Annotated in this window: 136 protein-coding genes (1 of these 136 cut by a window edge); 9 read left to right on the top strand and 127 right to left on the bottom strand. The window is 62.8% G+C overall.

From position 1 onward, the window contains the following. The 32 genes from GL300_RS18540 to GL300_RS18385 all read right to left on the bottom strand — a co-directional run. On the bottom strand, positions 1-351 hold the beginning of the coding sequence (locus GL300_RS18540) for a hypothetical protein (RefSeq protein WP_155041157.1). The gene continues 375 nt to the left of window position 1, outside the view; the window shows 351 of its 726 coding nt (coding positions 1-351); its start codon is at positions 349-351; the stop codon falls past the left edge of the window. After that, positions 352-768, bottom strand: a complete 417-nt coding sequence (locus tag GL300_RS18535; protein ID WP_155041156.1) for a hypothetical protein — start codon at positions 766-768, stop codon at positions 352-354. Continuing rightward, complete coding sequence (locus tag GL300_RS18530) at positions 768-2363, bottom strand: hypothetical protein (RefSeq protein ID WP_155041155.1); 1596 nt, start codon at positions 2361-2363, stop codon at positions 768-770. Before GL300_RS18530 ends, GL300_RS18535 begins: the two co-directional genes overlap by 1 nt. Then, positions 2363-2608, bottom strand: a complete 246-nt coding sequence (locus GL300_RS18525; protein ID WP_155041154.1) for a hypothetical protein — start codon at positions 2606-2608, stop codon at positions 2363-2365. The genes GL300_RS18530 and GL300_RS18525 overlap by 1 nt, the downstream gene beginning before the upstream one ends. Before the next feature lie 58 nt (positions 2609-2666). Then, positions 2667-3206, bottom strand: a complete 540-nt coding sequence (locus GL300_RS18520) for a hypothetical protein (RefSeq protein ID WP_155041153.1) — start codon at positions 3204-3206, stop codon at positions 2667-2669. Then, a complete protein-coding gene (locus GL300_RS18515; RefSeq protein ID WP_155041152.1) occupies positions 3203-12733 on the bottom strand; it encodes a hypothetical protein in 9531 nt (3176 codons plus the stop codon). Before GL300_RS18515 ends, GL300_RS18520 begins: the two co-directional genes overlap by 4 nt. A 60-nt stretch (positions 12734-12793) precedes the next feature. Next, complete coding sequence (gene gpJ / locus GL300_RS18510; protein WP_155041151.1) at positions 12794-17962, bottom strand: TipJ family phage tail tip protein; 5169 nt, start codon at positions 17960-17962, stop codon at positions 12794-12796. After that, positions 17962-18648 (bottom strand): tail assembly protein, encoded by a 687-nt coding sequence (locus GL300_RS18505; protein WP_155041150.1) that lies wholly within the window; start codon positions 18646-18648, stop codon positions 17962-17964. Before GL300_RS18505 ends, gpJ begins: the two co-directional genes overlap by 1 nt. Further along, positions 18641-19447: a C40 family peptidase gene (locus GL300_RS18500; protein ID WP_170297718.1), complete on the bottom strand. Its 807-nt coding sequence runs from the start codon at positions 19445-19447 to the stop codon at positions 18641-18643. The genes GL300_RS18505 and GL300_RS18500 overlap by 8 nt, the downstream gene beginning before the upstream one ends. Further along, a complete protein-coding gene (locus GL300_RS18495; protein ID WP_155041148.1) occupies positions 19444-20154 on the bottom strand; it encodes a phage minor tail protein L in 711 nt (236 codons plus the stop codon). Before GL300_RS18495 ends, GL300_RS18500 begins: the two co-directional genes overlap by 4 nt. A gap of 39 nt (positions 20155-20193) precedes the next feature. Then, a complete protein-coding gene (locus GL300_RS18490) occupies positions 20194-20544 on the bottom strand; it encodes a phage tail protein (protein ID WP_155041147.1) in 351 nt (116 codons plus the stop codon). A 3-nt stretch (positions 20545-20547) separates the two neighbouring features. Then, positions 20548-25734 (bottom strand): tape measure protein, encoded by a 5187-nt coding sequence (locus GL300_RS18485; protein ID WP_155041146.1) that lies wholly within the window; start codon positions 25732-25734, stop codon positions 20548-20550. Positions 25735-25747: 13 nt separating this feature from the next. Next, positions 25748-26083 carry a hypothetical protein gene (locus tag GL300_RS18480; protein WP_155041145.1) on the bottom strand — a complete coding sequence of 112 codons (336 nt, stop codon included), beginning with the start codon at positions 26081-26083 and terminating at the stop codon, positions 25748-25750. A gap of 23 nt (positions 26084-26106) precedes the next feature. Beyond that, entirely contained in the window at positions 26107-26430 is a 324-nt protein-coding gene (locus GL300_RS18475; RefSeq protein WP_155041144.1) for a hypothetical protein, read from the bottom strand. A 75-nt stretch (positions 26431-26505) separates the two neighbouring features. Further along, entirely contained in the window at positions 26506-27336 is an 831-nt protein-coding gene (locus GL300_RS18470; RefSeq protein ID WP_155041143.1) for a hypothetical protein, read from the bottom strand. A 110-nt stretch (positions 27337-27446) separates the two neighbouring features. Next, positions 27447-27824 carry a phage tail terminator protein gene (locus tag GL300_RS18465; RefSeq protein WP_155041142.1) on the bottom strand — a complete coding sequence of 126 codons (378 nt, stop codon included), beginning with the start codon at positions 27822-27824 and terminating at the stop codon, positions 27447-27449. Continuing rightward, positions 27821-28339 (bottom strand): hypothetical protein, encoded by a 519-nt coding sequence (locus GL300_RS18460; protein WP_155041141.1) that lies wholly within the window; start codon positions 28337-28339, stop codon positions 27821-27823. The genes GL300_RS18465 and GL300_RS18460 overlap by 4 nt, the downstream gene beginning before the upstream one ends. Continuing rightward, the gene (locus tag GL300_RS18455) at positions 28336-28653 is read right to left on the bottom strand and encodes a hypothetical protein (RefSeq protein ID WP_155041140.1); all 318 of its coding nucleotides are present in this window, start codon (positions 28651-28653) and stop codon (positions 28336-28338) included. Before GL300_RS18455 ends, GL300_RS18460 begins: the two co-directional genes overlap by 4 nt. After that, positions 28653-29423 carry a hypothetical protein gene (locus tag GL300_RS18450; RefSeq protein ID WP_155041139.1) on the bottom strand — a complete coding sequence of 257 codons (771 nt, stop codon included), beginning with the start codon at positions 29421-29423 and terminating at the stop codon, positions 28653-28655. Before GL300_RS18450 ends, GL300_RS18455 begins: the two co-directional genes overlap by 1 nt. Before the next feature lie 4 nt (positions 29424-29427). Beyond that, on the bottom strand, positions 29428-30210 hold the full coding sequence (locus tag GL300_RS18445; protein ID WP_155041138.1) for a hypothetical protein: 783 nt from the start codon (positions 30208-30210) through the stop codon (positions 29428-29430). A gap of 76 nt (positions 30211-30286) precedes the next feature. Continuing rightward, positions 30287-31189, bottom strand: coding sequence for a major capsid protein (locus tag GL300_RS18440; RefSeq protein ID WP_155041137.1), 903 nt, complete (start codon positions 31187-31189; stop codon positions 30287-30289). Between the two features lie 162 nt (positions 31190-31351). Continuing rightward, positions 31352-32281, bottom strand: a complete 930-nt coding sequence (locus GL300_RS18435) for a DUF6651 domain-containing protein (protein WP_155041136.1) — start codon at positions 32279-32281, stop codon at positions 31352-31354. 89 nt (positions 32282-32370) lie between these two features. Further along, positions 32371-33963, bottom strand: coding sequence for a hypothetical protein (locus GL300_RS18430; RefSeq protein ID WP_155041135.1), 1593 nt, complete (start codon positions 33961-33963; stop codon positions 32371-32373). A 55-nt stretch (positions 33964-34018) separates the two neighbouring features. After that, positions 34019-35347, bottom strand: coding sequence for a phage terminase large subunit (locus GL300_RS18425; RefSeq protein WP_155041134.1), 1329 nt, complete (start codon positions 35345-35347; stop codon positions 34019-34021). After that, complete coding sequence (locus tag GL300_RS18420) at positions 35340-36020, bottom strand: helix-turn-helix domain-containing protein (protein WP_155041133.1); 681 nt, start codon at positions 36018-36020, stop codon at positions 35340-35342. Before GL300_RS18420 ends, GL300_RS18425 begins: the two co-directional genes overlap by 8 nt. Before the next feature lie 117 nt (positions 36021-36137). After that, entirely contained in the window at positions 36138-36383 is a 246-nt protein-coding gene (locus GL300_RS18415) for a hypothetical protein (RefSeq protein WP_155041132.1), read from the bottom strand. A gap of 35 nt (positions 36384-36418) precedes the next feature. Next, positions 36419-37240, bottom strand: a complete 822-nt coding sequence (locus tag GL300_RS18410; protein WP_155041131.1) for a hypothetical protein — start codon at positions 37238-37240, stop codon at positions 36419-36421. 88 nt (positions 37241-37328) lie between these two features. Continuing rightward, positions 37329-37631 (bottom strand): hypothetical protein, encoded by a 303-nt coding sequence (locus GL300_RS18405; protein WP_155041130.1) that lies wholly within the window; start codon positions 37629-37631, stop codon positions 37329-37331. After that, positions 37628-38308: an ATP-binding cassette domain-containing protein gene (locus tag GL300_RS18400; protein ID WP_155041129.1), complete on the bottom strand. Its 681-nt coding sequence runs from the start codon at positions 38306-38308 to the stop codon at positions 37628-37630. Before GL300_RS18400 ends, GL300_RS18405 begins: the two co-directional genes overlap by 4 nt. Next, positions 38305-38727, bottom strand: a complete 423-nt coding sequence (locus GL300_RS26220; RefSeq protein WP_170297717.1) for a hypothetical protein — start codon at positions 38725-38727, stop codon at positions 38305-38307. The genes GL300_RS18400 and GL300_RS26220 overlap by 4 nt, the downstream gene beginning before the upstream one ends. A gap of 4 nt (positions 38728-38731) precedes the next feature. Beyond that, complete coding sequence (locus tag GL300_RS18390) at positions 38732-39397, bottom strand: ParB/Srx family N-terminal domain-containing protein (RefSeq protein WP_155041127.1); 666 nt, start codon at positions 39395-39397, stop codon at positions 38732-38734. Next, positions 39394-40230, bottom strand: coding sequence for a ParB/RepB/Spo0J family partition protein (locus GL300_RS18385; RefSeq protein WP_211595192.1), 837 nt, complete (start codon positions 40228-40230; stop codon positions 39394-39396). The genes GL300_RS18390 and GL300_RS18385 overlap by 4 nt, the downstream gene beginning before the upstream one ends. Between GL300_RS18385 and GL300_RS18380 the strand changes: the two genes are divergently transcribed. The 4 genes from GL300_RS18380 to GL300_RS18365 all read left to right on the top strand — a co-directional run bounded on the left by GL300_RS18380 (position 40224) and on the right by GL300_RS18365 (position 43605). After that, the gene (locus GL300_RS18380) at positions 40224-41804 is read left to right on the top strand and encodes a DEAD/DEAH box helicase (protein ID WP_155041126.1); all 1581 of its coding nucleotides are present in this window, start codon (positions 40224-40226) and stop codon (positions 41802-41804) included. The two genes, GL300_RS18385 and GL300_RS18380, sit on opposite strands and share 7 nt — an antisense overlap. A gap of 170 nt (positions 41805-41974) precedes the next feature. Then, positions 41975-42658: a hypothetical protein gene (locus GL300_RS18375; protein ID WP_155041125.1), complete on the top strand. Its 684-nt coding sequence runs from the start codon at positions 41975-41977 to the stop codon at positions 42656-42658. 58 nt (positions 42659-42716) lie between these two features. Continuing rightward, positions 42717-43373, top strand: a complete 657-nt coding sequence (locus GL300_RS18370) for a ParA family protein (RefSeq protein WP_155041124.1) — start codon at positions 42717-42719, stop codon at positions 43371-43373. After that, positions 43366-43605 carry a hypothetical protein gene (locus GL300_RS18365; protein ID WP_155041123.1) on the top strand — a complete coding sequence of 80 codons (240 nt, stop codon included), beginning with the start codon at positions 43366-43368 and terminating at the stop codon, positions 43603-43605. Before GL300_RS18370 ends, GL300_RS18365 begins: the two co-directional genes overlap by 8 nt. A gap of 118 nt (positions 43606-43723) precedes the next feature. Here the strand turns inward: GL300_RS18365 and GL300_RS18360 are convergent, their stop codons facing one another. Genes GL300_RS18360 through GL300_RS18350 form a run of 3 tightly spaced genes read right to left on the bottom strand, consistent with a single transcriptional unit; the run spans position 43724 to position 44867 of the window. Further along, positions 43724-44215, bottom strand: coding sequence for an Ntn hydrolase family protein (locus GL300_RS18360; RefSeq protein WP_155041122.1), 492 nt, complete (start codon positions 44213-44215; stop codon positions 43724-43726). Continuing rightward, the gene (locus tag GL300_RS18355) at positions 44212-44505 is read right to left on the bottom strand and encodes a DUF2829 domain-containing protein (RefSeq protein WP_155041121.1); all 294 of its coding nucleotides are present in this window, start codon (positions 44503-44505) and stop codon (positions 44212-44214) included. The genes GL300_RS18360 and GL300_RS18355 overlap by 4 nt, the downstream gene beginning before the upstream one ends. Beyond that, positions 44505-44867 (bottom strand): Acb2/Tad1 domain-containing protein, encoded by a 363-nt coding sequence (locus GL300_RS18350; protein WP_155041120.1) that lies wholly within the window; start codon positions 44865-44867, stop codon positions 44505-44507. The genes GL300_RS18355 and GL300_RS18350 overlap by 1 nt, the downstream gene beginning before the upstream one ends. 681 nt (positions 44868-45548) lie before the next feature. On the opposite strand from GL300_RS18350, the gene GL300_RS18345 reads away from it, so the two are divergent. The 4 genes from GL300_RS18345 (at position 45549) to GL300_RS18330 (ending at position 48173) form a co-directional block, all read left to right on the top strand. Beyond that, entirely contained in the window at positions 45549-46196 is a 648-nt protein-coding gene (locus tag GL300_RS18345; RefSeq protein WP_155041119.1) for a hypothetical protein, read from the top strand. Between the two features lie 556 nt (positions 46197-46752). Next, positions 46753-47064 (top strand): hypothetical protein, encoded by a 312-nt coding sequence (locus GL300_RS18340; protein WP_155041118.1) that lies wholly within the window; start codon positions 46753-46755, stop codon positions 47062-47064. 226 nt (positions 47065-47290) lie between these two features. Next, positions 47291-47620 carry a hypothetical protein gene (locus GL300_RS18335; RefSeq protein WP_155041117.1) on the top strand — a complete coding sequence of 110 codons (330 nt, stop codon included), beginning with the start codon at positions 47291-47293 and terminating at the stop codon, positions 47618-47620. Between the two features lie 181 nt (positions 47621-47801). Next, positions 47802-48173, top strand: a complete 372-nt coding sequence (locus GL300_RS18330; RefSeq protein WP_155041116.1) for a hypothetical protein — start codon at positions 47802-47804, stop codon at positions 48171-48173. A 156-nt stretch (positions 48174-48329) separates the two neighbouring features. On the opposite strand, the gene GL300_RS18325 is transcribed toward GL300_RS18330, so the two are convergent. The 5 genes from GL300_RS18325 to GL300_RS18305 all read right to left on the bottom strand — a co-directional run bounded on the left by GL300_RS18325 (position 48330) and on the right by GL300_RS18305 (position 52416). Then, positions 48330-48668, bottom strand: a complete 339-nt coding sequence (locus tag GL300_RS18325) for a hypothetical protein (protein ID WP_155041115.1) — start codon at positions 48666-48668, stop codon at positions 48330-48332. Positions 48669-48742: 74 nt separating this feature from the next. Continuing rightward, the gene (locus GL300_RS18320; protein ID WP_155041114.1) at positions 48743-49054 is read right to left on the bottom strand and encodes a hypothetical protein; all 312 of its coding nucleotides are present in this window, start codon (positions 49052-49054) and stop codon (positions 48743-48745) included. Between the two features lie 348 nt (positions 49055-49402). Beyond that, positions 49403-50239: a hypothetical protein gene (locus GL300_RS18315; protein WP_155041113.1), complete on the bottom strand. Its 837-nt coding sequence runs from the start codon at positions 50237-50239 to the stop codon at positions 49403-49405. Between the two features lie 109 nt (positions 50240-50348). Continuing rightward, on the bottom strand, positions 50349-50732 hold the full coding sequence (locus GL300_RS18310) for a hypothetical protein (protein WP_155041112.1): 384 nt from the start codon (positions 50730-50732) through the stop codon (positions 50349-50351). Positions 50733-52062: 1330 nt separating this feature from the next. Further along, entirely contained in the window at positions 52063-52416 is a 354-nt protein-coding gene (locus tag GL300_RS18305) for a hypothetical protein (RefSeq protein WP_155041111.1), read from the bottom strand. A 181-nt stretch (positions 52417-52597) separates the two neighbouring features. Between GL300_RS18305 and GL300_RS18300 the strand changes: the two genes are divergently transcribed. After that, entirely contained in the window at positions 52598-52801 is a 204-nt protein-coding gene (locus GL300_RS18300; protein ID WP_155041110.1) for a hypothetical protein, read from the top strand. Between the two features lie 273 nt (positions 52802-53074). Here the strand turns inward: GL300_RS18300 and GL300_RS18295 are convergent, their stop codons facing one another. The 87 genes from GL300_RS18295 to GL300_RS17865 all read right to left on the bottom strand — a co-directional run. After that, positions 53075-53242 carry a hypothetical protein gene (locus GL300_RS18295; RefSeq protein ID WP_155041109.1) on the bottom strand — a complete coding sequence of 56 codons (168 nt, stop codon included), beginning with the start codon at positions 53240-53242 and terminating at the stop codon, positions 53075-53077. Further along, positions 53239-53409, bottom strand: a complete 171-nt coding sequence (locus GL300_RS18290) for a hypothetical protein (protein WP_155041108.1) — start codon at positions 53407-53409, stop codon at positions 53239-53241. Before GL300_RS18290 ends, GL300_RS18295 begins: the two co-directional genes overlap by 4 nt. Beyond that, positions 53406-53585 (bottom strand): hypothetical protein, encoded by a 180-nt coding sequence (locus GL300_RS18285; RefSeq protein ID WP_155041107.1) that lies wholly within the window; start codon positions 53583-53585, stop codon positions 53406-53408. Before GL300_RS18285 ends, GL300_RS18290 begins: the two co-directional genes overlap by 4 nt. After that, complete coding sequence (locus tag GL300_RS18280; RefSeq protein WP_155041106.1) at positions 53582-53992, bottom strand: hypothetical protein; 411 nt, start codon at positions 53990-53992, stop codon at positions 53582-53584. Before GL300_RS18280 ends, GL300_RS18285 begins: the two co-directional genes overlap by 4 nt. A 163-nt stretch (positions 53993-54155) precedes the next feature. Further along, on the bottom strand, positions 54156-54725 hold the full coding sequence (locus GL300_RS18275) for a hypothetical protein (RefSeq protein WP_155041105.1): 570 nt from the start codon (positions 54723-54725) through the stop codon (positions 54156-54158). A gap of 129 nt (positions 54726-54854) precedes the next feature. Beyond that, positions 54855-55496 (bottom strand): hypothetical protein, encoded by a 642-nt coding sequence (locus GL300_RS18270; RefSeq protein WP_155041104.1) that lies wholly within the window; start codon positions 55494-55496, stop codon positions 54855-54857. Further along, complete coding sequence (locus GL300_RS18265) at positions 55497-55742, bottom strand: hypothetical protein (protein ID WP_155041103.1); 246 nt, start codon at positions 55740-55742, stop codon at positions 55497-55499. Positions 55743-55809: 67 nt separating this feature from the next. After that, positions 55810-56352 carry a cell wall hydrolase gene (locus GL300_RS18260; RefSeq protein WP_211595190.1) on the bottom strand — a complete coding sequence of 181 codons (543 nt, stop codon included), beginning with the start codon at positions 56350-56352 and terminating at the stop codon, positions 55810-55812. A 294-nt stretch (positions 56353-56646) separates the two neighbouring features. Further along, entirely contained in the window at positions 56647-56844 is a 198-nt protein-coding gene (locus tag GL300_RS18255) for a hypothetical protein (protein WP_155041101.1), read from the bottom strand. After that, positions 56841-57245, bottom strand: a complete 405-nt coding sequence (locus tag GL300_RS18250) for a hypothetical protein (protein ID WP_155041100.1) — start codon at positions 57243-57245, stop codon at positions 56841-56843. The genes GL300_RS18255 and GL300_RS18250 overlap by 4 nt, the downstream gene beginning before the upstream one ends. Beyond that, positions 57242-57412, bottom strand: a complete 171-nt coding sequence (locus tag GL300_RS18245) for a hypothetical protein (protein ID WP_155041099.1) — start codon at positions 57410-57412, stop codon at positions 57242-57244. Before GL300_RS18245 ends, GL300_RS18250 begins: the two co-directional genes overlap by 4 nt. Beyond that, on the bottom strand, positions 57409-57657 hold the full coding sequence (locus GL300_RS18240; RefSeq protein WP_155041098.1) for a hypothetical protein: 249 nt from the start codon (positions 57655-57657) through the stop codon (positions 57409-57411). Before GL300_RS18240 ends, GL300_RS18245 begins: the two co-directional genes overlap by 4 nt. After that, entirely contained in the window at positions 57654-57986 is a 333-nt protein-coding gene (locus GL300_RS18235; RefSeq protein ID WP_155041097.1) for a hypothetical protein, read from the bottom strand. The genes GL300_RS18240 and GL300_RS18235 overlap by 4 nt, the downstream gene beginning before the upstream one ends. 203 nt (positions 57987-58189) lie before the next feature. Further along, positions 58190-58393 carry a hypothetical protein gene (locus tag GL300_RS18230; protein ID WP_155041096.1) on the bottom strand — a complete coding sequence of 68 codons (204 nt, stop codon included), beginning with the start codon at positions 58391-58393 and terminating at the stop codon, positions 58190-58192. Beyond that, positions 58390-58587, bottom strand: coding sequence for a hypothetical protein (locus GL300_RS18225; RefSeq protein WP_155041095.1), 198 nt, complete (start codon positions 58585-58587; stop codon positions 58390-58392). Before GL300_RS18225 ends, GL300_RS18230 begins: the two co-directional genes overlap by 4 nt. A 189-nt stretch (positions 58588-58776) precedes the next feature. Continuing rightward, a complete protein-coding gene (locus GL300_RS18220; RefSeq protein WP_155041094.1) occupies positions 58777-59127 on the bottom strand; it encodes a hypothetical protein in 351 nt (116 codons plus the stop codon). Positions 59128-59205: 78 nt separating this feature from the next. After that, positions 59206-59787, bottom strand: a complete 582-nt coding sequence (locus GL300_RS18215) for a hypothetical protein (protein WP_155041093.1) — start codon at positions 59785-59787, stop codon at positions 59206-59208. Continuing rightward, positions 59784-60686 carry a hypothetical protein gene (locus GL300_RS18210; protein WP_155041092.1) on the bottom strand — a complete coding sequence of 301 codons (903 nt, stop codon included), beginning with the start codon at positions 60684-60686 and terminating at the stop codon, positions 59784-59786. The genes GL300_RS18215 and GL300_RS18210 overlap by 4 nt, the downstream gene beginning before the upstream one ends. Next, on the bottom strand, positions 60683-61027 hold the full coding sequence (locus tag GL300_RS18205; RefSeq protein WP_155041091.1) for a hypothetical protein: 345 nt from the start codon (positions 61025-61027) through the stop codon (positions 60683-60685). Before GL300_RS18205 ends, GL300_RS18210 begins: the two co-directional genes overlap by 4 nt. Further along, complete coding sequence (locus GL300_RS18200) at positions 61027-61437, bottom strand: hypothetical protein (protein WP_155041090.1); 411 nt, start codon at positions 61435-61437, stop codon at positions 61027-61029. The genes GL300_RS18205 and GL300_RS18200 overlap by 1 nt, the downstream gene beginning before the upstream one ends. Positions 61438-61585: 148 nt before the next feature. Then, the gene (locus tag GL300_RS18195) at positions 61586-62053 is read right to left on the bottom strand and encodes an NUDIX domain-containing protein (protein ID WP_170297716.1); all 468 of its coding nucleotides are present in this window, start codon (positions 62051-62053) and stop codon (positions 61586-61588) included. Position 62054: 1 nt separating this feature from the next. After that, complete coding sequence (locus tag GL300_RS18190; RefSeq protein WP_155041088.1) at positions 62055-62477, bottom strand: DUF3768 domain-containing protein; 423 nt, start codon at positions 62475-62477, stop codon at positions 62055-62057. Beyond that, the gene (locus GL300_RS18185) at positions 62474-62863 is read right to left on the bottom strand and encodes a hypothetical protein (RefSeq protein ID WP_155041087.1); all 390 of its coding nucleotides are present in this window, start codon (positions 62861-62863) and stop codon (positions 62474-62476) included. The genes GL300_RS18190 and GL300_RS18185 overlap by 4 nt, the downstream gene beginning before the upstream one ends. A gap of 114 nt (positions 62864-62977) precedes the next feature. Next, positions 62978-63373 carry a hypothetical protein gene (locus tag GL300_RS18180; protein ID WP_155041086.1) on the bottom strand — a complete coding sequence of 132 codons (396 nt, stop codon included), beginning with the start codon at positions 63371-63373 and terminating at the stop codon, positions 62978-62980. Beyond that, positions 63373-63816, bottom strand: a complete 444-nt coding sequence (locus tag GL300_RS18175) for a cell wall hydrolase (protein WP_170297715.1) — start codon at positions 63814-63816, stop codon at positions 63373-63375. Before GL300_RS18175 ends, GL300_RS18180 begins: the two co-directional genes overlap by 1 nt. Before the next feature lie 53 nt (positions 63817-63869). Further along, positions 63870-64382: a hypothetical protein gene (locus GL300_RS18170; protein ID WP_155041084.1), complete on the bottom strand. Its 513-nt coding sequence runs from the start codon at positions 64380-64382 to the stop codon at positions 63870-63872. Next, complete coding sequence (locus GL300_RS18165; protein WP_155041083.1) at positions 64382-64747, bottom strand: hypothetical protein; 366 nt, start codon at positions 64745-64747, stop codon at positions 64382-64384. The genes GL300_RS18170 and GL300_RS18165 overlap by 1 nt, the downstream gene beginning before the upstream one ends. Position 64748: 1 nt before the next feature. Beyond that, positions 64749-65195: a hypothetical protein gene (locus GL300_RS18160; RefSeq protein WP_155041082.1), complete on the bottom strand. Its 447-nt coding sequence runs from the start codon at positions 65193-65195 to the stop codon at positions 64749-64751. Between the two features lie 20 nt (positions 65196-65215). Continuing rightward, positions 65216-65500, bottom strand: coding sequence for a hypothetical protein (locus GL300_RS18155; protein WP_155041081.1), 285 nt, complete (start codon positions 65498-65500; stop codon positions 65216-65218). Between the two features lie 7 nt (positions 65501-65507). After that, positions 65508-65816, bottom strand: coding sequence for a hypothetical protein (locus GL300_RS18150; protein WP_155041080.1), 309 nt, complete (start codon positions 65814-65816; stop codon positions 65508-65510). Positions 65817-65872: 56 nt separating this feature from the next. Then, positions 65873-66154, bottom strand: coding sequence for a hypothetical protein (locus GL300_RS18145; RefSeq protein ID WP_155041079.1), 282 nt, complete (start codon positions 66152-66154; stop codon positions 65873-65875). A 149-nt stretch (positions 66155-66303) separates the two neighbouring features. Beyond that, positions 66304-66570: a hypothetical protein gene (locus GL300_RS18140; protein ID WP_155041078.1), complete on the bottom strand. Its 267-nt coding sequence runs from the start codon at positions 66568-66570 to the stop codon at positions 66304-66306. A gap of 49 nt (positions 66571-66619) precedes the next feature. Next, the gene (locus tag GL300_RS18135) at positions 66620-66997 is read right to left on the bottom strand and encodes a hypothetical protein (RefSeq protein ID WP_155041077.1); all 378 of its coding nucleotides are present in this window, start codon (positions 66995-66997) and stop codon (positions 66620-66622) included. 54 nt (positions 66998-67051) lie between these two features. Then, positions 67052-67465 carry a glycine zipper family protein gene (locus GL300_RS18130; protein WP_155041076.1) on the bottom strand — a complete coding sequence of 138 codons (414 nt, stop codon included), beginning with the start codon at positions 67463-67465 and terminating at the stop codon, positions 67052-67054. Positions 67466-67548: 83 nt separating this feature from the next. Further along, positions 67549-68364 (bottom strand): hypothetical protein, encoded by an 816-nt coding sequence (locus GL300_RS18125; RefSeq protein ID WP_155041075.1) that lies wholly within the window; start codon positions 68362-68364, stop codon positions 67549-67551. Positions 68365-68464: 100 nt separating this feature from the next. Further along, positions 68465-69025, bottom strand: a complete 561-nt coding sequence (locus GL300_RS18120) for a 3'-5' exonuclease (RefSeq protein WP_155041074.1) — start codon at positions 69023-69025, stop codon at positions 68465-68467. Next, positions 69025-69441 carry a hypothetical protein gene (locus tag GL300_RS18115; RefSeq protein ID WP_155041073.1) on the bottom strand — a complete coding sequence of 139 codons (417 nt, stop codon included), beginning with the start codon at positions 69439-69441 and terminating at the stop codon, positions 69025-69027. The genes GL300_RS18120 and GL300_RS18115 overlap by 1 nt, the downstream gene beginning before the upstream one ends. Further along, entirely contained in the window at positions 69438-69728 is a 291-nt protein-coding gene (locus GL300_RS18110) for a hypothetical protein (protein ID WP_155041072.1), read from the bottom strand. The genes GL300_RS18115 and GL300_RS18110 overlap by 4 nt, the downstream gene beginning before the upstream one ends. A gap of 94 nt (positions 69729-69822) precedes the next feature. Next, on the bottom strand, positions 69823-70398 hold the full coding sequence (locus tag GL300_RS18105) for a helix-turn-helix domain-containing protein (protein WP_155041071.1): 576 nt from the start codon (positions 70396-70398) through the stop codon (positions 69823-69825). 70 nt (positions 70399-70468) lie between these two features. Continuing rightward, a complete protein-coding gene (locus GL300_RS18100) occupies positions 70469-70651 on the bottom strand; it encodes a hypothetical protein (protein WP_155041070.1) in 183 nt (60 codons plus the stop codon). Further along, positions 70648-70851, bottom strand: a complete 204-nt coding sequence (locus GL300_RS18095; RefSeq protein WP_155041069.1) for a hypothetical protein — start codon at positions 70849-70851, stop codon at positions 70648-70650. Before GL300_RS18095 ends, GL300_RS18100 begins: the two co-directional genes overlap by 4 nt. After that, positions 70848-71081 (bottom strand): hypothetical protein, encoded by a 234-nt coding sequence (locus tag GL300_RS18090; RefSeq protein WP_155041068.1) that lies wholly within the window; start codon positions 71079-71081, stop codon positions 70848-70850. Before GL300_RS18090 ends, GL300_RS18095 begins: the two co-directional genes overlap by 4 nt. Further along, the gene (locus tag GL300_RS18085) at positions 71078-71419 is read right to left on the bottom strand and encodes a hypothetical protein (RefSeq protein ID WP_155041067.1); all 342 of its coding nucleotides are present in this window, start codon (positions 71417-71419) and stop codon (positions 71078-71080) included. Before GL300_RS18085 ends, GL300_RS18090 begins: the two co-directional genes overlap by 4 nt. Continuing rightward, positions 71416-71640 carry a hypothetical protein gene (locus GL300_RS18080; RefSeq protein WP_155041066.1) on the bottom strand — a complete coding sequence of 75 codons (225 nt, stop codon included), beginning with the start codon at positions 71638-71640 and terminating at the stop codon, positions 71416-71418. Before GL300_RS18080 ends, GL300_RS18085 begins: the two co-directional genes overlap by 4 nt. Next, entirely contained in the window at positions 71637-72275 is a 639-nt protein-coding gene (locus GL300_RS18075) for an HD domain-containing protein (protein WP_155041065.1), read from the bottom strand. Before GL300_RS18075 ends, GL300_RS18080 begins: the two co-directional genes overlap by 4 nt. Positions 72276-72345: 70 nt before the next feature. After that, the gene (locus GL300_RS18070; RefSeq protein ID WP_155041064.1) at positions 72346-72930 is read right to left on the bottom strand and encodes a hypothetical protein; all 585 of its coding nucleotides are present in this window, start codon (positions 72928-72930) and stop codon (positions 72346-72348) included. A gap of 76 nt (positions 72931-73006) precedes the next feature. Beyond that, positions 73007-73627: an AAA family ATPase gene (locus GL300_RS18065; RefSeq protein ID WP_155041063.1), complete on the bottom strand. Its 621-nt coding sequence runs from the start codon at positions 73625-73627 to the stop codon at positions 73007-73009. Beyond that, positions 73627-74073 carry a dUTP diphosphatase gene (gene dut, locus GL300_RS18060; RefSeq protein ID WP_155041062.1) on the bottom strand — a complete coding sequence of 149 codons (447 nt, stop codon included), beginning with the start codon at positions 74071-74073 and terminating at the stop codon, positions 73627-73629. Before dut ends, GL300_RS18065 begins: the two co-directional genes overlap by 1 nt. Beyond that, positions 74070-74258, bottom strand: coding sequence for a hypothetical protein (locus GL300_RS18055; protein WP_155041061.1), 189 nt, complete (start codon positions 74256-74258; stop codon positions 74070-74072). The genes dut and GL300_RS18055 overlap by 4 nt, the downstream gene beginning before the upstream one ends. Further along, the gene (locus GL300_RS18050) at positions 74251-75252 is read right to left on the bottom strand and encodes a hypothetical protein (protein WP_211595188.1); all 1002 of its coding nucleotides are present in this window, start codon (positions 75250-75252) and stop codon (positions 74251-74253) included. Before GL300_RS18050 ends, GL300_RS18055 begins: the two co-directional genes overlap by 8 nt. Before the next feature lie 5 nt (positions 75253-75257). Next, positions 75258-75572: a hypothetical protein gene (locus tag GL300_RS18045; RefSeq protein WP_155041060.1), complete on the bottom strand. Its 315-nt coding sequence runs from the start codon at positions 75570-75572 to the stop codon at positions 75258-75260. A gap of 87 nt (positions 75573-75659) precedes the next feature. Beyond that, complete coding sequence (locus tag GL300_RS18040; RefSeq protein ID WP_155041059.1) at positions 75660-75893, bottom strand: glutaredoxin domain-containing protein; 234 nt, start codon at positions 75891-75893, stop codon at positions 75660-75662. Between the two features lie 13 nt (positions 75894-75906). Continuing rightward, the gene (locus GL300_RS18035) at positions 75907-77631 is read right to left on the bottom strand and encodes a ribonucleoside-diphosphate reductase subunit alpha (protein WP_170297714.1); all 1725 of its coding nucleotides are present in this window, start codon (positions 77629-77631) and stop codon (positions 75907-75909) included. A gap of 13 nt (positions 77632-77644) precedes the next feature. After that, entirely contained in the window at positions 77645-78616 is a 972-nt protein-coding gene (locus GL300_RS18030; protein WP_170297713.1) for a ribonucleotide-diphosphate reductase subunit beta, read from the bottom strand. 109 nt (positions 78617-78725) lie between these two features. Continuing rightward, positions 78726-79310, bottom strand: coding sequence for a RuvC family protein (locus GL300_RS18025; RefSeq protein WP_155041056.1), 585 nt, complete (start codon positions 79308-79310; stop codon positions 78726-78728). Next, a complete protein-coding gene (locus tag GL300_RS18020) occupies positions 79310-79819 on the bottom strand; it encodes a hypothetical protein (RefSeq protein WP_155041055.1) in 510 nt (169 codons plus the stop codon). Before GL300_RS18020 ends, GL300_RS18025 begins: the two co-directional genes overlap by 1 nt. A gap of 14 nt (positions 79820-79833) precedes the next feature. Beyond that, positions 79834-81774, bottom strand: a complete 1941-nt coding sequence (locus GL300_RS18015) for an AAA family ATPase (RefSeq protein WP_155041054.1) — start codon at positions 81772-81774, stop codon at positions 79834-79836. 9 nt (positions 81775-81783) lie between these two features. After that, a complete protein-coding gene (locus GL300_RS18010) occupies positions 81784-81924 on the bottom strand; it encodes a hypothetical protein (protein WP_170297712.1) in 141 nt (46 codons plus the stop codon). Between the two features lie 23 nt (positions 81925-81947). Further along, the gene (locus tag GL300_RS18005; protein ID WP_155041052.1) at positions 81948-82121 is read right to left on the bottom strand and encodes a hypothetical protein; all 174 of its coding nucleotides are present in this window, start codon (positions 82119-82121) and stop codon (positions 81948-81950) included. Continuing rightward, entirely contained in the window at positions 82118-82381 is a 264-nt protein-coding gene (locus GL300_RS18000; protein ID WP_155041051.1) for a hypothetical protein, read from the bottom strand. The genes GL300_RS18005 and GL300_RS18000 overlap by 4 nt, the downstream gene beginning before the upstream one ends. Before the next feature lie 29 nt (positions 82382-82410). Then, complete coding sequence (locus GL300_RS17995; RefSeq protein ID WP_155041050.1) at positions 82411-82929, bottom strand: ClpXP protease specificity-enhancing factor SspB; 519 nt, start codon at positions 82927-82929, stop codon at positions 82411-82413. A gap of 12 nt (positions 82930-82941) precedes the next feature. Further along, a complete protein-coding gene (locus GL300_RS17990) occupies positions 82942-83319 on the bottom strand; it encodes a hypothetical protein (protein ID WP_155041049.1) in 378 nt (125 codons plus the stop codon). Between the two features lie 73 nt (positions 83320-83392). Then, on the bottom strand, positions 83393-83566 hold the full coding sequence (locus GL300_RS17985) for a hypothetical protein (RefSeq protein WP_155041048.1): 174 nt from the start codon (positions 83564-83566) through the stop codon (positions 83393-83395). After that, positions 83563-84648 (bottom strand): metallophosphoesterase family protein, encoded by a 1086-nt coding sequence (locus tag GL300_RS17980; protein WP_155041047.1) that lies wholly within the window; start codon positions 84646-84648, stop codon positions 83563-83565. The genes GL300_RS17985 and GL300_RS17980 overlap by 4 nt, the downstream gene beginning before the upstream one ends. Positions 84649-84721: 73 nt before the next feature. Further along, positions 84722-85735 carry a hypothetical protein gene (locus tag GL300_RS17975; protein ID WP_155041046.1) on the bottom strand — a complete coding sequence of 338 codons (1014 nt, stop codon included), beginning with the start codon at positions 85733-85735 and terminating at the stop codon, positions 84722-84724. Between the two features lie 153 nt (positions 85736-85888). Continuing rightward, entirely contained in the window at positions 85889-86299 is a 411-nt protein-coding gene (locus tag GL300_RS17970; RefSeq protein ID WP_155041045.1) for a hypothetical protein, read from the bottom strand. Further along, positions 86296-86535 (bottom strand): hypothetical protein, encoded by a 240-nt coding sequence (locus GL300_RS17965; protein WP_155041044.1) that lies wholly within the window; start codon positions 86533-86535, stop codon positions 86296-86298. Before GL300_RS17965 ends, GL300_RS17970 begins: the two co-directional genes overlap by 4 nt. Next, on the bottom strand, positions 86535-86891 hold the full coding sequence (locus tag GL300_RS17960) for a hypothetical protein (RefSeq protein ID WP_155041043.1): 357 nt from the start codon (positions 86889-86891) through the stop codon (positions 86535-86537). Before GL300_RS17960 ends, GL300_RS17965 begins: the two co-directional genes overlap by 1 nt. Then, the gene (locus GL300_RS17955) at positions 86875-87372 is read right to left on the bottom strand and encodes an ASCH domain-containing protein (RefSeq protein ID WP_170297711.1); all 498 of its coding nucleotides are present in this window, start codon (positions 87370-87372) and stop codon (positions 86875-86877) included. The genes GL300_RS17960 and GL300_RS17955 overlap by 17 nt, the downstream gene beginning before the upstream one ends. 72 nt (positions 87373-87444) lie before the next feature. Next, positions 87445-88575, bottom strand: coding sequence for a RecA family protein (locus GL300_RS17950; protein ID WP_155041041.1), 1131 nt, complete (start codon positions 88573-88575; stop codon positions 87445-87447). Between the two features lie 24 nt (positions 88576-88599). Further along, positions 88600-89550 (bottom strand): hypothetical protein, encoded by a 951-nt coding sequence (locus GL300_RS17945; protein ID WP_155041040.1) that lies wholly within the window; start codon positions 89548-89550, stop codon positions 88600-88602. A gap of 119 nt (positions 89551-89669) precedes the next feature. Beyond that, entirely contained in the window at positions 89670-90755 is a 1086-nt protein-coding gene (locus tag GL300_RS17940) for a hypothetical protein (RefSeq protein WP_155041039.1), read from the bottom strand. 137 nt (positions 90756-90892) lie between these two features. Next, positions 90893-91414: a hypothetical protein gene (locus tag GL300_RS17935; protein WP_155041038.1), complete on the bottom strand. Its 522-nt coding sequence runs from the start codon at positions 91412-91414 to the stop codon at positions 90893-90895. A 40-nt stretch (positions 91415-91454) separates the two neighbouring features. Continuing rightward, positions 91455-94835 carry a DNA polymerase III subunit alpha gene (dnaE, locus tag GL300_RS17930; protein ID WP_155041037.1) on the bottom strand — a complete coding sequence of 1127 codons (3381 nt, stop codon included), beginning with the start codon at positions 94833-94835 and terminating at the stop codon, positions 91455-91457. 16 nt (positions 94836-94851) lie between these two features. Further along, the gene (locus tag GL300_RS17925; RefSeq protein ID WP_155041036.1) at positions 94852-95337 is read right to left on the bottom strand and encodes a hypothetical protein; all 486 of its coding nucleotides are present in this window, start codon (positions 95335-95337) and stop codon (positions 94852-94854) included. Then, positions 95324-95911 (bottom strand): sigma factor, encoded by a 588-nt coding sequence (locus tag GL300_RS17920; protein WP_155041035.1) that lies wholly within the window; start codon positions 95909-95911, stop codon positions 95324-95326. Before GL300_RS17920 ends, GL300_RS17925 begins: the two co-directional genes overlap by 14 nt. An 11-nt stretch (positions 95912-95922) precedes the next feature. Beyond that, entirely contained in the window at positions 95923-97164 is a 1242-nt protein-coding gene (locus tag GL300_RS17915; RefSeq protein ID WP_155041034.1) for an AAA family ATPase, read from the bottom strand. 123 nt (positions 97165-97287) lie between these two features. Beyond that, entirely contained in the window at positions 97288-99717 is a 2430-nt protein-coding gene (locus GL300_RS17910) for a cobaltochelatase CobT-related protein (protein WP_155041033.1), read from the bottom strand. A gap of 70 nt (positions 99718-99787) precedes the next feature. Beyond that, entirely contained in the window at positions 99788-100039 is a 252-nt protein-coding gene (locus tag GL300_RS17905) for a hypothetical protein (RefSeq protein WP_155041032.1), read from the bottom strand. A 105-nt stretch (positions 100040-100144) separates the two neighbouring features. Beyond that, entirely contained in the window at positions 100145-100576 is a 432-nt protein-coding gene (locus tag GL300_RS17900) for a hypothetical protein (RefSeq protein ID WP_155041031.1), read from the bottom strand. A gap of 181 nt (positions 100577-100757) precedes the next feature. Further along, positions 100758-101678 (bottom strand): RepB family plasmid replication initiator protein, encoded by a 921-nt coding sequence (locus tag GL300_RS17895; RefSeq protein WP_170297710.1) that lies wholly within the window; start codon positions 101676-101678, stop codon positions 100758-100760. Positions 101679-102161: 483 nt separating this feature from the next. After that, complete coding sequence (locus GL300_RS17890; RefSeq protein WP_155041029.1) at positions 102162-102653, bottom strand: Y16D family protein; 492 nt, start codon at positions 102651-102653, stop codon at positions 102162-102164. Then, complete coding sequence (locus GL300_RS17885; protein WP_155041028.1) at positions 102650-104104, bottom strand: ATP-dependent DNA ligase; 1455 nt, start codon at positions 104102-104104, stop codon at positions 102650-102652. The genes GL300_RS17890 and GL300_RS17885 overlap by 4 nt, the downstream gene beginning before the upstream one ends. After that, complete coding sequence (locus GL300_RS17880) at positions 104101-104295, bottom strand: hypothetical protein (protein ID WP_155041027.1); 195 nt, start codon at positions 104293-104295, stop codon at positions 104101-104103. The genes GL300_RS17885 and GL300_RS17880 overlap by 4 nt, the downstream gene beginning before the upstream one ends. Before the next feature lie 51 nt (positions 104296-104346). Then, positions 104347-104907, bottom strand: coding sequence for a hypothetical protein (locus GL300_RS17875; RefSeq protein ID WP_155041026.1), 561 nt, complete (start codon positions 104905-104907; stop codon positions 104347-104349). Position 104908: 1 nt separating this feature from the next. Beyond that, a complete protein-coding gene (locus tag GL300_RS17870) occupies positions 104909-105421 on the bottom strand; it encodes a hypothetical protein (protein ID WP_155041025.1) in 513 nt (170 codons plus the stop codon). 84 nt (positions 105422-105505) lie between these two features. Next, the coding region (locus tag GL300_RS17865) for a hypothetical protein (RefSeq protein WP_211595186.1) at positions 105506-106657 on the bottom strand (1152 nt) is incomplete at its 5' end.

Below are 106657 nucleotides of genomic sequence, written 5' to 3'. Positions count from 1 at the left end.
CACGCGCCGGATACCGTTGCGCTTGACCGCCGCCAGAAGGGTCGCCTCATCGACGCTGTTCTCCCAGGCCTCAAGGGTAAGCGGCACAGGCCACTCGCTCTCATCGGCGAGGATGGCGGCGGAGACGTTGTATTTGGCGATGAACTCGGCGCGCTGGGTCTCGGTCAGCGTGCGCAGGACGTTCGAGGCCAGCGCGACAAAGCGCCCCTCGCCCGTCACGCTGTCATTGTTGCCCAGGGCCACGACCGACTTGATCACGCCAATGGGCCAGGGTCCGACTGCAGGAACCGCGAGCGAGGCATAATGCTCCTCGATCGCTTGCATATAGGATTGGGGAAGATGGATCTGCATTTACGCCTCGATGGGTTCTTCAGTTTCGACAGGGATGCGGCTCAGACCCATTTGCGCCAGGATCTCCAGCGCATTCGGGCCGGAGACCGCGACGATCATTTCCGGGTCGGCCGGCACAGGGCTGCCGCTCATGGCAAAGACGCTCTGCGCCTGGGCGATCAGGGCCGGGTCGAGATTGGGCTCGCGCGCCACGAACTCCTCGAGGCGACCGGCGAACTGCTCAGGGTGAAGCACGCCCGCGATCTCCGCATCGGTCCAGGCGCCGCTCGACACCGCGTAGAGGTTGCCTGCGGCGTCGCGCCAGTCGGCGCTCGAATAGGCGTCGAGGACGGTGGTGCGACCCAGCAGGAAGACGACATGCGAGGCAGCGCTCATCAGCGCTTCAGGCACGGCGACGGTGACGGTGGTAAGGGACATCAGAAGGCTCCGAGGTGCTGGTTGATGATGTTTTCGGCGGCGATGATGGTGGCCTCCGGCGCGACCACACCCATCCGCATCCCGAGATGCGTGATATGGCCGTGGAAGTTGTAGTTAAGCGCGGACGTGCAGCCGATGTGGACAACCTCGCTGGCGTAGGTCGCGACACCCCCGACGTTGTTATACATGTTGGCGGCTACGCCGTTCGTGCGCAGAGCGACACCGCGAGCGACGGCAGTGGGCTCGAGCGTCGCGGAGAGCACAGCAGAATGCGGCGCAGAGAGCTGAGCGCCCCACGAGCTTTCGGTGAAGCCCGAGGATACCGCACCTGTATCACCCCGCGTCTGAACGCCGTATTTCGAGGTGCCGAGACCTGCGAGGAAAGACCGCTGACCGGACAGTTCAATATAGCCGTTGTTGCTCGAACTGCCTTTGAAGAGAATGGCGTTGATATATCCATCGCTCAGTTTGCGCACGCCCGCGAAGAGCGCGATCGCAGAGCTGTCACCGAAGGGCACGTTGCGCTCCGAGACGAGATAATCATCCACCCCGTCGAAGAAGACGGACCACTGACCATTGGGCAAGATCGAGGCGGTCGGCGCCCGGTCATCGCTGGTCGGCTGAATGAACTTGCGACCATTGGTCGAAACCCAGCAGCGGATCGGCTGACCGACAGTCGTGACCGGGATGGTGCCCGCGGCGTCCTGGAACCAGTAGCGCGGATCTGCGATGAGCGTCGTGGCCCCGCGCGCGCCCTGCCTGAGGTTGCGGTCGAAGGTTCCCAGAAGATGGTCATTGATGAGAGCATCGGCTGCGACCAGAGCGGCCTCGTTGGGATGCGGTCCCGAGCGCATGACGACCGGGCCAATATAGCCGTTGAAGTAGGTGTTGCGCATGTCTCGGCAGCCAAGGTTCACCTTGTCGCTGACGAGAGCGCCCGCTGTCGGACCCGAGGAGTAGCCACGCTGGATGCCGGCCACGCGCAGGTAGACACGACCCACGACGCCATCCAAGAGCGCGGACACGATCGAGGTATTGTCGCCGGAGTAGGTGCCTTCGGTAACGCTCGATCCGCCTGCAGAGCCTGCCTGTCGGGAGTAGGCGCGCCACTGGCTGGTGCCAACCGGGCCGAAGATCGACCAGCCGTCGGAGGCCGAGGATTGAGGCCCCTGCTCGATCGCGCATTGCGTCGTGCCGTCTGCGCCGAGCTTGCGAAGCCCCGCCATGACCATGCCGTAGCTGTTGATCGACCAGTCGAGGTTCGTATCGGACTGAAGCCCGTCATCCACGCCGTCAAAATAGGCGACCCAGTTGCCATTCGGCATTCGCGCCGCGACGGGCGCGCGGTCATCGCTCGTAGGTTGGATGAAGCGCATCGTGCCGCTGATCGTCTTCCAGCAGCGGATAGGCTGGCCGGCTGCGGTCACAGGCCGGGTGCCTGCGACATCCTGAAACCAGTATTTCGGGTGCGGCCAGAGGATCTCGAGGGACGAGCCGCCCGCGAGCACCTGCGCGAGCCGGGACTCGGCAGAAGCAGAGCGCAGGTTCGGGCCGCGCCCGTTCAGCCACTGGCTATTGCCGAGGAGCCAATCCATTACTCGATGTCCATGCGCCGGATCTCAGCGCCGGCGCCGCTCTCGGGCGTGCAGATCCAGGTGACGTTCGCGGGCATCTCCGTGGCGCGACCCGCGCGCAGCGGAATGGCGGTGGCGCGGTTCATCACCGCATCGCTCGACAGCAGAAGATCGCCACCCTCGGCGACGATCATGGTGCGCTTCGTCGAGCTGGGGATCGCAGCGCTCGCGCCTGCCTTCGGGCGCACGGGGGCGTAGTTCGCCATCTGTCTCTCCTATATACAGTAAGTCCTTAGTATAGCATTCGGACGCGAGAATCCAGCGTCACTGCGTATGGATGCCGAAGATGTCGTCGAGCGTTTCGGCCGACAGTTGCATTGCGGAGGCGAGCACTAGGATCAGCGGATCGAGACGATCCACTTCGGTCAGGGCTGCCCACCGGAGCTGGATCTCAAATGCTTCTTCGGACGGGAGGCTTGAAATCACATTTACGATGCTCGGAGGCAACTCCCCCTTCGCCCCGATCAGAGCCTCACTCTGGGAGAGAACGCCAACCCGAACGCAAGCCATGAGGAAGTTGACGCGCGATAGAACAACTCCCGACCGTAGCGCTTGAAGAATGTCTTCCAAGCTGCGCGGATCAACCCAGACTTCCTCATCATAGTCAAATACATGAGCGGGAGAGGGAGGCTCAGGGGCGACTTTAATCTCATCACCCCGAAGATAACTGGTCTCGGGGTAGTCGCCGTCCAGGGCGACTTCACCCATCCCGGTATTGATTTCGACCGAGTGCAGGTCAGGAACATGAAGGGTCTTGATGTAGGCCCCGGTCGAAAGAGAGAACACGGTGTAGACAAGGTTCATTTGTAAGTCCCGAAAATAGCGATGCGGTATTGAGTGTAGTGACCTGCATCCCCGGTGTAGGAATGGTTAAAGGCGTGCGTCCCGGCGCCTACGTCGATTGTTTTGAAGCAGGTCAGGGTCCAGGAGTAGGGGCTGACGGAATACGTGGTGCTCTCGACCTGCGTCCCGTTTCGTTTGAGCGAATAGGTGGCGGAGTAGCCATTGTTCACCCCCTCGACGCGGACGTTAGTGAGGACGATGAGGCGCATCGGGTAGCTGGCGGTGATCGAAAGGTTGGCGGAGTTTGCCGACCAAGAGAGCGAAACCGCCCCGTCTTTCATCTGCAGGGTATCAACGATTGCGTTGGGCATGTTCATCGTGCCGTTGCGCGTGATGCGCCAGCCCGTCCCAGCTCCTGCATCGAAGTTGTCCGACTTCAGAGTTCCACCGAAAACTGCCAAGCCGGAGGCGCTGAAGCTCACGGTATCGACGTGATTGGCAGACACCGCGCCATCGGCAATATCGACCCCGATCGTCTGACGCTGAATGCGGACAAAGCCGACCCGCAACCAGTTGGCGGTCGTGTTGTTGCAATAGAGCCGGATACGAGCCTTCACAGCTCCTACGCCTGAAGGGACGGTGACCGAACCCGTGAAACGCTTCCAGCCGGTCGAGAGGGACTCGTTTGCTGCGAAGTCCGTCTGATCGACCTGGTTACCCGAACCATCGAGCCACTCGATACGGAAGTAGAACCCGTTCGGGGTGGCGACGTTGCACAGGACAACGACCTCGCCAGAGAGGGTTTCGCCAGCCTGAACACCAAAGTAGTGGTTGGCCTCCGTGCGGAAGTTGAACCCGGAAGCGGGATTGACAGGGGCGGCGTGAAGACAGGGCGAGCCGCGATAGTTGCCGGTCCAGTTGAAGGTGCAGTTAGCGCCCACCCAGAACTTCGTCGGAACCTCCGAGGTGTCGTCAAAGCCCCCGTTAACGATCAGGTTGGGCGTGATGCCGACCCGCAACGAGCCGGTCGTGACCGAACCCGTCTCGAGCTTCCCACCATTGATCGTGGTCTTGTCGCTGACGCCCTGCCAGTCCAGCAGCGTCGAGCCGCCCGAGATGACGATCCTACCGGGGTCGATCTTTGTCGTTCCCGTATTGATGCGCAGAGCCGGGTCGGTCGCGCCCGTGGCGGCGTCATTCTTGACCGCCGAGAGCGCCGTGCCGTCCACGGTGATGCCGCCCGCCAGCGCGGTCCCGGCGCGCAGCTTGGCCGCCGACAGCGTGCCGGTGAAGTGACCCTCGTTGACGGTCAGCTCCTTGATCTGAGCGGTCTCGGTGATGACCGCTTCGGTCTTGATGAGCTTGGCGCCGGTGATCGCGCCGTCTTCCATCAGGATCGTCCCGGTCTTCACCCGCACACTCGGCAGGCTCACATCGACCGCAGCGTTCACGGTGCTGAGCGCCTGGACGTAGAAGGCAGCAAACCGGGCGTTTGCCGGAGCCTTCGCAGACCGTTCAATCCGCAGAGCCGAGGCGGTTGCCGCAACATCGTTGTTGGGGGTCCAGCTCAGCCAGTTTCCGCTGGCATCTGCCCAGCGGAGCTGCAAGCGGATGGAGCCTGCCGTTACGCCCGGAGCTCCGCAGGTCGCGGCGAAGAAATACTCAAAGTTGGGCTCCACGCTGAACAGCTTGGTCGAGGCCAAGCGGTTTGCGCCTGCAGTATTCGGCAGCACGATCACCTGACGCGGCAGGTCAAGCGCAGCACCTCCCGAGAGGGTCCAGGAAGCCGCGTCTTTGAGATCACTGTCAGGGACGAGGTTGGTGGTGTCGCCGATCGCCATGCTGGAAGCCAGGACGGAGTTGGTCTCCAGCCGGCCGCCATTGATCGTGGTCTTGTCGGACTTGCCCTGCCAGTCGAGGAGCGTCGTTGCGCCAAAGATCTCGATCAGCCCCGGCTTAACCTTCGTGGTGGCGTTGTTGATGCGCGTAGCGGGATCTTGTGCGCCGAGAGCTGCATTCTGGCCGACCGTCGAGAGCGCGGACCCGTCGATGGTCAGCGAGCCAGCCAGGGCAGTTCCCGCCTTTAGCTTGGTGGCCGACAGCTCGAAAATGTGGGCATCGGTGATGATGGCATTGGCAATCTGACCCGTGCCGGTGATGACCGCATTTTCGGTGTCGAGGTGGATCGCCTTGACGGCACCGTTGACGAGCAGCTCGCCGGTCATCCGACGCAGCAGTGTCAGATCCGTCACCCGCACCCCAAAGTCGCTCTGCAGCCAGTGCTTGGTGGTCAGATAGGCGCGGACATAGGATACGCCCGCCGGAACGGTGTAGGTTCCGAAGACCCGGTTGCCGTCGCCATCGGCCTTCGTCATATGCGCGACCGGAGCCGCTTCACCCAGCACGCCCGCGGCATCGACCGGGTAGAAGCCCAGCGTCAAGTTGTAGATCTCGCTCGCGGCTTCATTCCAGGCGCGGGCGCCCAGGAGCAGCTCCATCCCCGGCTCGACTGGGATGAGCCCCGACTGGACGACGCCCCAGGAGTTTTTCACGAGCTGCCACGCCCGAGGCGCCGTCACTCCGGCAATGCCAGTGGTCGGCACGATCGACCACGCCCCATTGGTAACGGTCCACCAGCTCGGGTCGAGCAGGTCGCTATCCAAGATCAAGTTGCTCATGTCGCCGATCGCCACCTTGGAGGCGGTGACCGATCCGGCCGCGAACTTCGGGGCCTTCAGGGTGCCATCCATGATGATCTCGTCGGCCGACATGCGGATCGCCGAGGCGCTTCCGCCCTTGGCATCAGAGGCCGCAACCATCTCGAAGCCTGCAGAGGCACCGCCCGACTTGACGCGCATGATGTATGCGCTCTCGGCCAGTCCATCGACGGTCGCCTTGGTCTTCAGTTGCTGATCGACGTAGCTGTCAGCGACAACCCCTTGCAGGTCCATGCGATGGACGATCAGGGAGCCCACGGCATAGGCAGCGCCGCCCTTGTTGATGCTTCCGTAGAGCCGGAGGTAGAAGCTATTCGCGGTCGTGGCGGCGGGTTTCTCCAGCACCACTTGATAGGTCTGGATGCCTGCGACCTTCTGGATCTTGGGGCCGACTCGATGGAAGGTAGAGTTCGCGTCACCGCTCGCCCAAGAGGCTTCGAGCACGAGCCCGTTCAGATCCCCACTAACCCATTCCAGCTCCAGCGAGACCAGAACCTTCGTGTGACCGGCATAGCCGGTGAGCTGCGCCGGGTGGTTTAGCGTGAGGTAGGGGCCTGTGGTGCTCGTGGCGATGGTGTCAAGTTTGACCGCGTTGCCATACTTGCCCTCGACACGCGAGATGGTGCCGGAGGTGGCGTTGGTCCAGCCACCCCAGTCGGGCGGAAGAGACCCGGTGGTCCAGCCGAGGAAGGTCGGGTTCTTCGCCATGCCGTTCGACAGTGCGAGAGAGGCAAGTTTTGCGTAGGCGCTGGCGGCGCTAGCCGACCCCGCAGCGTTCGTCTCCGAAGTTGCGGCGCTACCTGCTGCGGTCTGCGCGAGACCACGGGCGGTCTCCGCGTCGACTTTGGAGGTATTTGCCGCCGCCGCGGAAACACCCGCCTCGGAAGCTTTGGTTGTGGCAGTCTGGGCGGAAATCGAGGCGGCGTCGGCTTTTTCGCCCGAGATAGTCGCCGAACCCGCAGCCGCACCCGCCGACGTTGCCGCGTCCGAGGCCGAGCCTGCAGCGCTATCTCGGGACGAGGCTGCGTTCGTGGCATGGGTCTGCGCCTGACCGCGCGCGGTCTCAGCCTCGAGCTTGGCGGTATTCGCGGCGGTGGCCGAGGCACCGGCAGCGCTTTCGGAGGCCGAGGCGTTGCTTGCACTGGTCGCCGCCGCGCTGGCCGAAGCCGCCGCATTGAGGGAGTCGGTGACATCCTCGACCCGGATCATCCCGATACGCAGGTTGACCAGGGTGCTGTGGTTTTGCGAAAGGGCGAAACGCACATAGGGGTAGGTCGCCATACCCGTCAGGACGTTGGTGACGCCCGACCCAGCAACGCTGGAGACGACAACCGATCGCTCGATAACGGTCCCGATGGCGTTGCCATTGATGTTGATCGCAGCGGCGGTCGGGTTGCCAAAGGACGCGCTGCCATAGGCCGCTACAAGGCGCAGGTTGATCGAGGTCGAGCTGTCACCGACAGAGACAATGCGGAACCGGAAGGTGATGCGATACTTGCGACCGGCGATACACGGCAGCCATTTCTTGTGGAAAACTTCGCGGGTGGCGTGAACGCCCGATGTCCAAGAAAGAGCGAGCGACTTGCCCATATCGGCATCGTCTTCGATAGCCGCGCCGTAGCCCGTCGGATTTGCTGCAGCGGCTTCGCTGCCGAAGCGGTCGTTCGTCCAGTTGTCCAGCGTGGTGAAGCTCGAGGGGATGACCTCAAGGGCGCGAGCGGTGCTGGCGGCAACGGTCGCGCTTGCAGCAGCGGCAACCGCGGAGCCCGCGGCATCCGTTTTCGACTGAGCCGCCTGAGTTGCGCTGGTCGATGCTTCGCCCGCTTTCGTTGTCGCGGTCGTGGCCGACTGACCCGCAGCGGTCGCGGACTGACCGGCTTCAGAAGCCTTGGTCGTCGCGGTCTGCGCCGAGGTCGAGGCTGCATCAGCCTTCTGACCGGCAAGGGTAGCCGATCCGGCGGCCGCGCCCGCGCTGGTGCCCGCCGCACTGGCAGATCCAGCAGCATTCGTCTCGCTGGTGGCGGCGTTCGTAGCTGCGGTCTGAGCCTGCCCGCGCGCTGTTTCGGCGGCGGTCTTGGCGGTGTTCGCCGCCGTTGCCGACTGTGCAGCTTCCGTCGCTTTCGTGCCCGCGGAGCTGGCAGAAGTGGCGGCAGCCGAGGCGCTATCCCCGGCGGCATTCTTCGAGGCAGCGGCAGCCGAGGCGCTGGTAGCCGCATTCGTCTCGGACTGCGTGGCGCTTTCCTTCGCGGCGACGGCTTCCGTTCGGGCGGTCTGGGCCTGACCCCGCGCCGTCTCGGCCAGGAGCTTTTCGCTCGCGGCAGCTTGGGCGCTCCAGTCGGCTGCGGTCGCTGAAGCCTGCGCCGAGGTCGCGCTGTTTGCCGAGGCGCGGGCCGACTTCGAGGCTTCGGTCACATCCTCCACGTCAATCGAGATGACGCGAAGCTCCGTGGACTGTGCCGGGTTGTGGCGCAGACCGAACCGCACGGCAAAGCTATCATCCAGCGTCGAGTGAGACAGCGCGCCCGCTTCGATTTGCGAGGCAATGGAGGCGGCCGTGAAAATCTCCGACATCGTGACGATGCCGTCTGCCGAAGAGACGTTGCGCTGCGGACCCTGCAGAAGCGTGTGGTTGTTGTAGTTCGCGGCGTCCGAGAAGGCGATGGCGCAGAGGTTAAGCCCTCGCGCAATGTCGATCGGAGAGGCCATGTAGAACCGAGCCGTGACGCGATATGCGCGACCTTTCGAGTTCCAGATCCCGCGCTGAAGCAGGTTGGCGCCGGCCGCGGAGCAGGTGAATACCGCAACAGGACCATTCGTAACTGCGTCCTTGGCGAGATAGGTCGCCTTGCCGGTATATGTGCCCGTGACGCCATCCGCGCTCGATACATCAAGCGGGTCGGTCGCGCGCAGTGCCGTCCAATGATAGAGGCCCGGTGCGAAGGTCGAGGGGTGGATCGCGGTCGTCTGGGCAAGGCTCTGATCCCGAGCGGAGGCAGAGACACCAGCGCTCGTAGCTGCCGCCGATGCGGACCCGGCCGCGTTGGTTTCGCTCGTGGCCGCATTGGTGGCCGAGGTCTGGGCTTGCCCGCGCGCCGTCTCCGCCGCCGTTTTGGCAGTGTTGGCGGCGGTGGCGCTCTGCGATGCTTCCGTGGCCTTGGTATTGGCCGTCGAGGCGCTACCTGCCGCAGCGGTCGCCGAATTACCCGCGTCGGTCTTCGACTGAGCGGCGGCCTGGGCCGAAAGGGAGGCGGCGTTTTCCGAGCCCTTGGCGGTATCCTTGGCGGTGACGGCTTCAGTGCGCGCGGTTTCGGCAGCGCCCTTTGCCGTTTCAGCGGCCAGCTTGGCGGTGTTCGCCGCCGTTGCCGAGGTGCCAGCAGCCGTCGAGGAGGCTGCGGCATTGGTTTCGCTGGTGGCGGCAGCGCTGGCCGATCCAGCCGCTCCCGTGGCCGAGCGTGCAGCCTCATCAGCCGCAGTCACATCCTCGATCTGGCATTCGTAGAGCTGCCAGGCCGCCGTGCCCGCATTACCATTGCAGTCAAAGTGCATCCGCAGCGCAGGCGCAGTCTTCCAGTTGGCGTCGCTGATGACATGCGTGACCAGCCCGCCGGAAGCCGGGCCGACGACGAAGCTGTAGCTCGTCAGCGCGCCAGCGGCGAAGGTCTGCCCGGTGGGTAGCAGGATAATGTTGGCGGGCGTCATCGAGACGCCGGCGGCATCGACCGGCACCGCGCGCAGGCGCATCCGAGATCCTGCCGTCGCGAAGTGCTTGAAGCGGATCGTGACCCGGTAGACCTTGCCCTTGGCGTCGAGAGGCAGGACTCCGAAAGGCCCGACCGTGTTCGTGCCGCCGGTGCCGGGCGCCTTGATGAAGGCACCATCGGCGTCCGAGCCATAGAGGTTGTCAGGGGCGGCGCCGCCGTTCGTGTTGGCCGAGAAGTTCTTGGCTTCGACCTTTGGAACCGAGGGCAACATGACCTTGGACTGGTTCAGCGCGATCTGGGCCGCAGACAGAACCGTGGCCGAAGTGGTAGCCGAGGTCGCGGCAGCCTGGGCGGAGCCAGCGGCATCCGTTTTGGACTGCGCTGCCTGCGTGGCCGAGGTGCTCGCCTCGCCAGCCTTGGTGGTGGCGGTATTGGCGGCAGTCGAAGCGGTTGTGGCCGACTGACCGGCTTCCGTCGCTTTGGTATTGGCCGTCGATGCGCTCGACGCTGCGGCAGAGGCGCTGTCACCCGCATTGCTCGCGCTCGTCGCGGCAGCGCTGGCGCTCAGGGCGGCGGCATTCTCCGCACCCTCAGCGTCCTCTTTGGCCGAGACGGCCTCATCACGCGCGATCTGGGCCTGACCGCGTGCGGTAGCTGCATTCAGCTCCGAACTCGCCGCGGCCTGGGCACTCCAGTCAGCTCCCGTCGCAGAAGCAGACGCCGCCGTGGCGCTGTTTGCCGATGCGGTCGCAGACTTGGCGGCGGCAGCGGACTCGGTGACATCCTCGATGCTGATGTCGGTCCAGTAGGCCGAGCGCGTGCCGCTGGTGTTGCTCAGCCAAGGCGCGAGAAGGACGTAATTGGTGACATCCACGTCGACAGTGGTGTCGATCTTCACCCATTGGGGTGCAGCGCCCTCTGCGGGTGCCGGCGCCACGACAGCGCCACGCCACGCCACACCGCCCGCGGCATTCGTAAGCCGCACGCCCATGCGAGCGGTAGCCGTTCCGGTATTCAGCACATACCCTTGGAGCCGGTAGGTGCGGATGCCCCCACCCTCGATCGGATGGGTATAGCTCGTGGAGACATCGCCGGTGGCGCTGAAGAGTGCGCGGGTGCGCCCCGAGGGTGCAGCAAGAGGCGCGTCACGCACATCAAGCGTCCCGCCATAGGGATACCAGCGACCGCGATCTACGCCGTCGAAGACGCTTTCAAGGATCAGGTTTCCTCGCGCGAGTGCGCCCGCATCCGAGCTGGCCTTCGCGGCGGTGGTAGCCGAGGTCGCGGCATTGCTCGCAGATCCGGCAGCGTCATTCTTGGACTGAGCGGCCTGAGTGGCGCTCGTCGAGGCTTCTCCCGCCTTGGTATTGGCGGTGGTAGCCGAGGTCGCCGCAGCCGTTGCGCTTTCCCCAGCAGCCCCGGCGGAGCTTGCCGCCTGTTGCGCGGAGGTCGAGGCAGCAGTGGCGCTGTCACCTGCATCATTGGCCGAGGTCGCCGAGGCTCCAGCCGAGATGGCCGCCGCATTGGCCGCCCCTTCGGCGTTTTCTTTCGCCGTCACCGCTTCGGTGCGGGCGGTCTGAGCCTGACCGCGTGCGGTCTCTGCGGCCAGTTTGTCGGAGGCCGCAGCCTGAGCGCTCCAATCCGAGGCGGTGGCCGATGCGGACGCACTGGTCGCGCTAGACGCTGCCGCCTTGGCCGAGGCTTTGGCAGCCAATTCGGCCGTCACATCCTCGATCAGGACGCTCTGAATGCGGAACTTGGAGACGCGGGCGTCATTCAGGCGAAGACCGGCACGCATCCAGGGATACTGGGTAAGGGAGGCGTGGCTGTAGGTAATGTCATCGCCCGGCGCCCCAGCGACGATCTCCGTCAGCGTGTAGACGCCGCTATTGGGTTCCACGCTGCGAGCGCCCGTGAATGCGTTCTGGGTCGAGACGTATGCGGCGCTCATCAGTGCCAGCGTCAGGTTGACACTGACCGGCCCGGTGTTTGCGCCGTTATAGGTGGAGATGACCTTGAACTTGACGGTGATGCGATACTGTCGGCCGACCGGGTTCACGACGCCCCGCGTCATAATGTTCTGACCGGCTGTCGCGGTGCTGGCCCACTCCAGGCAGCTTCCGAAATCCGCGTCATCCGAGACAAAGATGCCTCGCGCGGCAGGAATGACGGGCACGGTCTCGGGCGAGCCAGCGCGCTCCATCGTCCAGTTGGCAAGACCCGCCTCGAAGGTAGCGGGCAGGTTCGGCGCGCGGTTGATTGCCTTTTGCGCAGTGTCGCGTGCCTCAGCCGAGAGCGTCGCCGAGCTTGCGGCAGCGGAGGCTGATCCTGCCGCGTCAGTCTTGCTCTGTGCGGCCTGGGATGCGCTGGTGCTGGCCTCGCCTGCCTTGGTCGTCGCCGTATTGGCGTGGCCGGAGGCGATGACAGCCTGCTGACCTGCGGCGGTGGCCGAGGCAGCGGCATCGGTCTTGGACTGCTGGGCCGCGCTGGCGGCCGTCTCGGCCCCGGTCTGCGCGGTGTTCGCGCCGTCGCGGGCGGCCTCTGCCTGTTGGCGCGCCGTGACGGCCAGTCCCGCCGAGGTGCTGGCTGCGGCCTGGGCGCTCTCTGCGTCCGATTTCGCAGCCGATGCCTGACCCGCCGAGGTCGATGCTTCCGAGGCCTTGGTGCTCGCCGTGGTGGCCGAGCTTGAGGCTGCGTTGGCGTGCTGACCCGCTTCAGTCGCCTTGGTGGCGGCAGTCTGTGCCGAGCCTGCGGCGGCTGTGACCTGCGCGGCCATTTGTAGCGCGAGCGTCACATCGCCCGCTTTGAACTCGTCGACCTCGAAGGAGGCCAGAGGCTCGGTGTTCCGGCCGATCAGCGTGGCGGAGGTGATGCCCGTCGGGATGACAACCTCGCCCGCCAGCTCAACCCAATCCGTGGAGTTGACCGTCTGGCTCTGACGGCCCCAGACTTCCGTGCCGTTCGAGAGTCGAAGCCCGATGCTCATCACCGGCGGCTTCATCGACATGACCGACCGGACACGGGCGAAGATGGAATAGGTGCTTGCGGCGGTCACTTCGATGGGCTGACCCCACTCCAGGGTCTTTGCGCCATAGGCGTTGAATGCGCCCTTTCCGGTGTAGACAGGCATCTCTGTATCCGCTCTCCGCTGATTTGCTCAGTGGACTATAGCGGATACAGTAAGCGCTTACTAGAGGGTGCCCGCCGGATAGGCGACGATGGAGAGAAAATCGCCATTACCCGGCCACCAGCTCGTTCCGACCACGACCCCTTTTTGGATCACCGGATTGCTTGTTCGATAGGTGATCCTGACATCGACGGTGCCAATGGCCGCCGCAGGCCGGATCGTCTCGGTCGATGTGATGCGCAGAGAGCGCACACCGTTCTCGACGAAGTAGCGCGGCGTGTTGGCCGGGATCGGGTAGCTAACCCCGTCGATCGTGACCGTGCTCGCGGCAGAGCGTGCAAAGGTGATCCCGACACCATGATGGACGTTCTTCGAGGGGTCGAAGATCCAGACAGGCGCGACAGCTCCGACGAGATATTCAGAGAGATCGGTCAGACGCCCGCCGTTCTGAACCCAGCCGTCGAGCCCATGTTGGAAGCGCGCGTTGCCCGAGGCGAGGATCGAGGTCTGCTTCGCAGCCGCGACGACCCCAGCCGTCTGAGTGATCTCGCTATAGCGCCCTTCGACATTGTTCTTCACGATCTGAGCGGCGTCACTATAGCCTTTTGCCGCCGCTGCATGGCCCTCTGCCGCGAGCTTTGCCGCCTCCGCAGCCGCCTTGTCAGCCGCCGCAGAGACGCCCTGAGCCTTAATGAAGAGGTCGAGGCTCTCCGAGATCTTATCCGGCGTCACCGCTCCATTCGCCAGCTCCTCGGCGGTAAGCGTGCCCTTTGCCATCTCTTGGGCCGTCAAGGTTCCCTTTGCCATCTCTGCGGCGGTGAGGGTGCCCTTTTTGATCTCATCCGCGGTGAGGGTGCCCTTCGCCATCTCCTCGGCGGTGAGCGTCCCTTTCGCCATCTCCTCAGCGGTGAAGGTTCCTTTGGCAACTTGATCCGCGGTGAGCGTCTCGTCCGCGATCTCATTCGCCGTCAGCGTCTTGTCGGCGATCTTGTCGGCAGTGAGCATTCCATCGGTGAGCTGACCGGCGGCGATCTGGCCGTTCACATCCTCGAAGGTGATGCCCGAGAAGTCGGCAGCCGAGGTATAGGCGGTGCCGTTCCAGGTGTAGAGCTTGCCATTCCACTCGAGCGTCTTGCCGATATTCGTCGTCGGCAGCGTCGGTCCGACATAAGGCTTGATGAAGCCCAGATCGGCCGCCCAGGTAGCGTTGGAGATCGCATCGGCGATCATGCCATCCACGGTGGTCGTGGTCACATCGACGCGCGTGGACCAGGCGCCCTTGTTCTCGGAGGTGTCGACGGCGCGCACCCAGAAGCGGTAGAGCGTCTTGTCGGCCAGCCCGCCGATGATCAACGAAGTGGAGCCCGACCGATAGGTGGGCGTGGTGTTTACCGTCGGCGCGGTGGTTGAGGTGGACTGGTAGATCTCGTATCGGGCGAGATCGGTCGCCGTCGAGGCGGTCCATTTAAGGACTGCCATCTTGATGCCGGGCGTGCCATTGACGCCCACGGTCTGACCGGGAGCTGCGGTGTCCTTGATCGCCGTGTGCGGGGTCGCATCCGACCAGTCCGACTTGTCACCCATCCGGGTTGCCGCGCGCACCCGGACACTGACCGGCGCCCCCGGCAGCACGGTGAACTTGAAGGCCGTGCCGACGACAGGCTGCGTGACCGGGTTCGCGCCCGCCGTTACCTCGATGTCGTAGAGGTCGGCACCTTCCACCGCGGTCCAGCTCACACTAACCTCCGCGCCGAGCGCGGTCAGGGTCGATGCGAGGGTCGGGGCGGCAGGCTTCGGCAGGGTGATGACCGAGAGCGAGGTGGTGACGGCGGTTTTCACCTCCGTCCAGGGCGACGGGTTGCCGCCGAGATCGACCGCACGCACCGCGAAGTAGCGGCGCTCGCCCGTGGCGTAGCCAGAGATCGTGAAGAGGTTCGAGAGTGCCTGGTGGGTCGCAGGCGTGGCATCGGTCAGTGTGGCGCTGGCGGTGCCCTCCCAGACCTCGTAGCGGGCAAGATCGGCCTCGGTGTTCTGATCCCATTTCAGGACGAACGCGCCCCAGCCGGGCTGGATGGCGAAGTTGGCAGGCGTCGCGGGCGGCGTATTGTCCACAGGGGCGACATAATCGAACGCTCGCGACCAATTCGACCAGTTGAAGGTGTGATCCATCGCCCGGACGCGCGTGCTGACCGCCGTGCCTTGCGCCAGCGTGAAGGTTGCCGTCGGATCTTCGGTTTCGAGAAGGTGAGCAAAGCCGTCGAGGAAAAGCTCGAACTGGAACTGCCGGAAGTCATCGGCGCGCGAGGGGTTCCAGGTCGCGGTCACATCGACCAGGAGCGTCTCGGGGTTGATCACACCGCTCATCGTCAGGCCGGTCGGCACCTCGGGCGGGTCATCATCGACGCCATCGAAGCCGGACCTGACCAGGACCGGGGTAGCATAGTTCAGCGCATCCCGACCGAAGGCGTCGTAGCCCACGACCGAGATCCAGTAATTGGTCAGCGACACCGCCTTGTAGCGGGTCGAGTTGCCACTGACGATCTTCGTCGGCTCCAGGCCGGCGACCGGCTCGCCGCCATTGCGCAGCACATAGACGAGGTAGCCCTCGATGTCGCGATCGGACTGAGCGGGCCAGGAGATGTCGAAATAGTTCTCATCCACCTCGATCGCGGGCGCGATGGCGGCCGGAGCGGGGTTGGTGAGCGAGATCGTGGCCGGAAGTGAGACACCGCCCGCCTTGCTGGTCAGCGTGACCTCGAAGCGCAGCGCGCGGCGCGGAGAGGAAAAGCCTTTGGCCGCCGAGTCGACCCGGTTCATCTCCAGCGAATAGGTGAAGCTGTTGCCGCGCAGGCTGCGCTCCCGCAGGAGTGTGGTGCCGGAATAGACCTTGACGGTGCTGCTGCCGTAGCGCGCTGGATCACTGTCGACGCGCGGCTTGGTCGGATCGCTGGAGACCGTCATCATGTTCTTCCAGCGGATGCGCGCATCCGGGCCGGTGAACTGCCCGCCGGCCGTGCCGGTGACGGCATTGACCAGATCCTCGATCACGCCGACGCCAAGATCCACGTCGCCATCGACCACATAGCTGACCGTTGCCGGGCCTGAAGCCCGGCCTGCCTGGTTGAGGGTGCGAACCTTGAAGGTGTGCTGGCCCGGCTCCGAGGTCGAATAGGTGATGGAGTTGCGATCGGTCGCGCCGACACGGACACCCGCGGCCTCCGGCGTGTCGACGGTGACGACGTATTCGCGAACCAGAGTGCTCTCGGGCGGGGTCCATTTCAGGTTGATGTCGCTGCGAACCGCCCCGCCATCGACATAGCTGCGCGCGGTAGCCGAGAGGCCCGTGACCTTGCCGACATTGCTCACATCGGGCCGCACCGGCAGCGGGTCGAAGACGATGCCCTGCTCGATGCGAGCGAACTTGTTGCGGTCGAACTCCAGCGCCGTGATCTGGTAGGTCTGACCCTCGTCGCGCTCGTCGATGGAGACGATGCGGTATTGGGGCGGCGCGACGTTCGTTGCCGAGAGGACGAAGGTGTCGCCCACGGTGATCGTATTGGCCGCCGCGCCGACGACCATCTGCTTGAAGTTGGCGTTCAGCGTCGCGGTGGCGTTGAAGATCGTCCCATCCTGGCGATGGATGTAGATCGTGGCGCCCGTGCGGTTGATCGTGTTGGTCAGCGCCCGGTCGAAGATGACGCTGGTGCCGGAGATCGAGGCGATACGGCCCGAGGCCTTCACTTCGGCCCGGCGCGGGTCGTTGATGGCGATGATCTCGCCCGGCAGCGCATGGATCGAGTCCATGCCGACCGTGAAGCTGACCGTCTCGACCTCGTTCTTCTCGGTGTCGAGTGCCCATTTGCCATAGCGGCGCGCAAGCGAGCGCGAGGAGCAGCCTGCCAGCTCCAGCGTCTTCTCGACCCAGCCGAACTTCTGCACCATCTCGTCGTCGATGACGACCTCGATCGCGGGCTCGAAGAAATTGTTGGCGTCGTTGAAGCGCACCATGATGACGGAGTGGCGGGCCTTGGCCGAGCTGTTGGAATACTCGAAGCGCCCGTCGACCACGTTGGCCGGCCCGTAGATATGAGCCACGTCCTGGGGCATGTCGGCGGTGACGAAGAACTGGCTCTTGGAATAAAAGCCCATGCCGCGCCAGACGGCGGTGATGGCCCGCAGCGCCTCGAGCGCCTGCTTCTTGTCGGTGATCGCGCCGTTGAAGGTATAGCGCGGCTCCATGACATCGCCGCCCTGAGCATTCTTGTAGCCCGACGGCACGAGCTGGTCGGAATATTGGGCGATGGTGTAGAGCTGCCACTTGTCGGCGATCGAGGCGGGCACGTCATTGCCCAGGCCGAAGCGGTTGTTGCGCACGAGATCGTAGAAGATCCATGCCGGGTTGTTCGTCCAGGCGGTCTTGAAGGCGCCATTCCAGACCCCTGAATAGACGCGGGTCTCGGGGTTGTAGTTCGTCGGCACAAGGATGCGACGACCCTTGATGTGGTAATGCCGCGTGGGCATCGAGCTGCCGACATGCTCGGCGCTCAGGCTCAGCGCTACGAGGGCGGTGTGCGGATAGGAGAACTTCGCCTCGGTGATGAGCGAATAGCCATCCCAGGTGATGCTCTCATAGATGTCATCATCCTCGCGATCATCGAAGCGCGCGGTGATCCGCAAATCCCAGGGGCCGTCGCCATAGTTCGTCAGGCGAATGTCCTGCTGAAACTGGACGGGGCTCGTATTCTTCTCACCATTGAGGTCGAAGGTGATGGCGCGGGTCCAGGCACCGCCGGCCGGGCGCACATCGACGCGCCAGCCGCCATCGGTGGTCCTGAGCGCGCCCTTGTCGTTCACGCGGTAGAGCTGGCCCTGCGACATATAGAGCCGGACCACATCGGTGTCGGTGTCGAGCACGGTGCGGATCTGATCGCCGAGCTTCTGGGCGATCTCGACCCCGACGTTCTGATAGGCTTCGGTGCCGGTGAAGCCCGCGACCGGCGCGTCATCGGGGTTGCCCAGGCGCTGCTGGTGATTGCTTTCCTCGAAATTCGAGATCGCGGTGCGGTTTAGATAGACCGAGTTTGCCCCATCGACGAGGCCGACGATCGGCCCCTCGGAGATGGCGTCGATGACGAGGGCGCGAGCCTTCGAGCTGAGGGTGTCGTCGGAGTTGTTCGCCCGAGACTTCTTGCCGCCGCCCTGCCCCTTGATGAGGTTCGTGTCCATCGGCATCAATCTCCGTTTCCGCTCTGGATGAAGCTGTTGTTGATCCTCGGCGCGGAGCCGCCCGAGGCGTTCACGTCATTCGCGTTCTGATAGGCATCGCCATTGACGCCATCCGTCGCGACGCGCACGCCGCCGGAGATCATCTGACCGCCGGTGACAACCTCGCCATAGACGATTGGCAGGATCGAGCCTTCGCGGGTGCTCGATTGCGGCCCCGACATGGTGAAGGATTCGGTCTTGTCACCCGAGTCCTGCTCAGGCGCGAGCAGCGAGGCCACGCCGGTCAGAATGAGCGATGTGGCGACCGAGCCCACGACCGAGCCGACCGTGGTGCTGCCCCAGAGCGTTGCCCCCATGACCGCGCCCATGCCGGGGATCATCGAGAGGCCGATCAGAGCCACACCTGCGATGATCTTGCCGATGCCGCCATTCTTGCGGCCCTTGGCGACCGGCACGATATGGAGCGGCTTCTGGCCGAGACTGAAGGCCGAGATTTCTTCCTCGCCCAGGTCCATGCCGGTGCGGGACGACTTGCCCAGCACGACGCGGTAGAAACCGCTGCGGATCGCATTGGCAAAGGTCGGGAAGTTGGCGCAGAGCGCGCGCACCGCCTCTGCTGCCGTCTCGACTTCGAGCTGGAGCTTGGAACCGAATTGGCGCCCGAGGGCGCCGTGAAGATGAATGTCACGCAAGGGGTGCTCCTTCGAGCCTGATCCATTTCTCGGCGCTATGCGCCCAGATGCCCGCAGCTTCTCGCCGCGACAGTCGGCGCGGCAGGTGGTGCAGAATGAGATTGTTGCCGACCAACATCCCGCCGTGGTTCAGGCGCGGCGAGTTGATCGAGCAGAGGAACACATCGCCGGGGCGCACGTCATCGCGCGAGACCTCACGGAAGCCGAGCTGGGCGGGCTTCTCCTCGTAGAAATTGTCGTCGCCCTTCCACCACTCGTCATTGCGCGGGTAGATCGGCAGCTCGACCGGAGCATAGGGCCAGCCCTCGACGCCATGCGCGGCCATGCCGTCGCGGCCAAGGGCGAAGGCATCGCGGATCAGCGAGTAGCAGTCATGGACGCCATGCGTGAAGACCCGGCCAATGACCGGCGCCATCGGCGTGTCGCCGCCCCAGATGACCGGCTGACCGATCCGGCTGTCATCGAGCGGAATGATTGCCCAAGGCAGGCCGCTGGCCTCCTGACCCTGCATATCGGCCTGCGAGGGATAGGCGGGGCCGTTGGGGTGCGAATGCACCACCATCTGGATCTTGTTCTCGAAGGGCAGCCAGATGTCGTTGGAGATCTCGAAGCTGCAAAGGACGCAGCCGCAATCGGGCTTGTCCTCATGCTCCTCAGCAGGCCGCGCGACATTGGCGCAGGGCATATAGCTGTTCTCGATGATGAAGCCGCAGCTCTCGGCCGGGAAGGTGGCGCGAGCGTGCTCCGCCGCGGCCTCCAGCGCATCGGTGAACGGCAGGAGCCAGTCGGCATAGGTCATTGCAGACCCCTCACGATGCCAGGGAAGCCGCCGAAGGGCAGAACGGCCTTCTGACCGAAGCGCTTGCGGCAGCATTCAAGATTGCGGGCGGGTCTGTCCTTGGCCGGATCGGCGGTGGCAACATTGTTCTCGTCGAAATAGTTTGAGCCCGCGTAGGGGCATTGCGCCTTGGAATAGTCGAAATTGCCGCTTGCGGGCCTGTAGGTCCGGTAGCGCCACAGGCAGGTGTCGCGGATCACGGTGCGGCCGATATAGACGCCCTGCTTGTCGATCAGCGCCGACAGCTCCCACTGGATCTGTTCGGGCGTGTCGGAGGATTTTCGGTCGATGATGAAGACATCGGGGCCATAGAAGGCCGAGCCATCCGGGTCGGTGCCGCCATCGAGGAAGCGCGCGAAGGTGCGCCAGCGCGTGAGCCTGGCTCCTTCGAGGTCGCCCCAGGTGTTGACGATCTGCTGGATCAGCCCATCGGTATTGGCGATGCTCAAGGTTGGCGTCTGGAGCGCGCCCTGCCCCGAGACGGTCATGCCGCTGATCTGGATCGGCACAGAGGTAAAGGTGGTGCCGCCAAATGAGATGGCGGCACCGGCCCTCGTTTCCGTCGTGAAGTTATGCGTCAGACCGCCGATCTCCGTCGCGTCAAGCTGGAACAGCGACACGAGAGCGGAAGGATCTAGTTTGGTGGCTTCTGAATGGATCGAGGGCATGCCCTCGAAAATACAGTAAGCGCTTAGTATATGGAAGGCTTATGTTGCCGTGGTGAAGTTTTCCCTGAAGGTCGCCTGGATCTTCGACGGGTGGCCGTCGGTCAGAGCCCAGCTCTCGCAGGTCCATTTGCGCGGAGTGCTCTCACCGTTCAGGGTGTAGTAGAACGGGATGTAGCCGCCCTGCCCGATCAGGAAGGTCTCGATCTGGCGCGCCTCGGCGAGCGACATGGTTTCCCATTTCAGCGTCACCACCTGCCGGATATGGTTCAGGCCTGCGGGGCTGTTCTGGGTATAGCCGTCACCGAACTGCGCCTTGCGCAGCGTCACCTCGGGGGCGATGCCGGTGCCCATTGAAGGGCGAACCGGCGGGTTGAAGGTGTTCAGGGGCATCTCTTATCTCCGCATCATGCCGCCCGGCCGCATCTGCCGGACCATTTCGTCTTGAACCAGCGCGCGCATCGAGCGCTCGGTCTCGACCCCGATCTTGCGGGCGAGGTCGTCATTCTGCGCGGGCGTGCCGCCCGAGGCGTTCACATGGATCGTCGGCGCGATGCTGACCGAGCTGCTGTTGATCTGGCCGCCCATGCGTTCCATCTGCTTCTTGGTGAAGACACCTTCGCCCTTCTGAGCGATGATCGGCACCTCGTCGGGACGCAGGCCGGAGCGGAAATGCCCCTTGCCGATGATGCCGCCGGTGTGGAAGCGCGGCGCGCCGATGAAGTTCGCCACGGAGGCCATCGTCCGACCGCCGCCGCCTTGCCCGATGATGGCGCCGGTATGAGCCGTGCCGATGCCGCCTTTAGTGAAGAGACCCGCGATCGACTTGAAGAGCCCGCCCATCATGCCGCTCATCCCGCTCTTGAGCGAGGCGAAGAGGCCGTCGAAGATGCCCGCGCCGGAGCCGGTGGTTTCCGCACCCGAGACCTTGATCAGCTTCTGGATCGAGCCGGAGATCATGCCCATGAGGCCGCCCTTGCCGTCATCGCCTTCGATGAGCGACAGGAAGGGCTTCAGGAGCGTCGTCGCTGCCTTGTCGGTCAGGACGCGCGCCATGCTCTCGCGCAGCGCCTCGCCGACGCTATCCCAGTCGCCATCGTAGAGCGCCTCGGAGAGCTTGCTCGGGATCTGCGAAGCAAAGCTCTTCAGGTTCTCGTCGACATTGCCCATCGAGCGCATCTGCTCGGCAAGGCCCGTCGCGCTCTCGCGCTTGTATTGGGCGATGATCGCGGCCTTCTCAGCCTCGATCTGACGGGTCGCCGTCACCTCGTCCGCGCCAAGGGCGATCATCTGCGCCAGCCGGGCATCCGCGCTGGCGAGATCCATCTCCTTTTGCTTCTCGCGGCGCTGCTCGTCGCTCATCACCGCCATCTGGAGCTGCTCGGTCTCGCGCTTGGAGGCGAGGATCATTTCCGAACCCTCGAAGGACGAAAGATCGGCGCGCGCCTTCTTCATCCGGTCCATCGCCGCGACATATTCCTTGCTGCCCTTGCCGTAGCGGGTCTCGACCGCCTTGAGATAGTCGGTCTCCTGCTTGGCGAGCTTCTCCATGTCTTTCGACGTGGCGCGATAGTTCGGGTCTTTTATCTGGCCTTCCAGATCGACCCGCCGCTGCGCCAGCTCGACCTGCTGCTCCTCGAGCTTCTCCTGCTCGCGCAGGATGTCGGCATCGGCCTTGCGGTTCTCCTTGGTGCTCTTGAGGAGCGCATCCGCGTCGCGCGCCATCTTGATGTGCTCGGCGTAGATCTTGGAGTTCGGATCGCGATCGCGCGGATCGAGCCCGCCGGTGGTGATCAGATCCACCAGATCCTTGACGTTGCGGCCGACGGACTCGTCTTCTTCGGACGCAGCCGCCGCCTCGCGCTGGCCGCGCAGATCGGTCATCTTGGCGTCGAGCTTCTGACGGGTCTGGCGATCCACCAGCTCGGGCGCGAGCGCGTCACCGTCGCGGATGGTCGCATCGGTGTCGTTCTTGACCGAGGTGGCGCCCTGCATCAGCTCGCGCTGCTTCTCAGGCGAGAGGCCATTGAAGATCGGGTTGCCGGCCAGTCCCGACCCCGGCAGCGGGCCGGGAGAGTTGGCGAGGTTGATCGGCGCGAGGACGCGGTTCGCCAATCCGACATTGCCGGTCTTGTCGAGACCGACCCAGACCTTGCCGAGATCGGTGCCCGCCTTCATGGCGCGCTTGGCGATCCAGAGCGCGATCGCGTCCTGGGTCTTCTCGTCGAACATATCGTCGCCCGACAGGCCGAGCGCCTTCATGGCGTCGATCAGGGTGGTGCGGGTGATCTGGTAGCGACCGAGCGCCGAGGAGCCCTTCGACTTGCCATCGCCATACATGGCGGTGTTCTCGGGGTTGGCGAGCATCTGGCCTTGCAGGCCGAGGATCTGATCGAGGCTCATCGCCGTCAGCTTGCGCGGGCCGCCGGTCCATTTGCCGTAATCGAGCGTGGTGTTGTAGCCCTCCGAGCGCGCATGGCCCTCGGTGCCTTCCGAACGGGCCACGAGATCGAGGAAGCCCTTGGCGCCGCCCGGCATGACCCAGTTGGCAAGCTGGCCCGGCACACCGCCGATGCTCTGCATGATGCCGCCGACCCAGCTACCCGGATTGGTCTCGCTCATGGCCGTGCCAATGCCGCGAACCGCGTTGACCACACCCTGCAGAGCGGTCTCGACGGCCTGGATCTGCTTCACGCTGTCATCGCCGAAGGCGCGCTTCTGGAGCGCGTCGCGCACGTCATTGAAAGCGGAGATGGTCGAGTTGGTGCCCTCGACGACCTTGCGGAGCGAGCGCAGCACGATCTCCTCGGCGCTCTCGGCGATCGCCGTCGGGTCGTTGTCGCGGCGCCATTTCTGGAACTCCCAGTCGAAGAGCGGCGAGTTCTCATCGAGACCGCCCTCCTGAATGGCGCGGAGCTTCATCACCTCCTCGCGCATGTTGCTGACCGATCGGGTGAGGTCGCCGCCATAGCTCTGCTTGCGGTCCATCATATCCTGGAGCGCTTCGGCGGCGACGGTCGCCTCGACCAGCTCGTAGCGGAGCGTCTCGGCCTCTTTGGTGCCGTCCTGCAGGTTGCCGAAATCGCCGCGCTTGATCTGGTAGAGCAGCTTTGCCACGGCGCCGGATGCACCATTCAGCTCGGCACCCAGCTCCTTCACCTTTTCATTGCCCGTCTCGACGAAGCGCACGAGACGCTCCATCTTCTTCGTCTCGTCTTCGGGCTGCGCGATCAGGGTGACGCCGTATTTGCGGCTGTCGAGCTTGAGGAGCTGATCGTTGATCTCGGCCAGATCCTCTTTCAGGCCCGCCACGACGCCCGCGGAGATCTTGCCGGCATTCGGATCGGTCGGGCTGGCCGCCTCGTCATCCTTGCGGCGCTTCTCATTGTCCTTGATCTGCTGCTCGGTGATGACCTTGCGGGCCTCGAGCAGACCCTTGTCGAGCTTTTTCAGCTCCTCATTGTGCTTCTCGCGCGCCTTCCGGCCGGTGCCGCCGCGAGCGATCTCATCCTGAAGATCCTGCTCGAAGCGCGCATCTTCGGCATCGGCCGCCTCCATGCGGTCCTTGCGCTGCTGCTCGGTGCCCTTGGTGATGGCGAGGCGCGCGGATTCCGTTTCGCGCTCGATGGCGTCCCTGCGGAATTGCTCCTCTTCGAGGGCCTGCTTCTTGAGCAGCTCCATCTTCTCTTCATGCGAGCGGGCGAGCGCGCCATTCTGGGTCGCGGTAGCCTCATCCAGCTCCCGGCGGTATTGCTCGACATCCTCGAGCCCGCCCGCGATGTAACCGGCGATGCGGTTCGACTTGCTCTTGCGCTTGGCATCGCTCAGATCCGGGTCGGCCTGGACCTTTGCCAGCTCCCTCTGCTGATGCTGAACGAAGCGCTTGGCATTCTCGAAGTTCTCGCGGGCCGCATCGACCCGGCTCTTGTTGATCTTTTCCTCTTCGCTCTGGGCCTTTTCGAGATCCGCGATCTGCTTGCGCGACTGATCGGCACGCTCGGCCTGCACGGCGCGCAGGGTCTGCACGATCTCGTTCTTGGCTTCCTTGCCGCCCCTGAACCAGTCCCAGATGCCTTTGCCGACCGAGACCACCAGCGGCAGGATCAGCGAGACGCCGAGCGCGATCGGGCCAAGCACAGCCAGCACGCCGCGCAGCAAGCCGAAGAGGCCCTTGGCGACGCCCATCGCCGCATTGGTGCGAGTGGCGAGGACCATCGGGCCGTTATAGTTCTGGGTGCGAGCATAGACACTGTTGCGTTCCGACATGGCCGCGTCGCGCCGCGAACGCAGGTCAGCCAGCTCGCTTGCCGATGCGGCGCGGTTCTGGGCAGCGCGCAGGGCCGCCGAGGCAGCTTCCGCCCGGTCGAAGGCCATCTGCCGCGCCATGTCGGCCTGCTGCATCACATTGGCCCTATGCAGCCCGCGATAGGCCGCCGTGGTGGCCTGGATCGAAGCGCCCATGCTCAGGAAGGTGGTGCGCAGGCCCGCGCCCATTGCCGCGATCTTCGACATGCCGCCGAGGACCAGCGGAGCGCCGAAGGCGATCAGGAGGCCAGCGCCGAGCTTCTCGACCCATTCGCGCGCCGCCAGAAGCTGGGTGGCGACCTCGCGCGAGAGCGACAGCACGCTCTGCATACCGCGACCCACCTTGTCGAAGAACTCCGCAGCCTGCGGGCTCTCAAGGATGGTCACGATGTCGCTCATCGTCTTCTTGACGCCCTCGAAGGCGACGCCCATCTCGCCGCCGGTCGCGCGCTGCACGAGCGCGGTGCGCATCCGGGCGACCTGGCCCGAGAAGGTGTCCATCATGCGGCTCGCCGAGCCGCCATAGGTCATGTCGGTCTCGCGGAAGAAGCCTGCCAGTGCGGTCTTGGCGTCGACGCGTCCGCTGGCGATCGCCTTGGTCAGCTCGCCCATACTGACGCCCATCGAGCGCGCCATCAGTTTCATGGCGGCCGGCATGGATTCGCCGAGCTGCTGGCGAAGCTCTTCCATCTGGATCACGCCCTTACCGGACATCTGCGAGATGCCGAGCGTGATGCGGTGGAGGCTTTCATCGCTGCCGCCGAAGGCGGCAACGCCATCGACCAGCGCCTGCATCGAGCCATTGATCGGATCGAGGCCCGCGACCTTCAGCTTGGTGAAGGTGTTGGTGAGCTGCTGGAAGGAGAAGGGTGCCTGCTTGGCGAAGTCCTGCAGGTCGCGGACCTGCCGGTTCACGTCATCGAGCGTGCTGCTCGCCGACATGCCTGCGAGCTGGAACTTCAGGCGCTCCATCTCGGCGTTGATCTTGACGAAGTTGCCCAGGAGGCCATTGCCCGCGCCAGAGATGGCGTGGAAGGCCATGCTGACGCCACCTGCGACGATGGTCAGGTCACGAAGCCGCCCCATGAGCGATTTCGTGTTGTCGTCCATCTTCTGGATCGACTGGAAGGCGCCGCGCCCGCTGTCGCGGAGCTGGCGATAGTGCGGATCGAGACGGGCCAGTTCGGTCTTGAATGACTTGAGGGACTGGCCGGCACGCAACATGCCGGAGGTAAAGCTGCCATCCTCAAGACCAAGTTCAATACGAATACCGGCCATCTATCTCATCTTTCTATCCGTGCCGCGCTTTCAGCGCGCGCAATGCGTGCCTGTCAAAATCCGGGTCCATCTCATTCACGTCGTCCATGTTCACGACGCCTGATCTGGTTTTGGAGACCACCTGGAAGGTCTCTGTCTTGCCGAGGCGCTCCAGCAGGGCGTCTACGGTTTCCTTGAGGCTTTCTTCGCCGTGGATGCAGCCCATGAGCCGGATCTGGGTCAGCCCCTCTTTGGCCTCGATCCGGCTCTGCTGCCGGATCAGGAAGGCGAATTGGCGGGAGGGAAGCGCCAGAACCATCGGCAGGGGCATGGAGTAGAACCGCACCATTTCGGCGATGTAGAACCCCATGTCCTGCTCGGTCAGTTCATGGGTTACGACTTTCCCTGCTCGTCGGTCTCCTGCTTGGCGATCTCGCCGTCGCGGGCGATGGCGAACACCTCGTTCAGCACGACGATCGGATAGCCTTCGACCATCTCGCGGGTCATGGTGGGGAAGCTGCGCATGACAATGCGGATGACGACATCGAGTTCGTCGGCCATCGAGGAGGCTTTACCCAGATCTTCGAGATCCTTGAGGGTGTGCAGCATGTCCTTGACGGTCGGCTCGATGCGCGGGTGGCTCACGTCGTCGATGACGACGACCAGCGCGTCATTGTCGAGCAGTTCGGAGGTGTTGATGGTCTTGACGTTCGCCATGTGAGGGTCTCCTGGCTTTCGGTTCATTGCAAAAAGGGAGGGGAAGACGCCCGGCTCTTACCGGGCGCCCTTGGATCAGTTGCCGATCTTGAAGAGGCGACCGTCGGCTTGGGCGTAGCCCTTGAAGGCGGCCGAATAGAGACGCTCGTTCTCGTTCGAGTAGCTGAAGTTCAGCGCGCCAGGGCAGGCGGCGGAGAAGATGGTGAAGTCGTCTTCGCCGAAGGTGCCCTTCGGGCGCAGGACCAGCGGCTTGCCCAGCGACAGCAGGTTCATCGAGATGGCGTTCGAGACCGTGACCGAGGCGGCGGTGGCGTCGGTGCCGCCCGCAAGCGCGGTGGTGGTGACGTTCGCCGGGGTCGCGACTGCCTTGTCGATCGGGCCGTTCCAGCCGGTGCCGGTGGTCTTGGCGGTCAGGGTGACGACACCCGCCGCGGCGACAGCAATGAAGCCGGTCTGAGCCGCGTTGATGGCGGCGGCGAAGTTGGCAGCGGTGGCGGCCAGACCCGCGGCGCCCGCGCCGGTGCCGATGGTGACTTCGCCCTCGTTCGTGGCCTTGGTGCGGAAGGTGAAGGGAATGCCGTTGACGGTGACGCTATCGCCATTGGCCGGAACGGCGGTGGCGAAGGTGACAGTGCCGGTCGCTTTCGCGCCGTTGGTCACGAGGGTCGCGCCCGGCATGACCTCGACGAGGTTCTCCAGGGTCGCTTCGGCCAGCGGAACGGTTGCGGTGACGGTGCGGCCCGTGATGCGCTCGCCGATCGGCGTGGTGCCCATCTGGTCGACGGTGATTTCATAGGTCTGGGTTTCGACGGCGACTTCGACGCCGCCCTTGGTGAAGCCGAGGCTCTTTCCGCCATAGATGACGGAGCAGACGCCGAGCTTCACGTTTTCCGTAGTGGATGCCATGCTCGTTACACTCCTTGAATGCCCGTCTCTTGGGCCATATAGTAAGCAGTTACTGTAATGCCACAGCGCCCTTTTTTATGCAATAGGCGCTTGACTATCTAGGCAGATGCCTAAGCGGCCTGACCCCAAATCACATCGAAATACTGGCCGTGCTCGATCTGCCCGCTCTCGGTGAAAGGGTTGCGCAGCGGCAAGGCCTGCGGCTGGCAGCGATCAAGATGAGCGCCCGGCAGCCGCTCGCGCACATTGACCGTCAGCAGCCTTTGCACCCGCGCCGCGAGCGCCATGCCGTCAGCGACGGTTTTGGCCCGCGTCAGCACCTGGATCTCGCCCCGGTATCGGCCGGGGATCTCAGGGTCGATCGGAATGGGGTGCGGCACGCGCAGAAGGACGCCTGCGGCGTCGGCGTTCATGTGGCCGAGAAAGAGGCTCTTGCCGGGCACGAAGCCCGCCTCGATCAGCTTGTCGGAAAGGATCTCAAGGATCATACGTCATCTCCTGGAACGTCGGGCGGCTCGCGATCGACGAAATTGCCCCGACCGTCGAACATCCGCTCGACCGCCGTGACCATATCGCGCTCCAACTGGTTGTTGTCGTCGCTGAAGGCGCGGGTGAGGAAGCGGCCTCCGGCCTTCATGCCGAGGCTGCGCTTGTATTTGGTGCCCTGGCCTGGGCGAAACTGGTCATAGAACTCGTGGATGATGAGGGCATATTGGTCGAGATCGACCATGCGCCCCATCACGGTGTCGGGCCGAAGGACCGTCTTGCCACCCATCACGATGTCGAGCTGCAGTCGCCCGCGAGCGCCATAGCTCTGCTCGATGCGGATGGAGTCCTCGAGGAAGCCGAAATCCTCGGGCGTGTATTCCTTGGCGCGCGCGAGGATGCGGCGCGCGGAGCGCCACATCGTCTTGCGGGCGGTGCGCGGCACCTTCTCGGCCGCGTTGCGGAACATCAACTCGATATGGCCCCAGTCACCGTGGACCTTCAGCGTCGGTGTCACGGGCGCAGCTCCAGACGCACATCGAAATGATCGAGGGCGCCGGAGATAGCGAAGCGCGGCTCCTTGCCCACCACCTCGTAGCGCAGGCCATCGAAGGTGAAGTGATCGCCGATGCGGATGGCGGTGTCGCGGGCGACAAGGATGCGGCCCCGCGCGGTCGAGACCAGCTCATCGGTCGCGTCGCCCGACTTCACGTCCTGGCCGAGGCGCACGACAGCGAAGCGGATGGCGAAAGGGTCAGCCGGGACGGCCTCGCCATAGATGTTGAGTTCCAGGGCGCTCGTGACATGGCCTGTCTGGTTCGGTCGGAACATCATGCCCTCCCGATGCGGATGGTGGTGTCGTGAAACTCCGACAGGACCGCCATCGTATAGGTCGAGACCCCATGCGTGCCGGAGCTGATCGAGGCGTCGGCCCGGAAGGTGATTGACGCTTCGCCAATGGTCTCAGACTGGATGCCGGCGGCGATCTTCGAGGCATAGGCGTTGCCGCGAAGGATCTCGCTTGCCTCGGTGAGCTGGGCGCGGCGGAGCGCGCGCTGCAGTCGCGATGGCAGGATGGTGAAGGCGTCGGGCGTGAAATCCTCCCAGATCCGAGCATCGAGGCTTTCCCAGCGCGGGCGCGCGCCGGTGGTTTCATAGGTGAGCCGAAGCTGGGTGATGCGGCGATAGGCCTCGATCAGCGCCGCCTTGAGCCGACCCTCATCTTCCTCCGCATTGAAATCCTCGAGCCCGACCATGCGCGCCGCCTCGACGACGGCGCGCGGCAGGGTCATAAAGCTGTTCTCCATCTCGCGCAGCGGTGCGTCCCGCTCGATGCCAAAGGGCAGATCGGTGCGAACGCCGCTGGCGAAGCTGATACGCAAGAAGCGCACGCCAACTTCGTCATCGCTGGGCAGGAAGACGTTGTGCTCGGCCGGGACCAGCACCTCGATCTTCTCCTGCCCATTGGCGCCCGTCACCGGGCCCAGATCGGCCAGCACGTCGCCGTGCTCGTCGCGCAGCGTCGCGGACCCGCCCGCGAGGTCGATGCCGGCGACATCAAGAGACAGCAGAATGGCCGCGCCCTCGGGGTAGATCCGCATCAGCTTACTCCGCGCTCACAGAGGCTTCGGTCTCGACCGGATCGGGATCGACCACATCGTCGTCATCATCGACAGGATCGACCCAGACCGACGCGCCCAGATCGCCCGAGGCGGCGGCAGCGATGACATCCTCGATGACCGGGGTTTCGACCACTGCGGGCGCCGCGCCTTCGCTGGCCGGGACGGTCATGGCAGCAGCCAGAGCGGCCTTCTCGGCATCCTTGGGGTTGACCGGCATCGGCACGTCGTCCTTGAGCGCAAAGAGCGCGCGGGCCTCGGCCTCGTCGGCACCCTGCCCCACCAGCTCTTGCACGCGGGCCTCGACATAGGTGATCTGAGCGCCCAGGATCATGTCGATCAGGACCGGGATCGCCTTCGAGCGCACATTCCAGGGGTCGGCAGCAAGGCGCACGCCCGAGATACCCATCTTGTCAGCAACAGCTTCAAGGTTCGTGCGCGAGCGCAGGACGCGGACACGTTCGCCGCCGATCATGGCCTGGGCGTTCTCGGCCGACTTTTCATCCTCGCTCTGGCGCGACATCGCCACGGCGACCTCGGCGGTCACATCGCGCAGCGAATGCAGGCGGTGCGCGGGACCGGCCGGAGTTTCCGAGCCATCTTCTTCGACCTCGACCATCTGGAAGGCGACCGAGAGGCGGTCGCGGGCGATCAGCGGAATGGCTTCAATTGAGACCCCTTCCACAAATTCATAGGCCCCGATCGGGCCGGTATAGTTCTCGTAGCCCTGCTGCACGAGCTTCAGGTGCTTGGATTGAATGACAGACATTTGCTCTCCGATTGTGAAAAGGGGCGGGATTGCTCCCGCCCACTCTATTCTAGTAAGTCCTTACTGTATAGCAGGATCAGATGTTGGTCAGGCCTTTCAGACGGGCGACGCCGTGGGTCGCCTTCAGGACCAGGCCAGCATACCACTTCAGGCGGTAGCGGGTCGCGTCCTTGTCTTCCAGCGTGCCGATCTCTTCCATGCGGACGCCCGCCGAGTGGCCGCCGTAGATGCCATGCAGGCCATCGGCTTCGTTCAGGCGCAGAGCATAGATCGAGCAGGTCTCGTTCGCAGTGCCCTGCACTTCGTTGGCCGGCAGGAAGTCGTTGATGATGACGGGGGTGCCGTCATAGGCTTTGACCGGGTGGCCGAAGTTCTCGATCATCGTGTCTTCCGCGACGTTGCCGCCGAAGGCGCGGTTCAGAGCGCGGATCGCGCGCCAGGTGCCGCGACGCATCATCAGACAGTCAGCGCCCTTGGGCACAGCGTCCAGCAGCTCGTCGAGCTGGGCGAAGGACAGAGCGCCGCCATTGGTGCCCGCGCCGAGGGTCTGGCCGGCCGGGGTCAGCTTGCGCAGGCCGTCGAACGACTTGGCGTTGACAGCGGTGTCGCCATTCACCAGTTCCGAGCGGAACTGCAGGCTCATCCCTTTCGCCTTCGAGGCGAGCTGGATGGCGGTCTGCGGGTTCAGGTTCGACTGGACTTCATCCATGAAGTTGTCGATGTCGACCTGACCAGCGAAGCGGCGGATCTTGGTCGAGTGGCTGGTGAACGTCGAGGCGCTCTCTTCCAGCACTTCATAGGGGTCGACGAACGCACCCTGCGCCAGGGTCGCTTCGCGGACATACGAGTAAACCTCGTCCGTCACGCCAACAAAGGGCAGCAGCGCGAACAGCGCGTCGTCCTTGATGATCTCTTCGATAACACCGCGTTGACGATCTTCGATCGACAGCTTCGCGGCTTCGGCAGCCAACAGGGGCATATTTCACTCCTTGATACGCCCCGTCGGGGCCGTGATTTCGGTGCCACCGACAGCCTCGGCACAAACGTCAAGAGGCTATACAGTAAGCACTTACTGTATAGCCTGAACTGTTGCAAAAATACAAGGGCTTTTTTGCAACACCCTTTCAGGTGCTGCTTTCGATCACTTGCCCGCGCGCAGACCCGCCGCGATCCGGCTCACGCCGTAAAGCTCGGCTTTCTCGGCCTGTTTCGTATCAGCCTTGCCAGCATCGTCGCCCGAACCGTCCGAGCCAGAGCCCGCACCTTGGCGCGCCTTCCAGCGCAGGACCGATTTCTTCTCCGGGTCCGCATCGACGATCTTCTCCAGTGCTTTCTCGAAGGGCAGGTTCTTGCCCGAGGCGTCGACCAGAATGGTGCGGTCGGCGGCGCCCTTGGGCTTGTCATAGGCAACGATCACGCCATCGACGGTCTCGAAATGGGCGCCGTAGAGCTGGCGGCTCTTGGCCGGGGTCAGCACCATATTGTCCTTGATGTAGCTCGAGCCCGAGAAGGCATTGCCCAGCGTCAGCTCGTCGATCTCGCGGCCCTTGCCGGCAAGAGCGGCTTCCAGGTCGGCGACGCGCGCGTTCAGGGCCTCGGTCTCGGAGGCGTGGGCCTCGGCCATCATCGTCTTGACGCGATCGAAATCACCGCGGGCTTCGGCAGCGGCCTGCTCGGCCTGCGTCTCGGCTGCGACCAGCGCACGGTAGCGCTCGGGGTCGACGCCATCAAAGGCCTTCAGCTTGGCCTTGCGCTCCATCGACTCGCGCAGCAGGTCAGCCTTCTCGGTATTGGCGGCGTCCAGCGCGGCCTGCAACTGCTCGACGGTCAGTGCGGCGGGGTTTTCGACCTTGGTCTTGCCCGCGTTTACGACCGGATCAGCCTGGCCCGCTTCGCCCGGTGCGCCCGATCCAGCATCACCTGCATTTCCGCCGTCAGCACCGGCGGCACCAGCACCGCCCGCAGCGGCGTCATCAGCAGCCCCAGCAGCGCCACCAGCGCCACCTTCGGTTTCAGGCGAAAAAGTCCGGCGGTTGGCATATTTCGAGGCCATCAGTTGGTAATACGACATTTGTTCAGTCTCCTTGCCCAGTCTCTCGGGCGATCTTGGTTTGGTGGGTCAGTCTCTCGACCCGGTAGTTCTGTTGCAGACCTGGCCGGTTACTTGGCGTTGGTCTTGGGGGTGGCGGGTGTCTTGGCCGTGACCGAGCCTTGACGGTTGGGAGCGCCTGCGGGCTTGCCGCCTGCGCCGGGTTGACCCATGCCGGGAGCGACCTTGGGCTGCACATCCCACTTGTCGATCGCCGCATTGAGCTTCTTCCAGGTCTCGTCCTTGGTGGCCGGAAGCAGCTTGGCGAGGATCTCGCGCATCTGCTCGCGCCGCAGCTCGATCGGTGCCTCGATCTTCTGGAGCGCTTGGGCCGTGACCAGCTCGTCGCCAAGGGTGGCGACATCGAAGCTGTCGGGATAGGTGACGAGATCGGTGTTGTTCGGGGCGCGCTCGCCGTTCCACTTGCGCACCATTTCGGCGAGCCAGTTCTCGACAGCTTGCAGGCGCTGCGCCTTGGAGAGCAGCAGCGCATTGACGCGCTCGAAGTCATAGGCCTTGGCGACGCCCGAGGAGTTGTCGATGCCGACAGCGTTGTCCTGCTTGGTGCGCTCGCCCGCGAGGCCGATGGTCGAATAGATATGGGCCACGATCATGTCGATCGTGGACTGGATCACGCCGGCCTGCTTGGGGTCGGGCGAGAGAAACTCGGGGCGGGCCGAAGAGCCGATGCCCGCGGAATAGGTGAAGACACGCTTGGTGCCGAACTCCAGCATGTTTTTCTTCGCGCCCTTCTGATCGGACGGAAGGGACTCGGCCGGAATGGCGAGCTGCGAGAAGGTCTGGTCCTGGATGATGGCATCAAGGTCGGAGAGGTAGTTCGCCACCTGACGGTCCAGATAGGCCACGTCATCGACGAGTCCGGCGGAGCGATAGGGCTTGCCGGTCAGGCTGATGTGATCGACGAGACGCACCGGCACCTCACCGAGATCGTGCCTGCCCATGTCCTTGAGTTCGATGCCGCCATCCTTTTCGGTGCCGACAGGGACGCGGCGCGAAAAGAGCATCCAGCCGTCGCGCGTCCACAGACGCTGACGCTCGATCATGTTCATGTCGACCTGGAGCGGATCTTCGTCGTCGCGAACCCACTCGCGCAGCTTGATCCAGTTCAGCTTGCCGTCGGTCTTGGAGAAGGAATAGTCGAGAATGTCCCAGGGCATGACCACATAGGCGTAGACCGCGCGCTTGTGCTCCTCGGCCTCCGCCTGGCTCAGGGTGACGACCGGGCCGGTCTCGGTATCGACGACCACCGCGACGCGCTGGCAGACCGAGGTCGCCGTGGAGACCTCCGCCATCAGCTCGCCGACATTGCGCCCGTCACGGGTCGCCTTCTTCCAGAACGCCTGCACATCGGCGCCAGCCGAGGCATCCCGCGCGATCGGCGACTTGAAGATGTATTTCTGGATCAGGTCGACGACTTCGCGGGTGTGGTTGATGCGCGTGGCGCGCTGTAGGCGCGCGGCGTATTCCTGGTCGCCTTCCTTATGGTAGCGATGGATGTTGCCGGCGAACCATTCCTGGCCGCCGATGTAGCAGGCGTTGCAGAACTCCCAGTGATCCTTGAGCTTGGCATATTCGGGATGCACGCGATTGTAGAGCGCGAGCGCCTGTTCCGAACCTACAGCTTTGGTCTCTGTCGTTGTCATGCCTGTATCCATACCTCCGCATATGAATACAGTAAGCACTTACTAGAAGGCAAGCTCAAATCGAGACACCCAAAATCTGCACCTTTTTGATCGGGTGCCGGAAATCCGCGTAATAGCCGAGCGCGTCGCCGACATGCTCGGTGCCGCGGGTCTTGTCGACCTCGCGACTGCCCTCCTTGTAGACGGTCTGCTCAAGGCTCTCGATGAGCTTGCGGCAGCTCCGATCGACCTTGAGGATGACTCGGCCGTCGGCGGAGCGCAGCAGGCGGTTCACGGTGTTGATCCGGTCCTGCACCGGCGGGTGCTTGCGCTTGAAATAGATCTCCTTGAAGCCGAGGTCGCGCAGGATCTCGAGCGAGGTCTCGCCCCGGTCGTGGTTGCGGTTGTTGCCCGCGGGGTCGGGATAGATCTGAACCTGCCGGCGCTTCATCTCGCGCCAGTAGCGCCGTGCCAGCTCCTCGCCGGTCTCCAGCACGTTTGATCCGTAGAGGACGCATTCATCGACCGCCCAGATCTCGCCATTGGGCTGTTCCTGCAGGATGACAGCCGACATCGGGTCGATGTTGAAGTCCATGCCGATGAACATCGGCAGGCGCGGGTCGAAGTCGTAATCGCCGACATGCACGTTGCGGTCGAAGGGGTAGTAGACACGGCCGGAGACGTTCTCGAAGCGGGCCATGAACTCCTGAGCGAAGCTCTTGGGGTCCATATCGCGTTTCCGAGCCTCGATCTCCTTCTTCGGGATGAAGGGCGAGGTGATGGTCGGGAATTGCCAGCTTTTCCACTCGTTGGCGACATCGCGACCCTTCTCGTCGCGCACGACCTCGCCCGCCTGCCCCTTCTGGTAATTGTCGTAGAACCAGTCGAAACCCTTCGGGGAGCCGATGAAGATCGCCCGGCCGCCGGTGGTGGCGAGGGTCGGCTGAAGAACGGTCTCCCAGGTCTCCTTCTTGATGTCCTGACATTCGTCGATGACGACCAAGTTCAGGCCGACGCCGCGGAGGCTTTCGGGGTTGTCGGCTCCCTTGAGCTGGATGATCGAGCCGTTGATCAGCCTGATCCGCATCCGGGTCTCGTTGACGCCGTTCTTCTGGATCATCTTGCGCGGGATCGACGCCTTCAGGTCGTCCCACATAATGTCGCGGGCCTGCTGGTAGGTCGGGGCGACATACCAGACGAGCTGGTTGGACTTGCTGACGGCGCCCTTGATGATCTCGGTTTTCGAGAGGCGGGTCTTGCCCCAGCGCCGCCCGGCGACGATCACCCGGAAGCGATGGCGGTCCTGAAAGACCACCGTCTGAAGCCGGTGCAGGCCCAGGCGCTGGATCTGGCGCTGGACCTGGCGGCTGGGTGGGTTCTGCTTCGTCGCCGGGAAGTTAGTCATCGCCGAAGATCTCGGTGTTCAGATCCTCGATCGTCGCGTCATCTGGCAGCACGCCGGTCGAGATGTGGTGCTTCAGGATGTCGTCGGCGGTCAGATCCTCGATCTGCAGGATCGGCAGGTCTTCCTCGTCGACATAGTTGGCCGCATCGAGCACGCTGAGGGTGCCTGCGATGTTGTCGAGCAGGATCTTGTTGTAGCGCTGCACGGCCTTGAGTGCGTCATCGGTGCTCTCGATTGGCCGGTTGGCCTTCACCGCGTCGATCACCACCTTCTGAGCGAGCAGACGAGCCTGTTTTAGCGTCGTGTAGCCGCTGAGGCGCGTTTCTTCGATACGCTCTGCGCGGCGCTGCGCAAAGCGCTCTACGGTCTCTTGTGTGGCCTTGGAGACCTCATGGGCGCGCGAGCCGCGTTTGGCGCCGACTTTCTTGAACCGGCGGTGCAGGGTCTGCCGGGAGCAGCCGAACTGATCGGCCAGCTCGCGCACGCCCATCTTGCCCAGCTCGTATAGCTCGCGGGCCTGGACGAACTCGGCATCGGTCAGCTCACGAGCCGAACGGGACGCGCCGGAGCTGGCCGGAACATCCTCATCGTCTTCGTCTTCAAGTTCTTCCTCTGCCTCGACCGGGAGGTCTTCCTGTTCGGCCGGAGCAGTCCCATAGCTCTGTTCTGTCATTCTGTCTCGAAAGAAATTTTCCTAATCCTCTTCGGCTATATTATAAGTAACTTCTAGTAAGTAATTAGTAGATACATATAGCCGACGCGGATAAAAAAATGCTCTCCTCCTTGGTCTCTATGAAGTTGATGGTCCGGCCGAACTCGGTGCCGCCGGGCGGAACCAGTTGTAGCCTCTCTCGGTGGGCACGATGACGACTCTCCGGCCCTGCCGCTCGCGGATGACGAGCTGCTGCTTTTCCAGAAACTCGATCGACTTGCGCAAGGCTCCGAGCGTGACCTCGGCGGCATAGCTCAGATGCGGGTAGATCTCGGTGGCCGACAGGAAGGCGCCCTGCCCCGCCTCGCGCAGCACGATGCCCATGATCTCCCTCTGGTGTTCAGTTCGGCGCGGCTTCTTCACAGGATCAGCCTCTCGGTCGGACCCTGCCGGTCGAAGGCCGAAAGCGGCAGCCGGTCGGGAATGTCGGTGCGGCCCCAGTCGGGGTTCTTCCAGACGCCATACATCGGCGAGGCGAGCCCCATCTGCTGGATGCCGCGGATCAGGAAGCGCAGGTTCAGGTTCTCGCGCCGAGCCTCGATCATGTCGCCGCCGCGCGTGGTGTTCTCGAGGGCCGAGTTCTTGAAGTAGAACTCCTGGCAGATCTCGAACATCCGCGCCTCGTCGCCCTTGGCCGCGATCTCCTGCATGATGGCCTCGAAGTCCATCGGCGAGGCGTCGAAGTGGCTGCGGAAGAACTTCAGCACCTTCGTCTGGTTGTTGGCAGGCATCGGCGGCGCGAAGCGGAAGCCGGCGCGCGGGCCGAACTGGTTGTATTTCGACATCGAGGACTGGATCTCCATGAACTGGAGCCCGGTCATGCGCGAGACGAGGTTCATCATCCGGTAGCCCGCGCCGATGCCGCGATAGGGCAGATCGAGCACGAAGCGCGAGATGACGCGGAAGTTGTCGTTCAGGAACTTGTAGCGCTGGGTGTTGGTCAGACGGGTTTCGCCCGCGCCGGGGCGCAGGCTCGGAAAGACCAGATGCCGCTCGCGCAGCATTCCCTTGGGCACCGCGGTCACGACGACACCGACGAGCTTGCCGTCCAGCGTGGCCTTCCAGAAGCGCGGGCCGATCGCGAGGTTCTCGGCCTTGTAATGCAGCTCGTGAAGCTGGTCCCAGTCGGACTTGTCGCCCTTCTCGACCATGATGCGATCCAGCAGCGAAAAACGCTGCACAGGCGCCTCATTGCGCCTGACCAGTGTGGTGAGACCGGGATGATCATGGAAGGCCACTGGCGGCGCGCTCAGAGGCGCTGCGTGCATCTCATGCAGCATGGCGCACCTCTTCTTCGACAGCCTCGTAGCTGGCATCGAAAATCTCCGGCTTGCAGGGGTAGAACTCGCCCGCGACACCGCGGATGATCCAGTCGCCTTGCCGGGCCTCCATCTCGCCCTCAAGCGTCGGGATCATCAGGCTGAAGGACAGGTCGGTATGCTGCTTGGCCCACCAGCCCTCGGGCAGGTGGAATGGCGCCAGGTCAGGATTGACCCAGCGGGCGATCTCGCGCGAGTTTCGGCCGGTGAACTGAATGGCCTCGATCACGACAGGGCGCTTGCGGAACCTCATTCTGCCGCCATCAGCATCTGCGGAGGGTCTTCTTCCTCGTAGCGCTCGCACAAGACCTCGATGCGGTCGTTGAAGAGCTTCTCGATGAAGACGCTCGGGGCCAGCTCCTCGGTCATGTCGTCATGGGTGGTGGCGACCATGAAGGTCTTGCCCTGCCGCCGGGCGACCTTCGCCATGTTGTAGGCCACGGATTTCGCGGTGACGCGATCGAGGACCGCACCGAACTCGTCGGCGATCCAGACATCTGCATCGGCCTCCATCACCAGCGCCAGTTTCAGGCGGTAGCGCTGCCCATCCGACAGCTCGCTGGGCTTGCGCAGGAAGATCCAGGCGTCGGAAATGCCCGCGCGTGACAAAATTTCGGTCGCTTCCGTTACGTTCTTTCCGACCAGCTCGATCACGGGCTTGTCTTTCAGCTCGACTTCATTCAGGTCGACCACCTTGAGACCGTCCTTGCGCATCTCGGCGGCCAGATCCTTGAGCAGCATGGATTTGCCCGAGCCGGACTGGCCGGTGATATAGACGACATCACTCGCGCGGATGTCGAGTTCAAGCTCATCATAGAGCGTGAACTCCTTGTCGGAGAGCCCGAGCCCGAAGCTCTCGGCGACTTCCAGCACGCGCGGTGTCCGCTCGACAGAGGTTTTGAACGAGCGGGACAGTGAGTAGATGGTCATTTTGCCTCCTCATGTGGCAATTCGGGGTGCTGGACACGCCCCAGGCGATCTATGGATGGTGCGAGCGCGGCAGCGCGCTCAGTCAGCTCGACCTTCAGCGTCTCGAGGACGCCAATCAGAGCAAACAGGTCGGTCCCGGCGGAAATATTGCCGTCATCGTAATCCGTATAGAAAAGGCCGGTTTCCCGGTCTCGGCCGATGAACAAAAAGGGTCCAAAGCGCCGTGAGTGCGTTATATGCAGTGGCGGACTCGCCCTGTCTAGTGGCGGCGGCGACCCGCCGAGATTATTTTCGCCCTTGACGCGATCTATCAAGGACTTACTTGATTCGCGCTGATGCAAAGCTGTCACGATTCTGACATTCGCTTCAGTGAGAGGCGAATTTTTGCTTGCGATTACAAAGGGGAGCACATCGCCCAAGATTTTACGCCGCCTCCAGGACCGCGATCAGCGCCTCGACGCCTTTCTTGCCGGTCTTTGCCTCGACCTTGCCCATCGCGTCGCGAATGGCGCGGGACTGAGCGATCGTCACCCGCTTGAAACCCAGCGCATCGACCACGGGCGCGGCGATCTCGTCGGTGGCTTCGACCTCGGCTGCGGCCTGCACCTTCTGCTCCTCGACGGCGGCGGAGATGTCGGTGGCAAAGAAGTCCTCGTCCATCTCGCCGAGGTCGGCCAGGACGAAGGTGATCTCCTTCTCGTCAAAGCCCATGTCGGTCAGCGACAGGTCGGTGCCGAGCAGCTCGGAGTTGAGGCGGATCAGCTCTTCCTGGATCAGGCCCTGGTCGTATTCGGTCGATGTGACCCTATTGTCGGCCAGGCGCAGGGCGTCGGCCTCGGCCTTGGTCAGATCCCGGCGCACGATGACCGGAACCTTCGGCAGTCCGATCTTCAGCGCGGCGAGGCGGCGCCCGTGGCCGGCGATGATCTCGCCATTGCCCCAGACGACGATCGGCTGAGTCCAGCCCATCTTGGTGATGGTGGTCGCCAGCTTCTCGATCTGGGCCTCGGGGTGCTTCTTGGCGTTTGCCTCATAGGGGATGAGGTCTTCGATCGGCCAGATTTCGATGGCGGGGCTGTTGGTGGTCATTCAGATTGCTCCTGGGCCTTCTCGATTTCGGCCAGCATGGTGCCCCAGTCTTCGATTGCGACGGCTGCGGGCGCCGGGGCGGTGCCGAGAGAGCCGGAAAGCAGGTGGATCAGCGCGTCACCGGCATTGGTGAGCTGGTCCTCATGGCGGTAGTCATGCGCGGTCTGGGTCTTGGCGATCAGCGCGGTCAGACGCTCGGCGTCTTCATTCGAGACCTTGAAGCGCATGACGGTATGGGTCCGGGCCGGCTTTGTTGCCGGGGAGTCACCATCCGGCGGCAATTCCGGCAGAATCTCGTTATTTTCCGGCACATTGAGCGACGAAAGGTCTATACTGGCAGCAGAGAAGATCGCCGCCAGATCGGTGTCGCCATAGGGAAGAAACTCTTGCAGCTCGTCAGCCGTGCCAATGTCCTTGAGGATGTCGCTCAGAGTGAGCGTGTCGTCCGCGCCGTAGCGGGCATTGTCGATCAGGCAGATTTCCTTGGCGCGCGCATCGTCGATCTCGCCCAGGTTGGCGATCGGGACCGTCGCATAGCCGAGCGCCTTGGCCTGATCCCAGCGATGCTCGCCGCCGATGATCTCGTAGCCGCGGATATTGGCGACCTGTCGCACGATGATCGGCTTGAAGATGCCGTTGCGCTCGATGCTCGCGCGGATCTTCTTCTCGTTGTCAGCCGTGACCCGGTTCGGGTTGAAGCTGTTCGGCCTCAGCTCCCCCACGGGAACCTCGATATATTGAACTGGTGTCACTGCTCGCTCGTATAGTAAGGACTTACTAGAGCAATACCCATAAAAGGACTCCGTGTCCAGCGTAAGGATTTGAGATGTCAATAGTGCAGATCGCCAAAAACCCCGTCCTGGCGAAAATCGTGAACCCGAGCCGCGAGGTCGTCTCGAAGGTTTCCAACCTGCTCTCCTACAGCGCGGAGAGCGCACCCGGCTGGTCGGGCAAGTCGAGCTTCTATGATGTGCTGACCGGCACCTTCCCGGCGGGCTTCGTGCATGTGATCAGCGAGGAGCTGGGCCGCGCGGGCTATACCGTGCAGCTCATCGAGGCGCCGGCTATCCAGCCGCTCGGTCCCGAGAGCCCGATCGTCGACGAGTTCGGCAATGACGATCCGCGCTACGACTATCAGATGCAGGTGCTCAAGCAGGTCGAGAAGCACCGCGCGGGCATCGTCCGCGTGGCGACCGGCGGCGGTAAGTCGAAAGTCGCCAAGCTCATCATGGCCCGCTACAACCGGATGACGCTGTTTCTGACCACCCGCGGCATCCTGCTCTACCAGATGAAGCGCCAGCTCGACGACAACGCCACGGAGACGGCGGTGATCGGCGACGGCCAGATGTCCTTCACGCGCCACGTCAACCTCGGCATGGTTCAGACGCTCGTCCAGGCGCTGGAGCCGACTGACGTGAACAAGGAGCTGCGCGCTCTCGTCACCTCGATCCACCTGAACAAGGCCAAGGACGAGAACACGCCGCGCGCGGTGCTGCTGAAGCAGGCCCAGGAGATCTATGAGCGCAAGACCCGCAAGCGCGACGCGATCATCAAGTTCCTGTCGCTGGTCGAGGTGGTGATCGGCGAGGAGGCGCATGAGGCGGGCGGCAATAGCTATTACGAGATCCTGCGGCACTGCAAGAACGCCCAGATCCGCATCGCTCTGACCGCGACGCCCTTCATGCGCAGCTCGGCCGAGGACAACATGCGGCTGATGGCAGCCTTCGGGCCGGTCCTGATCGACGTGCCTGAGAAGCTGCTGATCGACCGCGGCATCCTCGCCAAGCCCTATTTCAAGCTGCGCTCCAGCGCCTCGCCCAAGGCCATGCACCGCACCTCGCCTTTCGAGCGGGCCTACAAGCTCGCCTATGTCGATGGCGAGGAAATGACCGCCGACATTCTCTCCGATGCGCTGCTGGCGAAGGAAAGGAAGATGCCGGTGCTGACGCTGGTGCTGCGCAAGGCGCATGGCGACAGGCTGAAGAAGGTTTTCGCCGAAAACGGCCTCGATTTCGTTTTCCTGCGCGGCGAGGATGATCAGGCGACCCGCGAGAAATACCTCAATCGTCTGGTGAAGGGCGAGATCGACGGGATTATCGGCACCACCATCCTCGATGTGGGCGTCGACGTTCCGGCCATCTCGCTCGTTCAGCTCGCGGGCGGCGGCAAGGCCGAGGTGGCGCTGCGCCAGCGGGTCGGTCGCGGCCTGCGCGCGAAGAAGGCGGGGCCGAACGTGACCTTTGTCGTGGACTATACCTGCAACTCGAACATCACCCTGCGCGAGCACGCACAGCAGCGCGAGCAGATCATCAGAACGACGCCCGGCTTTGCCGAAGGACTCCTCACCGATGACGAGGAACTGCCTTGGCATCTTTTTGAGGAGAATGCCGAAAAAGCGGTTGCGTAAAGTAAGCGCTTACTATACGACGGAGGCAGGGCGGGGTTTTCGGTTCCTTTTCCCCCGCCCGCTTCAAGGTCGTTCCTCGGTCGAACCCCTCTCGCGTCCCCTTCCGCGAGAGGGGTTTTCCGTTTCTTAGGGTAGAGGATACACTAAGCGCTTACTGTAAGGGGTCAGCCATGTTCGTCGTCGCAAAGGAAAGCGGAGAGATCACCGGCTGGATGAACGGTCGGGTGCCCGCGAATGAGCGCTCTCTCACCAAATTCACCATGACCGAATCTGCAATCTGGGACTGGGATGGCGATGCGACCGGCCTGGACTCGATGCAGACCATCACCCTGCCGATCGAGGTCCGCAGGATGAGCATGAGCTTCGCGGAAGACGCGCTTCACTCCTACAATCTCGAACCGCGCCAGTCCGGCTTGGGCTTTGAGCGTGCCCTGAAGCACGTCGCCATGCAGGCTTTCTCGCGCAAGGGTCCGATCGAGGCAGCTCTGATCCTTGATCCCGACATGCAGATCGACCTGAGTCAGGATATGGCGGCCGGTCCCTGGTCATATCGCGTCGACAGCCGGGTCCGGGTCATCGAGGCGACGCCCGAGCAGCGCGAGCAACTCTTTGACTGCGACGAAGCATATGTCCCGATTAGCGAATGGGATACCGGCACCGAGGAGATCGACGCCATCATCAAGGGCAAACCTTACGGCGCGATGCTGAGCCAGAGCGCGCAAATCGCAGCGGGCGCTATCACTGCCAGCTCTCTCGGCACCAGCATTTCCGGCGGAGTGCAGCCGCTGACATGGATGGCCGGCTTGACCGTGAGGCGGCCCCACGCCACCGCCATGATCACCAATATCTGCTAGGACTTGATCTGCCTATCCGCCTAGGTGAGTATCTGCCTAGGAACCGAAGGGCGAATCAATGGCCGATCTCATCATCTCCTGCCTCTCCCAGAAGGGAGGGGTCGGAAAGTCGACGCTGGCGCGTCTGATCGCGACCGCCTATGCCGCCCATGAGCAGCGCGTCTGCATCTACGACTTCAACGGCGCTCAGCAGACCTCGGTCTTCTGGGCGGAGATTCGTGCAAAGGCGGGCATCGAGCCGCTCGTCGCGGCCGAGCTGGCCCAGGTCTCGAACCGAATGGCGACTGACCGGCGCTATGATGTGATCGTGGCCGACGGGCGCCCGGATAGCCCCGACATCACGCTCTCGACCGCGCTCAACTCGGATCTGGTCATCATCCCGACCTCCTTCACGGTCGATGACCTGGTGCCGCAGCGGAAGTTCGCCTTCGAGCTGATCACCCGCGGCATCGAGCAGCACCGGATCATGTTCGTCCTGAACCGGGTGATCGACCACAAGCAGCTCACGCAGGAGGCTCTGGAATACCTCTCAGACTTCCGGGTCGCCAAGACCTCCCTGCCCTACCGCGCCTCCTATGTGCGCGCCCACACGACCGGCTACTCGATCGGCGAGGTCGGGCGGATGATGCTCGGCAATTTCGACCGCATGACCCAACTGACCGACGACCTCACCGCCGAGATCGCCACCTACGCAATGGAGACCAGCAATGTCTGAAGAGAACCCTTTCAAAGTGCGCCAGCCCGCCAAGGTGACGGATCTCGGCACCGCCCCGGAAGCCTCCGACAACCTGCCCTCGAAGCGGATCATCTCGATGACCTTCAACATGCCCGAGGACTGGCACACCCGTTTCAAGGTCGAGGCGGCGACGCGCGGCATCACCATGCGTCAGCTCTTCGAGGATTGCTGGGACTCCTATGTGCGCGAGCGCCGCGGTGGGCGGCCGTAAGAAGAAAGGGCCGGCACAGCGCCGGCCCTTCTCATTCAGGCGACCTGCAGGGCAGCTTGCAGCGCCGCCAGCAGGGTGAGCGTCATACCCGACGCCAGGATGCTGCACTGGGCAGCCGTCAGTTGCTGTCGCACGAGGTTTCCTCCTTGTCTGCAGCAGCACACTCACCCGGTCGGGTGAGGGTCTCGATATGCCCGCCGGTCCACGGGTCATTGGTGATCGCCACGCGCACCGCCTCGACCGCCGAGGCGCCCATCTCGAGCGCGCCGATCGCATAGTTTGCGCCCGATCCGACGGTGAAATAGGGCGCGGTGAGCGGCCCGGTCGGGTGGATGCTGTCGTGGTAGATGAAGACCTGGCCGTCCTTGTCGATCTCGAGCATGTCGAAGCCGTCTTCCGGCCCGAGCTGCGGCAGCAGATCCATGTTCTTGTCGTCGAGATACCAGCGCGCGACCTGCTCGGAGAGGCCCGGAGCGGCGGTCGAGACGCCAAACATCGCCCCATCGCGACGGCGGTGGATCTTGCGCTTGGTTCCGATCGGCGTGGCGTGGCCGGAATAGGCGCGAGTGTCCGAAGCCAGAACCCCGTCGCGATAGACGATGGTGGTCACGCGACCTCCTCCCAATCCTCTGCCAGGATGTCGGTCTGCGAGGCGAGCCAGCCCATGACATGGCTGCCGTCGGCGGCGCGCATGGTCAGGCAGGGCATCACCGTCGGCCCGGACTCCACGACCTCGAAGAGCGCTCCATCCACGCCGCCCACAACGGCATTGCGCAGCATCAGCTCCTTCTCGGTGATCTCGCCGGTCACGAGGAAGACGCACATCCCGCGCCCATTCCAGCCCGCGCGGGCGACGCGGCGGCCGAGCTTCACGGCCTTGATGGCCTTTCCGAAGTTCATCAGACGACGCTCCTGAAATTGGCACGATCCATGTCGGCCGAGGACAGGCCACGCGGCAGGCCGAGCGCCTTGATGGTGCCCTCGACGGTCAGCTCTTTCTGACGCTCTCTCATCAGGCGCCCTGCCCTGTCGAAGGCGTCGTCGAGTTCGATGACTTCCGTCAGACGCTGCGGCTTGAAGATGGCGCGGTTGAGCGCGCAGAAGCCTTCCATGAAATGGGTCGACGCGATCGAGACGCAGCGCTGGTCCAGGTCGGTCTTGCGGCTGAGGTCGACGAGGCGGTTCAGGCCTTCCTCGATCTCCTTGAAGCAGTTCACGAGCGCGATATTGGTGTCGCTCTGCTCGGTATAGGTCTTGACCATGTGGTCTCCGGGTAAGGGGTGGTGGCCGTCCTGCGAATGCGTGGATTTTCCCACCTTCATCCCCTTGCGTCAAGTAAGCACTTACTATAGGCCCCCACCCGTCGCCCAGGATCGGGACTGGAGGGTTCGCAATCCCCGAATGTCTGGCGGGGAAAGCCACCCTCTCCTTTCGTCCCGAAACCGACCCTCCTGGGCGACACGATCCTCACGTCGGTCATTCGGTCGAAGGTCGTCCGGTCTCCGGTCATCCTGTAGACGGGTTCCTGACAGTGGAGGGTTGGGCCGGGGATTGGCAGCGGACACCCGAAGCACCCCCATCACCTGGCCGCGATCGGTCTAAGACTTCGGCACAAGCGCCGCGCCTATTGTATCGCGACGCTCAATCCCGCCGCGCGTGACGCGCGCGCGTATGACGTGACGCGGCAAGCCTAGGCAAGGCACGCGATAGCATCGCCGAGGCGATAGGCGCGGCGCTGAGAGGCATCTAGGCATCTAGGCATATCAGCCTAGCCTGAAACGCTGAGCACGCTAGAAACGGCCTCACAGAGGCGCTACGGCGAAACGAAGAAAAATGCAGCGCAACGCAAAAAAGTTGTTGCACCTGCCAAGCGAAACACGCTAGAAAGATTTCACCGAGGCAATGACGCCACGGTGACACGCTCAGATGAAAGGCACCACCTAATGAGCAAGCTGACCTATACCGCGAAAACCATCGACGCTCTTTTCGACAATCGCGTTGCCATGATGGCCGAAAAGGCCGACACGAAAGCCGAAAATTTCAAGCTGATGCAGACCTGCCGCGACTACATGAAAACCGCGGCGTTTCTTGAGACCGCGCGCCTTGGCAAGGTCGATCTGCATGTCATCGACGGTTCGGCAGGCCGCAAGCCGATGGCGGTCTATGCGATCAAGCGCGTGGTTGATATGTGCCGTTTCGCAGATAGCGGTTTCGAGGCGACTGTTACCGCGACTGACCAGACGCGCTACGCTCGCGACATGCTTCTTTCGCTGATGAATAGCCGCGCCACCGGCAAGCAATTCGCAAGGCTTGACCAGCGCGCCACCGGCTCGAAAGGCCAGAGCCGCGATACCGCCGACGGCTATGCAGAAGGCGCGATTTCGCAAGGCGTCAAGGTTTCTGGCCGCATGATGGCCGCAGGCACCACCGGCACGCAGACCACCAACACGCTCGCAATTTTCAAGTTTCTGAATTGCGCCGATGACAACGGCCAGCGCGGCGCAGGCTTTCGTTGGTATGCCAAGCCTGACAGCGAACTGTTGAACGCCTACGCCAACAAGATGGCCGCCGTTATCGCCAAGCAAGCCTAAGATATAGGCAAGTGCCTAGGTAGGTGAAAGCCTACCTAGGCCACATTGAAAGCCGAAATATGACTGTTCTTGTTGGCCTCGCTTGCGCCGCCTGCCTTGCCGTTCTGGTGATAGACGCCAATGCGCAAGAGTCGCGCGTGACGCGATACCTTAACCTCGCCCTAATCGCCGGCATGGCGACATTGACCGGCCTAGCGCTCGCAATCTGACCTGATGCAAAAATGTCGCGGTCGTCGAGAAATCGGCGGCCGCCTCATTTTGTTCTTGGGGTGTGTCTTTTCGGCACGGTGGCAAAAATACATCTTGACGGCCGAAATCTGAAAAATCGTCAAAATATCAAACTTTTTTCTTGACCGTGATATTTTTGCACCTGTTGCAAAAATACATCTTGACATAAAAAAGTCCTAGGGACGCGGGGGCATACGGCCCCGCGGGCCCCTCCTTTCCTTTCCCTTTCCTCACCCTCTCCTCGCCCATTCCATTCCCTTTTTCCGCCTTGCACAAGCCCTTTCCTGCTATTACGTAAATTTCCTGTAACCCTGTAAGGAGTATCCACATGGCCCGCATGTCCGAAGAAGCCATTGCCCGCAACCGGGAGAACGTCGCCTCCTATCGCCAGAAGCTGAAGGATCGCGCCGAGCAGATCGTCTCCGACCTGGAAGACCCCCAGGCCCTGCCCACACCCAACTGCGACCTCGATGGGGAGCGCAAGGAGGCCGAGATCATCCTGCGCGCCGCAGCCGCGCTCCAGCGCCGCTCCGCCGAGCTGCATGAGCGGATCAGGCTCCGGCTGGAGAAGCACTCCCCTGCCCGCGCCCAGGCCCTCTCCGAGGCAGCTCCGCTCCTGATCCAGCTCAAGCCCTTCTAAAACCCAGCCGACACGGCGCGCTGGCTGGCCTATGGTCGCAGACCATCTCAAAGGCCGATCCCATGTCGCACAAGTCCGAGCTTATCTCCCACATCCTGGCGGCGATCCTCATCGCTGCGATCGTCGCCGGAATGTTCTATCTCCTCTAGCAACCCGCGATACCTATCTGCCTAGGTAGGCTAAAAAGGTCATGTAGAAACCGCCTAACACCGAAAGGCACCACACCATGACCGCTCTTGTTACCGTCGCCAAAGTCACGCTCCCTGACTCGATCGCTCTGGCCTATGCCAACAGCTCCGAGGTCGTGACCTTCGCCACCAAGAACGAGAAGAAGCTGACGCCGGGACAGCAGGCGCGCGTCGCCTATGCGATGGCACGCGCCACCTACCGCGACGGTGAGGATCTGCTCGCCTGGCAGATCGCGCTCCTGGCCGAGACCGGCCTCAAGAAGATCCAGCACTACGCGCGCAAGCTCTTCGGTGAGGAGGTCGAGGCCGACACGCTCATGTCGAACGGAGAGGCCAGCAAGATCCTGACGCAGATGATGGATATGTGAGAGCGAGACGAGGCGGCTCCGGCCGCCTCTTTTCATTGCCTTCGAGGCGGAGATGGAAAGGAGCCGGGGCATCCCGCCGACTCACAACCCACTAAAATAGCTGCACTTTCCGCGAAACCTAGGTGCCTAGGTAGGCTAAAAACTAGATAGTTAAACGGTCATCTTGAAAGGCACCACGACCATGCAACTTCACGCAGCGCAAATCGCCTATATCGACTACCTCAAAGCCTCGGAGCAGCGCGTCATTCACATGACCGGCGACAGCGACTGGGATGAGCTTTACATCGTCACCACGGCGCGCGGCGCCAAGTTCCTGGTTCACACCTTGATCGACAAAGGCCGGGATACGGTCATTGTCGATCATTTCGACACGATGGCTGAGGCGATCTCCTTCACCGTCAATCAAGCCGTTCACACCTACCTCTTTTGCTGTGAAGAAGCATCGCCGATGCAGACCTACAAGGAGGGACTGCGCTCGAAAGACGAGGCGAGCCTGGGACGTGCGATCGGCAACAACTTGGCGCATAGAAACCGGATCGACAAAGGCGAGTGAGGGGTGGCGGCTTCGGCCGCCTCTTTTCATAGCCGTCATCATGGGAAGGAGCTGGGAAGGGGCGCGCGGAGTGGAGATGGAGCGCCCAGGCCCTGCCCTGCTCCGCCTAGACAGGCTGACGCCTAGGCAGGCTCATGCCTACCTAGGTCGATCGGATCAGACTTCGCTGAAGCCGTCGAGGCTGGAGAGATAGCGCGTGGTCTCGCACAGCGCGGCCATCGCGTTCTCGAAGGAGGTGAAACCTGCGAAGAACTTGTAGTCGCGCGCCGGAAGTTTCATCTCGCTCTCGGCGTGCCAGTGACCGGAAAGCTCGGCAATCTCAAACTGCCAGACGGCGGAGGTCGCATTGGTGTGCAGGCCGATGCTCAACAGCACATCTTGGCCGACGACTGCTTGGAAGCGCTCGCTGAAATCCATGTCGTCACTCGGCAGGTCGATCATGTCGACATTGAGGCGCGGCAGAAGCTGGTCGATGACGGCGGAGGTGATCTTCATGTGGTGCCTTTCGAGGTGTTAGGCGTTGGTGCCTACCTAGGTAGTAGCCTAGGTAGGCTGGTCGCTGTAGCGGGTTAGAGCACCTTGGCGATGGATTCGAGCACCTCGTCAGGAAGCTCGCTCGCCTCGAAAAGGTTGAACTGGATGATGCCTGCCGCCAGATCGCGCATATAGGCCAGGACATGGGTCGCCTGTTCAGGGGTCTCGATACGCTCGGCAAAGGCCGCGTTCAGCTCGACCATGCGGATGTCATCGCCGCCGAACTGATCGAGGAGCCAGGTGACGTGATCGCCGTCGGTATATCCTGCTTGGCAGTCGATCGGATCGCCAGCCAGGACCGCGGTGAAGTATTCGTTCAGTTCGGAGAAGAAACGCTTGGGGTGCATGTGGTGCCTCTGTGGTGCTAGGCGTTGGTGCCTAGGTAGGTTATAGCCTAGGCAGGCAGATAGGTCTCACGGGTTGTCGCCGGATGGTGCGAGGCTGGACAACGGACCAGGGTCGGAGATGGGAAGGGCTCGGAGCAGGGATGCGGGGATGGAGGCGGGGCGGAGACTCCCTTTCCTTTCCCATCCCACAGATAGACGCGGTTCACCCGTTCCCCATTTCCTGCCCCTCTCCACCCGTCGGCCCCACCTGGGGCTCCTGCCCGTTCCCCATCTCCTTCCCACCGCCACGAGGCAAAAGAAAAGGAGAGCGGCGCACCACTGCCGCTCTCCTCTCCGAGACTGGCCCGTTCAGGCCGTCTCTATCCCTTCGGCGATCAGCACCAGCTTGCCCAGCTCCTTGAACCGCAGCGCCAGCGGTGTCTGGGTGAAGCTGTAGACCGGGCGGCCGCGCGTTCCGGTGTTGACCACCACGCCAAGATCCTCGAGCGCCGTCATGGTGGAGCTGGACTGCGTGTCGGCCGTGTTCTCCGCGACGGTGTGGCGCACCAGGAAAGGCTTGTAGGAGTTGTCGATCGCCACCTTATCCGAGGCAGCCGCCTGGGCGACCTTGCTGGTGAACGGAAGCGCCGCCTTTCCCTCGCAGGCCACCATCGAGGCCAGGATCGCCTTGTTGAAGGCATTGTTGTGGATGCCAGTCACGGCCAGGTTCAGGAGGCGGGCTACCTTCTCGATCCCATAGACGTTGCGCCGCGACCCGGTGCTCCGGCTGCGATTGGCGAAGTTCGTATCCAGACCCACCGCCACCTGCGCCTTGACCACGCCGGGCGTCGACAGGGTTGCGAGGTAGCTCGACAGCTTGCGCTGGATCACGTCATTGCCCGGAGCCTTCTCGTGCTCGAACTCGGCCCGCGTGGCGAAGCTGGCCTGCAAGGCATGGAGCTGGGCCTGCGACTGCTCCTCGGTGATCGTGTCGAGGATCTCGGCGAAGCTCATCCCGGTCTTCTCATCGACGGGCGCCGCCGGCTCCTCGGCGGGTTGCAGGACCATCTCGGTCGCGCCCTGCAGGACCATGATGGTCTCGGCATCGAGGACCGGCTGCTGGGCCTCGTTGATCGCGGCCTCCAGACCCGCGAGGTCGATCTGGGTTTCGGTGACGGTGGTGACGGAGGTGGTGCCTTGTGCCATGTCTGGCTCCTATGGTTTGCGCTTGCGTGTCGCGCGTGGCTCACTTCAGGCTTTCGACTTTGCCTAGGTAGGTTTTAGCCTACCTAGGCAGATGGTTCTCTCGGGTTTGTCAGGCCGCGAGCAGTTCCCGCAGCACCGGCGCGGCTGCGACCCAATGCGTCTCCTGGTCCTCGAAGTCGTCATTCACCGGCATGTAGAGCGAGACGAAGCTACTATCGACCGAAGCGGTCACCCCGTTCTCGAAGGTCGTGCTGACAAAGCCATACTCGATCCACAGCAGATCCACGCTGGCCTCGCCATCGGCGTAGAACTCCGCATTACGCTTCGCCTCATGCTTGACGATCCGGTCGAGTGCGCCGATGCGGCGCGTCCAGTCTTCGACGGTCGCGCTGAGGTCGATGCGAAACTCGCGATGCGGTCCTTCAACCGTGACCGTCACATCGTTGTTGATCCGTGTCACGATGCCGCGGTGCTCGATGATCTCGATCTTCATTGCGCTTCTCCTATGCTGCGCGTCTTTGCCTAGGTAGGTTTTAGCCTAGGTAGGCAGGTAGCGCCGCTGGGTTGTGCGGCCGGGCGGTCGATCCCACTCCAGCTCCTCTCCGCCTCCTCGATGTCGGGATGGGGCAGGGCAGGGACCGGGGCGGAAACGGATCGGATGCCCCAGGTGGGACCGGGCGGTGGAGCAGGGCAGGGCGTGTCCAATCCCTGCGTCATCCCTCAATGGGCAAAAGTGCCCCCGTTCCCCGTTTCCTCGGCCGGATGGTGGAGTGGAGGATCGGTTATGATGGGCGTGGGGAGGAATTGGAGGCGTTTGCGCTCGAACCCTCCACCCTTACGTTTCCACTCCTCAGTCACCTCCCACTCCTAGGATCGCTCCTTTCGACCTCTTTCCTCTCTGGGGTTTTCCTCTTAGGGCTTCTTCCTTCCCTATGCCCTCACGCTCGCGCTCCTCTATGGATCTCCTCCCTCTCTAGGTCCGCTCCTTCAGGCATCCTCCTCTTCCTTCTCCTGCATCCGTTTCCCTCTGAGCTTTCCTCTCCCTTGTGCGTCCTTTCCCTCTGGTCATTTCTCTTGTGCAGGAGAGCTGCCCGTTCCCCGTTTTCTGATCTGTCTGGTGTCTTGGCCGGGGCATGCCTATCGGCCTAGGCAGGCATCTGCCTGGGAGCCTCTGTAGTGAGGCTGTAGGCAGCTCCTCTGGTGTCTTGGCTACCTGTGTGGCCGGGATAGCCTGAAGGCGCTCTACGGCCTGTTTTTCCTGGTGTTTGATGGATGTGAGCCGGAGAGCTGCATGTGTCTGTCGGCCGAGGCTTTCCTCTAGGTCTTTTCCTATGAGGATGGGCGTGGTCGGTGTCTTGTCTAGCCGGAGCGTTTCCTAATCCGCTTCGCCTATACGTAATGTCTTTCCTAAGAGAAGAATAAGTATAGCCGAGGCGGATTAGGAAAGAGGTGTGGATGGATGTCTCCGGCCGAATGTGGTGCGGCTCGGCTCCTCTGTGTCGACTCTTCTCCTGGTGTCAGATCCGGCTCCTCTGCTTCGATTACCTCCGGTGGATTTCGATCTGGTCCTCGAGGTGAGACTTTTCGGTCGGAAAATCTGGAAAAGGGCGTTTTGGTGTCTCACATTTGATCGCCTCTGGATCGAGGCCCTGCATTTGCTGGGGTTTGTGAGACTTTGGGGTGTTTTTGACCCGCTTGTGTCGCGGTCAGGATCGCTTTTGCGATACGAAAAAGGATCGAAAACGGCCCATTGGTGAGACATTTCCGATCCAGGGTGAGACACATTCGTCCGAAAAGTCTCAAGGTGTAACAGGGCAGGGCCGTCAGGAGCTGCTCGACTTCTCCTTGCCGGCCTTCTTTGGCGTGTCGCGATCATTGGATGCGGAGAGAGCCTTCACGGTGCGGCGGTCGCCGATCCGGTGCTTCGAGGTCTCTTTCAGGTGGGTGATCTGAGCCTGGATCAGATTGCCGAGCGCCTCCTCTGCGGTGTCGCCTTCTGCCTCGAAGACCCGGCCGCGCGCGGGGAGGTCCGGCTGGTGGTGCAGCGATCCGATGCTGGCGCTCCAGCTCAGGCGCTCCTGGCCGTGGGCGCAGAAGCGGGTGGCATAGTTGAGGTTGAACTCCTTGCTTCCGTCATGGAGCGCAATGGCTGCTTCAATGAGGTTGCCGATCTTCATGGGCGAGTGCCTTCTTCTTCTTTGAGGGAGGTATGTATGTAGCGCTTACTTGGTGGCATACTACCCTTTGAGACGGCCGGCGGGGCGAGTGTGGCCCATATGTAATCGTTTGCGCGGGTTGTCGCCGACAGGTTGATGTTCCATAATTGTTCTCTTTGAGCGCGAAGCGGAACGACCCCTGATGAGCGGCGCGAGAGACTACTTCGACGTGATCCTGACCTGCGCCTGCGGGCATAGAGCGGTCCTGCAGCTCCCTGAGCATCCGCAGTCCTCGTTTTCACGAAAGACCTTCCGCTGCTCGGCCTGTGGACGCATCGCCGGTGATGGGGCGATCGAGGTGCGGCCGATCTGGGTGCGCGCCTTCAAGGGTGATCCGCGGGACTGAGCGCCCGGCCATGAGAAAGCCGCTGGGGTGTTGGCGCACCCCAGCGGCCGAGAGGGCTGCCTGAGAAAGCCCTCTGTGAATGCCCCTGCTTTCAAGGCATGGCACCCTGCGCCGCGTCCGCGAGATTTCAGCCGAACCGCGCCGTCTCGGGGTTATGGCCCTACAAAGGCCGCGCACTCGCCGAGTAATCGCACCGCTTTCTGGGAAGACGAACACCCAAGAGCTGCGGCCGCTCTATCCTTTGTCAGACCCTCATCGCTTCGGACCGGAGCGTCACGGCTGCTTCTCCAGCATGGTAAGATCCTCGATCGTGGCGTCCTTCCAATAGGCATAGAGGTCGCCGTGATGGTCGCGATCGGACACAAGAACCTGAAGGATGACCTTCGGCTTCGAGAACCACGAACGGCTGGCGCGGTAGCGCGTCTTTCCCATCAGCGTCATGCACGCTTCTCCAACTCGAGGAGCTGCCGGCGGATACTCTGGCACTCTTGCAGGTAATCTGCCTTGATCCGTCTGATCACGGCCTCCCGAGCTATCTGGTAGTCCAGGCCCGCGCGGGTGCGGTTGAGCAGATCCTCGAGGCGCTCCTTCATCTGTTTGTCAGTCATGCCGCCATCCTCCGCAGGGCCAGGATCTCGCCCTGGATCTGGATCTTGCGCTTGACCAGCCGGGTCGGCGGGTTCTTCGGCCTGGCGCCCAGTTCGATGCTCCGCGTGATGGCGGCGATGTCCCGGTCCAGGGTGACGACTTCGTTCTGCAGGAACTCGATGCGATCCATGCTCATGCCGCCACCTCGTCATTCCAGAAGCCCACAATGTCGTCGCCATGCTCGGGCTTGCCGAAGATGCCGCGCCGCCCGTCGATGGTCAGGATGGCGTAGCGGGACCGAGCGCGGGGCTTGTCAGCGCGGATCGAGCACTTGATCGGACAGCTCACCTCGTTGCCGACGGAGTTGTGGAGCGTGACGCCGTGGATCTGAACCTTCTTGCCGGAGCGCGTGCGGTAGAGGCGCGTGGTGTCCACCACCAGCTCGGCGCGGAAGCCCGAGAGGTTCGCGTCAAGGCCGCGCTCCTTGGCCTCCGCCCTGGCACGCTCGATGCCGCTTGCAGGGTCGCCGATCACCGTGAAGATATGGAGACGGTGCAGAAAGTCCTGCGATTTGGCGGTGATCTTGTATTGGAGGGTGTTCATCTCGCGCTGCCTCATTTCGTTTTGCCTATCTAGGTTTTAGCCTAGATAGGCCGATAGGTCGCACGGGTTACGAAAGTTTGGTGGCGGAAACGAAAAACGCCGCCTCTTACAGGGCGGCGTTGTGTGGCTGGTCTTGTTGGTCCGATAGCGGGCTCGACCATGACTACCTATCTTCGACGGGCCAGTGGATCTCGCGACCGTCGGGAAGAACGATCAGAAGGGCCTCGCCGGGAGTGTAGGAGACTCGGACGCTATCGCCCTGCTCCAAGCCTCCGTCACCATCAGCGCCCGGTCGGTAATCCTTACCCGCGCCGAAATTCTTGATGTAGAGCCCTTGAGGATCTTTACGCACAAGGGCGACAAGGCGCTTTTGATCCGAGAGAAGGCGAACCGCAGCTTGATAGACAGGGTGAAGGTTTTGCCTGGTCCATGCCTGCCCTCTGACGGTGGTGAAGCCTCGCTTGGCTGCCTCATCCGCAACCGTCTGCAAGCCAGCCCTGATTCCTACATCGTCAACCACCGACGCGATTTCCTCAGTGATTCTCCTGTGCGCATCCTCGCGTCGTTTCTGCGAATTCTCCCGCGCCTCGCTCTGGGCGCGGATACCCTGCTTCTTGCGCTCCTCCCGCTCTCGCTTCTTCGCCAGACGCTCCTCGATCCGGCGCCGTTCCCGATCCTCTCGATCCTCCGCAGCGGCCTGATGGCGGGCTGTCGCGGCTATGATCTTTTCCAAGAGCCTGACCTGACGGGGCCGGGGCGGGCCTTGTCTAGGCTTTGACAGTCTCGCATTACCGGCCATTTCGACCCTCTCCGCTGCTTTGCATCTGTTGCGGGTAATCTCTGCACCGTCGCGGAGCTACCATCAACTCCACCACCGCATGAAGGTGGGACGCAGCGACAGGAAGGCCGCCGTGGTCTCGGCATCCGTCCTGGTCAGCTCCAGGTGGCGGATCATGTGCCAGAGGTGCATCGGCGGGGCAGGGGCCGCGTCACGGTGCTCCGGGCGGTCCATGTAGCAGGGCACCCAGTAGGTTTCGATGCCGAGCGGCTTCTCAGGGTTGGCGCGCATCAGGCTGCCGGAGAATGGGTAGAGCGTGCCCGGTTTCTCGCGCCACTCGGATACCAGATCGAACTCGCCCGGCTTCTGGTATGCCTCATGGATGAAGGCATCCAGGTGGTTCCCGTAGCGCGACCAGCTTTTCTTGTATCCGAGCGGGTAGAGCAGGAGCTTGTCTGCGAAGGCGAACTCCCGATCGTATTCCGTCACCTGATAGAACGCGCTCGGAGGCGGCTCTTCCGGCTGATGGTGAGGCGTGCCCATCGCGAAACCGATGGACATCTTGTCTTGAAGGTCGTCGCGCTCCTCGGCGCTTGCTAGAGCGCCCGCGACGAAGGCGCTGAACAGATCCGCACACTCCATGTTCGCGAAGTCGGAGATGAACTCGGTGTTCAACCCGGTCAGGTCGAGGCCGTATCCGACGGCCACCTTCATCCGTATGCCCATTCACCCGACCTCCTTAGCAAGGATCGGCCGGCCCTCGGTATCGACGCGCATCATAAGCCCGCCTTTCGGCCCGCTCAGATACTGGATTCCGGTCAGATGGTCGGTGTGGACGCGCATACCGGAGCGCGTTCCTGTGGCGGGATCGCTATCGTCGCGGCCGACGCCCGAGGCGTTATAGATCGAGGCGATCATGGAAAAGATCACCCATGCGACCATGATGGCCCCGACAAGTTGCAGCATGTTCATATTCTCTCCGTGATTAGGTTGGTGCCTAGATAGGTTATAGCCTAGGTAGGCAAATAGGTCGCGCGGATCAGCGCATGAAGCGATGGTTCCCAAGCACGGCGACCTCAGCATAGGAGTCGGCCCACCACGCATCGACCTTGTGCGGGTTGTAGTAATGGAGCGCGCCGTGAGTCCGGTCGATGTAGCGGCCAGCGAGGATCTTCCGCGCGAGATCGAGGCTGGGGCGCAGCTCCGCGCCGCTCGGCTGCCGTGGATCTTCATGCGTCCATGAGAACTGCTTCCGCGCGAACACCGTGTCGCAGACGCTGCTTGCGCCCTTGTATGCGACGGCGGCCCGGTTGAGCGTCACCTGTCCGACGGCGACCTGGCCCTTCAAGGGCTCGCCGCGGGCCTCGTGGTAGATGTTCAGGGCGAGGCAGAGACTGTCGGGACGCGGCGCCGGGCGCGCGGTGCTAATGGGCGCGTGGATGACCTGAGTGACGACGACCGGGGCCGGGACTTCGACGTAAACGACCACCTCCTTGGGTGGCGTAAAGGTCTGGGCCGCGATCCAGATCATCAACCCGATGGACGACAGGCTCATCATTTTCATCATGGGCTCGAAGTTCATTTCTTCACCTCTCATAGGGGCGCTTGCTTGCCTTGCGCCGTTGCCTATCTAGGTTTTAGCCTAGATAGGCATATGAGTCGGGCGGGTTCAGCCGAGGCGGTCGATCATCAGACGGCTCCTTGAGCGAGGTATTGGATTTCGAGGGTGTCGTGGTAGCAAACCGCCTCCAGCCGCTCGTCAGCCTGAGCGGCTGTCTCCTCGCCCCTCGCGTCTTCGATCCGAATGCGGCGCGCCCTGCAACGCAGAGCGTTCCGGTAGGCGCGGATGACATCATCTTCGGAGATCATTGCTCACCTATCCAGAGTTCTTCTTGATGTGCTGGAGCGCCTCGGCGTCCGTGTAGTAGTGGATGCGAGGGTCGCCGTCCTTGATACCGACCCAGGGGCATCCGCTTTCGACCTCCCGCTTTCTGTTTTCAGCCAGTATCTGTTCTAATTCCTCCTGGGTGGGCTCGTTTGAGGGCGTCACGGTGAAGAAATCCGTATTGCTCATGCCAGCCGCTCCGCCTTGAGGTTGGTCATGCTCTCCCAGCCATCCGGCGCGGGCTCGCGCTGACCGTCGGGGTGAACCAGCTCCGCCGTGCCGTCGGAGGCGACCTCAATATAGGGCTCATCAGGTTCTTCCTCGTCGAGCCCCAGATCCGACAGCTCGACAAAACCCTTGGCGCTGTGGATCGAGAAGCCCTCGCCCTGGTGCGCGCATTGCAGATGCGCCCAGAACTTCATGCCATCGTCGTCGATCCATTTCGCCATGACCGCCGGAGGCACATGGTCCTGATCCCACTGCGCGCCATCCTCGTATTTTGCGCCGAGATCCGGCTCGATCAGCAGCACCCAGCGGCCGTCTTTGGCCTTCTCGAGATCCGTCTCGATCAGTAGGTGGGTCAGGGTCATTCTCGGACTCCTTCGACCCATCCTGGCCCATAGCAGGTCTTGCATCCGAGCCAGTTGAAGTCGTCGTTTTCGTTTTCAGGGGTGACTGGGCCGGGGCCGGGTTTCGCGTCCAGCAGATGGACCGGGAACTGCTTGCCGCAGCCGTGGCAGGGGTAGGTCTTGGTCATGCGCCGATCCTCACCAGCTCCGCGCCGCGAACTTCCTCGCCCGCCTCGATGCGTTCGCGAACCGAGGACATGAAGGCTCCGATCGTCGTGCCTGGGGCCGTCACGGTCTCCACCAGATCGGTGGAGACGCGCATGTAGCGGAGCGTCGAATAGTCGCCGGGAAGCAGCGTCGCGCAGGTCAGGAAGTCGGCGTCGGCTTCGAGCGAGCCGATCAGGATCTCGTATTTCGGGCTCTGGGTCATCATTCGATCTCCACGTTGAAAATGATGCAGTCGCGGCTCTGGGCGCCATCCTCGCGCGGCGAGACCGACAGGACGCGGAAACCGAGCTTCGAGAGATGGGCGTCGATCGCGCGCTCCGTGCTCTTGGTTATGCAGCGGGTGAGGTCGACCCGGCGGCTGTCGAGCTTGAGGAGCACCTCCGGCTTCTTCGGCTCGCTACCCCAGATCTCCAGCTCGGCGGCGACGTAAATAAGGTCGCGGAAGGGCGGGCGCGTCACCGCCAGCTCCGGGAGGTTGTAGATGGTCCAGCCGTCGTCGTTCGAGCTGTCCAGGACGGGTAGATCAAGGGTCATGTTTTGCTGCCTCCAATGGCATATATCCGCAATATAGACGCGCTACGAGGAGCACATCGGTGTTTTGAAAAGGCCCGTTTTTGGGCCATTTTCGGTCGATTTCGGGGCTCGCCAGAACTCTCGCAGAGAAAAACCCCAGCGATTGTTGGGTCTCTCACATGACATAATGAGGGTTATCGGAACGAGCCTCGCGCGCGCGAGGGCTACCTCTGGTATTCCTGCAGCCGCTCCAGCAGCCCGGCGAACACCGCATCCTTGTCCTCGGCGAAGAGGAACCCGGTCGGGACGTGGGTGTAGTTTACCTCCAGATACTGACCGAAGCGCAGATCGTTCGAGTTCCGGTTGCTCGGCCCCCAGGCGACGTATTCCCGGCGCAGCGCGGTGGTGGTGAGCGGAGTGCGGGTCATTCTTCATCACCCTTGTAGGCACAAACGGCTTGGGCTCGGCTGCCGTGCCTCTCTCGTAAATGACGCCATTCCTGTTTCGACACCTTGGCGGCTTCTTGACAAGCCTCGACCGTGTTGAACTCCGCAGTGATCGGCACCCCGGCGTATCCGGTGTCGATGGTCATTATGAGAATCCAAGTCAGAAAGCTGCTCATGGCGTGGTGCCTTTTTCGGTTGCGGTATCTGTTTATACCGCGCCGAGGTCAGGCAGTCGCACGGATAGGCTCAGAAAGGCGCTGGGAAAGGCCGCAGGGACTCGTCGTGGGGTATCGCGCTAGGCTGACACCTGAAATGCGAAGGAGCGCCTCTACGGCGCTCCTGTGAGGTCTCAGCAATGTCTCCGGTCAGAACGAGATCGTGCCTTTGGCTCCGCTCTCCAGGCGGTAGGCGAGCTGGGTCTTTCCGGGCGTGAAGGACTGGAGCTGGTAGTTCGAGTTCGTGTAGATCCCGACACCCTTGTCGCCATTGTTGCAGGTGATGGGAATCTCGCGGCTCGGCTGCTTGGACTTCAGATAAGCCCCGAGGTCGATGTCTCCGGTGCAGGTGACGCCCTTGGCGGAGGTCATGGTGATCGTGTTGACCCCGCCCTGTTTGAAGACGGTCATCCGTGCCGTCATTGGCGCGCCATCCTCGCCGGTCCCGGCGCCGGTGATGCCGCTGCCCGCGCAGGCCCCGACCAGCGCGGTCAGAGCCATGATCCCAATCATTCGCTTCATAATGCCCCTCAGAGTTGATCGCCCTCTCGTTCCAGATTTGGAGAGGGCGATCAAGCGTCAGAAGGACGCCGCGGCCCAGGCGTAGGCTTCGCGCAACAGCTCATCCACGTCGTCGCCCACGATCGCCCAAACGCCCGACCGGCTGGCGTCCTCCATATTGTCCTCGAGCGGGTCATAGGGCTGGGTGATCTGGTGGCTGCCTTCGAACTTCACGTTCACATAGGGGTCGCGCTCCGCCAGGATCAGGCCGTGATAGCTGAGCCACGTCTTGGCGGGCAGCTCCTCGCCCCACTGCTTTGCACCCAGCTCGGTCTGATTGTGCTGCACATGGAGCTTCCAATGGTGCAGCAGCGCCTTGGTGATGGGGCGCACGAGATCGGCTTCGAGGGAGCGGTGGGCGATCACCGCGCCGTCCTCGCGCCGGTCCTCGACCGAGACGCCGAAATGCTCCGCGCCCTCGTCGTCGATCCAGACGGGCGAGCCATTGCGTAAGATCGTTTCGTCGCCGTCGCGCAGCGTGAACTCGCCGGTCCAGCGGATGGTGCCGCGCTCGGTCAGGCCGGAGGCCGTGGCGACGCCCTCATAGGCGCTCAGGGTGCCGACGATGCGGGTGTCAGTGCCTTTGATGAAAAGGGTCATGCCGCGTCTCCTTTGCGGGTCAGGTCGAAGAATGTGCTGGTCGCGGATTCGGCGTGCAAGACCCGAACCCGGTTGGGAGAGGCCTGGAAGATCGGATTATCCGCGACCAGAAGGCCGAAAGCTGCCGGGGTCAGAATCAGCGTGAGTTCGCAGCCAGGAGGATACATCTTCGGGCTGATGCCTAGCTCATGCTCCAAGGTCTCCTGATGCGACGTGAGGCTGACGAAGCTACTAGCCAGCGTAAGCCGGATCTTCGGCTCGGCTTTAGTCGGCTGCGCCGCGGGATTCGCGGCCACAATGGGGTGTAGCAGGTCGATGTTCAGCTTACCCTCGGTGCCGTCTTTCCAGCGAACGTGCGCATAATGAGGATCGTGGGCACGCCCCAGCATCTCAATCTCGACGATCGGGTTGGGGCCGGTATGCGGGCCGGCATAAGTATGCGTCGGTTTCCATTCGGGCTTCTCGGGTTCGATGGGCGTCAGACACTTGGGGCAGACCAGAATACCCATGCGCGAACGCCCTAGCAGATACTGGACGCGCCACCTGTCAGGGTGCTCTTTCTGGAGAAGCATAACGGGTTTGCCGTCGAGTTCCCGCGCCCAAGGAGAGGAAAGATGATCGACGTTGTGGAAGATGTGCGTCTGCTTCCACTCGGGTTTCTCGTCACCGATCCGGCGCAGATCGTCGCGCAGGTATTGGAACTCGCGGCCATCCTCGAGGCGCATCATAACGCAGTCGCCCTTCTTGTCGGGGTCGCCGTCGAACACCTCGACCGGATCACCGCTGAGAGTGAGATGGGTCGGCTTGAACGCCGCTCCAGCCTCCCCACTGATCGCGGCGCCCATGTCGCCCGTGGCGGCTGCCGCCACGAGGTCCGGTTTCGATCGTTTCCTGCTCATTCAGGCTCTCCCACGCACATCGCCTGCTCCAGCCATTCGCCACCCTCCGAGCAGCCGCTGTCGGACAGCACGTCCTCTTCGTTGCCGTGGATGAAAAGCACGGTGGCGCGGACGACGGGATGTTGCGTCGCGGGAACTTTCACGGTGATCGTGGTCATTCCGGTATGGCCGATCTCCTCCTCGATCTTCTTGCGGTCGAAGGGGCCGGAATAGACCATCTCCGCCTCATCGTGAACATTCACGGTCAGGCCCGGATGCTTTGTCAGCAGGTCCGAGATGTTGGTCAGGACGCGGCGGATGATCCGCCGCTCCGTGGCCGAGATGTGCTCCATCACCTGCATCAGACAGCACCTCCTTCGATGGCACGGCGAACGGTGGAGGCGCCGAACTTGAACGCGGCGCCATCCTTGACGCGCACTGCCTCGATCGGGAACTTCGGTCGGCTGATCTTGAGACCCGTGACGCGATATTGGACACCCTGCGACCAGAAGGTCTGGCCGAACCATTCCGGCTTCAGCCCGTAGGTGATGCAATAGGCGCGGAACTCGCTCTCGGCCCCACTCAGGCCGGTGCCATTATCCTGCACATCGACCGTCAGCTTGATGTGCCCGCCGCCCTGGCCGACCATGCCGCCCGCGGTGTCGAACTTGACGCCCAGCTCGGACTCGAGGGTCTTGAGCGCGGCGAGAACCTTGGCGGAGACGATGCCGTGCTCGACGCGGCCGAAGGATCTGATCTGCGTGGTGTTCATGTGGTGCCTCTCTTGCAGTCTGTTCGCTTTCGATAGGTCAGTTATAGCCTGCGGCAGCGAGCCGGTCGCGTGGATAGTCACCACTTAGTAGAGGAAACGAAAAAGGCCAGCCGTGGGGCTGGCCTTGGAGGTCGAGGGGTAGGGCCGGTCAGCGCGGGTGGATCGCGTGGATCGTCAGATAATCCATCACCGCGCGCAGATGGCGCGGAAAGGCCCATTCTTCGGGACGCAGGTTCGCGTAGCTGATCCAGACGATTTCGGATGCCTCGCCGTCGACGGGCCGCGCATCCTCGCCCCGCACCAGACCGCGATACCGGGCAATGACGAGATTGTTGCCGTATTCGTCCGTCACGAGGTTGGTCAGGCAAATCTCGTCCGCGAGCAGCTCGACGCCCGTCTCCTCCTTCACCTCGCGGGCGCCGGCCTCCTGCCAGCTCTCGCCGCGCATGTGATAGCCGCCGGGCAGCCCGAGCAGGCCCCTGCCCGGCTCATTGGCGCGGCGCACGGCCAGCACCCGGCCCTTCGCGTCCTCGACGATCACACAGACCACGGTGGGGGTGTTGTCGAAGAGCGGGCGGCCCTCGGCGGTATAGGCGATGGGTTGGTCATTGGGCATGTCAGTAATCCCGGCTGTAGAAGATGGTGAGGACGCGGTGGGTGACGGCGGGATCGGTCGGATCGGGCGAGTGCATCTCCTGCTCAAGATCGTAATAGTCGATCTTCCACATGATCCGATCATCGGCGCCCTCCATCACGAAGGAGCCGAAATCGCGCTCGCCGTTCGGATCATTGCCCTCGACGAACGGGCCGAACGTGGCGATGCGGCCCATCAGGTCGATCTGGCGCTGCATCCGCTCATTCGGGTCCAGGCTCAGCATCTCGCCGCTCAGGTCGCCCATGATGCGCGCGTCACAATGCGGAGGCTTCTCGGCCTTGCCGATCAGGGACAGCCGGAAGGTATCGTTCAGCTCCGCGATCCGTGCAGCCGTCTCGCGCTGCTCGGGCGACAGGTTTTCGATCAGGTCGGGACGGTCGGTCATGCCAGAGCCTCCTCGTCGACCGCCGGCGCGGGCGCCCCGGTATCGAGCTTCCAGCCGTGCTTGGCGCAGAGATCCTCGGCATATTTGAGGTCATTGCGGCGTTCGCGGTCCTTCTGGTGCTTGCCCATCACCTTGCGATGCTCCTCGAGGTGCTCCTTCGAGATCTTCTTGAGCGCGACCAGGCCCTCGAGGATATTGCCCCAGGCGCTGCCCGCCTCGGCGGCGACGTTCACAATGTAGCAATTCGCGGTCAGCCGCTTCTCGATGGAGCCGGCGCCGTGGATCTGACCCTTATGGTCTTCCATCAGCCAGCCCATCTCGTCCTTCAGCTTGACGACCTGCTTGATCTGGATGGCGCGGTTCGCGCGGTCGCCGCGGAAGAACATGCGGCTGATCTCCTGAACAGGTGAAGCAATTCCTGCCATGTGGTGCCTTTCTCTGTTGTGTGCCTTCATTCTACCGCGCGACCGCGAACCAGTCGCGCGGATAGTCATCGCTTACTAGAAGATCCCGAACAGCGGATTGGAGGCCAGGACGCGCCGCGTTTCTTCATCCTCGATCCGCTTGCGTTGAACACGCCGGTGCTCCTCGAAGCGCGCGGGCGTCGTCTCCCTGGCATGAACGAGGCTGCGCTTGTAGAACGGACGCAGGACGCCCGTGGTCTCCAGGCATCGCCGCGCTTCCTTCAGGAGATCATTGGCAAGCGCTCTGGTCATGGGCGCGGTCAGGTGCCAGCGCTCCTCGCCAGGGCGGATCACAAGCAGGCGGAAATCCGGCATCAGGTTGCGAGGTTCGACGCCCTGGCGATGGACGATGGCGATATGGTTGCCACCGCAGGAGATGGCGCCGACCGCCTTCCAATGTGCATCCATGCGAGCATGAAGAAGGACGCTCATCACCGACGCCCCTTGAGGAACTTGTGGCCGCCCACCACCGCCGCCACGCGCATCTTTCTGGCCCAGCCGGGCCGGGTGCCGCCCTTGGGCGCATAGAAGTGGGTGGCGCCATGCGTCGGGTCGGTCTCGCCCGCCATTGCGCCGAGCGCCGCCTTGGCCGCCCGCTTGAAGGCCTCCGGCTCGTCGACCCTGCCGGGCTTGCGGCGCACCTGGGGCGCGAACTGCGCGGGCTGCTTTGTCACCGCGCACACATCATCGGGATAGCGGTCATCCTCGGCGCGGTTCAGGACGACATGAGCGACGGCCTTCTGGCCTTTGAGGGACTCTCCGCGCGCCTCATGGTAGACGACGCGGGTGAGGCAGAGCGCGTCTGCCGGGGTATACTGCGCTGGATCGACTCCACTGGTCAGAAACAGGGACAGCACGATTTCGAGGGGTCTCATAATCAGCATCTTCCGTATTTTCCTATCGTAAGTGCTTACTAGATAGCGCGGGCCTAAAACATGCCAAATGTGGGCAATGAGCGGAGTTCCGCCTCGGTCTTGAGGTTCTCGATCTCCTGTTTGAGCGCGGCGATCTCTTTGCGGAGCTTCTCATTGCCCTCCTCGAGATCCATGACCTTTGCGCGCTCCTCCCCGACCGCGGTTTTCAAGGACTCGATGCCCTTCTCCAGGTGCTCTCTCTCCTGCTCGAGCCACTCGTAATTCTCGCGGCTCGGCCCTGCACCCAGATATTCACGCTGCGCCTCGAACTCGCCGAAGATGGCCTTGGAGAACATGCCGGAGAGCGCATCCCAATGGCGGTGCCGGTCGTCATCGAGGATCTTATGAAAATCGCGCTCGATGGCGACGAGCATCTCGTATGGCGGCGGAACATTCTTGGTCCGATGCCTGAGATTATTTTGGGTGATGAAGTCAGTGAGGTATTTGGCCATGCCGGGATCTTGGTCGCCCGCCATATCCAAGATCCACTTCATCTGATCCAAAGTAGGGCCGCTGGGGATCGCCATCAGAACATCCCGAATAGAGGGTTGGATTCCATCTCTGCGAGGTTCTGGGCGCGCTGTGCCCGGCGCACGGCCGAGCGGATATGCGAAAGCATCCAAAAGCGCACCTCGCCGAACTCCATGTCGAAGATGCGCTGCAATTCCACGAGATCCCCGTTAGCGTCGAGCAGGCGCAGGATTTCGTCGCCGCCCTCCGCAAAGTCCTGGCGCGCCATCCAATTCGACCGGAGCTTGTCTTTCGCCTGCTTGGCCTCATCGCCGGAGATCACCTGGGCGTCGAGGAGAATCAGGTCGAGCGCGTATCGGGTCAGCAGCCGCTCCGCCTCGGTGTTGCAGCGCGCAAGGTAGCGTTTCTCATTCACCTCCATCTCAAAACATCCCGAAGACCGGATTGGCCTTCATCTCCTGAATGTCGCGCTCCTCCTGCGCCTTCTTGTCGGCTGCGATCCGAGCCAGAAGCTCTTCACCCTCGCGCTCGGCGCGGCGGGCCTCCGAGCGCATCACCCCGCGCCACCATTCGCTGCCGACCGCAACCCGCTCGATCACCTGCCAATGCTCGATGAAGGAGAGATCACCCCGCATCTGGGCGCGGATCAGCTCGACCTGCGCGCGATCCGTGACGCCCAGGAGCTGACCAGCATATTTGTGGAAGAGGTCGATGCCCTCGTTGTGGAAGGCCGCGAACCTCTCGCGATCCTCGGCCTGCTGGACGATCGACATATGCGGGTCGGCCTTCCAGCCCCAGCGCCGGTAGGCGTCGAGACTGTCGCCTTCAAGGATCTTGCCCTGCGCCGCAGCGGTCAGGAGGTCTGCCATGTAATGTCCTTTCTCTGCTCTCAGCCCTGTTGAGCCTGGTGGAATGCCTGTCCATTGAGGGTGGCGATCGCCACCTTCTCCTTGACGAACTGCTGGAATAGCTCGTCGAGGCCCGTGGTCGCGCCCAGTGCCGCCTTCATGGCCGCCATGACGGCCTTCTGATGGGCGGGCGGGTAGCTGGCGAGGCTCTGGACCGGCATGTCGCCCACGGCATATTTGCCGGGATACATGCGGACATATTGCCGCGCGCATTCGCGGAAGAAGATGGTGGTCGCGAACTCCAGCCGCAGGTCGTTGATGTCCATCTCGACCTCAGTGCAGGCTAGCGGGAGCGACGGGCGCGGCCTCACCGGCCATGACCATTTCTTCCATCATCACATGGACGCGCTCGACCAGGGCCGGTTTCTGGATCAGCGCGATGAAGATCGAGGCGACCTCTCCGGCCTTGCCCCGGCGCTCGTCGCCCGACATGGCATGACCGAGGGCGAGCTGGCCGATGCGCTTCGTCATGCCGCCCGCCGCCTCAACGGTCTCGGACTGCTCATTGGTGGTCAGGACGATGCGGCCATCCTTGCAAATGATGATGGCAATGTCGCCGGCTTGGGTCTGGTAGGTGCTCATTCGGGAACTTTCTCTGTCTGGGTGCCGGCCGCCGGGTGACGGCCGGGCATTGCTGGTCATGCGCCTTGGCGCTTGAGGGACTGGATTTGGCGGTTCGCTGCGTCTTGGCAGAAGTGGGGCTGGCGCCGCCAATAGGCCATTTTGCGACGGCAGATCTCCAACTCCTGCTTCGCCTGCACCTTCTCGGGAATGGTGCCGTTGTCGGCGAAGAAGGTCAGGGTCAGGAGGTTCTGGTAATGCGTCATGTAGGACTTCACCGCGTCACACTTGAGCGGATCGAAGGTGAAGTCGGGTTGGCTCGTGTTCACCGATATGCGCGACGTTTGGTAGCAGAACATGGGTGGTGCCTTTCTTGCTCTGGCCGTTTTGCCTATCTAGGTTATAGCCTGCCTAGGCATCTAGTGTCGCGCGGAATGAAAAGGCCCGGCGCGGGTAAGGCGCCGGGCAAGTGGGGCGGTCCAAGGGACAGGACGCCGCCCGGTCTCGTTTAGGCGGCCTTCAGGATCTGCACGACCCTGCTCTCCGCCTCACCCTCGAACTCGTAATAGAGCCGGCCCTTGCGGATCTCGAAATCGCCGCGGACCTCGACGAGGGTCCGGTTGGTGCCGCGCACGGAGTCCGTCGCCAGGAGCGCGTGATAGCTCGATCCGATCTTTGCGTGAACCCGCCCGTCATAGGCGTAGAGCTTGACCTCCTGGAGCGCGCCGCGATTGCTGAGAAGGGCAACGGTGTTGCGGATCTCGGTGAAAAACATGGTGGTGCCCTTTCTGGCGTGATGAAGCGGCGCGGGACGCGCCGACGGGTTATTTGTTCAGGGTGTTTTCGATCAGGTCGTCGATCCGCCAGTCGGCCAACATGCCGCCATGCCCGCGACCATTCTCCGCGATCTCGACCAGCTCAGCGCTCACCTCATCCTGCTCCTGCCAGAGCCGCAGGGCGGCGATCAGCATGTCGCGCTCCTGCACCGTCACGTCGAGCGTGATCTCCGGCTCCTCGATGTCGGAGCTGGGGCAGAGCAGCGGATAGGTCGCGTCGGCCTTGGCGGCATTGACGGTGTAGCGAGGATATTCCTCGCTGGCCCGCGCCGTGAGGTAGCGCTCCTGCGCCAGCTCCTCGGTGGCAAACTCTTCCTCGAGGACCGGCTCGTCGTCCATATTGAGGTGGGTGACGTAAAAGGTCATGCGACCCTCCTGGTATGGGGTGGCGCCTGCCGGGCGACCGGCAGGCGGGTCGAGTTAGCCTTTGCCGAGGTCCGACAGGACGGTGTGGCCGCGCTCCGTGAGGCAGCGGTCGATGATCCGACGCGGGCCGCCATGCGCCAGCTCCGTGTCAGTGCTGGCAACGCCCGAGGTGGCCCCGGCCGCCGCGCCGTAGGCCGTCGCGGAACTGTTTCCGCCGATTGCCTGACCCGCGATCGCGCCGACGATCAGGCCCGCGACAAGACGCCCAGCCATTTCGTCACTCTGGCGCTTCTTGTAATCCGCCTCCGCCTGGGTCGCGATCGCCCGGCACTGCGCCAGATCGGATTCGAGGCGCGCGGCGTTCGGACCAGTGGTATCAGTGACAGGCCGGTATTCTTCCAGCGTCGGAGCGGCACAGGCGGAGAGCGCAAGAGCCGCCGTCAGGATCGAGAGAGTCATTTTCTTCATGGCGGTTCCTTTTCGTCGCCTGTGGAGAGCCCTGGGCGCACCGCGCGCCCAAGGAGAAGCCCGTCAGGGCATTGCCGCGCGGCTCAGGCCGCGAGGATCTGGTTCAGCTTCTGGGCGACCACCGAGTCCTGACGCAGCGCCAGCGTCTGGCCCGTGCGCAGGCCGATACCCATCAGCGGGAAGAGCGCCATCATCTGACCGGCCTGGCTCCGCGCCGTGCCGTCACCCGCGCCCTCGGCTTTCATCGCCGCGACGAGATCCGTCGAGGTGATCGTGCCCTTGACGTTCAGGAGCTGCATCGTGGTCACGATGTAGCAGGACGGCTTCGCGCCCGCGGCGAGCGAGGTCAGCAGGTTCTCCCACTTCTCAGCCACCTTGATCTGCGCGGGCTTCTCGGCCAGCACCGTCGCCTTGGACTGCGCCGGGTCGGCGCCGGGATAGAGCACGAAGGTCTCATCCGGCAGCACGCTCACGTCGCGCTCCTTGCGCGGCGCACGGGTGCCGGTCGCGGCGGCGCGGGGCTTCTTGGTGGTGCCCTTGGTGGCAACCGGCAGGGCGGCGCCGTCCAGCGCGGTATCGCTCTCCGACACCTGCGACTGATAGGCCTCGGCCCGCACTTCCGCGCTGGCAATGGCGGCCAGCACATCGGAGTCGAGGTTGTCGAGGCTGGCGGTGGGCATCTCGAAGGTCTCGGCGACCTGGATCGGCTCCGGCGCCTCTTCCGGCTCGGCCGGCAGGGCGATCGCCGACAGTTCCGCGAGGAGGGCGTTCGCGTCGAAGGTCGTCTCCGCGACGGGCGCCGCCTTCACTTCTGCCTCGCCCTGCGCCTTGTCGGCGGCGGAGAGCATGGCAAGGGCTTCGATAACCTTCTGATCGTTCATTGCTTCAACAGTCTGCATGTGGGTCAGCCTTTCGGTTGGTGCCTTTGTTTCGTCTGATACCTTTTTACCTAGATAGGCATCTAGTGTCGCGCGGATGATGCGCGACACGAGGCGGGATCTATGCGGCCATCTGGAGCGCGGGACCGGCGGGCAGGGTGTAGTTACCCCATTCAAGCCCGCGGAAGAGGCACTCGGTCATAACCTCCACGTCATAGGCGGCGGCGTGGGCCTTGGCGTCGTCGTATTCGACCTCCATTGCGAAGCACAGCTCCTTCAGCGATGGCTTCTTGCCGGTCGGCGCGGCCCAGATGGACTTCTCCATCGTGCAAAAGACGGGCAGGTCGAGGACCGGCTGGCTGATGCGGTCGAACTCCATGTTCAGGAACTTGAAGTCGAACTCCGCATTATGCGCGACAAAGAGCTGGGCCTTGTCGAGGACCTGGCGCAGGACCGGGCCGATCACCTCGAAGGGCTGCTCGTTCAGCAGGTCGGCTCCAGAAATGCCATGAACCCGCTGGGCCTCAGCGGGCATCGAGCGCAGCGGGTTGATCCGGCGGTAGAAGGTGTAGAGCTTCTTCCTCGCTTGAAGGTCGACGAGATCCAGATAGACCTCCACGAGCCGGTGTTCCGGCTCGCAGAAGCCCGTCGTCTCGGTATCGAGGGCGACGGCAAGTTGCATCAGGCAACCTCCTCCTCGGCCGCATCGGCACAGGAGCCGCACAGGCCGTCATAGCCCTCGCCATCATCGAGCGACCCGTTGCACTCGTCGCAGACATCCGCCTCGGACGACGTGACCCACTTCCAGACCATGACATAGGCGCCAGGGTCATCGCCCAGGCTCACCTCGGCATCGAGGTCCAGCTCCATCTCGCCATCCTGGGTCTCGACCCCATTGCGGTAGGCGTCGATCAGGCGGCGCTGTTCGGGGTCTTTCTCCTCGGCGATCATCTCGGCGAACATGCCGACCAGCTCCTGAGCTTCGCTCATGCGCCCGTGCTCATCGTGGAAGTAGCACAGGCTCTCCACGATCTTCTCCATCTCGCGCACGGTCAGCGAGGGCCGCCGGCGGCGGTTCAGGATTTCTTCTTCGGTCATGCGCCGATCCATTCAATGCTCAATTTCGGGGCGAGAGCGAGCCATTCGCTCTCCAGCTTCTCAGCCTCCTCACGGGTCATATCCTCGACCTCGAGGTAGGGGGTGCCATCGCTGTCATCCCAATCTTCCGGGCGAAGCATGGCATCGTAGAAGTCCGGCTCCTCGTCCTTCTCGGCGAGGGTGCTGTCGCCATTGGGGCGCTTCACCATCGCGTAGATCTCCGCATAGACGGTGCCCACGGCGATCTCGGTGTCGAACTTCTGGAAGACTTCGGCGGTCTCGCTCATCTGATCCTCGCTCTCCTTGGCTTCAATGTGCTGCGCGCTTCTCGTCAGCGCTTACTAGATTTATACCGCGCGCCACCGCCGCAGTCGTATGGGATCAGAGGTGCGACCAAGACTTTCCGTTCAGCACGTTCAGGATCGTCGAGCGGCCCACCATGTATTCGCAGGCCAGCTCCGTCGGCGTCTTGCGGGACGCGCGGATGGCCAGCACCTGGTCCGCGGTGAGCTTGGCGTTGGAGTTGGCCGAGCCGCGTCCCGATTTCAGGCCGGTGCGGTGGGCGTGGCGTTCATTGTCGGCTCCGCTCGACCATTCGAGCTGGAACTCGCCCCACTTGTCGCGCAGCTCCTGCGTCGGCTGGCGCAGATAGTTGTGCTCCTTGTCGCCGTCCACATGGTTGACCTGGGGTAGGTTCAGCGGGTTCGGCAGAAAGCGGATCGCCACCACCCGGTTGACCAGATAGGACTTGGTGATGCCGCGCCACTTGGCATTGAAGTAGACCCGACCCGACTTTTTGTGGACCTGAACCTTGATCTGCCGGTATTCCGTCGAGAGCAGGTTGCCCGCGTCATCCGCCTTGATGCAGCGGAAGATCGAGCCGTCCTCGTGGACGATGAGGTAGCGCCGGCGGATCATGTCCTTGATCCAGAGGTCTCGATTGAAAGCGACGGTCATTGGTCTCCCCGAATGCGGACGGGCGGCCTAAGCCGCCATCTAGTCAGTGCTTACTGTATCCACAACCGCGCTAGGCGGCAAGATCCTCGGGCGCGACGAACTCGGTATCCGGCTCGGCCTGAATGATGCAGAAGGCTTCGGTGTCGTCGGCCTGGAGCGCGACCTCCTTTGCCGCCCAACAATCCTGCTGCGTCGGCTGAGGCTCGGCCCAGCCGGTCGCGCCCGCATAGATCACGATGAGGAGGAATTTCATTCGAGAAATACTCCATCAATGGCAGCCTGCGGCCGACCCGGCGTGCGAAGATCATGCGGCCAGATTTCGATACCATCGCTGTCGGTCACGGAGATCGAGGACAGCGGCGTGTCGTCGAAGAGGCTCCCGCCGGTAATGGCAATGTCGCCAAATTTGGATTGGATGTCCTGAAGGGTCTTTATCGCTTCGGAAATTCTCATGCCGCAGCTCCTTTGCGCAGGATGTTAATGGTGTCGCGGTGGAAGTCGGCGATCAGGTCGCTGACCTCCTTGTCAATCAGGCCGGAGGTGGTGTCGTAGAGCACCGAGAGGATCGAGAGCCACATGATCTGGGTGATCGTGCCAGCTTCGGCGCGGCTGGCCCACTTTTGAAGCTCCTGCACCGTCTTGCGGGTCAGCTCCTCATGGTGGTTCGGCCAGTCGTCGGTCATTCCACCATGACCCTCCTGATCGCGGCGCGCGTGTCCTTCAGGCGCTGCTCGACCGCATCCGCGCGCATCGTCCGCATCCTGATCTTGCCGGGATCGTCGGTCTCCTTGATGTATCCCCGGCAGACATGCAGAAGGTCGATCTGGTCATGCTCAGCAAGCCGCAGGGCGCGCAGCGCCTCGGACCTCACCGCCATATCCATCTCGAGCCCATCCTGGCCGAAATCCAGGCCAAGCGCCGACATGATCCGACCGCAGCGCGTCTCCCAATCGGGCGCGGTCTCGGATGCCGCCGTTCTCACGGCATCCAGAATTTCTTCGACGCTGCGCTCGCTTCTCATTTGCGCACCACCCTGTTCAGCATCTTCGCAGCCTGCGCGATCAGGCGTGGGTTGGTCGCCTTGGGCTCGTAGCGCAAGCGCTCCTTGCACTGCCTGCGATGCTCGCGCAGAAGCAGGAAGAAAAAGACAGGAACACTCCAGACCGCGATGAAGATGGTAAGCACCAAGCCCGTGCCGAAAACGTAAAAGCCGACCTCTGAGGCAATCCTCTCGATAGTCATGCCGCCCACCGATCATGGTTCGGCTGACCCTTCGCCAGACCATGCGCAGGCGCATAGGAGGCATAGGTGCCAAGGAACATGCGCTTGGCAAAGGAAGGCTCCCACATGGCGATGCGGATCTTCGCCGGCTCCTGGGCGCCGGAGATGTTGTAGCCCCAGGTCTCGCTCGCGTCATGCGGGACGACCTGCTGCCATTCGGCCCAGCAGACCGCATCATCGGCCACCTTGACCAAGGGATCGAGCGTCTCGGGCAGGCCAAAGCGTTCCGCCACCGCCAGCCAGATGCGATCCTCCAGCTCCTTGAAAGGCTCGTAGAAGGCCGGGCTGTGCTTCAGCGGGCGGATCAGGTCAGGCACATAGGCTTCGGTCGCGTCATGGAGCAGCGCCTGCATGAAAAGGTCCGGCCGCTTCAACTCCTTGCCGACATGATTGGCGACGTTGACCGAATGCTCCGCCACCGAGAGCATCAGGGCGTGCGGGTTGTGCGGGTGATGGGTCGCGCCATTCCAGCGCGCCTGGGTCGACAGATGGTGGGCGATCGCCTCGATCTCCACCTGGTCGGGCGTCATGGCGAAGGGACGAACCATCTTGCCCGTGACGGTGTGCATGGCGATCTTTGCGAGGTCTTGTTCCATTCTCGGCTCCTCAGACAGAAAAGGCATGGCGATCAGCCGCCATGCCCGGTGTTTCGCGTGTCAGGTCGGATCAGCTCGCGCGGCGCACCACGACGAAGCCGATGGGTGTCGGGCCGCACAAGCCGCAGGTGCAGTCATCGACCGGCTGGACCGCAGGCTCGGGCTGCTCGACCGGCTCGGCCGCGGGCACAGCATCGAGCACCTCCTTCAGCACGTCCGACGAAATGTCTCCGAGCCCCAGCACCGCGCGGCCGAGGAGCATATGCGAGCGATCCTCGTCATCCTCTTCATTCAGCCAGTCGAGGTAGTGGGCATTGGTGGTGCCGATCAGGGCGCAAACGTGATCGTTCAGGCCCTCCATGATGCTCGTGGCGGTTTCCACATCGCCGCTCAGGAAGAACTGCCGGGCTTCAACCGTCCGGTCGGCATAATTGCGCAAGGCCTCCGCGGCGCGGCAAGCCTGGCCCGCCATGTCTTCCGCGAAACCGGCGACACGCTCCATGCGGTCCAGGCCGATGTCGAACATTTCCAAATGGAACTTCTGATCTTCGTCTGCCGGATGCGGCTCTGCGACCTGAACGTCCACGTTGATGTTGGCGGCTTTCAGCGCGGCCAGAACATCAGGGGTCAGCGCGATCGTTGCAACTTGGGTCATGTGGTGCCTCTCTTTGGCGTTCATCTATCTTGTGCTTACTTTATAGCGCGACCATGCGAGACGGTCGCGCGGGATGTCAGTGCAGATGCAGGGAAGATTTGCGGTCGGCCTCGTGGGCATCGAGGCGGTTGATGATCACGTCGGAGACGAAATCGACGCGCGCCGCGTGATCCGTGGTCCGCAAAACGTCATAGTCGATATGGCCGTCCATTTCCGACACCACGCCCATCAGGATCAGGTGGCAGTGGAGCTGGTAGGCGGGATCGGCCGGCGGGCGTGTCGCGGCGGTCTCGTAGGGCAGGCCCGGCGGCGTGATGAACACATGATCGAAATAGCGATCCGTCAGATCGGTGCAGCGCTTCACATAGCCCGCCGCCCAAGCGAGACGCGCGGCATCCAGGCCCTGTCCGGCGTGCATGGCAATCTCCGCCATCAGATACATGCACAGATCCATCGGCGTGCGGTCGAGGATCGCCGGGCCTTTGATGGACTGCACCATCGCGGTGAACTGGTGGAGCAGGGCCTCCTGTAGGTCAAAGCGCTCGGTGAGAGTGAGCTGGCCCACCGGGTCGAACCCGGCGCTGCGGCCCATTGCGGTGATCGAGGTCTCGACAAGGGCAAGGTCCATAGCCTCGGCGACGGAGCGCGCGAGGGTGGACTTGCCCGTGCCGGAAGCGCCGGCAAGCCCGTAGAGCATCACGCAGCCTCCGACGAGACGCCGGTCGAGCCGAAGCCGCCCTCGCCGCGCTCCGATGCACCGACCTCGGAGGTGAAGGCAAACTGGGCCTGCAGAACCGGGGCCACGACGATCTGCGCGATGCGGTCGCCCACATTCACTTCAAAGGGAGTGTCGCCGTGATTGATGATCAGGACGCCCAGCACGCCCTTATAGTCGCTGTCGATGGTGCCGGGACCGTTCAGAATGGTGACGCCCTTCTTGAAGGCCAGACCGCTGCGCGGGCGCACCTGCAACTCGTAGCCTGCCGGGATGTCACAGGCGAGGCCGGTGGAGATGAGCTTGCGCTCGCCGGGGTAGATCGTGGCAAGATTGACCGAGCAGACATCCGCGCCGGCGGCACCGGGAGTCTCGTAGCGGGGCAGGCGGGCACCCATCTCGGCTTTCTTGAAACGGACAATCGTCATTGGTTTGCTCCCAGAAGGTGATTGGCAAGGGCGATCGAGAAGCCCTCGATCAGGTCGCGGGCCGCTTCGGCGGCCAGCTCCTCGGTCTCGAACGGACCCTTCTTGTGGTCGGAGCCGTCCAGCTCGACCCAGAAGAGCCCCTTGTCGTCTTCCTCGATGGAGACGGTGGCGATGCTGTCAGCCATGCACGAACTCTCCCGGAAGCAGCTTGCGGGCCTGGATGAAGCCCTTGAGGTTGCCGTGCAGGCCCGCATTCTCGTAGGCCATACCCTCGGTGCGCTCCTCATAGCCGCCATCGCCCGAGACGACGGTGACGGATTGCGCCATGCGATCAGGCGTCGCCTGATGCTCCGTCGGCGAGGCGTGAAGCCGCTCGCTCTGGATCAGCAGGTTGTAGCGCTCGATCTCCCGCTCATAGCTCGCCTGCCCGTCGAAGGGCGTGTAGCTGATGCGGGCGCAGCGGGCGGCCGAGACGCGGCGCAGGAAGTCGGCGCCCTGGTCGAAGTTCGGGTAGAAATCGACCGCGTAGATCCAGTCCTCCTTGGTGATGAAGGGCAGGTGCCAGTCGCCCGGCTCCAGATCGCTGACACGGGCGCGGGCAAGTGCGACTTCGGTGATCCGAGCCAGATCCTGCAGGTGCGGCTCCGCATCGCCGTGATCGCGCAGGTGGAAGAAGTTGTTCCAATCCGTCGCCGTGATGAGGCCGTCGATCCAGGAATAGGGCTCGATCAGGCGGTTCACGACCTGCTTGTGGTAATCCGAGTCGAGGAAGCTCTCGGCCAGGTCCGCGGCCATGTCACGGCCATGCAGCCATGCGCTGGCGGGATCGACGGGCAGGTCGGCGTCGATGAACTGTCCGGCCGAGCCCTTCAGCAAGATCGGCTTGTCGTGACCCGGCACACCCTGCATTCCGCGCTTGGCGCCGGTCCAGTGCCACGGCACGAAGGGGTCATTGCGGACCTCGTTCAGCATGGCCTTGACCGGGACGGCGCGCGAGGAGCGTGCATTGCGCGAGAAGACCCGGTGCGTCAGGATTTCACCCCAGACGATGCGCGGCGCGCGCAGATGGACCGTGTAGAGGGTGGCGCCATCGGTCAGGGAGCGCGAGGCGGCGACAACCTTGGCGAACATCGAGGGGTTGGCGGAGCAATGCTCCGCCGAGAGATACTTGAACCCCATTTCGATCAGGCCTCCGCGATTTCGTTCAGACCTTCGCGGGCGATTTTCGCCATGCGCTTCGTGGTGCCATTGGCCGAAGCGGTCTCCTGATCGGCGATCATCTGGAGGCGGTCGCCAGCGACGGCGAGGGAGGCTTTCAGCGCCCGGACTTCATCCTTCAGATCGTCGGCGGCATTCTCGAAACGCGCGGCGAGATCCTTGGCCTCGTCAGCCAGGACGGCGAAATAGCGCGCGTCGTCCTTGAGGGCGAGGTAGGTCGAGCGGGCGACCAGAGCGAGGCGAGTGAAACGGCTGATCCAGTTGGCGATGGTGGCGAACATGATGTCCTGCTTTCTCTTCGGTTTCTATCTAGTGGTTACTGTATGCGCGGCGCAAAAAAAAGCGGGAATATGCGCCGCGCAGAGGGTTTAGAAGTCGTCGCTGGACGCGAAATGCTCGACCAGTTCGGTATATCCGCCGATCAGGCAACCGTCGCGAAAGATTTGCGGGAAGGTCTTGAAGCCCGCCTGCTTGAAGGCGAAGCGCTCCAGCTCCGTCTCGTGCTTCTGCTCCTCAAAGACGACGCCTTCGGAGGCCAGCAGATCCTTGGCCTTGTCGCAGAACGGGCAGCCCGGCCGCGATTTGACGATCCAGTGAGTCATGTCAGGCACCTCCTTATGCCTCGCAGGACGAACAGGCGGCTTCGGCCTGGATCAGCTTCTGGGCCTTGTTCAGACCCTCGAGGTAATAGGCCGACTTCGACCCGCCGCGCCAAAGGGCGACCAGCCAGTCCACATGGTTCTTGGTGGTCGCCTCGGGAGCGGCCTTCATGTTGAAGCTGATGCCCTGATCGACGAAGGGCGTGCGGTCGTTGTTCTGCCGGATGGGCTCGTCGTTGCCGATCTCCAGCCAGGTGCGGAAGACCGCCTTCTCGCGATCCGTCAGCCAGTCGAGATGCTGGCAGGAGCCGCCGTGTTTCAGCACGTCGAGCCAGACCTCCTCGGTATTCATGCCCTTCAGATCGAGGAGCTTGCCGAAGGCGGCATTGCGGATGACGAAGCTGGTCTTGGCGTTGTCGTCCTCATAGATGCTGCTGTCCCAAGGCTCGATGCCCTTCGACACCTGGCCCAAGATCAGCGACGAGCTGCGCGTGGGAGCGATCGCCTGGAGCGTCAGGTGACGGTAGCCCGTGCCCTTCATGCCTTCCGGCTCGCCATATTCCAGCGCCATCTGGCGGCTGGCCGCGCGGCTTTCCTCGTAGATATGCCGGTGGGCTTCGATGTTGAAGGCGCGGGCCTCGTCACTGTCGAAGGGCAGCATGTTCTGCTGGAGGTAGCTGTGATAGCCCAGCGTGCCGATCCCGAGCGCGCGCCAGCGTTCGGCAAAGCGGAGAGCGTCGGCCAGCAGGCGGCGGCCCGGCATTTTGCACTTCTCGATATATTCGGACATGACCGCATCGAGGAAGTAGACCAGCTCGCGGACCAGCGGCGTGTCCTTCCATTCATGGAAGTGCAGCAGGTTCAGCGAGGAGAGGTTGCAGACGAAGGACTCATCCTCGGCCGAGGGCAGCATGATCTCCGTGCAGAGGTTCGAGGCGACGATCTCGAGCCCCAGCTCCTTCAGCCGGTCGGGCCGAGCATTGTTCGCGTTGTCGGTGAACAGGATATAGGGAAAGCCCGTCGCCTTGCGCTTGTTGATGATCTTGACCAGGAGCTTGCGCTTGGCGCCGCCCTTGGCCTCGCTCAGCATGGCGTTCATCCACTCGTCGGTGATCGTCACCGCAAAGGAGAGATGCTGGATCAGATGCTTCGGCGTGATCGAGCGCATCTCCAGCCATTCGTGGATGTCGGGGTGGTCAATGGGCAGGTAGATCGCCGCATTACCGCGCCGGGTGCTGCCCTGCGAAATGACCGTGACCGCCTCCTGGATCAGGCGCGCGAAATGCACCGGACCATGCGAGTCGCCACCGCCGGAGATCGGCGTGCCTGCCGGGCGCAGATCACCCATATAGGCCGAGGTGCCCGCGCCTTCCTTGGTCATCATGGAGATCTCGGCCACCTTGTAGGCGATCGAATCCACCGTGTCGCCAATGCGCGAGCCATTGCAGGAGATCGGCAGGCCGCGCTCGGTGCCGAAGTTCGACCAGACCGGCGAGGAGGGTGAGATCCAGCCGCGGCGCACGCCCTTGCGCATCGTGGGCAGCTTGATGCCGAGGATGCTCTCGGCTTGGTCGATCAGGAAGTTCACGCGCTTGATCGCGGCAGGCTTGCGCTCGGCGCGCGGCACCTCCTCGATATAGCCGCCAGCGAGGATCTTGAGGCTCTCCTCGTTGAGGTAGTCGTAGTCCTCGCGGGATGCGAGGGATGGAAGCGAGGTCACTTCCGGGGTGGTGTCAAACATCTGCTTTCCTTGCTCAGAAATCGTCGTCGTTATTGGTGTCGCCCTGCGTGTAGCTCGCCGGATCGTCATTGAAGAAATCGACCTTGGGCGTGGCGTAGACGCCGACCTTCATCCAGAAGGTCTTGGCCGACAGCTCCGAGTCCACGTTGAAAATCGGGGCGTAGCCGATCATCTCCAGGCCCTCGTTGAAGCGCTCCTTGACGTAGTTCTTCATCACGTCAGCGTTGTGGTCGGGATCGCTGTCGTAGCCCTCGAACATCCAGTCGATCAGGTTGCACTCTGCCTTGAAAGCTTCCATCGCCTCCTCGCGGACGCGCGCCTCCAGCTCGGCATCGAACAGCTCAGGATATTCCTTGCGCATCTCGTGGATGATGCCCGCGCCGAACATGGCGTGAAGCGTCTCCTCGTTGCGGGTGTATTTGACCTGACGCGCGGTATCCTTGAGCACGTTGCGCTCGGCATTGAGGCGAAGGATGTTGGCGAAGGGCACAAAGAGCGAAACGTATTCCACGAAGATCGTGAACAGGATCACCGAATAGGCGGTCTGCTTGGCCGGGTTCAGCGCATAGACCGGGACCGAATGCTTGGTCAGGTAGTTGACGCGACCCGCGATGGCCGGCACTTCCAGCGCCTTCTCCATGATCGCCGTCAGCATGGCCTTGCGGAACAAGGTCTTGTAGGCGTCGTTATGGATCTCCTCCAGACCCGCCATCGTGATTGCCCCGCCGGTGATCACGTCGTCCTTGATCTGCATCCCAAGGAAGGCCCAGAACTTCTTCACCTTGACTTCGATCTGGGCGACCGCGGCGAGGGACCGCAGTGCGAACTGGATCTCCTCGGGCGTCATGTTGCGCTTGAGGTCGATAAGGTCGGTGTCAAAGGAGAACTTGTCGGCGGTCCAGAAGCCGTGCCATGCAGCCTTCTGCTGCAAGCCGACCCATTGGTAGCGGTCGGGGTTTCCGGGCGGTGCCGATTGGTCGAGCATTCCCATGTTTCTGTCACTCTTGATTGTGTGTGGAGGGGTTGAAGGCCCTAAATCTTGAGCCTTCAAACTACAGTAAGCGGTTACTGTATGGCAAGCGGAAATAAAAGGGTCATGCCGCGCGGGGCATGGCCGCGATCATCGCCTTCATCTGCTGGAAGACCGGCAGCTTGATACCCGCATGAGCAATGGCGACCGCATCCGCCAGGTGCTCGTTGTCGCCCAACAGATCGCCTTTCTTCCACTTCGGCCCGTTGCTCTTGGCGCGCAGCCAGGGCGCATCGGGGAACTTGCCGACAGCCCACTCGATCATCTCCTCCTTCGAGGCGGTGCGGGTGCCCACAGCGGCGAGCTTGGTCTCGGCAGGGGAGACCTCGACGGGCTCGCGCAGGAGGCTCGCATAGATGCCGGTGATGATGCCGAAGGCGCGGGTCGCTTTCGCGTCCTGCCCGCCGGTCGGCACCTCGACAAAGACGGTGACGCAATCCTTCAGCCAGTCATGCGCGGCCAGCGCATTTTCGCGGGAGCGGCGGAGGTCGTCGCTGGAGCTGCGCACCTGCTTGACCTTGGACTTCTCGGTCTTGACCAGCTTGAGGTCGAGCACCGAGAGGGCCTCGGTATCCGTGTCGAAGATCAGCTTTGCCATGCCGAAGTTTGCGAGGGCGCCGTCGAAGGCGGCGAGACGAATAAGGGGCATCAGAACATTCCAAACATGGGGTTGGCTTTCATCTTCTCGGTCTCCGCGGCCTCATCGACCGCGCGGCGCTCAAGAAGGGCTTTGTTGAGGAGGTCGAGGAGCGCCTCGGTGTCCTCAATGGCTTCGATCACATGGAGGAGAAGATCGCTCTGGTCCTCGGTGAACAGTTCCCGGTCGGCAACCTTGAGCTTGCAGAACTCCGCGAGCTTGACCGAGAAGGTCGGGAAGAAGGTGTCGATCTTCGCCAGACTGACCTCGAGGAGCTTGTAGCGCTCGTCGTCATCCTCGGGCTCGAAGATCAGGAGCGGCTTGCCGGTCTCGCCAAAGCGCATCCCGGTCAGCCAGAAGTCGGCCCGGCTGATCTCATAGTTGCGGTAGGTGCCGTCCTCGCGCTTGACCGTGGACATGAGAGGGCCGTCGATCTCATGGGCGCAGTCGATGCGGTTGAAGTGGGTCACGAGTTCCTGAACGAGCGTCTTTTGCTCATCCATCGTCAGTGCAAGGGTCATGTATGCTTTCCGTCTCAGGCTGCATTTTCAGTGATGTGGGTCTCGCCCGCCGCGCTGCGCTCGACGAGGAGAACCTGGGGGATGAAGTCGCGCAGCTCGTTGTGGGAGATCACCATGACGGTGCCGCGCTCCTTGGCCTTCTCATCGAGGATCGCCATCAGGCGCTCGATGCCGGACGCATCGAGGGCGTCGTCGATCTCGTCGCCGATGAAAAGCTCGATGGGCTTGGTCGCCCGCGTCGCCACCAGATCCTGCAGCGCCAGCGCCGTCGCAACGCGGACCTTGCGCTTCTCGCCGCCGGAGAGGCCCTTGAAGGTCTTGGCCGAGATGCCCGAGGTCACGTCGATGGCGAACTTCTCCTTCACGTCGCCCGCCTTGTTGACGGTGAGCGTGCTCCATTCGGCGGTGATGTTGCCGTCCGACAGGATCGCCAGATATTTCGAGGTCTGGGCGTTCAGGTAGGGTGTGACCTCATCGAGGATGCGCGAGCGCACCCCGGCCGGCGAGAAGACCCGCACCACCTCCGTCTCGAGCGCCAGGACGCTCGCCTTGACGATCAGCTCCTGCGTCAGGGTCTGGGAGCTTTGATTGGCCGTGATGATCTTCTGGTCCAGATCCGCGATGCGCGCGGTGAAGGGCGATACCTGCCCGCGAAGCTGTGCAATCTCCGCCGCCTTGGCGTTGATCTGCACCTGGACCGCTTGGTTCTGAGCAACGAGCTTTTGTGCCTCCGTCAGCGCGCCCTGGAGCGTGGCTCTGCGCGCCATCTCCGCGCTCACGTCAGTCATGCCTGTCTGGAAGTCGAGAACCTCCTGTGCGGCCTTCTGCGCGGCGCTCTGCGCATCCTTGATCGACGTGGTGACGGCGACCACCTGCGCGCGGGACTGATCGTGGGCATTGATCGCAGCCTGCTCGGCCACCGCCATCTCCGCCGGCGTCAGGGGTCTGCCGCAACTGTCACACGGGCAGCCGATCTTATGCTGCACCTCCTGCACCGCCTTCTCGGTGCGCGCGTGATCCGCGATCGCCTGCCGCGCCTGGGTCTGCGCCAGCGTCACCGCCGCGTCGGCCCGCGCTTTTGCCTGGGTCAAGACCGCCAGCGCCGCCTGCTCCTGCGTCGTCTGCTGGATGGCCGCGTCGGTCGCGTCAATGCCCGCCTCGATGCCGGGGATGTCGGCGTCGATCACCGCCTTGTGGAGCCGGTCATGCTCGGGATTGAGCACGTTCGCGATCTCCTCCTTGATCGCCTCCTCGCGCGCCTGCCGGTTCTGCTCCCAGAGCAGCTCATCCTGCTCGGCCATCTGCTTCTGGCTGGAGAGCATGGCTGCGGCCGCCTCCGCCTGCTGCACCAGCCCGCGGGTCATCTCGTAGGACTGCTTGGCCGATGCCGCCTTGCTCCGCGCCAGCACATAGGCTTCCTCCAGCGCATCGACGCCAGCGGCCTCCTCGATGAGGATCTTGAGCATCTTGTCGGTCATGGCGGGCAGGTCAGGCATCTTCTCCTGGCCCGCGTAGATCGAGCCGGTGAACACCTCCAGCGAGCAGCCCATGATCTTGTTGACCACATCCTGCGTCAGCTTGTCGGTGCCGCCCGTCAGGTCTTGCAGGCCCGAGCCTGCATCCATCGTGACGGTCAGGCTGTTCTTGCCCGTCTTGTGCTTGCGGTGGCGGGCGATCGTGTAGATCACGTTCTGATCCTCGATCGTCACCTCGACCCGCGTGTTCTTGCCCGCCTTGTCGTTGACGACCTGATCGCCGGACTCGCCCCGCGCCGTGGTGCCGTAGATGGCCCAGCAGAGCGCGTCGGCGATCGAGGACTTGCCGGCCCCGTTCGAGTTGGCCGAGCTGTCCTGATGGTTCATGCCCTGGATCAGGACGAGGCCGCGATCCGCAAGGCCCACGCTGGCCTCGGTCAGCACGAGGAAGTTTTCGATGTGGATCTTATGGAGCTTCATAGCTGTCCCTCAAGAAGCGACGATCTGCCGGTAGGACAGATAGGTCGGAAGCGTTGCGACGAGGGCGGACTGCAGGATCACGCGGATCATCTGGCCGCTCCAGTTGTCGAGCGAGTAGAGAGTGGCAAGGTTCGCCACCCAGAGCGTCATAAAAACCATCCACCAGAGAGCTTTCATTTGCGGTATTCACCCGCGGCCCGAACGAGAAGCACGATCACGGAGAGCGCCAGAAAGAAGGCGGGAAACACTTTCCCCGCAGACAGAAGCTCACTTTCCCTGGCGCCCTGCAGGATCAGTATGTTCAGCATCACGGATGCGCCCAGAATGGCCGAGGTCAGGCTTTTCATTTCCCGAATTTCTCCTTCATCTGCTGGTAGGCCCGGTCGGTATTCGCATCCTCACCCAAGAAGTGGTCGGGCAGCGAAACCTTCATCTTCTCGAGGATCGAGAACAGGGGCTGCACCTCGCCATACGCATCCTCCACGGCGTCCTCGTCGAACCCATCCTCGGCGACGCAGCGGGCGTTGAAGCAAATGTCCTCGAGAACGGCGTGGCGGAGCGCCTCTGCCTCTTCTTGCGTCAGGTGGACGGTGGTATTCAGGGTCACGGGCTCTCTCCAGCGTGTTCGAGGCAGCATCATGCCGCGGTGGGCGGCGTGGTGTCGGGCGCGCGGTTCGGGGCGAACTGCATCGCGAAGTTGACGCTCTGATCCACGAAGGCGGTGATGGCAGAGAAGGGCACGCGCAACCGGGCCGTGACATCGTTGAAGTTGAGCGTCACGGAGAACTCCGTCAGCTCGACCTCGAGATCCTGCCACCACTGGTCGATAAGGACTGTTATGTCTTCCGGGTGCTTCTCACGCAGCCAGGCGGGCATCTCGACGCCGGGATGGTCGGTGCGGAAGCGGATCAGCAGCGACGCATCCTTCGGCAGGCCGTTGATCGCCGTCTCATGGAGGACCGCCCAGACCACCGAAAGCAAGGACCGCGCCGTGAGGCCCTCGTAATTGAAGCGCTCCATGCTCTCGTCGTGAACGACGATGCCCTGCGCGACCGAGACGCCGGAGACCGGCACGGTCTCGACCTGGGCCTGCGGCGCCACCACGGGCGCCTCCTTGGCCTTGCGGAAATCGGCGAGCGAGATGATGTTGCTCATGGCGCTTTCTCCTTAGCGATTGAGGGCGGCGGCGAGGTTGCCGGATGCCGCAGCATTGACGATCGAGGGATTGGCCGAGGGTTTGGCCGCCTTGGCCGCAAGCTCGCGACCCTCTTTGTGGCCGGTGCCGACCGAGGCGAAGCGGTCCTTGTGACCATTGCCGACGCCTTTCGGGCGACCGGCGCCCTTCGACGAATGGCGTTCCTGCGAAACGTATTTCTCGATCTGGAAGTTGTCGCAGCCCGAATAGGACATGGCCGTTGCGTGCGGCAGCATGTGCATGGTGATCGGAGTCTCCAGCGCCGTCTGGGAGATGATCTTCTTGCCCTTCGCGTCGAACTTGTTGACCAGCTTTTTCGTCGTGAAACGAATGGTGTAGAGTTCCGTCATGGTGGTGCCTTTCGGTTCTGCGTCTCTAGTAACTACTTTATAGCAGGTGGCGATATGCCGGTCGTCTGGGATCTCAGCGTTTCGTCTTGGGAACGACGCGCACGGCGACCACGCAGCCCAGGCAGATGCCAAGGATCGTGTCGCTGCTGACGGGTATCCCCATCAGCTTCTGGACGCCGACATAGAGGGCGGTCGCCGTGGCCGCGTTGAGCGCGACAACGAATGCGGCCCCAAGATGACGGCTCATGCCGCCACCGCCTGGGACTCGTTCAGGATCTCGATCGAGCGGCGCACCACGTCCTCGATCTTCACGGCGGGATCGGCGGGCGGCACGTCGCGGACGAAGGCGTCGATACTTTCCTCGGTGGTGCGGGCCTGATGCACGGCGGTCGAGCGGCTGACGCTGGAGGCCCGCGGTGCCTCGACCGAGACGCCGAGCGCGCCCATGTCGTGAAGGTGCTGACGCAGCTCCACCACCTGATCGCCGGTCATGCTGGCGCCCCGGTAGCGAACATAGTTGCCACCCGCCACCATCGGCCAATCCGTCGGCTGCAATGCGGAGATGTCGATGAAGGACGGCGACTGCGCGGGCATGAACTCGATCTTCCCGGCATCGGCCAGAATGAAGCCTGCCCGCGTGCCCACATCGCCCCAGTTCTGGTGCGTGGTCGCGCCGATGGAGACGACGCCGTTCCCGAAGTCCTTGTGGTTGTGGTAGTGGCCCGAGAAGACACGGCGGAAGCCGAAGGCGCCCAGCTTGACGTGGTTCATGCCGTGGGCCGGCATGTTCGAGAGCACCCCGTCGATACCCGCATGGATGAACACGTCGGTCTTGGCGAGGTCGAGACCCCAATTATCGACCACATCCTGAAGGGCGGCCAGCAGGCCCGCCTGAGTATTGTGCCAAGGCACCATCAGGAAGGTCGAGCCGTCGGGCTGCGCAAGCGCGGTCGTCTTGTTGAAGACGGTGAAGGAGCCGCCGGAGACGCCGATCTGCTCCAGGTTCTGGATCGCGGAGGCCAGCTCGCTCGTCTCCGCCGATTTCAGGTCGTGGTTGCCGGGAATGGCGAGGACCGTGATGCCGCGCGACAGGACGCGCTCGAAGCAGGCTCGCAGCGGGTTCAGGACTTCAGGGTCGATCGTGCCGCGCGTGTGCAGGATGTCGCCCGCGATCACCATCGTATCGCCGTTGCGCAGGACCAGCTCGTCGGCCGCCCGCTCGATCTCGGCGAGGATGATGGACAGGCGGTTGTTCACGCCATCAGGTCCAGGCTTTCCAAACACCGTCCACGCATGAGCGTGGATGTCGGACAGAATGGCAAAGGTCATTCGGCTCTTTCCTCTACTAAGTGCTTACTAGCTGCGCCAGTTATAGACCGGCGCAGCACAGGTGTCGTCTGGATTATGCGGCGGCGAGGCCGGTCAGCGCATGGATCGACTGTCGCAAGGCGGCATTCTGCTCCTCAAGCACGACGACGCGACTGTTGAGCTTTTCAACCTCCTGAGCGCAATGTGCCGCGCTGGAGATGATGCTCTGCACCGGGAGCCATTGCACCACGTCGAGGGCAACGAAAGGCTGGGTGGTCGGCATGGGCGTCGTCGGCGCGATCCGGCCGCTGGCAAGCATCATGTGGTGATGGGAGTCGCGCGCCTTGATATGGAAGAGCGGATCACGCAGCGAAGGCATCGCGAGGTTTTCAAACACCACGGGCGAGACAAGAGCAACCTTTCCGCGCAGAGTGATGCGATCCTCGCCCAGGACCGTAACGATATTCTTGGTGAGGGTGCCGTGATAGGCTTCGGTGCCCTTCATGTGCATCCTGATCAGGCCGCTCACCGTCGCCAGATCTTCCGAGACGAAATCCTCGGGGTCGGCCTCCGGCGCCACCACGACATTCTCCGGCGTGACCAGTTGCAGGCGAACGGGCGGCGTGGCGGCAACCACCTCCTCGACGACCGCCTCGGTCGGCGCATTGACCGCCTCCTCGACCGGCGCGGGTGGCGCTTTGCGCGGGGGTCGGCGCGGCCGATCCTCTTTTGCCTTCGCGAATGCAGCGTCGAAGCCCGGCGCGCAATGGCGCAGCAGCCCCTTGCGGATCAGAGCATAGTCGGCGTCCATCGGCATACCGATATAGAGCAGCTCCCCCGCTCGCGCGACCACGACGGCGGTCTGGAATGCGCGCTGGCCCCTTCTGAAGGCGACGGGAAGTTTCAGCTTTCCGATATTGTTCTTGATGGTGGCTTTCTTGAGCAGGCCATTCCCCAGCGTGCTCTTGAGGGTGTCGTGGATGATGGCAATCAGCTCATCCGTCAACACGCCCCATTGGCCGCCCTGCTCCACCTGAGACCGCGCCACACGGGTCGCAAAACTGTCGAGAAGAGGATTGGCGTCAAATTGGGCTTCAGTCTGCGTCATTGCAAAACCTTTCGCGGTTCGGTGTTTTCTTCTAGTGCTTACTGTATAGCCGTCGCGCGATATGCTGTCGCTTGGGAAGCGATGATCTTTTGCCGGAAGATGAAATGCAAAAGGCGGAGCCGAAGCTCCGCCATTCATAGACCTGAAGGAAGCTCAGGTGTGTTTAGGTGTGGGTTTGATGCGCGGTGCTCTCGGGGGCTCGGCATTGGGGTCAGCAACGAGCCTGTCGGCTCTTTTTCTGGACTTCCCGGTCTTCACAGGCGCGGTGGCCTCATCAATGGAGATATACCTTCCGCGTTTCTCAACGGCGGCTTCTGCATGGGTGGCGATCTTTCCACCCACGATCTCTTTCCCGTCACGATCGAGAACCGCCTCCGAAATCTTTCGATTCACGGCATCAAGCATTCGGTCCTCGCCGGTGATCTTCTTGGAGCGAGGCTTCGCGGCTGCGGCCTTGTGCATTTCAGCCTGGAGGTGGGCGGTGTCGCCGCGACCCATAAGCCAGACCCCAAAACCGACAGCCGCTCCGGCTCCGATCATCAACCATTCTGGAGAGAACATCATTTCTTCTCCTTATGCAGTCTCTGGACATTATTGCGCGCCATAACATGGAACGCTAGGCAAAAGAACACACAGAGGATCACGCGCGGGACATCGCCGGACTCGATCGTGCCGGAGATGAGCGGCTGCACCACCCCAAAGCCGACAATACCCAACCCGACCGTATTCAGCGTGGTTCCCATCAGCTTTTTCAGCTCGTTGTGGGACGCAATATGGTCAACTTCCGTCTCCTGACTCATTACGGTGCCTTTCGCGGTTTCTTTGCCTTTATACCACGCACAGAACCTAGAGAGATCAGGAACTTGTCAAGGGGCAAGTATCTCTGCAAGGCCCCGCCGCGCGCCGAATAATTCAGCGTGGGCGCGGTCAGAAACTCTCCAAGGGTGGTGATGTAGACATCCTCGGTCTCCTTGACGAGGACGCCGACATAATAGACGCCCTCGGTTCTGAGCCGGATCAGCGTGTCATAGTCGATCGCCCAGGATGCCTTGCTCTGGACGATCGCGTCGGAGATGGACTTCTCGCCGCCGCGGAACATCTCCGACAGCTTGCGGAAAGCCAGATAGACCTCCTTGCCGTTAGGCAGGTCGAACACCCCACCGTAAATCCGCCGATTGTGACGGATGAGGCGCTTGGCGTCCTTTTGCTTCAATCCCATCAGGTGCGCTCCAATTCCAAATGCCTTGCGCGCCCTTCACCTGCACCGGCTTCTCGAACTCCACGGGATCGGTCATCCGCCACGCATAGAAGCCCTCCTGCCACCAGCCATAGGCCTGCTCCTCATCCGAGACCTCGGCCATGAACTCCGGCGTCATAAGCTCGACGCCTTCGAGGATGGCGCTGCCGAGCATGTAGCCATTGGGCATGTCGGTCAGCTTGTCGGGAAGCCCAAGGCGCTCGTAGAAGCGCTGAAACTCCGGGTCGTCGAAATGGGCGCGCTGGCCCGGCTGGATGCACTTGGTCGAGGCAATGCCGATCCGCTGGCCGATCAGCGACTTCGGTGCGGCCCAGGTCCGCGTCTCGTAAAGTTTGAACCCCTTCACGATCAGAGATGCGAAGGGGTTCCAGATGCTCATGCTCTTCATTGTTTCGCCTCATGGTTCCTATCTGCCTATTTAGGCAGATAGGCATGAGAAGCGAAAGAGGGATCAGGTCGCGTCTTGAACCTGCTCGGGAGCCGTGTCTTCCCCGTCACCATCCAGATCGCCAAGCTCGATATTGGCGACAACCGGGGCTTCATATTGCGCGGGCAGGAGCGCCTTCAACTGGTCGAAAGCGTTGGTATCGCGGATCGCCTTTGCCAGCACGTCGCGGGTATATTGCTTGCCGTCGGTCCAGACGACATAGCCGGGGCGGCCTTTCTGCAAGCACCCGTTCTGCTCAAGGAACTCAATCAGCGACTTCTCGCGGTCGAAGCGCCCGGTGCCATCCTCCTCGAACATGAAATACCACGAGGACTCGGTGAAGGGTCGCGAGGTCTTGTTCTTGACGAAATTGCCCGTGACCTTGGTGCCAATAACCTTGTTCGCCTTGTCCTTCTCTTTCGAGCTGGAGAGCCAGAGACGCCAGGAGAAGTAGAAGGCCGGGCTGTCGCCGCCCGTGGTCTTGCGCGGATCGCCATACATGACGCCGATCTTGGTGCGGAGCTGGTTCAGGAAGATGCAGCAGACGTTGTATTCCTCGGCCAGCATGGCAATGGCCGGGAAGTGGGCCGAGGTGGCGCGGGCGAGCGCCGTATTGTCGTTCATGTTCCGACCCTCTGCCGAGCGCTCCTTGCCTTTGGCGTCAAAGAGGATCGACTGCGGGACCATCGCGGCCAAGCTGTCGAACACCCAGGCGATCGGCGCGTCGGCCGGGATCAACTTCTGCTCGCGAATGACCTTCCAGGCCATTTGCGAGATCGCGACCGACTCCTCGAAGGTCTTGGGCTTCTTGTAGATGAAGGCGCCCGGATCGGTGTTCAACCCCATGCGGGTGCGCGCCAGATGCGCCGAGAAGGACCGCTCATGGTCCATGAAGCCCGCTACACCGCCCATCTCTTGGGCTGCCGTCATTGCCGCCGTGGCAATCGCCGTCTTGCCCGCCGAGGGCGGCCCGGCGATCTCGCCCAGGCGGCCGACCGGGAAAGCTCCACCCCAGCTCGCGCTGGCGGCATGGTTCAGCGCCGGAAAGCCCGAGTCGAGCCATTGCTTGACGGTCGCCTCGTCGTCGTTTCCGCCGATCGCGCTGGCGAGGGCGGCAGCAATGTCGGCATGGGTGGTGAGGGGTTTCTTAGCCATCTGTTCTCTCCGTGATGTGATGGATCAGGCCGCGAGGGCCTGGGTCTTCCCGACAGGAAACGGCGCGATCCAGTCGCCGAAGTTGTTCAGGAAGGAGTTGAAAAGGAGCGTCTCGCAAAACTGGCGAAAGTGCTCGTCGCTGGGCGCGCCCGCATTGATCTGCATGTTCTCGACAGCGGGGCGCGCGGGGTGGCGCAGATCCACGAGGCTCATGTTGAAATCGAAAGCGAGAGCTTTCTCCTCCGAGGCCACAAGGTCGCGCAGGTATTTGGGCAGTCCAGCCGGGTCGATGGTCTTGTCGATCATCACCCCATGCAGCAGGCCGTGGAAGCTGCCGTAGGCTTTGACCAGCTCCGTCGCCCGCTTGGCGCCGATGCCGCCGATCGGGTCGATGTCGTCGCCCCGGTCGCCCATCATCGCCTTGACCTCCGCATACATGGCGGGCGTCGGCACCTCAGTCACCTCCTCGAAGTTGGTGATCGAGATCCGGTCTTTCGACACGGGCCGCTCCAGGGCCACGCCATTGCGGATGATCTGGAGCCAGTCGCGGTCTTCCGACAGGAGCGTCACCAGATGACCCTGATCGGCGTAGAGATCCGCCATGATGGCCGCGAGATCGTCGGCCTCCATGTTCTGAGCCTGCACCTGCGTCACCCCGAGAAAGCCGAGCGCTTGCTGGATCAGCGGACGTTGCTTCTGGTAGTGCTTACGCATCTCCGCCTGCTTCTGCTGGGCGGGCGTGTCGGTCTTCTCCCGGCTGGACTTGTAGCCGATGTGCCGGGTGTGCCTCCAGCCGATGCCATCCCAGAGGACGATCGGGATCGCCATAGAATGCTTGAGCGCGTAGCCCCGGAGCGTCTGGAGGAAGTTGTAGATCGCCTGGACCTGCATGGTGCCGAGCGTGAGGATGCCGCCCATGTTCTGGGCGCGGTGGCCTAGCGAATTGCCATCCACGATGAGGTAGGTCTTGCGCATGTGCTGGGTTCGCCCTTATGTGAGAGACGCAACAGGGTGGTGCCTTTTGCATCTATTGCGTCGAAAGACGCGGGCGGCGGGGCTTCTACACCCCGCCGCTTCTCTTTTCAGGGCCTCGATCAGCCGCCGATGGCAGCGAGCTGGGCCAGCAGGTCAGCCTGCTGATCCGCCGACAGCTCGGACATGCCGGTCGTGGGCGTCAGCACTTCGGTCGGCTGGACAACCACCGGCGCGGGAGTCGGCGCCGGAGCGGCCTGCGCCGCCTGGAGGGCCGCGATCTGCGAAGCGAGGATCGCCTGACGAGCATCCTCGGCCGCTTTCGCATCCGCCGCCTGCCGTGCCTGCTCCTGAGCGAGCATGGCCGCCTGCACCGCCGGGTCGATGGTGGTCGGCTGCGTCGCCTGGAGGCTGCCCGTCTGCGCGACATTGGCACCCGCGACGCTCGATCCGGCCGAGGTCAGAGCGGCAGTCGGCGTCACGGGGGCGCCGATCTGCGGGATCACCACGTTGGCGATCTGGGCGATCGCCGACAGGGCTTTCTTGTCGTCACCGTCGCGGAAGAAGTTCGACTTGATGAAGTCGTCCAGGTTCGACGCCTTCTCGATCTGATCCGCGGTCACAGGCGGGAACGGCTTACCCGGCATGAACGGGCTGACCGCCACGTCATACTGGGTGTTCAGGCCTTTGCCCGACTTGGTGATCACCAGATCCATGCCCGAAGCGTGGTCGAAGATGTTGACGCCCGACTGGTCCGCGTAAAGCAGCGCCAGATCGTTGATCTTACCCCAGACGGTGCGCGGCATCTCCCAAACCTCGACCTCGCCATTCGCCCGGTTGACGACGTTCACGAGGACGGCGGCCTTGGCCTTCCAGCTTTCGTAGAGCTTCTTCGACTCCTCATCATAGGCGGAGGCGATCGCCGCGTTGATCGCGGCCGAGATGGGCGAGACGCGATCAAAGCAGATCTCTTCGGAGCCGACGACAGCCAGGGGCTTCGCCTTCTCGTCGGCCTTGATCCAGTGAACGCCCACATCACGGTGGAACTTGTAGTCCTCGCCGACCCATTTCGCCTCAGCGGGCGACGGTGCGATGAGGCGGATGGTGTTGCGGCCATCCTTGGCTTTCTGGGCCTTGCCCTGATCGCCACCCTTATACTTGTTGGCGTTGTTCGCGAGGAGCGCCATCAGCACGGGGTTCATAGTCATAGTCTGTTCTCCTTGGCAGGGTGCGGAGCTACCGGCGTGGTAGCTTTATGCTTGGTGCCTGTTTGCCTTTCGGCTAACTACTTTTTAGCCTATCTAGGCAGATTAGTCTCTAGGGATATGCCTAGATAGGCCACTTTTTATTGCGCGCCGAGGGCCGCGCGGTGCATGGCAAGAGCCTGATCCTGCTGCACTTTGCCGCCATTGATCCGCAGATCGCCCTTCATTTCCTCGCGCGAGATCAGGCCCTGCGAGACCAGCATGTCCTTGCGGTGCCGGAAGGCCTCCATTGCGGTGCGGGCGATGCCCTCGACCTGCTTGGCCTCCGCCAGCGCCTTCTTCATCGCAATGACGCGGGGCTCGCGGGATACGGCCTTCTCGAGCTGGACTTCGGTCAGCTTTTCGCCCTGCTGCAACGCCTTGGCGCGGAGCATCTGGTAGACCGCCGCCTCGGTGTTCTCCAGAAGGAGCTTCACCACATCGACCTGCTTGGATGCCTGGGCGAACAGGATGCCATAATGGCTGAACAGGCCCGCCTGCACCATCATCGCCGAGGAGAGGTCGTTCGGAGTATAGGTCAGGTCGCGCTTGAGCTGCTCCGTATCGACGTAATCGCGGACGGCATAGCCGGGCGCGGTGGTTTCGGGGGTGGTGCTGGTCATTGTCTGTCCTTGCGGCTGGTGGAAATGAAAAGTCGGCGGCTCATGGCATCAACTCCTTCACGACATGGAAGACCTTGTTCATGGCCTCTTGCTTTTCGGGGGCGTGGTAAATCTCGCCGCCGGAGAACCCGATCACGAGGTTCGCATCGAGATCCTTCAGATAGAGCACGTCGCCCGCGAAGTCGGAGACCTTGCCTTTCAGCGTCGGCAGGAACTCCCGCACGATGCTGGAGCCGAGCGCGACAATGACCGTGGGCTTGAGCGCCTCGATCTCGCGCATCAGGTAGGGCTTGTGCTGCCCGATCTCCTCGGCCGCGATCCGGCCGCCGCGCTTGGGTCGCTTGAGCAGGCCGGTCCAGTAGACCTCCTGCATCGAAAGGTCTGCATCCTGCATCGCATCGAGGACGCCGGTATTGGCGCGGGCATAGCCGAACATGCCATTGCCCTCTTCCTCGGCCGACGGCGCATCCGTAATGACCATGACCTTTGCGCCCCGACCGAAATGCGGCTTGCAGGGCAGGCCGTCGCGACCGCTGGCGGGACCGAGCGCCGCCCGGTATTCATCGCTCAGGTCGATGATCGCATCCTTGGTCGCGCCGTCGCGGTGCATCTCGCGATTGATCGGGACGTAATCGCTGACGAGGCTGGGCATCAGCTCGACCTGATCGCGGACCCGGCAAGGGTCGTTCTGGCTCGGCTGGCCGGGCTCGACGCTGGCAAAGGCCCCTACCCTATCGAGCGCCGTCTGCGCCTTGATGTTGCAGGCCCGCTTCTCGACGCGCGCCACGAAGTCCGCCATCGAGTAGAAGGGCGATTGTGCGCGCGCCTTCAGGATCGCATCGACCGTCTTGATCGAGATGCCCTTGATACGCTGGAAAGGCACCACGATCTCATTGGCCCCGCGCACGATCTCGAACCGGCCCGACGACTTGTTGATGTCGGGATAGCTGACCACCACACCCTGCGACTTGGCATCGCGCATCAGCCCCAGGAGCTTTTCCTCGCTCACGACCGTCATGGTCGCGGCGTAGAACTCCAGCGGGTAGTGCGTCTTGAGCCACATCGACTGGTAGGAGATCAGCGAATAAGCGGCGGCGTGGGATTTGTTGAAGCCGTAGCCGGCCCAGCCGGAGATCAGGCCGAACAGCTCACCTGCCCACTCCTCGGTGCAGCCGACCGTGGCGACACAGCCCGCGACGAACTTGTCATGCTCCTTCGCCATCTCTTCGGGCAGCTTCTTACCCATGATCTTACGCAGCTTGTCGGCATCGGGACCGGAATAGCCTGCCACCGTCTGCGAGAGCTTCATCACCTGCTCCTGATAGACCAGGATGCCGAAGGTCTCCTCGGTATAGGGCACGGTCGAGGGATGCAGGTATTCCACCGCCTCGTCGCCGCGCTTGCGCTTGGCGAAGCTGTCCATCATGCCAGACTCCATCGGGCCGGGCCGGTAGAGCGCGGTGCAGGCCGTGATGTCCTCGAAGCTGACCGAGCCGGTCATGGAGCCAAGGTCGCGCAAGAGCTTGCGCATCCCCGAGCCCTCGAACTGGAAGACGCCTGACGTGTCGCCTTGGGCGAACTTCTGGAGCACCAGTGGATCATCGAGCGGGATCTCGTTGATCGCCACCTTCCGACCAGTGCCCTCCTCGATGTAGCGCAGCGCATGGGCGATAATGTCGAGCGTCGAGAGGCCCAGCACGTCGATCTTGACCAGGCCCTGTTCCTCGATCACGCGCTTGTCCCAGTTGACCACCGCCGTCTCTTTGCGCTTCTCGACCACGGCGAAATCCGTGAGCGGTGCGCCAGCGACGACGACACCCGCGGCGTGTTGCGCCATGTTGCGGGTGGTGCCTTCAAGGCGGAGCATCAGCGGCCAGAGGGCGGCATTCTTGTCGGCGAACTCCTTGATGCCCGCCACCTGACGCGCCGCCTCTTCCAGGCCGACCGGCTGGCCGTGCTCCTTCGGCACCATCTTCGAGACGGAGAACTCGCGCTCGGGAATGCCAAGGACGCGGCTCACGTCGCGGATGGCCGAGGCCGAGCCCAGCGTCGAGAAGTTGGAGACCCCGGCCACTCGGTCCTCGCCGAAGGTCTGGATCAGGTATTCGATGATCTCGCCGCGCCGCTCGGACATGAAGTCGAGGTCGGCGTCGGGAAGGTCGAGACGCTCGGGGTTGATGAAGCGCTCGAAGAGGAGGCCGAAGCGGATCGGATCAATGTCGGTGATGCCCATCAGATAGGCGACGAGGGAGCCACCGACCGAGCCGCGACCGGGGCCGACCAGGATGCCGTTGCTCTTTGAGAAGCGGACGATGTTCTGCACGGTGAGGAAGTAGGGCGCAAAGCCCAGCTTCTTCAGGACGCCCAGCTCATACTGGAGGCGCGGCAGGTAGGTCTGCATCTGCTCCTGCGCGCTCGGCGTGTGGCCGAACATCGGAGCCTTGAACCGATCGAGGAAGCCTTTCTGGCATTCCGCCACCAGCGCGGCATATTCGTCATCCGCGAGCTTGGGCAGCGACGGCGGCTGCTTGGCCCAGAGATAGGTCACGCCATCGGCAAAGCCCATCGTCGTCAGGACCGCCTTGCTCATCATCGAGCCCGCGTCGGGCACGCCTCGCTTGATGAGGTGCTGGGCGGCCTTCATCGCCTCGGCCACAAAGTCCTGCGCGTTCATCGGGTGCATGTCGCGATTGAAGCGCGAGCGGAAATAGCCGTCGGACGCTTTGGCATTCTCGCAGACCGCCGCCATGACCTCCTGCGCGTCGGCATGGCCCGCGTCGTAATAGGCCGGCCGGATCGCCAGCAGCGGCAGCCCGTAGCTGCGGTGCGTCTCGATGGAGAGCTTGTTGATGCGGCCGTAATAGGGCGTGTTCACCGCCACGATGGGCAGGTAGATCGCATGTCCGTAGTGGTTCATCAGGGTGATGCAGTCCGCGCGGATGTCGTCGAATGCTGCGTGCTGGTAGATGCCCTGCTCGTCGCCGAGGACTAGCGCATAATCGCTGGACTGCAACGCCATCAGTTCGGACTGCACATCGGGCCAGTCCAGCATGGCGTGGTAGTAGAAATGGGTCTCGCTATTGGCGAGGGTTAGCAGGCGATAGACCGCCTTGAGCCCAGCCTCGCTGCGGATATAGACCGTCGCGAAGAAGGACTTCGGCATGTCCTTCTTCTTTTCCTTCAGGTCTTTGTTCGGGCGCCATTTGGCATCTTCCGAGATGCGCAGCCGGACGCCGATGATCGGCTTGATGCCCGCCTTCTTGGCAGCCTGGGAGAGGCTGACCAGTCCGGTCACGCTCATTGTGTCGGTCAGGCCCACGACGGTCTGGCCGAGGGCGGTAGCCGCTTCGACAATCTCATCGGGGGTCAGAATGCTTTCGCCGATAGAGAAATCGCTTCGGCAAGCCAGGAGCGTGTGCATACAGTAACCTCTTACTTTAGCCGCGGCGCAAGGAAATGCTGTCGCCTTGAATGTCAGCAGCCTCGCAATGCTGCAGGATCGCCACTGCCTGCTTGGTGTAGCTTGCTGCGGTCGATGGTCTCAATTTACAGCGTTCGGCAATGACCGTCGCTAGGAATGCGGTCTTGACCTCGCGGAAATGCAGCAGGATCTGACACACATCACCCATGAAGCCTTGATTGGTGGGATAGGGGTTCTCACCACCCATGAGGGATGCGCGGACCTCGCGCGCGGACTTGCCGAGCTTCTCGAATACTTCCCTGGCTTTCTCCGACAGCTCGCCTTTGCCCGCGCGACGCTTGCGCGTGACGACGCCGCAGATCGCCCTGATGTCATCCATCGTCTGCACCGACCGCTTCTCGCAGTCAGGGGCGAAGGGGCAGACGCCACAGGTGGAGTCTTTCGCGAAATAGGTCGAGCCAAAGCAGCCGGGCGTGAATTGGAAGAGGTCAGAGGTATTCATCCAGGGTCTCTTTGAATTGGGCGACGAGGTGGTATCCGCGCGAGCGATGAAGGCCCATCACGCGGAAGAGGAGCGGCAAGGTGATCTCAGGCAGCTCAGGCTCCTTCCCTGCCCCACCGTTCAGGGCCGAAGTAAGGGCGGCCTTGGCCGCCTGGGCGCGAGCCTCGCGCTGCAGGATTTCCGGGTCTTCGATCAGCAGCTCCGCGATCTTTCGCATCTGCGGGTCGACGCGCTCGAAGGCCCTGGATCTGACGCGGCTCTCGGCCAGCATATCCTCCGAGGACTTGAAATCGTCAGGCTGGCTTTCCGCCACATCTGTGTCGAACTCCACATCTGGCCGGCGGGCGTTGACCATCTTCAGGACGCGGTTGCGGCAGCATGTCCCGAAATAGGTGGTGAAATGATAGCCGTGCGCGGGGTCGAAGCGGTCTTTCACCCGCATCCACTCCATCCACATCATCTGCTCGAAATCCTCGAACTCATGGGACGCGCGGAGTTGGGGAAATTTGGCGAAAAGGCGGAGGCTGGTGCGATGCACCAGCCCTTTCACCTCATTGGCGTTCAGGTGATCCATTGGCTCTTTCCTTACGAGCCGAAGATCCGCTGAGCGACCTCTCCAGCCACGATCTTGTCGGTGCGGGGCAGGCGGTTGGCGAAGGCAAGGTCGATGCCCATGCGCCAGTTGCCACCGAACGCCAGCCCGAGCTGGGCCGCGTTGATCATCTCCCGCGGCGAGATGGTCATGGAGATCTTGCCGTCCTTGAAGGCCTCGCGGACCTTATTGGCAAAGGAGACGATCTGCTTGGCGTTCTGCGCGGGAGCGCCCGCCTTCGAGCGCAGGATCGCCTGCTCGGTGGCCTCGTCCATGTAGTGAACCTCCTCGGTCACGCCGAAGCGCGAGTAGTTCGCGGAGTTCTGCATCAGGGTGCCCTGATAGAGGCCGGTCTCGTCGCCCTGACCATTGGTGTTGCCGGTCGCGACGAAACGGAAGTCGCGGTGCGGGGTGATCTTGCGCAGGTGCGGCGGCGCATCCTTGATGATGAGCGGCTGGCCTTCCATCACCGGCTGATAGACCGCCGTCACCGAGGGCATGGCGAAGTCGTATTCATCCGCGATGTAGGTCCAGCCGAAGAGCATCGCCATCGCCAGCGGCCCGAGCTGGTATTCCGTCTGGCCGTTCTTGACGATCCACTGACCGATGACCTCGGATTCCTGCATGTTGATGGTGTGCTGGACGCGCATCACCGGACGGCCGGTGCGGGCGCAGACCTGCTGGACCGCCGTGGTCTTGCCCGTGCCGTGCATACCCCAGAGCAGCAGCGGCTTGTTCAGGGTGAAGGCGACCAGGATCTTTTTGACCAGATCAATATTGAAGACGTAGCCCTGATCCACGGCCTGCAGGTAGGGCATGTGCTCGGCGGAATGGTCGCGCAGCACCTTGACGGTGATGGGCGTGCCGCTGGCGCCCTTGGCGGCCGGAACGTCGCCGAAATCGAACAGGGTGTGCATGTGCTCCGTCGCCTCGGTATAGCTGCCGCCGCCGGGCAGCACCTGCTGGAACTCGGCCTGGACGGCGGGCTCGTGCGGCGTGGCGGTCGCGACGGCGGGCGCAGCCGGTGCCGCGGGAGCCGCCGCCTTCTGCTGCTTCTGGATATACTGCATGGCGAAGTCCGACAGCAGCGGCGCGTCGGGATATTCGGCCTTGTAGCGATCGACGGTCCAGCTATCGGCGTAATTCGCCTGAATGTGGAGCTGGACCGAATGGATCATCTGCCCGTCGATCTCGCATTTGATCTTGTCATTGGCGGTGGGTGCAATGGCGTTCATGCTCGGTTTTCCCTTCGGTGGTGCCTTCGGTGTGGCTGGTTCGGTTCTTCTAGTAACTACTTAGCACGATGGCCGCGCAGACCGCCACCGGAAAGTAAGTAGTTACTAGAGGGGTGTGGCTTTTCAGTTCGTCAGGATGCGCTTCAGCTCGCCCATCACGGTCTTCGGGAGATCCGCGACATTGTTCAGGACCATGCTGCGCGGGTAGTAGGACTGCACAGCGGTCGTATTGATCCCGATCCCGATCGTCTCGATCCCCGCCTTGGTCAGGTTCTCCACGGTCTTCGTCAGGTGCTGACGGGTGCCGTTGCCGACCGGCTGGCCGTCGGACATGACCAGCATGACCTTGCGACGCTCCGTGCGGCGCATCAGGGCCATCGCGGCATATTCGAGGGACTCGCCATCCACGTTGGTCTCCATGCCGACCTGCGCATTGATCTGGGCGGCGATCCGGCGCTTGACGGTCGGCGTCACCCGCTCGCCGAACTCCTTGAAGATCGGCATGACGATGGTGCAGGTCCGCGAGAAGCTGTAGGCCATCGGATCGTTGCGCAAAGCATCCATCGCGCTGCGGCTCAGGCTGCCCGTGGTGAAGCCCATCACCTGATTGGCGATGTTGACGCGCTCCAGCGTCGAGGCCAGGGCATAGCCCGCGTGCATGGCGACCGAAAGTTCCTGGCCGTGCATCGAGCCGGAGTTGTCGATCAGCAGCATGACCGCCGTGTCCTTCGAGCGGTGCTCCTCGCGCTGCGTGAAGGCGCGCGGGTCGCCCAGCGGCACGCGGTAGAGCGACGGCCCGTGCAGCTTGCCGCGGGTGTGGCCCGGCGTGCGGATGACGTAGCTTTGCGACGCCATCATCCGCTCGATGTCCTTCTGCATCGGCCCGATCATGTGACGCACCTCATCTTCCATCGCAGGCACCCACTCATCGCGCACATTGATACCGAGCGTGTCAGGATCGAAGACCTCGATCCGGTCTTCGTCGCGGGTGAAGGTCGAGTAATCCGAGTGGCCCATCGCCTCCATCGCCATCTCGGTCAGCTCTTTCTGGAGAGCGTTCGACAGATCGACCGGCTGGAACTCGCTGGCATCCAGGTCGAACATGCCGCGGCCCGCGTCACCGCCGAAGCCATCATCCTCGCCCTCGCCGTCTGCCGCAGCCTCGCCGTCATCATCCTCGCGGCTGCCGCCGCCCTGAGCCTGCCGCTCCCCGCCGTTCAGATCGTCGGAATCTTCCGCCTGCTCACCGCCAGCATCTCCTCCGGCGTCAGCATCCTCACCGGCAGCTCCGGCTCCATCAGACGCGCTATCATCTCCCTCGTCAGCGTCTCCGGCGTCATCGTCTCCGCCAGCGTCATCAGCGCCACCCTCGGCATCGTCGCCATCTTCGGCATCCGCACCGTCAGCATCATCCTCGCCCGCAGCGTCAGCTTCACCGCCTTCGCCCTCTTCGGCATCGTCTCCCAGCTCGTCGGCCTGATCCTCGTCGCCTCGTCCAGCGTCACCATCGCCGGCCTCGTCCCCGTCAGCGTCGTCGGAGGCTGCATCGTCAGCAGCTTCATCCCCGTCGCTTTCGCTATCATCGCCGTCCTCGTCGCCCTCCGCGTCGCCATCTCCATCAGCGTCTCCGGCATCTTCGCCATCTTCTTCCTCGCCGCCATCTTTGCCGTCCTCGCCGGGACCGGCTTCGCCCTCATCGTCGCTCTCGGAATGGTCGCGCTCGCCATCCCCGTCGCCTTCGCCGGCGGGCTGTTCGGGCTTGTCTTCCGACTCGCCCTCGTCATTCTGATCATCCTCGCTCTCGGCGCCGGACTGATCGTCGTCGCCTTGTTGCTCCGGCGGCTGGGGCTGTTCCTCTTCCGGCTCAGGCTCGTTCAGCTTGCGATTGAAGAGGATGTCGTGGATCTCCTGCGCCGCCAGCAGGGTCTCTTCGGTGTTGCGGGCATGTTTCAGCAGACGCATGGTTTCGTCCGAGAGGGCCATGACCACCGCCTTGACCATCGGTTGTTCCCAATGATTGCCGGCGTCCATGAACTCTTGGAAGATTGCCTGGCCCGACAGCGCGCGCACGGCCGGCACCCAGAGCACCGAGAACTCCTTCTTCGTGTCACCCTTCACCGCGTCGAGCGCGGGCGTGGTGATGCGCTTGAGGAAGTAGTCATGGAGCTGGGTCAGGTTCGACTTCGAGCCGGGGAACAGTTTCATCTGCTCGCGCTCGACATACGGATCTTCGACCGAGTTGTGGCTCGCGGAGAGCGCGCGGCCTTCGGGCGTGTTGAGCGCGATACGCACCCCGTCGCCGCCGTAGTATTTCCAGTCGGTGTGCAGGACGTGCCCGACCTCATGGTCGATGAAGCCCTGAATGGCCGAGATGAACTCGGAGGTCGCATTGTCAGGGATCGACGGAATGTTGACCAACTCGGGCTTGTTGGTCTTGGCGTTGGCCCGCACATAGGCGCGGGTGCCGCGCATCGTGACGCGCAGACCCTTGCCAGTGAGCATGGGCACCAGCTTCGTGACGACTTCGCGGAGTTCGATGATTTCTCTGTTCATGGAGCTGGTGCCTTTCTTCTGCGTTTGTCACGCGCGTTTCTCTACTAACTACTTACTAGCAGCCGCAGACCTAAAAATCGCGCGGAATATAGAGTGCCGACAGCGGGATGATGGCTGCATGCCCCTCGCTCGTCGTCACCACAAATTTCTCTCCCTCCTCGCTCTTGACCAGACTCAGCACAGCACTCCCGAGGTCGATCGCGTCTTTGATCTCTCCGGTAGCGAGTGCTTCGACGGCCTCAACATCCGTCGCTTCAAAACCTGCGAGATCCGTCACCGGAGCCGCATCACTCGTGAACCCGCACTGCTGCATGTCGTTCATGGTCTAGTTTCCCTCGCCCTTGTTGGGCTTTCTCTGTGTTGGATATAGAAAGAGTGCCGAAGCGGACCTCGGCACCCTTATCGTCTTGGCCTCGTCCGATGTCTTTTACCGGGCGGCGGGCTTGTTGTTACGAAAGACGGTCGCAAGTTTGTCTTTCGTGGACTTCGTGAGGTTCTCTCCCGGCACAAGATTGGCTCGGGCAACCTCAAGGATGGCGCGCTCCTGGTCGGTAAGCTCGGAGAAGGCCTGCTGCATGAGCGAGATCACATCGTCCGAGTGGTGCTGACGCAGGGCGACCAGGAAAAGCTCCTTCGCGTCGATGTTCAGATAGCGGGCGAACTCCTCGACCCTGGTCAGGGCCATCTTGGATTTGCCCTTACGGATCATGGAGAGATAGTTCGGGGTGGCGAAGCCCATGTCGCGCGATATGTCGCTCAGAGTAACCTCCGGCGCCAGCTCGTTGAGCTTCTTGTCGAGTAAGTTAGCGAGGGGCTCCATACGGAGTTGTTCTACCCGACGCTTATCCGTATCATTCACTTGTTTCCCTCCTGTAATATCACTGCTCTAAGGTTCATTTTCGTATGCTTTGTTTGCTTCGATAGGCTACTTATAAGACAGAGTTTTCGCACCGTCTTGTGGAATAACTACTTAATAGAGACTTCCCTAGTCTGTCAAAAGGGAAGTCGTGATTCAGTAGTCACAGCCTGATTATGGAGCACTACTTAGGTATGAGGAGCTGCTCCACAAGGTTTTCGTCGCTCACAAGCTCCTCGGACCTGCCCGAAAGGCGAGCACGTCTCCCAATGCGAGAGCGCTGCGTTTCCAGGAATGCCTCCTTCAGCTCCTCGGTGGTCTTCGCCCACCAGCCTATCTTGAAGCCTACCACATTTCGGGCCTGCTTGATTGGGTGAACGCTCACATTGAAGGGAGCGAGCGCATTGATCTCGAGGATCGCCGGCCTGAGAACATGGATATTGAAATCTCCGAATTTCGCATATTTTCCGTCCTCTACGCCCATCATGTCGCGCAGCTCCGCGAGCGTCAGCTCTTGGATGCTCTTGAAGGTGAGGTTGCTCCACTGGCTGAGGTTCTCGTAGAGGGAGACGGCATATTTGGACGAGAATGCCATGAGGACCGGGATGGCGATGCGACCCCAGATCTGGGAGTCGCGCAGGATCTCCACCAGACGCTTGTCGAAGGAGTAGGTGAGCACGCCCTTGTCGCGGTCGCTGTCCTTTAGATCGTTGCCTCCAAGGAACTGGACCCGTCGAGTGTGGCCGCTCTTGAGCTTCACGATGAGAATGGTCTGCATCAGGAGCGTGATGGCCGTCTCCAGCTCGTCATTGCCCTTCCGGCGCTCTGGCCGGAGGTCGCTGAGCGCTATCGTATAGTCCTTGCCCTCTTCGATGCCCTGCATGTGAGCGTTGTGCCATAGGAGCGTGATCGAGCGGCGGGCGTTGAGCGTCAGGCTCTGATGGCCGGAAATCTGAATGAGTTCAGAGGGTTTGATTGCCTCATCCTTGCTCGGCCGCACTGTGATAGTCCGACCAGCAGGAGCGAGCACCTCCCCGAAAACCTCGTTTTTCGCATTCTTGGAGTGCTCTGTGCGCTCCCCGGAAACCTCGTTTTTCGCAGTCACGCTCTCTGACTCCCCTGCATTTTTCGCAGAGATCGACCCTTTGCGGCGCTCCAGAAGAGGCGCTTCCCCGAAAACCTCGTTTTTCGCAACGCCCGCTCGACCTCTTTTGGGCTTTTCGGAGCTACTCCCCGAAAACCTCGTTTTTAGCCGGTCGATTCCTGCGACTCGGCTCCTGAGACGAATGATAAGGGCGGTTTTCATTCGTTTGAAAGAGAAAGTTGTCCACAAGGGCATCGGATAGTTCTGTGGATACTCTGTGGATAAGAAAAAGGCCCGCTCGAGGCAGCTCCCCGGAAACCTCGTTTTTCGCCCCGAAAACCTCGTTTATCTCCCCGGAAACCTCGTCCGAAACCCCGAAAACCTCGTTTTTCGTCGTCTAACTATATGAAAATGGGCCGAAATTCGGCCCTGAATCTTAGAATAAGAATATTGAAAGAGTCAGCTAGGGTGACAGACTGGGTGTCACCCTAGCGATCAGCGCTCCTACCAGACATCCTCGCTGTAGAGCGTCGGCTCCTTCCTCGCCATCTCGTCAGGCTTGAGAAACTGACCGGCCCGATAGGCGATGTAGTAGCCCTCAGTGCGGTTCACGAAACGGCCCTTGTTGGTGAGAAAGCCTTGGTTGACCGGATGAACCTCCGTCGCGTCGAGACCCATGACGGTCGCCATGAAGTTCAGGATGGTGTGGTGACGCGCCGGAGGCGGCAGTGAAATGGTCGCGCCGTGGAAGATCGCAGCGGCCTCGATGCGTTCAGGCGGATTGGCGCGGGCGGCCGTCACCTCCTGCTTCATCTTCACGATTTCCTCGGTCTGCCGGTTCTTCACCTTGACGGCACAGGAGAGACAGGCAGTGGAATGTTTCGCCCCAACGAACTCCTGAATACAATGAACGCACCGGCCATAGTAGTCTCCCGGCGCGAAACCAGCCATAGGCCAGCAATCAAGCTGGCCCAGATCGACGGTCGTAAAGTTCATTTCTCCACCTCGCCGGTCTTGTCGTCGCGGAAGCGAATGAAGCGCGGGTGGCGGAGGGAGCCGTCGGGCGTGACTTCGTGATACTCGACCTCGACGACATGCCCGAGCAGCTTCATGCGCCTATCGAACGTCTCTCCGACAATACCGAAGGTCTCGCCCTTATAGCCGACGTTCGGATTGGCCGCCACAAGCTGCACATCCTCGCACCAGAGCTTCCAGATCTCGGCGCGGGTCGCATCATCCAGACCCGACACGCGCACCTCCACGCCATTACGGTCCACGATCAGGCCGCCGATGGTATGCTCGTATTTGCCGCCCGCCTGGCCCTGGAAGACGCCGATCACCTGAAGATCCTCGGTGTCTTCATTCTTCAATTTAAGCCAGCTCCGCGACTTCTTCTTCTGGTAAGGCCCGTCGAGCAGCTTCACCATCGCGCCCTCGAAGCCGCGCGCCCGGTAGTCCTGATAGATCAACTGGATCTCGTCATGGCTGCGAGCAACCCGCATCTCGGTGACGGTCAGGCGGTCGCCCAGATGCTTCGTGCAGCCGATCAGATCGAGGACGCGCTGGCGGCGATGCGCGTAGGGCACCGCAACATCGCCCATTGCATCGAACTCGTCCCAAGACAGCATGTCGAAGATGTGGAAGCGCACATCGGCATCCTCGCTTTTCCGCCTCAGCGCGCCCGAGGTCTCGGCAAAGCCCTGATCCGACATCATCTCGCCATCGAGGACGATCTCCGGCACGCCGCCGAAGTAGCGCAGGACCGACAGCAGGTCATGGACCGGGTTAGGCTGGCCGTTCGTGATGCGCGTCATGCCGGCCCAGTGCCGCAGCGCCTTCAGGGTCGGCTCGATCATGTGCTCGAGGGAGTCGATCGCCTTGCCCGTGCGGGTGAAGAAGCCGCCGCCGCCATCCTTGGCGATGAAGGTCACGCGATGCCCGTCGAGTTTCGGCTCGACCGCGACCGGGAAGGCCTTGACGTGCTTCTCTTCGTAGGAGTTGGCTCTCATCACGGCGAAGATCGGAACGATCGAGGGATCGACCGCAAGGATCGAGGCGGTGTTGACGCCCGCCTTGAGATCCTTGTTGAGGCAGAGCCACAGGAGGCGGCCGGCGGCGGGCGTGAAGCTGGCGAAGGCGGAGGCGACAACCTCGGCTGCGGCATTCCCGGTCAGCTCGCGGGCGGCCAGCTTCATCAGAAGCGTCTTGATCTCCGCCAGCGTGTCGCCCTCGCTCGGGCCTTGGCCGGTCGGCGGCATCTCTTTCTGGGTGATACCCCAGGTCCAGAAGGGGTTGTAGCAAAGCTGGATCATCTCGCGCCCCTGGCTGGTCGCGGCCAGATCAGCCAGATAGCGCTCCTTCTCGGTGCGCGAGGATTCGAGCGCGATGCGGTCGATCATGGCGACCAACTGGGCGTCGGTCATCCGAATGGGCTGAAGCGCGGTCATTGGACAACTCCTTCGGTGCCGTAGATGGCGCGGGCGCAGTCGATGCGGCCGGTGCTCTCCATGCGATCATTGATGCAGGAACCCAGGGCCCGATGTTTCGGGTCTTTGGTGACGTTGAATGCGGTGATGCAGAGGGCGATCACACAGACGGTGGCCGCAACGGAAATGCAGAAGATACTTTCAGGGCGCACGTTGACTCCTAGGTCTTTGAAAAGAGGTGGTTGGGAGGGCTTTCGACCTCCTCATGCAGCCGCGTTGATCGCGGCGCTCATGTCGCCGGAGATCGCAGCCTCGACATTGGCGGCAGGCTTCGACGCAGGGGCCGATTTGCGCGCCGTAGAGCGGCCTTCCGGCTTTTCATAGTTCGCGGTCGCCGAAACCCGAGTCACCTTGCCAGCGACCCGCTCACGCGGCGCGGTGGCGATCTGGGCGTCGATGCGGTCGTTGGCCGACTGGATCATCGTGACCTCGCTGCCCGCCAGGCGCCGCAGGGCGTTTTCGAGCATCACCGTGGGGCGGACAAATTCGAGCACATCCGCCGGCAGCTTGCCGTGGACCGGCTCGGTCGCCGAGCAGCGATCCGTCGCATTGGGCTGATTGTGCGCGATCCGCCGAACGATCTCGGCCGCCGGGCACTTGCCGCCACGGATGCAAACCTGACAGCCCTGGCGCTGCGGGAAGTTCTTGCCCTGATACACCATGTCGCGGACGAGGACGCAGCCGCGCATCTCGACTTTGCTGTCGAAGATCGGGCAGGTGAAGGAGAAGCGGTTCTCCTGGTCGAGGGTGAGGTAATGGCTCATCTCAGAACATCCCGAAGAAAGGTGCGTTTTTCATCTCTTCCAGCGCGGCGGCCTGTTCAGCCTCCTCTGCCGCGGCCTTGACCCTCGCCTCTTCGCGGCGCTTCTCCTCGGTGGCCTTGAGGATTGCGTCGGTCATGGCCGCGCGCTCGCTGTGACTGCCGCCGCCCGCGCCGGGCACATCGGTCAATTTCAAATCCTCATGGAGGAAGCTCAGATAGCCGTCGGTCAGGAGCGTCAGGTGCTTCCTGGTCAGATATGCGGGCAGCTTGTCCGGGGTGATCTTGGACACCGGCTGGTATTTCATGTCGTAGCCGCCCTTGCGGCGATCCTTCACGGCGGCGTCGAGGGTGTCTTCCTTCGCCAGCTCGATCTTGCCGTCGCCCGACTTGCCAACCGGCCCCCAGGCGCGGAAAAGCAGCTTGCCCATCGACCCTTCGACGAGGGTGAGCGTGTATTCTTTGGTGCCGCCCTTATGAACGCCATGCACCTGGCGGATACTCAGTTGGACCGTCATGCTTTTGCCTTTCGGTTCGGTTTCTATCTTGTGCTTACTGTATAGCGCGGCGCGGCAGCGCCGTCGCATGGGATGTCGCGGTCGTCAGTCGGAAATGCCGTTGCGTGCGCGGTTGATCGCATTGGCGTAGGGGTTCTGGAGCCGCCACATCATGTCGAGCGCGGGGGTATAGGGCCGCGCCGCGCGATAGGCCGCCACCACCACTTCCGGCGTGACCTCGTTGGGGTCTTTCTCGAAGGGCAGCAGTGCCACACGGGCCTTGAGTCCGATCGAGACCATCAGTCGGGACGCATCGAGGGCGGCCTCGAGCGCCTTGGGCTCGCCATCCCACATCATCGTCACGGTGCGCAGCCCGCCGATGCGCAGGGTGTTGAGCCGCCCGAGCTGGTCGTCGCCATCCATCGCGCCATAGGACAGGTGCTTGCCGAAGGAGCCGAGTGCGGTCACGTCGCGCAGATCCTGCTCCTCATCGAGCGCCATCTTGATCGCGATCACGTCGAAGAAGCCCTCGCCCATCACCGCGGCGCCCGAGGCCACGCAGTTATGCCCGTTCAGAAGGTAGCGCCCGGTGCCGGGAAGCGCTTTCGGGAAGAGGTATTTCTTGGGCGAGTTGCCGATCATGTCGCGGCCCTGGAAGGTCTTCAGGGTGCCGTCGAGATCGAAGACCGGAACGATGATCCGATCCGAGAAGGTTTGCATCTTCGTCTCGCCGTCTTCCTTGAACTTCCACCAGCCGAACTGGCAATGCCTGAGCTGGAAATAGCTCGCCACATCGAGCGGGACGCCCCGCTGGGCCAGATAGAGTTGCGCGGCGGGCGTGGCCTCGCTCACAGGCTCGCTCAGGGGCAAGGTGACGGCGCTGGTATCCACCGCCACCATCGCCTGTCGCTTGGGCCGCCAGCCCTGCTCGCGCAGCACCTCCTCGACCGCCTCGAAGGTCAACCGCCACTCGTTGTCTCCATGCCCGAGATGAGCATGGATGAAGCTGGTGCGGGTGAAGCTGGCCGAGCAGACGAAACAGTTGCCCTTGCCGGTATCCAGACCGAAATAGGTCCGGTAGCGGAAGTCGCCGCAGGCCGGGCATTCCTTCAGATTGGCCTGGAGGCCGTTGACGCCCTGCCCGAGCTTGAAGGTCAGACCCTCGCGCTCGAAGTAGAACTCCATGTCCAGCTCGTCGATCTCTTCGGAGGTGAGGCGGGCCATCAGTGCTCGACCCCGATGACCTTGGTCAGGAAC

Source organism: Paracoccus litorisediminis (assembly GCF_009711205.1).
Taxonomy (GTDB): Bacteria; Pseudomonadota; Alphaproteobacteria; order Rhodobacterales; family Rhodobacteraceae; genus Paracoccus; species Paracoccus litorisediminis.
Note: the sequence above shows the minus strand (reverse complement) of the source record. Positions and strands in the feature narration are given on the sequence as shown.

Bases quoted from the DNA above. Each gene is read 5' to 3' on its own strand.
- GL300_RS18535 (WP_155041156.1), bottom strand. From the start codon at position 768: ATGTCCCTTACCACCGTCACCGTCGCCGTGCCTGAAGCGCTGATGAGC.
- GL300_RS18530 (WP_155041155.1), bottom strand. From the start codon at position 2,363: ATGGATTGGCTCCTCGGCAATAGCCAGTGGCTGAACGGGCGCGGCCCG.
- GL300_RS18525 (WP_155041154.1), bottom strand. From the start codon at position 2,608: ATGGCGAACTACGCCCCCGTGCGCCCGAAGGCAGGCGCGAGCGCTGCG.
- GL300_RS18520 (WP_155041153.1), bottom strand. From the start codon at position 3,206: ATGAACCTTGTCTACACCGTGTTCTCTCTTTCGACCGGGGCCTACATC.
- GL300_RS18515 (WP_155041152.1), bottom strand. From the start codon at position 12,733: ATGCCTGTCTACACCGGAAAGGGCGCATTCAACGCCTATGGCGCAAAG.
- gpJ (WP_155041151.1), bottom strand. From the start codon at position 17,962: ATGCCGATGGACACGAACCTCATCAAGGGGCAGGGCGGCGGCAAGAAG.
- GL300_RS18500 (WP_170297718.1), bottom strand. From the start codon at position 19,447: ATGACCTATGCCGACTGGCTCCTGCCGTTCACCGATGCGCTGGAGGCC.
- GL300_RS18495 (WP_155041148.1), bottom strand. From the start codon at position 20,154: ATGCCCTCGATCCATTCAGAAGCCACCAAACTAGATCCTTCCGCTCTC.
- GL300_RS18490 (WP_155041147.1), bottom strand. From the start codon at position 20,544: ATGCCCCTGAACACCTTCAACCCGCCGGTTCGCCCTTCAATGGGCACC.
- GL300_RS18485 (WP_155041146.1), bottom strand. From the start codon at position 25,734: ATGGCCGGTATTCGTATTGAACTTGGTCTTGAGGATGGCAGCTTTACC.
- GL300_RS18480 (WP_155041145.1), bottom strand. From the start codon at position 26,083: ATGGGGTTCTACATCGCCGAAATGGTGCGGTTCTACTCCATGCCCCTG.
- GL300_RS18475 (WP_155041144.1), bottom strand. From the start codon at position 26,430: ATGGCGAACGTCAAGACCATCAACACCTCCGAACTGCTCGACAATGAC.
- GL300_RS18470 (WP_155041143.1), bottom strand. From the start codon at position 27,336: ATGGCATCCACTACGGAAAACGTGAAGCTCGGCGTCTGCTCCGTCATC.
- GL300_RS18465 (WP_155041142.1), bottom strand. From the start codon at position 27,824: ATGATCCTTGAGATCCTTTCCGACAAGCTGATCGAGGCGGGCTTCGTG.
- GL300_RS18455 (WP_155041140.1), bottom strand. From the start codon at position 28,653: ATGTTCCGACCGAACCAGACAGGCCATGTCACGAGCGCCCTGGAACTC.
- GL300_RS18450 (WP_155041139.1), bottom strand. From the start codon at position 29,423: ATGCGGATCTACCCCGAGGGCGCGGCCATTCTGCTGTCTCTTGATGTC.
- GL300_RS18445 (WP_155041138.1), bottom strand. From the start codon at position 30,210: ATGTCTGTCATTCAATCCAAGCACCTGAAGCTCGTGCAGCAGGGCTAC.
- GL300_RS18440 (WP_155041137.1), bottom strand. From the start codon at position 31,189: ATGCCCCTGTTGGCTGCCGAAGCCGCGAAGCTGTCGATCGAAGATCGT.
- GL300_RS18435 (WP_155041136.1), bottom strand. From the start codon at position 32,281: ATGTCGTATTACCAACTGATGGCCTCGAAATATGCCAACCGCCGGACT.
- GL300_RS18430 (WP_155041135.1), bottom strand. From the start codon at position 33,963: ATGACAACGACAGAGACCAAAGCTGTAGGTTCGGAACAGGCGCTCGCG.
- GL300_RS18425 (WP_155041134.1), bottom strand. From the start codon at position 35,347: ATGACTAACTTCCCGGCGACGAAGCAGAACCCACCCAGCCGCCAGGTC.
- GL300_RS18420 (WP_155041133.1), bottom strand. From the start codon at position 36,020: ATGACAGAACAGAGCTATGGGACTGCTCCGGCCGAACAGGAAGACCTC.
- GL300_RS18415 (WP_155041132.1), bottom strand. From the start codon at position 36,383: ATGGGCATCGTGCTGCGCGAGGCGGGGCAGGGCGCCTTCCTGTCGGCC.
- GL300_RS18405 (WP_155041130.1), bottom strand. From the start codon at position 37,631: ATGAGGTTCCGCAAGCGCCCTGTCGTGATCGAGGCCATTCAGTTCACC.
- GL300_RS18400 (WP_155041129.1), bottom strand. From the start codon at position 38,308: ATGACCATCTACTCACTGTCCCGCTCGTTCAAAACCTCTGTCGAGCGG.
- GL300_RS18390 (WP_155041127.1), bottom strand. From the start codon at position 39,397: ATGACCACCAACAGCCCCGCCATCGAAATCTGGCCGATCGAAGACCTC.
- GL300_RS18380 (WP_155041126.1), top strand. From the start codon at position 40,224: ATGTCAATAGTGCAGATCGCCAAAAACCCCGTCCTGGCGAAAATCGTG.
- GL300_RS18375 (WP_155041125.1), top strand. From the start codon at position 41,975: ATGTTCGTCGTCGCAAAGGAAAGCGGAGAGATCACCGGCTGGATGAAC.
- GL300_RS18370 (WP_155041124.1), top strand. From the start codon at position 42,717: ATGGCCGATCTCATCATCTCCTGCCTCTCCCAGAAGGGAGGGGTCGGA.
- GL300_RS18365 (WP_155041123.1), top strand. From the start codon at position 43,366: ATGTCTGAAGAGAACCCTTTCAAAGTGCGCCAGCCCGCCAAGGTGACG.
- GL300_RS18355 (WP_155041121.1), bottom strand. From the start codon at position 44,505: ATGAACTTCGGAAAGGCCATCAAGGCCGTGAAGCTCGGCCGCCGCGTC.
- GL300_RS18350 (WP_155041120.1), bottom strand. From the start codon at position 44,867: ATGGTCAAGACCTATACCGAGCAGAGCGACACCAATATCGCGCTCGTG.
- GL300_RS18345 (WP_155041119.1), top strand. From the start codon at position 45,549: ATGAGCAAGCTGACCTATACCGCGAAAACCATCGACGCTCTTTTCGAC.
- GL300_RS18340 (WP_155041118.1), top strand. From the start codon at position 46,753: ATGGCCCGCATGTCCGAAGAAGCCATTGCCCGCAACCGGGAGAACGTC.
- GL300_RS18335 (WP_155041117.1), top strand. From the start codon at position 47,291: ATGACCGCTCTTGTTACCGTCGCCAAAGTCACGCTCCCTGACTCGATC.
- GL300_RS18330 (WP_155041116.1), top strand. From the start codon at position 47,802: ATGCAACTTCACGCAGCGCAAATCGCCTATATCGACTACCTCAAAGCC.
- GL300_RS18325 (WP_155041115.1), bottom strand. From the start codon at position 48,668: ATGAAGATCACCTCCGCCGTCATCGACCAGCTTCTGCCGCGCCTCAAT.
- GL300_RS18320 (WP_155041114.1), bottom strand. From the start codon at position 49,054: ATGCACCCCAAGCGTTTCTTCTCCGAACTGAACGAATACTTCACCGCG.
- GL300_RS18315 (WP_155041113.1), bottom strand. From the start codon at position 50,239: ATGGCACAAGGCACCACCTCCGTCACCACCGTCACCGAAACCCAGATC.
- GL300_RS18310 (WP_155041112.1), bottom strand. From the start codon at position 50,732: ATGAAGATCGAGATCATCGAGCACCGCGGCATCGTGACACGGATCAAC.
- GL300_RS18305 (WP_155041111.1), bottom strand. From the start codon at position 52,416: ATGAAGATCGGCAACCTCATTGAAGCAGCCATTGCGCTCCATGACGGA.
- GL300_RS18300 (WP_155041110.1), top strand. From the start codon at position 52,598: ATGAGCGGCGCGAGAGACTACTTCGACGTGATCCTGACCTGCGCCTGC.
- GL300_RS18295 (WP_155041109.1), bottom strand. From the start codon at position 53,242: ATGACGCTGATGGGAAAGACGCGCTACCGCGCCAGCCGTTCGTGGTTC.
- GL300_RS18290 (WP_155041108.1), bottom strand. From the start codon at position 53,409: ATGACTGACAAACAGATGAAGGAGCGCCTCGAGGATCTGCTCAACCGC.
- GL300_RS18285 (WP_155041107.1), bottom strand. From the start codon at position 53,585: ATGAGCATGGATCGCATCGAGTTCCTGCAGAACGAAGTCGTCACCCTG.
- GL300_RS18280 (WP_155041106.1), bottom strand. From the start codon at position 53,992: ATGAACACCCTCCAATACAAGATCACCGCCAAATCGCAGGACTTTCTG.
- GL300_RS18270 (WP_155041104.1), bottom strand. From the start codon at position 55,496: ATGGGCATACGGATGAAGGTGGCCGTCGGATACGGCCTCGACCTGACC.
- GL300_RS18265 (WP_155041103.1), bottom strand. From the start codon at position 55,742: ATGAACATGCTGCAACTTGTCGGGGCCATCATGGTCGCATGGGTGATC.
- GL300_RS18260 (WP_211595190.1), bottom strand. From the start codon at position 56,352: ATGAACTTCGAGCCCATGATGAAAATGATGAGCCTGTCGTCCATCGGG.
- GL300_RS18255 (WP_155041101.1), bottom strand. From the start codon at position 56,844: ATGAGCAATACGGATTTCTTCACCGTGACGCCCTCAAACGAGCCCACC.
- GL300_RS18250 (WP_155041100.1), bottom strand. From the start codon at position 57,245: ATGACCCTGACCCACCTACTGATCGAGACGGATCTCGAGAAGGCCAAA.
- GL300_RS18245 (WP_155041099.1), bottom strand. From the start codon at position 57,412: ATGACCAAGACCTACCCCTGCCACGGCTGCGGCAAGCAGTTCCCGGTC.
- GL300_RS18240 (WP_155041098.1), bottom strand. From the start codon at position 57,657: ATGATGACCCAGAGCCCGAAATACGAGATCCTGATCGGCTCGCTCGAA.
- GL300_RS18235 (WP_155041097.1), bottom strand. From the start codon at position 57,986: ATGACCCTTGATCTACCCGTCCTGGACAGCTCGAACGACGACGGCTGG.
- GL300_RS18230 (WP_155041096.1), bottom strand. From the start codon at position 58,393: ATGACCCGCACTCCGCTCACCACCACCGCGCTGCGCCGGGAATACGTC.
- GL300_RS18225 (WP_155041095.1), bottom strand. From the start codon at position 58,587: ATGAGCAGCTTTCTGACTTGGATTCTCATAATGACCATCGACACCGGA.
- GL300_RS18220 (WP_155041094.1), bottom strand. From the start codon at position 59,127: ATGGCTCTGACCGCGCTGGTCGGGGCCTGCGCGGGCAGCGGCATCACC.
- GL300_RS18215 (WP_155041093.1), bottom strand. From the start codon at position 59,787: ATGACCCTTTTCATCAAAGGCACTGACACCCGCATCGTCGGCACCCTG.
- GL300_RS18210 (WP_155041092.1), bottom strand. From the start codon at position 60,686: ATGAGCAGGAAACGATCGAAACCGGACCTCGTGGCGGCAGCCGCCACG.
- GL300_RS18205 (WP_155041091.1), bottom strand. From the start codon at position 61,027: ATGCAGGTGATGGAGCACATCTCGGCCACGGAGCGGCGGATCATCCGC.
- GL300_RS18200 (WP_155041090.1), bottom strand. From the start codon at position 61,437: ATGAACACCACGCAGATCAGATCCTTCGGCCGCGTCGAGCACGGCATC.
- GL300_RS18195 (WP_170297716.1), bottom strand. From the start codon at position 62,053: ATGCCCAATGACCAACCCATCGCCTATACCGCCGAGGGCCGCCCGCTC.
- GL300_RS18190 (WP_155041088.1), bottom strand. From the start codon at position 62,477: ATGACCGACCGTCCCGACCTGATCGAAAACCTGTCGCCCGAGCAGCGC.
- GL300_RS18185 (WP_155041087.1), bottom strand. From the start codon at position 62,863: ATGTTCTTCCGCGGCGACCGCGCGAACCGCGCCATCCAGATCAAGCAG.
- GL300_RS18180 (WP_155041086.1), bottom strand. From the start codon at position 63,373: ATGAGCGTCCTTCTTCATGCTCGCATGGATGCACATTGGAAGGCGGTC.
- GL300_RS18175 (WP_170297715.1), bottom strand. From the start codon at position 63,816: ATGAGACCCCTCGAAATCGTGCTGTCCCTGTTTCTGACCAGTGGAGTC.
- GL300_RS18170 (WP_155041084.1), bottom strand. From the start codon at position 64,382: ATGGCGATCCCCAGCGGCCCTACTTTGGATCAGATGAAGTGGATCTTG.
- GL300_RS18165 (WP_155041083.1), bottom strand. From the start codon at position 64,747: ATGGAGGTGAATGAGAAACGCTACCTTGCGCGCTGCAACACCGAGGCG.
- GL300_RS18160 (WP_155041082.1), bottom strand. From the start codon at position 65,195: ATGGCAGACCTCCTGACCGCTGCGGCGCAGGGCAAGATCCTTGAAGGC.
- GL300_RS18155 (WP_155041081.1), bottom strand. From the start codon at position 65,500: ATGGACATCAACGACCTGCGGCTGGAGTTCGCGACCACCATCTTCTTC.
- GL300_RS18150 (WP_155041080.1), bottom strand. From the start codon at position 65,816: ATGAGCACCTACCAGACCCAAGCCGGCGACATTGCCATCATCATTTGC.
- GL300_RS18145 (WP_155041079.1), bottom strand. From the start codon at position 66,154: ATGTTCTGCTACCAAACGTCGCGCATATCGGTGAACACGAGCCAACCC.
- GL300_RS18140 (WP_155041078.1), bottom strand. From the start codon at position 66,570: ATGTTTTTCACCGAGATCCGCAACACCGTTGCCCTTCTCAGCAATCGC.
- GL300_RS18135 (WP_155041077.1), bottom strand. From the start codon at position 66,997: ATGACCTTTTACGTCACCCACCTCAATATGGACGACGAGCCGGTCCTC.
- GL300_RS18130 (WP_155041076.1), bottom strand. From the start codon at position 67,465: ATGAAGAAAATGACTCTCTCGATCCTGACGGCGGCTCTTGCGCTCTCC.
- GL300_RS18125 (WP_155041075.1), bottom strand. From the start codon at position 68,364: ATGCAGACTGTTGAAGCAATGAACGATCAGAAGGTTATCGAAGCCCTT.
- GL300_RS18120 (WP_155041074.1), bottom strand. From the start codon at position 69,025: ATGCAACTTGCCGTCGCCCTCGATACCGAGACGACGGGCTTCTGCGAG.
- GL300_RS18115 (WP_155041073.1), bottom strand. From the start codon at position 69,441: ATGACCGAAGAAGAAATCCTGAACCGCCGCCGGCGGCCCTCGCTGACC.
- GL300_RS18110 (WP_155041072.1), bottom strand. From the start codon at position 69,728: ATGAGCGAGACCGCCGAAGTCTTCCAGAAGTTCGACACCGAGATCGCC.
- GL300_RS18105 (WP_155041071.1), bottom strand. From the start codon at position 70,398: ATGACCGTCGCTTTCAATCGAGACCTCTGGATCAAGGACATGATCCGC.
- GL300_RS18100 (WP_155041070.1), bottom strand. From the start codon at position 70,651: ATGAAATTCCTCCTCATCGTGATCTATGCGGGCGCGACCGGCTGGGCC.
- GL300_RS18095 (WP_155041069.1), bottom strand. From the start codon at position 70,851: ATGAGAATTTCCGAAGCGATAAAGACCCTTCAGGACATCCAATCCAAA.
- GL300_RS18090 (WP_155041068.1), bottom strand. From the start codon at position 71,081: ATGACCGACGACTGGCCGAACCACCATGAGGAGCTGACCCGCAAGACG.
- GL300_RS18085 (WP_155041067.1), bottom strand. From the start codon at position 71,419: ATGAGAAGCGAGCGCAGCGTCGAAGAAATTCTGGATGCCGTGAGAACG.
- GL300_RS18080 (WP_155041066.1), bottom strand. From the start codon at position 71,640: ATGACTATCGAGAGGATTGCCTCAGAGGTCGGCTTTTACGTTTTCGGC.
- GL300_RS18075 (WP_155041065.1), bottom strand. From the start codon at position 72,275: ATGGAACAAGACCTCGCAAAGATCGCCATGCACACCGTCACGGGCAAG.
- GL300_RS18070 (WP_155041064.1), bottom strand. From the start codon at position 72,930: ATGACCCAAGTTGCAACGATCGCGCTGACCCCTGATGTTCTGGCCGCG.
- GL300_RS18065 (WP_155041063.1), bottom strand. From the start codon at position 73,627: ATGCTCTACGGGCTTGCCGGCGCTTCCGGCACGGGCAAGTCCACCCTC.
- dut (WP_155041062.1), bottom strand. From the start codon at position 74,073: ATGACGATTGTCCGTTTCAAGAAAGCCGAGATGGGTGCCCGCCTGCCC.
- GL300_RS18055 (WP_155041061.1), bottom strand. From the start codon at position 74,258: ATGGCTGACAGCATCGCCACCGTCTCCATCGAGGAAGACGACAAGGGG.
- GL300_RS18050 (WP_211595188.1), bottom strand. From the start codon at position 75,252: ATGGGGTTCAAGTATCTCTCGGCGGAGCATTGCTCCGCCAACCCCTCG.
- GL300_RS18045 (WP_155041060.1), bottom strand. From the start codon at position 75,572: ATGTTCGCCACCATCGCCAACTGGATCAGCCGTTTCACTCGCCTCGCT.
- GL300_RS18040 (WP_155041059.1), bottom strand. From the start codon at position 75,893: ATGACTCACTGGATCGTCAAATCGCGGCCGGGCTGCCCGTTCTGCGAC.
- GL300_RS18035 (WP_170297714.1), bottom strand. From the start codon at position 77,631: ATGTTTGACACCACCCCGGAAGTGACCTCGCTTCCATCCCTCGCATCC.
- GL300_RS18030 (WP_170297713.1), bottom strand. From the start codon at position 78,616: ATGCTCGACCAATCGGCACCGCCCGGAAACCCCGACCGCTACCAATGG.
- GL300_RS18025 (WP_155041056.1), bottom strand. From the start codon at position 79,310: ATGCCCCTTATTCGTCTCGCCGCCTTCGACGGCGCCCTCGCAAACTTC.
- GL300_RS18020 (WP_155041055.1), bottom strand. From the start codon at position 79,819: ATGACCCTTGCACTGACGATGGATGAGCAAAAGACGCTCGTTCAGGAA.
- GL300_RS18015 (WP_155041054.1), bottom strand. From the start codon at position 81,774: ATGAAGCTCCATAAGATCCACATCGAAAACTTCCTCGTGCTGACCGAG.
- GL300_RS18010 (WP_170297712.1), bottom strand. From the start codon at position 81,924: ATGACGCTCTGGGTGGCGAACCTTGCCACTCTCTACTCGCTCGACAAC.
- GL300_RS18005 (WP_155041052.1), bottom strand. From the start codon at position 82,121: ATGAAAAGCCTGACCTCGGCCATTCTGGGCGCATCCGTGATGCTGAAC.
- GL300_RS17995 (WP_155041050.1), bottom strand. From the start codon at position 82,929: ATGAGCAACATCATCTCGCTCGCCGATTTCCGCAAGGCCAAGGAGGCG.
- GL300_RS17990 (WP_155041049.1), bottom strand. From the start codon at position 83,319: ATGACGGAACTCTACACCATTCGTTTCACGACGAAAAAGCTGGTCAAC.
- GL300_RS17985 (WP_155041048.1), bottom strand. From the start codon at position 83,566: ATGAGCCGTCATCTTGGGGCCGCATTCGTTGTCGCGCTCAACGCGGCC.
- GL300_RS17980 (WP_155041047.1), bottom strand. From the start codon at position 84,648: ATGACCTTTGCCATTCTGTCCGACATCCACGCTCATGCGTGGACGGTG.
- GL300_RS17975 (WP_155041046.1), bottom strand. From the start codon at position 85,735: ATGACGCAGACTGAAGCCCAATTTGACGCCAATCCTCTTCTCGACAGT.
- GL300_RS17970 (WP_155041045.1), bottom strand. From the start codon at position 86,299: ATGATGTTCTCTCCAGAATGGTTGATGATCGGAGCCGGAGCGGCTGTC.
- GL300_RS17965 (WP_155041044.1), bottom strand. From the start codon at position 86,535: ATGAGTCAGGAGACGGAAGTTGACCATATTGCGTCCCACAACGAGCTG.
- GL300_RS17955 (WP_170297711.1), bottom strand. From the start codon at position 87,372: ATGAGCATCTGGAACCCCTTCGCATCTCTGATCGTGAAGGGGTTCAAA.
- GL300_RS17950 (WP_155041041.1), bottom strand. From the start codon at position 88,575: ATGGCTAAGAAACCCCTCACCACCCATGCCGACATTGCTGCCGCCCTC.
- GL300_RS17945 (WP_155041040.1), bottom strand. From the start codon at position 89,550: ATGCGCAAGACCTACCTCATCGTGGATGGCAATTCGCTAGGCCACCGC.
- GL300_RS17940 (WP_155041039.1), bottom strand. From the start codon at position 90,755: ATGACTATGAACCCCGTGCTGATGGCGCTCCTCGCGAACAACGCCAAC.
- GL300_RS17935 (WP_155041038.1), bottom strand. From the start codon at position 91,414: ATGACCAGCACCACCCCCGAAACCACCGCGCCCGGCTATGCCGTCCGC.
- dnaE (WP_155041037.1), bottom strand. From the start codon at position 94,835: ATGCACACGCTCCTGGCTTGCCGAAGCGATTTCTCTATCGGCGAAAGC.
- GL300_RS17925 (WP_155041036.1), bottom strand. From the start codon at position 95,337: ATGAATACCTCTGACCTCTTCCAATTCACGCCCGGCTGCTTTGGCTCG.
- GL300_RS17920 (WP_155041035.1), bottom strand. From the start codon at position 95,911: ATGGATCACCTGAACGCCAATGAGGTGAAAGGGCTGGTGCATCGCACC.
- GL300_RS17915 (WP_155041034.1), bottom strand. From the start codon at position 97,164: ATGAACGCCATTGCACCCACCGCCAATGACAAGATCAAATGCGAGATC.
- GL300_RS17910 (WP_155041033.1), bottom strand. From the start codon at position 99,717: ATGAACAGAGAAATCATCGAACTCCGCGAAGTCGTCACGAAGCTGGTG.
- GL300_RS17905 (WP_155041032.1), bottom strand. From the start codon at position 100,039: ATGAACGACATGCAGCAGTGCGGGTTCACGAGTGATGCGGCTCCGGTG.
- GL300_RS17890 (WP_155041029.1), bottom strand. From the start codon at position 102,653: ATGAACTTTACGACCGTCGATCTGGGCCAGCTTGATTGCTGGCCTATG.
- GL300_RS17885 (WP_155041028.1), bottom strand. From the start codon at position 104,104: ATGACCGCGCTTCAGCCCATTCGGATGACCGACGCCCAGTTGGTCGCC.
- GL300_RS17875 (WP_155041026.1), bottom strand. From the start codon at position 104,907: ATGAGCCATTACCTCACCCTCGACCAGGAGAACCGCTTCTCCTTCACC.
- GL300_RS17870 (WP_155041025.1), bottom strand. From the start codon at position 105,421: ATGACGGTCCAACTGAGTATCCGCCAGGTGCATGGCGTTCATAAGGGC.